The sequence below is a fragment of the Marinobacter sp. B-12 genome (genome assembly GCF_056857915.1).
The window spans coordinates 57672-173014 of record NZ_JBSXOB010000059.1; the positions used below are offsets into that span (position 1 = coordinate 57672).

The following is a 115343-nucleotide window of genomic DNA, read 5'->3' on the forward strand; positions in this document are numbered from 1 at the left end:
GTCACTTCCAGCACGTTCGCCTTGTCGACAGAGCAGAGCTTTTTGCCACGCTGCTGTGCCGCTTCAAAGGCGACACGGCCAATACGACGAATTTCCGATTCCGTGTAGGCATACGTGTTGTAGCCCTGACGCTCTCCACTTTCCAGATCACGCACACCTCGTGGCTGGCCAAAATAGATGCCGCCGGTTAACTCCCGCACAATCATGATATCGAGGCCCGAGACCACCTCTGGTTTCAGTGAAGACGCAGAAGCAAGCTGGGGATACAGAATGGCCGGGCGCAGATTGGCAAACAACTCAAGGTTGGAGCGCAGCCCGAGCAGCCCCTTTTCCGGACGGCTGGCCATGGGGCGCTTGTCCCACTGGGGGCCGCCCACGGCGCCCAGCAGGATGGCATCTGCTTTACGAGCCTTGTCCAGGGTATCGTCCGGAAGTGGCGTATCCGTTTCGTCGATGGCCGCACCGCCAACCAGGGCGGACTCGAAGTGCAGCTCCAGACCGAATTGCTCGTTTATCTTACGCAGAACCTTTTCCGCTTCGGCAACAATTTCCGGGCCAATGCCATCGCCAGGGAGCATCAGGATAGATCGGGACATAGTGATTCCTTGAAGGTCAATTTGTTTTGGGAATACAGGGCGAATCAGCGACCGGCATCAAATAACCAAGGTGCAGTCTTGCGTCTCGACGCTTCGTAGGCCGTTATGACCTCCGCGTCTTCAAGCGTGACACCGATATCATCCAGGCCGTTCAGCAGGCAATGTCGACGGAAATCATCGACCTCAAAACTGAACGATTCGCCAGACGGCGTGGTAACGGTTTTGGCTTCGAGATCGATCGCCAGCTGGTATCCCTCTTCCGCCTCGGTTTCGTGAAACAGCCGGTCCACAATTTTTTCTTCTAAAACAATCGGCAACAAGCCATTCTTAAAACAGTTGTTATAGAAAATGTCGGCGAAACTGGGTGCAATGATAACGTGGAACCCAAAATCCTCAAGCGCCCAGGGGGCGTGCTCGCGGCTGGAACCACAACCAAAGTTGCGCCGCGCCAGAAGCACGCTTGCATTCTTGTAACGATCCTGATTAAGCATGAAATCAGGATTGATCGGCCGCTGTGAACAGTCCTGGTCCGGCTTGCCTTCATCCAGGTAACGCAGTTCGTCAAACAGGTTCGGCCCGAAGCCGGTACGCTTGATGGACTTCAGAAACTGCTTGGGAATGATCATGTCCGTATCCACATTGGACCGGTCCATGGGGGCAACGATGCCCTGGTGTTGCTTTAATGCTCGCATGGTGTGTCTCCTGTGGATCAGTTCATCATCTCGCGGACATCAACGAAGTGGCCGTTGATCGCCGCTGCAGCTGCCATGGCCGGACTGACCAGGTGGGTACGCCCGCCGAAGCCCTGGCGGCCCTCGAAGTTACGATTGGAAGTGGAGGCGCAGTGCTCTCCCTGCCCCAGTTTGTCGGCGTTCATGGCCAGACACATGGAGCAGCCCGGATCACGCCACTCAAGACCGGCGTCAATAAAGATCTTGTCCAGCCCTTCCTGTTCCGCCTGCACCTTCACCAGACCGGAACCGGGCACCACCATCGCCTGCTTGAGCGATGACGACACCTTCCGACCCTTCACGACCGCAGCTGCTTCACGAAGATCCTCAATGCGGCTGTTCGTACAGGAGCCAATAAACACGCGATCCAGCTTTATCTCAGTGATCGGCATGTTGGGCTTCAGGCCCATGTACTTCAAGGCACGAACAATTCCCTCACGCTTGATCGGATCGGCTTCCGCCTCCGGGTCCGGCACATTGCCGCCAACGCCGGCGACCATCTCGGGAGACGTCCCCCAGCTCACCTGCGGCATGATTTCGGAACCGTCGAGTTCAACAACCTTATCGAACACTGCATCGTCATCGCTGTGCAACGTCTTCCAGTATTCAATCGCTTTCTCGCGCATCTCGCCCTTGGGCGCAAACGGGCGATCCTTGACGTAATCAATGGTGGTCTGGTCGACCGCGACCATGCCCACCCGCGCACCGGCCTCGATGGACATGTTGCAGATGGTCATTCGGGCCTCCATCGAGAGACCACGAATCGCTTCACCGCCAAATTCAATCGCACAGCCCGTGCCGCCAGCGGTACCGATCTTCCCGATGATGGCGAGGACAACGTCTTTCCCGGTAACGCCGGGCCCAAGCTTGCCATTCACCTTCACCAGCATGTTTTTCATTTTCTGCTGAACCAGACACTGGGTGGCGAGCACGTGCTCGACCTCTGACGTGCCGATACCATGGGCCAGGCAGCCGAATGCACCGTGGGTGGAGGTGTGGGAATCGCCACAAACAATGCTCATGCCGGGCAGTGTCGCGCCCTGCTCTGGCCCGATCACATGCACGATGCCCTGGCGTTGGTCCTTGATCTTGAACTCCAGGATGCCGAACTCGTCGCAGTTCTTATCCAGGGTTTCCACCTGAATCCGCGATACCGGGTCAACAATGCCTTCAATGCCCCGGGCACGGTCGGTGGTGGGTACGTTGTGATCCGGCGTCGCCAGGTTGGCGTCCAGCCGCCAGGGCTTACGTCCGGCCAGACGAAGGCCCTCGAAGGCCTGCGGCGAGGTGACTTCGTGCAGCAGATGCCGGTCGATGTAAATCAGCGCGGAGCCGTCATCCCGCTGTTTGACGAGATGGTCGTCCCACAATTTGTCGTATAAGGTCTTGCCCGCCATGGTCTCTCTCACTCTCTGGGGGTTTCTGTTTTTTCAGTATGGCTCCATCTTAACGCCTAGCCTTGGATAACCTCAATTCATGTTTTTTATGTTGTGCATTCCAATTTAGAATATTAGGATTTGCTGGGACGTGCCTTAAAGCCGGGCCTGCATGCTGGGCGCGGGTCGCGTAGTGGCAATAGCCTCCCAAAAACGTGGAGCGCCAGGGATGGCGCGACCGAGCCCTACAGGGACGTATTCACGGGCGTTTTTTGGAACGGTCTTCCCGGCGTGTGACCTTCACCAAGGGCCGCAGTCAAAGAGGTAACCACAATGGATGCGAACTCCCTGAAAGCATTCCTGACAATAGTGGACCAGGAGTCATTCTCCGAAGCTGCGGAACTGCTACATTTGACGCAGCCAGCAATCAGCAAACGACTGGCAGCGCTGGAGAACCAGTTGGGAACGAAGCTGATCGACCGGAGCAATAGACAGGTCCGCTTAACGGACGCAGGGGCACGCCTGCTGCCCCATGCCCGGCGAATTCTGGATGAAGTGCACAATGCCCGACAGGCTCTGTCAGATCGCGAGGGATCGGTTTCAGGACAGCTATCAGTGATCGCCAGCCACCACATTGGACTGCACCACCTTCCTGCCTGGTTGCGGCGGCTGAACCGGGATTATCCGGAGGTGTCACTGGAGTTGCAGTTCATGGATTCTGAAAGTGCTTTCGGGCAGATGCGTAAACGTACGGCTGAATTGGCTTTCGTAACGCTCAGTGAAAGCATGGACCAGGCGTTCGACGTGCACGTGCGTTGGGAAGATGCCATGGCCTTCGTGGTATCGCCGGAGCACCCCCTGGCGACACTGGGCAACCCAGGGTTGGAAGACCTGTCTCGATACGACGCCCTGCTCCCGGAAGCCGGCACTGCCACCTACCGATCCATCAGCCGGCTGTTTCTTGACGCGAGCCTACCCCTGAAAATCCAGATGCCAACCAACTACCTGGAAACCATTAAAATGATGGCCAGTGTTGGGCTCGGTTGGAGCGTGCTGCCGGTAAGCATGGTCGACAACTCGCTCACCGTGCTTTCCGTACCCCATTCAGTAAGTCGCATCCTCGGCGGTATTGGCCTAAAAGGCCGGTCGCTGAGCCCCCAGGCTAAGGCGCTACTGGATATCGCTGCAGCCCTTCAGTAAAACCCGCAGCAACACTCACAGCGGCACCGATCCGTGCTCGGGAGGCGGCCTCAGGCCCCGCCAGGTGATGACAATAGCAATGGCCATGGCCGCCGCCCCGCCCCAGAACGCGGCCGAGGTACTGAAACCGTCCACCAGAAAGCCCGACAACCAGGCACCCAGTGCGCCACCGGCACCGAAGGTCAGCCCGCTGTAGAGCGCCTGCCCCTGGCCGTGATGATGCTGACCGAAGAAACCCTGGATATACTGCACCGAAATAGCGTGCAGGGCGCCGTATGAGGCCGCATGCAGCAACTGCGCGAAAATCAGCACTGCCACCACATCCGTCACTTCCGCGATCAACACCCAGCGGATCATTGTCAGCGCCAGAGCCGCAATCGCAATCTGCCGCACTGTGAAATTGCGAGTCAGCCGGTGCATCACCAGGAACAAACCAATCTCCGCAAGCACCCCTAGCGACCACAACAACCCAATCGCCAACTTACCGTACCCATGCTGCTCCAGGTGAATACTGAAAAACGTGTAGTACGCCCCATGGGACACCTGCAGCAGAAAGTTCATCAGAAAGAACGTTACCACCGCCGGGTGCGTCACAATCGCCTTCAGACTGCCCTTGGGCGCCGGCGGCTTACGCTCTCCCCGCTCCGACGGCACCAGAAACGCCGACACTGCAATGCCGGCAAATACCGGCAACAACAGCCACGGCAACAGAGTGATCGGGATGAGCTCAAGAATCCCGCCCACAAGCGCTACCGCACCAATAAACCCTACCGATCCCCACAACCGCACCTTGCCGTATTTTTCACGCTGCGTTCCCAGTGACCGCAGGGTGATCACCTCATAAAGCGGCAAAATCGCATTCCAGAAGAATGTAAACGCCAGCATCACCAGCAACAGGCCGTAAAACCCGGGCTCCATGAACACGCCGGCGAAGAACAGCGACCCTGTAATGGCACCAAACCGAACCAGCCGTACCCGCTGGCCAGTCCGATCTCCGAGCCATCCCCACACACTGGGTGCCACTATCTTGGTCAATTGAATCGTCGCCATCAGGGTGGCGATCTCAAGGTAGGAGAAGCCCCTGTCTTCCAGATACAGGGACCAATACGGCAACAAGCCGCCGAGGAGAGCGAAAAACCAGAAGTAGAGGTTTGAAAGGCGCCAGTAAATACGGATCTCTCCAGAGAGTTATCACAAATGCTCAATCGCTCCGGAGAATAGGGCTATTCAAAACCGTGGAGCGCCAGGGATGGCGCGACCGAGCCCTACAGGGACGTATTCACGGGCGTGTTTTGAATAGCCCTATTCTCCGGGGCAGGCACCGTTTGGCCAGTTCTGGCAGGTCAGTCGATGGTACTGTCAGGCCTGCCCAATATTAGGCGTAGACACAGTGACATCCCCATTCTGACCACGATGGCGCAGGTAATGATCCATCAACACAATGGCCATCATTGCCTCCGCAATCGGCGTCGCACGAATACCCACACAGGGATCATGCCGCCCCGTGGTAACCACCTCCACAGGATTGCCATGCACATCAATACTCCGCCCCGGCAACCGCAAACTGGACGTCGGCTTCAATGCAATACTGGCCAGAATCGGCTGCCCCGACGAAATTCCGCCGAGAACACCACCGGCGTGGTTCGACAGGAACCCTTCAGGGGTTAACTCATCCCGGTGCTCCGTGCCTTTCTGGTCAACACACCCAAAGCCGGCGCCAATCTCAACACCCTTCACGGCATTAATGCTCATCAACGCATGAGCCAGGTCCGCGTCCAGACGGTCAAAAATCGGCTCGCCCAAGCCAGGAGGAACACCCTCTGCGACCACATTGATACGGGCACCGATGGAATTGCCCTCCTTGCGCAGGGCATCCATGTAGGCTTCCATTTCCGGCACCTTATCGGCATCCGGGCAGAAAAACGGATTCTGGTGAACCTGATCCCAATCGATCTTCTCAACGCGGATCGGACCTAACTGGGAGAGATAGCCCCGGATCGTAATGCCAAGGCGCTGCTCCAGAAACTTCCGCGCAACGGCACCGGCGGCGACCCGCATCGCTGTCTCGCGTGCAGAAGACCGGCCTCCCCCCCGATAATCCCGAACGCCGTACTTGTGCATGTAGGTATAGTCGGCATGGGCAGGACGGAACTGCTCCGCGATCTTGGAGTAATCCTTAGAGCGCTGATCGGTATTTTCGATCATCAAGCCGATGGGGGTGCCGGTGGTCCTGCCTTCGAAAACCCCTGAGAGGATCTTCACCTCGTCCGCTTCCCGGCGCTGGGTGGTATGCCGCGATGTGCCAGGCTTGCGACGGTCCAGATCCCGCTGCATATCTGCTTCAGACAGTTCAAGCCCCGGAGGACAACCATCAATAATGCACCCGAGCGCAGCGCCGTGGCTCTCGCCGAAGCTGGTCACCGTAAATAATTTTCCGAAGCTATTTCCCGACATGATTCAGTATCTTATCCAGGGTATTTAATGTAGGTCTTCAGCAGTCAACAGAAACACACCGTCGCCGCCATTCTCAAATTCCAGCCAGGTAAACGGCATATCCGGATAGGCTTCCTGCAACGCCACCCAGCTATTCCCGACCTCAACAATCAAGAGGCCACCAGGGTTCAGGTAGTCGGCTGCCCTCGCGAGTATCCGATGGGCGATGTCCAGCCCATCTCCCCCGGCAGCAAGGCCAAGTTCCGGTTCGTGGCCATACTCCGCCGGCATATCCGCAATATCGTCAGCGTCCACATAGGGAGGATTGCTGAGGATGACATCGTATCGACCTTCGAGCCCATCGAACACATCGGATCTTACGGTGCTTACCCGGTCACCGACCTCGTGGTAGTCGATGTTGACCGCCGCCACGTCGAGGGCGTCGGTAGAGATATCCGCAAGGTCCACCTCGGCATCCTCGAAGACGCTCGCGGCTGCAATGCCAATACAGCCACTGCCAGTGCACAAGTCCAGGATTCTGCCCACGGGTTTGTTGCCCAGCCAGGGCTGCAACCCGCCTTGAATCAGCTCTCCCAGTGGTGAGCGCGGCACCAGCACGCGCTCATCCACATGAAATGGCAGCCCCATAAACCAGGCTTCCCCCAACAGATAAGCCAGGGGAACCCTGTCGTCAATACGCCGTTGCATGCGATCAAGGATCAGCGCACGTTCTTCACGGGTCAGCCGCGCATCCAGAAACAGGGTATTGTTTTCCAGAGGCAAATGGAGGCTGCGCATAACCAGCTGGACGGACTCATCCCACACGTTGTCCGTGCCATGGCCGAAGTAAAGCGGCGAATCGGCAAAGCGAGAAGAAACATACCTCAGGTAGTCTCTGACGGTATGCAGGTCATCAATCGGGTTACTCACGCACGCTCGTCCTGTTCGGAAATGATCAAAGCGTTGAATTATACGCTCTTTCCAGCACAGGCTGCAGCCCACCGTCGCAATTGCGGTTTACCGGGTCATATCGCCATCGGGCCAGAGCTGTTCTGGTTCTCTTCGTATCGGTCCAACGCGGCGGCCATGCGTTCCCGTCCAAGCTGAATCAATTCCGGCGCCTTGTGGTAGTCATAGCTGCGGCTGGCATTCTTGGGAATGTTCACCAGCAAATCGGGTGGATACCCAGCTATCTTGTATTGTACCAAGGCGCTTTGCATGGTTTCGACGGTCAGGTTCATGACATCGAACTTGCCAATACCCAGCTTATCCCAGTCAATGGTCTCGTGATCATCCTGATGTTTCTTCGGTTCCGATTTTATCGCGGGCGTCTTTTTATTGTGCTCGTTCTTCGCCACCGCCTTGCTGATTTTCTCTTCCGGTGAAGTCGACGAACCACCCTCTTTCTTGGTGCTGAAGGTCTTCAGGGCGTCCCAATCAAACCAGCGGGAGGCCTTGTCACGGATTTTTTCAACCCATTCCTCGGTATCACCGTCATCCTCGGGGTTTTCGAACGCCGCATCCGGCAATCGACGCCCGCGGTCATCTTCGCCACTGAGGTTTACAGCCACAATCATATCGGCATGAGAGGAAATGGTTGGAATGATCGGCAGTGGGTTGAGCAAGGCGCCGTCCACCAGCACGCGGCCGTTCAACACCAAAGGCGTCACCACACTGGGTATGGCAACCGATGCCCGGATGGCCTGATCCAGCGGCCCTTCCTGAAACCAGATTTCCTTGTGAGCAAGGAGATCCGTCGCCACAGCCGTATAGGCGATCGGAAGGTCTTCAATTCGGGTATCTCCAATCATTTCCCGCACCACGGAGAATATCTTTTCTCCACGAATGGCGCCGACGGAGCTGAAGGTCACATCCAGCAGTTTCAGCACATCGAACTGACCCAGACCGGTTACCCAGTCCTTGTAATCCTTCATCTTGCCGGCTGCAAACACGCCGCCGATCAAGGCTCCCATGGAACAGCCGGAAATGGCGACAATGTCGTAGCCCCTTTCCACCAATATCTCAATCGCGCCTATATGGGCATAGCCTCTGGCCCCGCCGCTGCCAAGCGTTAGTGCAACGGTCTTGCCCTTACCGGGGGCAGCCGGCCGGAGATCGCCTTTCTCGGACGTCGACTGAGCAGCAGATATACCGGTGCTCGTGACAATCTGGGAGATATCGTCTGCTGGCTTCTGCTCTTCATCCTGAAGCTCGGTCTCGGATGGCCCGTTCATCCCCATCACCTCGTAATCACCATCACTTCAACCCGGTCACCTTGACGGTCGGGATTTGGTATCACAACCGTGGGGCCAACCGTGATGATCATCTGGCGGCTTTCTGAAACGCCACTTTTGGCCAATACCTGGGAGAGTGACTGCGCAGCCGCTTCCGCCCGCTCCATAGACGCTTCCAGGGTTTCATTTTCCTTTAACTGGGAATAGGCCGTCAGTATTACCCGGGCATCGGCCTCGCCGGCCCAGTCATTGATGATGCGACGATCGGCCCCACTCCACTCAAAGCGGTAGGTGATGCCACCCTGCCAGGGCACAATCACCGGCCCCTTGATTCTCGCGCTCTCGTTGCCCATTCCGGGAATCTCGGTTCCCTGAGGGGCCACCAGATGTTCAACCCAGACAAACTGGCGCTGGTTGGCGCGGGTAACCGTATACACCAGCGTCAGCCACGGCTGACCGTTCTCATCGAGCGAACCGGCGACAAGATAGTCCTGATTGTTGTCACGCCCATAAAGACTGGATTGATCGAAAATCTGATTAGCCCATACATTGCTGCGGCCACAGTTCCGTCCAGAACACTCAAACAATATCTGGGCGCCGCGTGTCTGTAACTCCCTTAGATAGTGATCGCGAGCCTCTTCACGATTGGCGCCACCCTGGACTTCGAACAACTGCCCGAGACCCTTGACCGGGAGCCGGGCCATGGAGGCGGAGCGAATTTCGTTATTCACCTCACGGACCGGACTGAACAATACCAGGTGCCCCGGCGACTTGATGTTGATCTCCAGATCAAGACGCGCCTCCGGAAACGGTTCCGGCGGCGGCATCTGCGCCGACACCATGGCCGAAAACCCCATCAAAACGGCGGTGACCCATATTGCTAACGGCGACAAGCGCTTATTCTGCATCGTCTAAAAAGCCTCTGACTGCATCAATGACGGGCTCAACATCTCCGTCCAGGTGGCAATGGTGGCCTCCGGGGACGGCCACCACATCCAGGTTCGCGATGGCATCCAAGCGTGAATCGAGCTCGGGGCGGCTGGCCAGAAGCCCCTGCGTCGCACGCAGGAAACGCGTTGGCGTGACCACCTTTTTCAGGCAAGCGCTCACTTGCGCTTCGTCCATCATCATCATCGAAGGGTGACGCAAACGCGGATCGGTTTGCCATACAAAACCCTCTCCGGAGGGTTTCATGCTACGCGCAACCAGCATCCTCGCAGCTTCCGGCGACAGAGGGATCATACCGCCTTCCCGAGCCTTGGCTGCCAACTCTATATCAGGGTATACGACCGCTTTTCCGGAACCCGTCATTCGTTTGATGATCGACTTGCGCATCTGCTCGATCACCTCATCCGGTTTACGGCTGATCGGCCCTATGCTGTCGATCATGACCAACCGGTGCACCCTTTCCGGAAATGCCGCAGCGTATAGCACGCTGACAATCCCACCGAGTGAATGGCCCACCAGGTCAACCTGCCCTCCCGGCGAGTTTTTGAAATGGGTTTCAACCAGTTCCGCCAGGTCTGCCACGTAATCCATCAACTGGTAACCCTGGCCTTCAGGCCTGTGTCCGGAGTGCCCATGCCCGGCCATATCGAGGGAGTAGACGTCGCGATTGCCTGCCACTGCCGGGGCCAACCTGGCAAACGACAGGGCGTTATCCAGCCAGCCATGGATCATCAGTACCGGGCGGGTGTCAGAAGCTATGGCAGCCGGCCAGTGCAGGCCGGCAAGGCCAATGTGTTTAAGGGGCCAATTGATTTCCCGACACGTCGATGTCGTATCAGGCGGGGTTTCCAGAATGGTGTCATTCATTGAAGCGCTTACATGGTGTGGGTGGGTCGATCCGAGCTCAATGAACCCGCCAGATAGGACTCGATTTTGGTACGCGCGGTTTCGTCTTCACCGTCGAACTGCACGCCAATGCCAGCAGCACGGTTACCCTGGGCACCCTTGGGGGTAATCCAGATTACCTTGCCCGCCACCGGGATCTTTTCCGCCTCATCCATCAGATTGAGCAACAGGAACACCTCATCGCCCAATTGATACTGTTTTTGCGTGGGAATAAACAACCCCCCCTGCCGGATGTAAGGCATGTAGGCCGCGTAGAGTACCGCCTTGTCCTTGATGGTCAGCGTGAGAATGCCACTGCGTGCGCCAAAACCAGGCCCCATAGTAAACACCTTTCTCTGTATTGATAGCTCTGTATAGATAGCAACCGGATTGATAGCAACCGGAGTCAATAAACTCCTGATATTCCGCAATCATAGCAGTAGTTGTTAATCACTGCCCTATCCTGCCGCGCTATTGTCCGCTCCGGCTATCCCGGAGATCGCCTGCGACGCGGCATGAGTTTTTGCCACGCAATCAGCAACCGGCCGGCTTCCAGCTCGGGGTTTACGTTATACACGCCGGCCGACCTGGACTCGTGGATAGCATCCAGGAGCTCATGCGCCCGCCAGGACGGATTGTTTCTGGCAAGGAAGGTTAACATGTCCGACGCCTCGGCATCCCTAGGCTGTCCGCCGGCACCAATGCGAGCCAGGTCACCGGCCCAGCCTTCAAATAACCATAGAGCGCTCTCAAGCCCCATTGCCTTGAACGGTTTTGCGGCCTCGGAAAGGGTGAGCTGCCCCTTCATGAAACGGCGAAAATTGTCCAACGCTTCATCCCGCAGGCTAATAAACTCTCCGGTAGCGTATTCCAGGGCCAGCCGCGGCGCATTGGCTGCCAGTACCAGCGCCTTGGCGCATTGCTCCGGTGTTGGCCTGTCGTCACCATCCATCGCTTCGACCGCCGTCGCCAGCCAGCCCGCGGCCCGATCCTCGTTCGGCGTGGCAATCAGCAAACTCTGGCAGCGGGAACGGATGGTCGGCAAAACCGGTCGGCCACTTTCCTGCAGTAGCAGAAGCACCACATCCTCAGCGGGCTCTTCCAGGGTTTTCAGCAACGCATTGGCGGAGTTGATATTCAACTGATCCGCCCGATCAATGATGGCGACCTTGCAGGAGGCCACCTGGGGAGAGCCGACGGCGAATGCGGACAGCGCACGAATCTGGTCAATCTTGATCATCCGTGACTTTTCCGGCGTATAAAGCCGGATATCCGGATGGGTACCGGCGGCGGCCAGTTCACACTGCTTACACGTGCCACAAGGGGTTCCTGTGGCCATATCCGCTCTCTCACAGACCATTAGGCCAGCCAAAGCGTTGGCAAACAACCGCTTACCCACACCGTTCTCGCCCGTCACCATCAGGGCGTGGGGCATCCGGTTGCCGGCGATGCGCCCAAGGAGTCGGCTCCAGGCATCTTCCAGCCATGTCATGGTTGCTATGGATGCGTTCACGTATTCACCCCTTTGATGAACTGGTTGACGGTCGATCCGCCTGTCGTTTCATCGTGGCCAGCAACCGCTTCATTTTCGCCAGTTCGCCATGATGACCGGTTTCGGAATCCCGGCCATAGTAATGTTTGTTGATCAATCGGGCAAAAGCCGTTGCCGTGCCGGCCGCTGCAGGTTTTGCCTGGGCGAGCCTGGAGGCCAGTTGGGCGGGCGTTTCACCGTGACGCACCGGCACTCCCGCACGATCACACAACCGGTACCAGCGGCTGACGAGACGGCCGAGCGGATCCCTGCTTTCCACTCGGCGGTACTGCCAGGCGGTAACCAAACCCGCCAGTAACAGCGCCACGCCGACAATTCCCGCGGTGATATAGCCAAGCTCCCGCATTCCTATCCCCCCAGGCAAACGCGACATCAGGTCCATCTGTGACTGACCCTGATATCCGACAACCCAACGCTGCCAGTGGTAATTGATCTTATCGAGCTGCAGGGAAGCCCACTGCAGCACCGCCACATCGCCGTAGCGCTGCGGCGATGCCCAATCGTTCTCAAGGAACGAGCCTTCCTCAGCCACCGCCTCCCGCAGACCAAACTCGATACGCTCGGGAGCTATCGCTGCCGTTGGGTCCACCCGCACCCAACCCTGGCCGGGGAACCACGCTTCCACCCAGGCATGGGCATCGTACTGCCGCACGATCAGGTATTCGTCATCTGCGCCGGGCGACCCGCCCTGGTAACCGACCACCACTCGTGCCGGAATACCCGCTGCCCGCAACACAAACGTGGTAGCCCCGGCGTAGTGGGCACAGAAGCCCCGTTTCTCATCGAACAACAGGCTGTCGATGCCGTCCACGGGCATGGCGGGTGGGCGCAGAGTATAGAAATAGGGCTGCTCCCGAAAGCGGGTCAAAAGCTGTTGCACCACTGCCTGAGGGTTGTTGTCATGTTGATCTGCCAGTTGCTGCCCAAACGCCCTTGCCCTCGGGTTGCCGCTTTGCGGTAACTGTAGATAACGCTGAAGGTTATCGGTCTCCGCACTGGCGCCCTCCGTTGGCTGGTTCCCGACCAACTCCATTCGGTAACGGACTGCACTGTCAGCCGGCCGGTCAAACCGGAACAAACCCTCGTCCGTTCGCTCTACATTTTTGGAGACCGCCCTGGAGTCCTCCAGGGCAAAGGCCCAGGTCTGGTCCGTGGGCTCCAATAACACGTCATACTGGCTGGGCCCGAGCGGCCCCACGCCGCCGTCCACGGCAACCCGTCCCGGGCGACGAAACGGCTGAGCAAATCCCTGTTGCCAGGTCTCACCGTCCAGGCGATCCAGGATAAGCCCACGCCAGTAACGATCACGGTATGCCGGCAACTCGCCACCAAACGTGACGCGAAAGGCTCGTTCACTGCTCTGGGCGAGGCTGGAAATATCGCCGGGAGTCATGGTGTCGCTGATACCGGTTCGAGCTTCCCCTGAAACCAGCGGCACGCTCCAGAGAGGCGCCATGCGAGGGAAGAAAACGAACAGGAGCACCACAATCGGTAAGGTCTTCACCAGCATCAGCCCCAGACGCCGCCATCCCTTTTTCATGGCACCGGGAATGTCGGGCGCATTCACCACCTGCAGCCCGATCAACAATAAAGCTACGCCCGCAATGTTAATAACACTCCAGTGAATCTCCTGATGAAACAGAAAGTTGACCGTCGCCAGGTACACCAGGATAAAAAACAGCACATAGAAATCCCGGGTGGACCGGGTTTCAAGCCACTTAAGCCCCACCGCCAGCACAAAAAACGACGCGGCGGTATCAACCGTGAAGCGCCCCTGCACCGTCGCAAGATAAACAGCCACCAGTACCAGCATGATCCCGGTACGCATCCACCTTCCCGGTAACCTGACCCGCCCGGATTGCGCCAGCCAGCGCCAGCCAGCAAGTACTGCGCAACTGGCCACCAGCCAGATCGGTAATCGATCCCACTGGGGAATCAATAACAAGGCAAAGCCTGCGATCAGCCATATCAACGCGCGGCCGGATACCAATTCCGAAGTCTGCAACGAACTTGAGCTCTGGGAATTACTCAGAAACCTGCAAATCATGCCCGTCCCTCCCCGAAAACAGACGACGCAGAGGTCCGATTCCCAACCTCTTCGGAGCGGGTACCATGGGGCAGAGGACCACCTTCCCTTGGTTGTTCAAGGCCAAAGATGGCCAGCGCCTTGAGGCACCGATTGGCGTGAGCGGCACCGGTGTCCGGTTCGATCACCTGCCCCGGCAGGTTCAGCCCGAAACGGCTGTTGTTGCGGGCCCGCTCAATCACCTGATGGGCCAGGTAGCCCAGACGCAGCTCACGGTCCACGCCCCTAAAGGCGTCATAGTCCAGCCAGTGGGGGCTGCCCTGCTCACCCTCCCAGTCGGTAATCACCATTTCACCGGTACGCGCGTATCGTTTCCACTGAACCCTCTGGCTCAGATCCCCTTCCCGCCAGGGCCGAATGTCCGCATGGTCGTTGCCATCCGTCGAGCGGGCTTTCGATTCTTCCTCCCCATCCTGAACCGTGCTGGCCACATCCGGTGCAGCCAGCGGGCTTGGGTAGACAATGCCGGACGAGACCGGGCGCAGCCAGGACCAGGCCTTGAAAAGGCCAAAAGGAAAGCGGGTTTCCACACGGATACGCTCCGGCTGCAGGTAGCCACGTTGACAGGACGGTATGGCCAGGGTCATGTCCTCCTGCTGCCCGGCTGGCACGTGTTGATTTTCGAGCTGATTGTCATCGCAGAACAGGGATATCGCCAGCGAGTCATGACGGGGCGACACAGCCCGTAAACGGAAGGGTATCGTATCGCCGGCAAAGCCATCACCGGCCTGTATCAGTGTCAGTTCCAGCCCCGACAGGTTTCGGTGGGTCTGGTGCATGGCCGCAACAACCACTGCGCCCAGTAAGAATGTGAGCAGGTAAATCAGGCTGTTCTGGTAGTTAATACCGGTTATCAGCATGATCAGCAGCAGAGCGGCAAACACCATACCGGCGCCCGTGGGGAGGATAAAAATATTACGCTGACCGAATACCCGCTGATCGGCTCGCGGAATCCGCTGGTTGACCCAGCGCTGTACTCGCGAACGAAATGCCTTGAACATAAGTGCCCTGTTACAAACCTGAATGAATCACGCCCTTTATATAAACACGTTTGTCTGGATTTACAGAAGAATACTGACAATAGTCCGATTCTGATCACAAACGCCACACAATCACCTTGAAATCCGGTTCTTTGCGCAGAATACTGCCAGTAAGGAGCCTACTGACAGCAGTTCAGTGTTGGAAGCGCCTCCATTTCGCGTTTGGACACGGCAAGAGGCTACGTCATGACACGCCGAGCACCCCTGTACATTGCTCTGGCTGGTACCGCCAGCCTGGCTGCTTCATTTACGTCCCCGTTAATGGCCGGGGTACAGGCCCTGACGTCGGATGAGATGGTAGAAACCTATGTAAAGGATTCCGCTGTCATCGTGGTTCCGAAGGAACGGCGGAAAACCGACGCCGATCGGCAGCGGATCATCCGCTCACTGACCATTTCGCCGGGTGAGCCGGTGCTAACGGAAGCGGAAGAAGAAGCCTATCGCGAAGCTCTTGAGCGCTTCGAACGGGAAGGCAAGAAAGGCGCCCTCGAGAGCGCGGAGGAGGAATTCCTCCGCCGTGCCCTGCTGCTACCCCAGGAAGAACTTGCCCGGGCGCAGCCACCGGCGGAGTTCACCCCGACCATTCCGCCCATTATTTTCGGGCAGCAGGCCCAAATACCGGATGAACCGTTCAGCCAGACCTTTCTGAACGATCAACTGGGGGTTGGGTTTGATGGCCAGAACCTGAATTTCACCATCGGTAACCCACCGGGCGTTGATACGATCCAGGTGCCACATGGCATTAACGAAGGCCCGATCACACTGACGCCCCGGCCCGGTGGCGGGTTTGATCTGTCCATAGCGGTGCCGGATCGCTAAGGCTGTCTCTACAGGCCAGAAACACAAAGAGCGGTGACTCGTTGCGAGTCACCGCTCTTTTTTTGCCAGTACTTTAAACCGGCATAAAAAACGCCCCGCAGGGCGGGGCGTTCACACCAAAGGTGTTACGCGATCAGCTTAGTGACCGTATACAGCCAGCTTGGTGTTGCTGATGTGCAGGTTGTCGATACCGATGGTACCGATGTTTGCACCGCCGATGTTGGTTTCGGCAACGTTGATGTCCATCAGAACGTCATCAACATCTACACGCAATACGCCAGTCTTTGTGGAAGCACCCAGGCCGTTGCCTTTGTAGATGTCCAGACCAACAATCGCGAAGCCAGCCTGAGCCAGACCAACTTTACGCTGCTCTTCCGGAGTCAGGTTGGCAGGATCTTCACCAAAGATCTGAGCAAGGCCGGCTGCACCAAGTGCTTCACCGCCGGACTCAGAGCCCTTGATGGTCATGCCTGCGATGCCGACACCCAGGAAGTCAACGTCGAAGCTCATTTCTTCAACGGTGAACGCAGCGTCGATGTTAAGAGTACCAGTACCAGCCTGGCCATCTACGTCGTCAGTGTCGACAACGATGTCCAGAGCGCCGAGAAGACCCCATGCGTCCATGTTGGAAACGAGAACGGTGTTTTCGCCGCCGTTACCTTCAAGCTCCATGGAGCCAGCAGTCATACCCCAGTCGATGGGAATCGGGTTACCACTGCCATCAGTTTGGAGAGAGCCAACGTGAATGATCGCGTCGCCATCGTCAGCGATGTCGATGTCAATTTTCAGTTGGTCCAACAGGGCGCCGGCGCCGGTAGCCGCAGCATAGTCTGCAGCAGACTGTGAACTACTGGCCAACGCACCACCCAGCTCAATGTCCTTAACGGCGAAGGTGCCTTCGTCCGTGTAGGTGAACTGACCAATGCTTACCTGGGTTTCCAGTTCGATGGTCACACCGGCCTGACCGGTGACGTTACCCATCATGCTGTCGTCCATCGCCTGCAGCTCGGCTTGAGCGGCGAAGGGCGCAGCGGCAACGGCTGTTGCCAGTGCAATTTTCTTCAGGCCTTTCATATTGTTCTCCTTGATTGAACTTATTGTTATCCGGTTGAACGTTTTAACCTTGTTGTGAGGCTCAACCTCACCACTCCATTTAAGATTGTTTTACAGTCCGGTTCCGTGAATGCATTCACAAATTGTCACAAAACAACTCACCCAGTAATAAACCGATTATATATTCTTTAATATCAGCTAGTTGAAGAATCGCCGTCACCCTTGTCGTCGTAAAATATCTGGAACGGCTTTTCCTGCGACATTGGTTTTCCAAAGCTGGCTTTTCCGTTTTCAAGGTTGATGGGGATCAGCTTGAAACCCGAAATACCAAGACGATGTTCGTGCTCAAGAACCAACGCACGGATGGTCTCTCCGTCTTTCTCAACGCTGCCTGGGTATGCGATCGCAGACGCATGGATTTCCCCGCGGCGGGCAATCGATTTCAGACCTGCGCGATACATCAGTACCTTGACCTGCCCCGGTGCTTCCTCAGCCTTTTCCTCCAGCCTCATTTGCTGGACCTTGTCGGACTTCATCACCATGAACGCCATTGGACGGAAAATGCCGGCTTCCTCAAGTTCTGTACCGGCGTTTTTAACCACCGAGTCGGTCAGTTCCGTGAGGTGTCGCTGCGCAACCGCGACGACCGCCGCCAGATCCTTGTCGTCCAGCTTGCCATCCGACAGCACATGATCCTCCCGATCAATCGCATCCTGCGCCAACGCCGCCGTGGATAACGCAAATCCTGCGATCATCGCCAAAACAAATCGCTTACCAATGCCGTTACAAGTCTTCATACTGGTTACTGCCCTCAGGATTATTGTTTAGAATGCACCGGCCCAGGCCTTCCCAAGCCCGAAATCAGGTGACTTGCCGCACAGGCTACCGTGAACCCATGCAAGATTTTGTTAAGTATGTAACATCGTGAAAACATTAAGTGCGGAAGAGGCAGAACGCCTCGTTTCACAGATCAGCAGCCAACATGGGTTTATCGACTACGCAGACGCCGGCCGGCAACGCCGGATCATCACGGCGTTCCCTGTAAAGCATTGGCCGGTACCCAAGGAGGCACTCGCTTTTTCATGCCTAACGGAAGAGCTTGAACAGGCGTGGGCGGGACTGGCTCAAGAGCAGGAACGGGAACCGGCAGGCGGCATCATGGGCACGCTGTTCTACGAAGCTGGAAACCACACGGTGCCGGGATTCTCCGGCGGAGCCAGTGCGGGGGATTATGGCTATGTCGGGCTCTACCTCTGGCAACTGACGCTGGATGTTTCGGGTGCCCATCCGCCCAGGCTCGATTTTCATCCAGAATGTGACGACCGAACCAGGGAACGGGTGCTGAACCTTACCGGCGAAAAGCCGGGGCGCCCTGCTCCTTTCCACATCAGCCAGGTTTTTACCGCCGACCAGCCCGCCGAACACTACCGCAATGGCGTATCCCAGGTGCTGAGCTACATTCATGCCGGGGACTGCTACCAGGTCAACCTGTCCAATAAGTACACCGGCGACTATCAGGGCGAGCCGTACACGGCGTTCCGGGCGCTATGTCAGGCTGTTCCCGTTCCTCATAGTGCGTATGTGAACGCTGGTTCCTATCAGGTCATCAGCATTTCACCAGAACTGTTCCTGAGCATTGAAAATGGCAACAGAGTCATCAGTAAACCCATCAAGGGCACCCGGCCCCGGGATTTGAACTCGCCTGAGAATGACCAGCGGATTGCTGAATCCCTGGCCGCCGCCGAAAAGGACCGGGCCGAAAACCTGATGATCGTGGACTTGATTCGCAACGACCTGTCGCGATTCTGCGAGCCTTTCTCCGTCTCGGTGCCCCAGCTTTTCAGCATCGAAAGCTATGAAAACGTCCATCAACTGGTCAGCACGGTGGAAGGCCGGCTGCAGCCAGGAAACACACCGTTAAAAGCCCTTCTCTCTGCCTTCCCAGGCGGCTCGATCACGGGCGCGCCCAAACGTAGGGCGATGGAGATTATCGACGACCTGGAACCACATCGTCGCGGCCCCTACTGCGGCTCGGTCTTCCGTTGGGATTTTTCCAATAATCTGGAGAGCAATATTGCGATCCGCACCCTGATGACAGACTCGGAAGGCCGGATTCACTGCTGGGCAGGGTGTGGGATCGTTGCGGATTCAGACCCGGAAGACGAATACTGCGAATCCGTAGACAAAGTTCAGAAGCTGATGGACGTACTAGAGGCTCTTTAGGAGGGAAAACCGGGGCGGAGAACCTGCCCCGGCCAAAGGTTCGCACAATCAGCTATGGATGGCGCTGGCCTTCAGGAACTCACCCTTCAGCTCTTCAAAGGTATGTACCGCCGGGAACTGGGGGAACTCCTCGATCACGTTCTGCGGGGCGTGGAACAGGATGCCCGCTTCCGCCTGGCCCAGCATGGTGGTGTCGTTGTAGGAATCACCCGCCGCAATAACACGGTAGTTCAGCAGCTGGAAGGCACGCACTGACTGGCGCTTGGGATCGCGCTGCCTCAGCAGGTAATCGGTGATCCTGCCTTCGTCATTCACTTCCAGCTTGTGGCACAGCAGTGCCGGGTAGCCCAGTTTTGCCATCAACGGCATAGCGAACTCGTAGAAGGTGTCGGAGAGAATCACCACCTGAAACCGCTCCCGCAGCCAGTCCAGGAATTCCCGTGCGCCGGGCAGCGGGTCCAGTTCACCAATCACTTCCTGGATTTGCGGAAGACCATAGCCGTGCTGGTCCAACAGTTTCAGGCGCTGCTGCATCAGTACGTCGTAATCGGGAATGTCGCGGGTGGTCGCCTTGAGCTCCTCAATGCCGGTTTTTTCCGCAAACGCGATCCAGATTTCCGGGATCAGTACTCCTTCAAGGTCAAGGCACGCGAGTTCCACAATGGTCTCCTGATAGTTGAACGCTGGTCAGCCCGGCGAATACCGCCGGGGATTGGAATCAGGCGGTATGATAAGAAAAACCGGGGCGGAATGCATCGTACATCTGTGCGGCTATAACGATATACTCCCCCATTCCTTCAGACTGCTGCCGGTTAATGGTAGATTTATCACACATTTACATTCCAGGTGATCCTTTCAAATGACGGACATTGCACAGTTACAGGCCGAGCTTGAAGGCGCGAGCCCCAGGGCTATCCTCAAGGCTGCTCTGGCGAAGTACGACAACATTGCCATTTCCTTCAGCGGTGCGGAAGACGTCGCACTGATTGAGTTGGCCCACAAACTGACCGACAACCTTCAGGTATTCACCCTGGACACGGCGCGCCTGCACCCGGAAACCTATCAATTCATTGATCGGGTCCGCGAGCACTATGGCATTAACATTGAGGTGATGTTCCCCGATGCTGCGGAAGTGCAGGATCTGGTTACCCGCAAGGGTATGTTCAGCTTCTATCAAGACGGCCATGGCGAATGCTGCGGTATCCGCAAGGTCAATCCGTTGCGGCGGAAACTGGCCACCGTTGATGCGTGGATTACCGGCCAGCGCAAAGACCAGAGCCCCGGCACCCGCAATGATGTGCCTGTGGTGCAGATTGACGACGCCTTCTCTACGGACGAGAAAACGCTGGTGAAGTTTAATCCGCTGGCGAACTGGAGCTCGAAGGAAGTCTGGGACTACATCCGGATGACGGAGGCCCCCTACAACAAACTGCACGAAAAAGGCTTTGTCAGCATCGGCTGCGAACCCTGCACACGCCCTATCCTGCCAGGACAGCACGAGCGCGAGGGCCGCTGGTGGTGGGAAGAAGCCACGCAGAAGGAATGCGGCTTACACGCCGGAAACCTGATCGCCCGCGAATAAACCTTCCAGCCAGGCCTGTCAGTAGGTCGGCAGATCGATATCGTTGAACAGCTCCTCGATCTCCGCCCTGCTTCCCTGGTGGGTGACAGCTTCATCCACCCGTTCACGGGTCAGGTGTGGCGCAAATCGCTGGATGAAGTCGTACATATAACCGCGCAGGAAGGTTCCCTTACGGAAGCCAATCCGGGTCACACTCGGGCGGAAGAGTTTACTGGCATCCAGGCAGACGAGATCAGGGTCATTCTGCTCGTCAAACGCCATACTGGCGATGATGCCAACCCCAAGACCCAACCGCACATACGTCTTGATCACATCAGCATCGGCCGCCGTAAACACCACTTTCGGGGTCAATCCGTGAGCCTGGAACGCTTCATCCAGCTTCGAACGGCCGGTAAAGCCAAACACGTAGGTGACCAGTGGAAATTCGGCAAGGTCCGGCAGCGTCAGCTCGGATTTCTGCGCCAAAGGGTGATCTTTCGGCACAATGATGCTGCGGTTCCATTTATAGCACGGCATCATGATCAGGTCGTTGAACAACTCCATGGCCTCGGTGGCAATGGCGAAATCCACCGCGCCGTTGGCCGCCATTTCTGAAATCTGCATGGGAGTGCCCTGATGCATGTGCAGGGACACATCGGGGTAAGACTCGATGAAGCCCTGTATAATCGGGGGCAGCGCATATCGGGCCTGGGTATGGGTGGTGGCGATGCTCAGGTCACCCTTGCGCTGGTTACTGAACTCCTGCGCGATCTTCTTGATACCTTCCACACGGCGCAGTATTTCACCCGCCTCACGAATAATAATTTCACCGCCAGGTGTAATACGAGTGAGATGCTTGCCGCTGCGCGCGAAGACTTCCAGGCCCAGTTCGTCTTCCAGGAGACGGATCTGTTTGGATATTCCCGGCTGCGAGGTAAACAGACTCTGGGCAGTGGCGGATACGTTGAGATCATGGTGCGCAACTTCCCAGATATAGCGCAACTGTTGTAATTTCATCTACCCTGTCGCTCCCCATAAGGCCCGGTACAGACCGGGCATGTATACGCTGGTCTTATTAGAAGAATACGCATAAAAACGTGATTTTTCATTCTTATTGAGTATACAGAATCCCATCCAACACAGTTTAGACCAAAAACTCCAGAACGCCGCATGACGACCGCGTCATTTGTCTTTGCGGCCCTTGACTTAACGGTGACAAAGCACACAATCCGTTATCTGGTGTCCCGTCTGGTTAATTCGTTAACCAGACGGGACACATGCCATTCACCGGCATTCAGGGAAACGATGCTGCTAACCACTAAGTTCCTCAGACCAACTGCGGATCCCCGTTCGGTACAACGGGAACGCCTGAGCGCTCTGCTGCAGCCAGAAGGTGCCAAGCGGTTGAATCTGGTGGTGGCGCCGGCGGGTTTTGGCAAGACCACGCTGGTTAGCCAATGGTGTTCCCAGTCCCCTTCTACCGTTGCCTGGCTATCCCTGGATGAGCATGATGACGAGCCCCGTCGATTCTGGCAGTACGTGGTGGGGGCGTTTGAGCACAACGGTCTCGTGGGTCTGGAGCAATGCCGTCAACAACTCAGCCACTGCGGCCTCCAGGAACTGGAAGGCCCCATAACCGGGCTGATTAACGTTCTCGCCGCCGATGGAGCGCCCTGGTCGCTGGTCCTGGACGACTATCATTTTATTCGCGACCCACAATTACAGCGTCAGGTGTCATATTTCATGGACTACCTGCCACCTGGGGTCATGGTGACGCTGGCATCCCGCACCGAACCAGCCCTGCCACTCTCACGCTGGCGGGTGCGCCGCTGGGTGGAGGACGTACACCCGGGCCTGCTGGCCTTCTCCGAGGAGGAGTGCCAGCACTTTTTCCACGACACCATGGGGCTCGAGCTATCCGAGCTGGAGATTCGCAGGATCTGCAGCAAGACCGAGGGGTGGGTGGCCGCCATGCAATTGTCCGCGTTGTCCGGCGGTAGCATCGATGATCAGAAATCCGGGGCGGGCCACCAACGCATCGACCTGGACGAGCGCCGCATCAGCGATTATGTGCTGACCGAAGTGCTGGAGCAGCAACCTGCACCGGTGCGCGACTTCCTGCTTGATACCGCCTGTTGCCCTCGCCTGTGTGCTTCACTCTGCGATGCGGTTCGCGGCACTACCAACAGCCAGGTCTTGCTGGAACAGCTGCTGCGGGAAAACCTGTTCCTGATTCCACTGGATACCCACAATGAATGGTTCCGTTATCACGACCTGTTCCGGGACGCGCTGTTACAACGGGTGAGACAGTTCAAGCCGGAAGACACCGAAAAGCAGTGGCAGCGAGCAGTCCACTGGTTGCTGATCCATGGCCACGTTCAGGAAGGCATTTCCCAGATTGTCCAGCATCAGGACTGGCCCTGGCTCGCAAAGGTACTGGCTGAACACGGCAACAACCTGATCCACGGCGGTTTTCACCTGCCGGTGCTGAGCTGGCTGGATTCCCTGCCCGCCAACACTTTGCAGGACAGTCCACAACTGTTGATGCTGAGAGTGTGGGCGCTGTTTTTCGCCAACCGGGTGGACGTGCTGGAGCCCCTCCTGGGCGAACTGGAAGACATGCTCGACAAACAGGTGGCCGATTCCCACCCCGATGCCGAGGGTGCCCTGGGCCTGCAGAGTGAAATTTCATTGATCCGCTCCTACCTTGCGCGATCAAAAAGCGACGATAAGAGCGCCAGCGATCTGACCCAACAGGTATTGCGTGACATTGACCACACCCGCATACCCTTGAAATCCGTGACCTACTATGGAGTGGGACTGGATTATTATGGTAAGGGCGACCTGGCGGCCGCCGAGGATGCCCTCACCTCCGCTGTGCGTTATGGGGAACTGGAACGCAAACCCAGTACCGTGCTCTCAAGCGGCGGCCTGCTTGCCTGGATTCAGTACAATCGGGGAGATATCGACGAAGCCCTGGATACCTGTACCCGAGTGCGGCAATGGGTCGACCAGCACCACAGCGACCCCCGCCAACCCATGTTGATTTCCTGCTGGCAGAACAGCGCCCTGATCGAGATCTACCGGGAGCGCAACGAACCCCAGTTGGCCGCCTCCTACCTGGCCCCGTTGCTGGACCACGTCAACAATGGCACCGAACCCGGGCAGCACGTGGTTATACAGTACGTGCGTGGCCACCTGGCCTTCAGTGAAGGGCGCTACCAGGAGGCCATGGAAGCGCTGGAAGATGCGGCCAGCGTGGCAAGACGCCGTCGGGACCACATCCTGTTCGAGCCGCCCGCCTGCTCCGCCATGCTGGCTCGTTGCTATCTCGCCACCGGTCACCTGGATCTGGCGAAAAAATGGGTGCAACAGGTGAGCACTGACCGGTTCACCAATCCGCTGAACCGGGAGCAGAACCAAATCAGCATCGCCCGTGTTCAGGTGGCGCTGGGCCACCCGGCCGACGCCATGGCAACGCTGGCCCCCCTTCGACTCAGCGCAGAGCAGGATCAGCACTACCGCCACCTGGTGGAAATCCAGCTGGTCTACAGCGAGGCGTTGTTCGCCGAAGGAAAAACGAAAGATGCAGAACAGGTGCTGGCCCAGGCCATCCAGCGGGCTTCGGAGGCCGGATTTATGCGCCTGCTCGCGGAGGAGAGTCCAACCATCCGCCAGCTTTGCAAGGCACTCCCAATTCTCAAGTCACCGGGCCGCTGGAACAGCAGGGTCACTGCCATGCTCTCTGAACTGGCAGAGACCGATGAAACAGAGCCGGAAGAGTCGCAGACGGATAGGCGGGAGGCCTCTGGCAACACAGATCTCCCCGACCCCCTCAGCCAGCGGGAACTGGAAGTGCTGGATTTAATCAACCGGGGCCTCGCCAACAAGGACATTGCAAACACGATGAGGGTGGCGCCTACCACCGTAAAAGCCCACATTCGCAACCTTTACGGCAAGCTTGCGGTAGGTTCCCGCACCGAGGCGCTGGCAAAGGCAAGGGAACTTCGGCTACTGCCCTGACTGGTAATCCACTGACGCTGTCTTTCGGGCGTATTTTGTGACATGCATCACATTTTTATCGAATTTTATACGCTCTCTACGCCCTTTGGACGATCCGGATACGCCCCATCCTCCCTTACTATGCTCTCGACGCTGAGGGAAACCTCGGTAAGATTTCTGAAACTTCAGGCCTTCAGACATCTTGTTCCGCGTTGTTTCGACGCCCGGGTTCGATAAGGACCCACTCTATAAGAGCCACCCACATGGGTTGGCTCTTTTTTTATGGCTCCCTTTTTATCAGGGCTCTATGATCCGCCGAAAAGGCGGTAAGGCGTCCAGCAACAACTGCCCGTAGCGACGGGCGATGATGCGACGGTCAAGGATGGTGACGCGGCCGGTGTCCGACTCGGTCCGTAGCAGGCGACCAACGGCCTGCACCAGTTTGATGGAGGCGTCGGGTACGGTTATTTCCATGAACGGGTTGCCGCCCCGGTGCGTCACCCATTCCGCCAGGCTGGCTTCGATCGGATCATCGGGCACCGAAAACGGCAGCCGGGTGATCACCACATGGCTCAGGTATTTGCCAGGCAGGTCGATGCCCTCGGCAAAACTCGCCACACCGAACAACACGCTGGGCAGCCCTTCGTCCACGCGGCTGCAATGGCGACGCAATACCTCACCCTTGGCCATGTCGTCCTGGGTGGTAATCAGGTCCGGGTATTCCGGCGCCAGGGCGTCCCGCACCAATTGCATCTGGCGCCTGGAGGTAAACAACACCAGGGTCGCCTTCTCGCCAGTCCACAAAGCCGGTAGCCGCGACACTACCTGATCCGTAAAGCTGTCGTCCGTGGGCATGGCGGTCATGGCCGGCACCTCCACGGTTGCCATTTCGCCGTAGCGGAAGGAACTGGGCACCACCACGAAGCGGCTGGCCTCGGGCAGGCCTGCCCTCGCCTTGAGCCGGTCAAAACGCCCGAGGGCGGTCAGGGTCGCGCTGGTCAGCACGGCGCCATAGGCCCGCGACCAGAGCCTGGAATAAAGCAGATTATCCGCCAGCACCGGGCTACTATAGAGCGTAATGTCTTCCGCGTGCTCCCAACGCTGCCGCACCGACCACCGGGCGGCCGGTGGCCCGGATCGCTTCTTCGGCTCTGGCGTAGCATTCTCGCCTTCCGCCGACTCACTGGCCGGTTGGCCCGGGTTATCACACCACGCGGCCCACAACCGCAGTTGGTCCTCAGCACGGCTGTGGAAAGATCCAATCACCGGATACCAGGATTCCGCGGTATCGCGATCGACATCACTGGCCTTGCGTTCATCGAAGGCCGTCTGTAATTCGTCCACCATTACACCAAGCTGGCGAACCAGGGTGGCCGTCGCTACCCGGGTTTCAACCGCCAGGCCCGCAAGCACCTCGGGTAATTCGCCCTCAGGATAGCGCCACTGGGCGGAGCGTCGCTCCTCATTGAACTCCCAACCGGTATTCTGTTCGGCCTCGTCGTACACCTTCGTCAGGCAGATATCCACTTCACGGGAGGCGGAACTGATCCTGTCGATGGTTTTAGCGGCCTGAGTACCAGGCGTCAGGAACGGCTGCATCTTTCCCAGTGCCTGGGATAACTGCTTGAGCCACTGACGGGTGGCATTCAGCGGCACGGACGCGGCAAAGTGATTCAGTGCCTTGTCCGGCAGGTGATGCGCCTCATCAAAGATAAACAATGCGTTTTCCGGCTCCGGCAGGATGGCACCACCGCCAAGAGCAAGGTCTGCCAGCACCAGGTCGTGGTTCGCCACCACAATGTCAGCCTCGTCCAGGCCCTTGCGGGCATCAAAAAAGGCACAGCTGTCGAAATAGCTGCAATGGCGATTGGTACATTGACGATGGTCGGTGGTGACCTGGCGCCAGATGTCATCGGGTATCTGATCCGGCCAATGATCGCGATCACCATCCCACTTGCGGGATCCATAACTGGCCAGCATGTCCTCAAAGTAGGCCCGGGTTCCAGGCTCTTCCTTGCCGGGCCCATCCAGCAGGAACAGCGGCATGGTATCGCTGTCGCCATTACCCTCATCATGCAGTCGAGCTTCAAGACGCGACATGCACAGGTAGCGGCCGCGGCCTTTGGCAAGGGTCCAGGTGAAATCCAGTTTGCTGTGTTTTTTCAGGTCCGGAAGATCCTTGTGGACGATCTGGTCTTGCAGGGCAACCGTCGCCGTTGATATCACCAGTGTCTTACCGAGGGCACGGGCCACGGGAATGGCGGCAATCAGATAGGCCAGGGTCTTACCGGTTCCCGTACCCGCTTCCACCACACAAGTTCCAGCCGGCGACGTGCGTTGGCCGTCGTTTTCGGTGATCTCGCCCATGTAGCGGGCAATCTCGGCGATCATCAGGCGCTGACCATAGCGGGCGCGGATGTCCTTGCCGGCCAACACGTCACGGTAGGTCTGCTGAATCAGCTGTTTGACGTCCTCGGTGAGTGCCATCAGTCGGGGCTCACCCAGTTGCGAACCACACCCACCCGGAAGCGGCGGCCATCCATGCTCAGTTCCACGCCTTCCTCGGTAATCCGTTCGACGGTGATTCCGGAAAACGACTCTCCGGGACGCAGATAGTTGTCATTGATCATGACCCGACGGGCCGACGGCGCAGACGCATAGATATGGCTGTTAAAAATCAGGTCAGGCACCCTTTTCTGGAAGGAAAGTGGAAGTTCGACAAGGTGCGGCGCCGTTCGCGCGGTGGCGGCATCCGGCTCGCTGGGGTTAATGGCACTTGGCGCACGCGGCCTGGGAACAATCACCGTCGGTCGCTCTGGCTCATCCGCGTCATCGGTTTCCACAACCGCACCCGGTGGAGCCTCGGTGTTGGCTCCCGGGCTTGGGATCTCGATAGCATCCTCAAGCGTATCACTGGTCGGAGGTGATTGGACACGTTCGGGCGCTGGTACCTGGCGCAAAGGTTCCGCTTCACCGTCAACAATGACCGGTTCAACAGTCGGTTCAGGCGTCGCAATACCAGTCGACGGGATTGCCTGATCCGTCGGCGAGGCTGGACGGCCCTGGGGCCAGAAAATCCAGGCCAATACGGCCGCGTTGAGCACCAGGCCAAGCGCCACCCATACCAGAACCGGAATCGACTTTTTCCTGGGCTTGTGGATGAGTTGTACCTGCTGTCCCAGGTCGGGGATGCGCCCCTGTCGCCTTTCGGTTTCCGATTTTCTGAGCGCATCAAGGATATAGGACATGTCAGTTCACCATCTTTGCCGACGTCAGCCGGGGCACCGCGGAATCCAGGTCGTTATTCATCTGGATGATGGTCATGGCGCCGGCAATACCGTCCACCGCCAGACCTCTTTGCCGCTGGTACCAACGGACCTGCTCTTCAATCGCCATACGATTAACGCGGTTCTCTTCCTGCCGGCTTTCGGCGTATCGGTTGGCGAGTTCCATCATCCTGGACCCCATCCATATCTGCTCGGACACCCTGGCATTATCCTGTTCGCTACCGGAAGCATCGCCCAACGCGTGGGCGGGTGCTTCCCACAGCACCGTAAATTCGCCAAACCAATAGGGCTCCAGGCTGGAGAAGGTAACCACCCGGCGGCCACTCGGCAATTCGATGGTGGCACGATTATCCTGGAGGCCACTCAAAACGGCGTAGTGACTGTCTCCCTTTCCGTTGCGAAGCTGAAGTATTGCTGGTCGGTCCAGAAATTCGAGGCTTCTTCGTGCCCCCTTATTCTGCAGGCAGCGCAGGCCCTGGCCCTCCGCGAACTCACACGCCACCGGGTTTTCCGAGGCGCGGTAATCCAGCCGCCATAGCTCGAACAGCTCGCGGAAAGCCACGGGTAATGACATTGCCTGTTCCGGGAACTCAAATCCGGGCAGCGCTTCCTCTTCGGTTGAATCACTGACTTCCGTACCGGCTTCGCGAACCAATTCTGATAGCCCCGCAACAGGCTCATCCGGCTCCACCCGCTCGATACTACCCGCCAGCGGCGCGCTCTGATCTTCGACGACGGTATCGGGCGCGGCCCCGCCGGCCCCTGGAGGCCCGATAAACAGCCAGGTGGTCATGATGACGGCCATCAGCAGGCCCGCGGCCACCGCCAGGGCATGGGATTGGCTTGATCGCCCAGCCCGCCCGGACAAGCTCTGGCCACTCACTTCCCGGGCGGCATTACGGATATGGGGGGCCGTGATCTGGTGCTCACCTTCGGCATAGGCGCCCAGCAACGCACGGTCACTGATCAGGTTAATCAGTCTCGGCACACCATGGCTGGCACGGTACAAAGCCCGAATGGCGCGATCGGTAAAAATTTCGCCGCGAAGGCCCGCCACGCTGAGCCGGTAACGCAGGTAGGCTTCTATCTCCGCGCGGCCGAGGGCGTCGAGGTGATAACGCGCCGTCACCCGCTGATTCAACTGTCGCAGTTCCGGCAATGCCAGGATGTCCTGCAGCTCGGGTTGCCCCAACAGCACAATCTGCAGCAGTTTCTTCTCGGCGGTTTCAAGATTAGTGAGCAGTCGGAGCTGTTCAAGCACTTCAGCGGACAGGTTCTGGGCCTCATCGATCATCAGAACCTTGTGACGGCCAGCCGCATGGGCCCTGAGCAGATCATCGTTGATCAACCCCACCAATTCCTTGATCGATGATCCCACCGGATGGACAATCTCCAGCTCATCGCAAATGGAGGACAGCAGCTCGCGGGCAGACAACCTCGGATTCAGGATCAGTGCGATGTCCACATGGTCCGGCACATTCTCGATGAAGCAACGGCTGACGGTGGTCTTGCCAGTGCCGACTTCTCCGGTGATCACAATAAAACCGCCCTGCCCCTGCACGCCATACATCAGATGCGCCAGCGCTTCTTTGTGGCGTTCGCTCAGATACAGATAGCGGGGGTCCGGGGCTATGGAAAACGGGGGCTCCCGAAAACCGAAGAAATCGTAGTACATGCGTGTCCAGTCAGGTGCTCAAGCGGAGCTTGCGGGAGCCACCATCGGGCTCCCCGGCTATCGCGGTATCATACCGCCCGGCTCCCGGGGCTGTCATCTCATGAAGTGCCGGAATCCGCACTGCTTACCACTCTCAGCTCGGCCGTGGAGCGACGCTGCTCAGATTTCAACCGGCGAATGCATCGCTCCAGGGTTTTCGAGATTCTGGCGTGGGAACGAATCATTGAGATCTTCGGCCAGGTCGCACGCTCGCCCTGCAGTATCATCTCCCGGACCCACGCCGGATCAGGGTTCGACAACATGCGACGGTAGTCACTAAGACGATACGTCGGTGAGATCGTGACATCCCCCGAGTACCGTTGCCCCATAATCGTATACATCTGACCCGACACCTGCCGCAGTATTTCCGGCTGCACACGCTTTCGCAGGTAATCGAACAGGCCCTGCCCATGAAACTGGATTTCCGATTTCAGCAGGTGCATTGGCAGGTTGGCGATCCTGATCTTTTCATCACGTCCACGACGGTTCAGAAAGGGCACCACATGGGGGTTGGTTTGGCTGACAATGGTGAAATTCACGTCGTATAGGTGCATCAGCCGTTCAATGGGTAAGTCGCTGACCACCGAACCGTCCACAAATTTCAGCCGTGACATGTAGGGCAGCACATTGCCCTGAATGTCTTTCTTCATCAGCGGTACAGGCGGAAAGATACCCGGTACCGCCGCGCTGGCCAATACAGCACTCCAGACCAACAGATAGGGTGACGTATAGCCACACAACAAACGGGCTTTCTGGTGGGTCTGAACCGGTGACACACTCACGTTTATGGACCGCCCGGTCTTCTGGAACGCTTCCTCGAAGGTGTATTCGCCGATATTGGCACGTAGACACGCCTTTAACTGCTCTTGATCCATCAGGCCATCACCCCGGATGGCACTGAACAGACCTCGCCACTTCCAGGCTCTCATGTCATGGTTTTCAGGCACCAACATGTCCGGTATTTCCGCATCGCTGTGGACGCCCAGTATTCCGGCAATAATGGCTCCGATGCTGGAACCGGCAATCACCTGCGGCAACAGTCCTTTTTCCCAAAGTGCCTTTATAACGCCAAAGTGAAACATGCCCAACGTGGCACCGCCGCTAAGGAGCAAGGCCGGGCGGCCGTAGCTGGTCAGGGTATCGCGGAAGAACTGCAGTTTGTCGGCCATCGGGAATCCCGGCACCTTGGTGTCACACAGGAAATCCAGCGATTCGCACGCCTGGTTAATGTATTCCTCAATCAGATGTTTGGTTCCTACCCGGGAGCGGGTATACAGGGCGGTATTGCCCATGTTGCCCAGGTCATGATGGAGCCCTTCTCTCAGTGCCCGCTTCAGTCGCTCGAAATCGTTCTGTTGGCGATAATCGCGAAGGTTGCTGAGTCGGTCGTAGATGAGCTCGTAGTGGTAGAGATCGGAGCCAAACTCCTCTTTCCATTCCACGTTTCCCTCAAGGAAATCCAGCTCCAGCGCCGCTGCTTTCCAGACTTCGTAATTGGGCGCCTCCGCGAGCATCTTGCGGAATTTCCGGATACGGTCATCAACCATCAGGTAAACCTCCGTTGTTCCAGCCGATTCGATGCGTCAGAAATCCTCGAGCATCAAATCCTCATCGTCATCACTGGCAAAGGGATCGTCTACGGTTCTGCCATCGTTAATCAGGTAAGCCCGCCGTTGCAGGTACGCGTTTCTCACGAACGTATAGCCGTCACCGGAAATGAACCCTTCCGCAGGAATCAGGTCAGCACGCTTGTCGACAACCTGGAGCCCCCTCGCGTAATAGACATCCGGCGTTTCAGCCAGGTCCCAGGCCGAGGGCAGCAACAGGTTGTCGGACACAAACCCGCCGAAGTCCCGGGGATTCGACGGCCCCAAGAACGGAAGCATCAAGTACGGCCCCGAGCCCAAACCCCAGTAGCCCAGTGTCTGACCAAAATCCTCCGGGCGCTCAGGCAAATCGAACATAGTGGCCACATCTATCAACCCGCCCAGGCCAAAAACCGTGTTGTAGGTAAATCTACCCACCGCTACGACGGCCGACTCGCCCTTCAGCTGAAAAAGACTGTTGGCGAGGTTACGTATTTCACTCAGGTTATTGAAGAAATTAGTGACAGCGCGATCCGCAAAGTCCGGCATAATGGCACGATACCCTTTCGCAACGGGGCGGAGGAACCAGTTATCAATGGTTTCGTTGAAGCCATAGACCTTCCGGTTCCAATCCTCATAGGGATCGACCTCGCTTGGAGCGGCATCAAGCTTTCGTTCTGCCATGTCAGGATCGACTGACTGCACGGTCTGTGCGACCCCATTGCCTGAACACAGGCAGATGAAAATCAGGGCGCCGACTGCTGGGTGCCGGAAAAAAATGTCTCTCATCGTCAGACCTGAGGTTGTTAAAACTGTTACTGTTCGTCGAAAATACCGGCGCTCTGCTTTTTTATTATTAACCCCTTGCTTCAGGAGTAGCCCCGATGTCAGTACCCGGGAATCTGGTTAGCAAAATCTCCATGCCTTTGCGCTGGGGAGATATGGACGCATACGGCCATGCCAACAATACGGTTTATTTCCGCTTTTTCGAGGAAGCCCGCATCACCTGGCTGGCATCCCTGGAGCTGGGTGCGGAAAATGACCCCGACGGTCCGGTCATTATAAAGACCAGCGCCACCTTTCTGAAGGAACTGGCCCACCCGGCAACGGTCGAGGTCAGAACTTACGCCGACAAAGCGGGCAATACCAGCCTCGACACCTATCATACTCTGACCGATATCGAGACCGGCACGCTCTACGCGGAAGGTTATGCGAAGATTGTCTGGTTTGACCGCACCAAACGCACATCGATGGCCTTGCCTGACAAACTCAGGGCACTGGCGGCCCGGTAGAGCCGCCTGTCGTTAACTCCGTCTCTATCGGCGGCGAATCACAACGCTGCCGATGGAATAGCCTGCCCCAAACGAACAGATCACACCCAGTTCGCCAGAATCGAAGTCGTCCTTGTGTTTATGGAAGGCAATGACTGAGCCGGCGGAACTGGTGTTGGCGTACTCATCCAGAATGACCGGCGCCTCTTTCGTGTCCGCGTCGCGTCCCAGCACCTTGCGGGCAATCAGTTGGTTCATGTTCAGGTTGGCCTGGTGCAGCCACATCCGCTTGAGATCATCCGGCGACAACGACAGGCTGGACAGCTGCTTGAGAATCGTCTCCGCCACCAACGGCGACACTTCCTTGAACACCTTGCGTCCCTGCTGCACGAACAGCTTGTCGGGCTTGTTGATGCCCTCTTTATCGCCTCGGTTCAGGAAGCCATAGTTGTTACGAATGTTATTGGAGTACTTGGTCTTAAGGCTGGTTCCGAGAACCTCAAAGCCCTGCCCTTCGGCAACGTCGGCATCTCTTTCCACCAGGATAGCGGTGCAGGCATCACCAAAAATGAAATGGCTGTCCCGGTCGCGGAAATTCAGGTGGCCGGAGCAGATTTCCGGGCTAACCACCAGCACCGCCCTGGCCGTGCCATTCTCTACAGCGTTCGCCGCCGCCTGCAGCCCAAAGGTCGCGGAACTGCACGCCACGTTCATGTCGTAAGCGAAGCCGTCGATACCCAACGCGTCCTGAACCTCAACAGAGATAGCCGGGTACGGGCGCTGCATGTTGGAACAGGCAACAATGACCGCATCCACATCGGCCGCGGTTTTTCCGGCCTGTTTGAGAGCCTCTTCGCACGCTGCCAGCGCCATCTCGCATTGCACAGAGGCTTCTTCGTTGGGTCGGTCCGGTATATCCGGGCACATCCGTTCAGGGTCGAGGATGCCCTGCTTGTCGATCACATGACGACGCTTGATACCAGACGCTTTTTCAATAAAGGCGGACGAAGACGGCTGCAGGGGCTCAAGATCGCCACTGGCAATATCGTCAGCGTGACGTGCATTGTGGAGTTCGACGAAGGCATTGAACGCCTCCACCAACTCTTCGTTGGTAATGGTTGCTGGCGGTGTGTACAACCCGGTCCCGCTGATAACGGCTCTAATCACGCTAACCCCATGTCATAGTTGTAAAAACGAACAATTGAACTGCACCAATATTGACCAAATACTAACACAGTCTAAACGTTTTGCCCGCAAACGTGACCGGCTTACACGCGCGTCTGCTCCCACTGCCTGTCGAGGCGCTTGACCGATACCGGCACAGCCGTGCCCAGCTGTTGTGCGAAGAACGATACCCGAAACTCCTCAAGCATCCAGCGATACAGCGACAGTTGTGGATCCCTTACCCCCTGGCGTTGCTGCTCATCGCGCTTGCTGGCATAACGTGACCACAGCGGGTCCATGGCGTGCAGGAACTCTCGCTCTCGGCCAAGCTCCCTGGGCATTTTCTCAAAGCGGATGCTGGCTGCCTCAAAATAACGTCCAAAATGGGCAAGCCATTCCGGCGGCGTGGCGACAATAAAGCCAGGATATACAAGATTTTGAAGCTGAAACTTCAAGTCCGCCATACTGTTTGCGAGCGCGAGGTTGATTTTCCCCTTGAGCTGCTTCATCACGCCATGATAGCCCGTCATGGCCTGGTGCAGCCGCTCGTCGGCCTGTTCAAGCGCCGGTACAAACTCCGCCCTCCCGGCGTTAAACGCGTTCTCGAACGCGTTGTCGTCACGGGGCACGTCGTCGGGCACAAAATGCTGCATCGCCGTGGCCAGCAATAGATCGTCCAGCAACACCCGGGCCTTGCCGACCGGCGCGAACATCAACGCCGATGACTTAAAGTACGGTAGCCGCCGCTCGATGTCCTCCAGCGTGTTGCCCAGCCGAATCAAAATCAGTCGCGCCACCGCCTTGCGGGTTGCGTCCTCTGCCGTGAGCCGATCCAGAAACCGTGTCTGGCGCACGGAATCCCCGATGTCCTCCAGTGCCGGGTACACGGTAACTTCCATACCGCCTTTTTCGGTCCTGACGGATTCGGGCAGCGGCCCAAAATCCCAGCGCGTCGATGTGCTCGCTGGCTCAGCCGAGGGCTCTCTGCGGGTTGCCGATGACAAGGCGGCTTCTGCCCGCCCTTCCAGTTCACTCTGCAGCTTTTCGGTTTCCCGCCCCTCGGCGATGGGCTTGCCGGCGTCGTCTACAACACGGAGATTCATTCTCAGGTGCTTCGGCAGGTCCTCCTGTGGCCAGGCATCGGCGTCAATCCTGACACCAGTCATTCGCCGGAGCTGTTCACCCAACTGCAGCGCCAATGGTTCGTTGGACGCCTGAAGGTTTTCCAGTGCTGCATCCACGAAATCCGGCACCGGCACGAAGTTGCGCCTCAACGCCTTCGGAAGGCCTTTGACCAGTGCGATGCACTTCTCCCTCAAAAGCCCCGGCACAAGCCATTCAAGCCGCCGTGCTGGCAATTGTTTCAGGGCCATGACCGGCGCCTGGAGCGTAACGCCATCGCGCTCGCTGGTGGGTTCAAATTCGTAACTCAGGGGATACCTCACCCCTTCCCACTCCAGATAGTCCGGATAGAGTGAGTCCGCTTGCTCATCCACTGGGCGTTGGAGGATATCAGCCTCCGTCAACTCCATATCACGGAGTTGGTCGGCACTGAGCTGTTTCCACCAGCTTTCAAAGTGCCGACCGCTGACGATATCCGCCGGCAGGCGCTGTTCATAGAACGCTACCAGCACTTCGTCCTCCACCAACAGATCCCGCCGCCGCGTTTTGCGCTCCAGGTTTTCGACGGTGTCCAGCAGCTCCCGGTTACGGGCAATAAACGGCGCCCTGGATTGGTAATCGCCTTCCACCAGAGCACGGCGGATGAACAGGTTACGACACTCCGCCGGGTCGACCTTGCTGTAGGGAATACGGCGTTTGGCAATGATGTCCAGGCCGTAGAGGCTGACCTTTTCATAGCCCATGACCTGGGCACGTTTCTGCTCCCAGTGGGGTTCGAAAAAGTGATGCTTCACCACATGCCCGGCCAGGGGCTCAATCCATTCCGGCTCAATCTTGGCCACCACTCGCGCGAACACCCGGCTGGTTTCGACGATTTCCGCCGCCACAATCCACTTCGGGCCGGTTTTCGACACCTTTGAGCCCGGAAAGATCATGACCTTGCGATTGCGGGTGGCCAGATACTCCTTCTTTTCGAGTTTCACCGCCACCTGGCCCAGCAAGCCCGCGAGAATGGCTTTGTGCAGCGACTCGTAACTGGCAGAATCTCTATTCAGCTTTAGCTTCTGTTCCCGGCAGATCAGTGTCAGCTGGCGATGAATGTCGCGCCATTCCCGCATCCGCATCCACGACAGGAAACTCTTCTGGCAGACCTTCTTTAACTGGTTCTGGGACAGTTCCTGGCGTTGTTCCTCGTAGAAGTTCCAGATATTCAGCAAGGTCAGAAAATCTGATTCCTTGTCGTTGAACGGCGCATGGGCCTGGTCGGCAGCCTGCTGTTTGTCCTGGGGGCGTTCCCTCGGGTCCTGGACGCTCAGGCCGGCAATGATCACCAACGTTTCCGCCAGGCTGCCCTGTTCCGACGAAGTCACCAACATGCGCGCCAGCCTTGGGTCCAGCGGCAGGCGCGCCATGGTGCGGCCAAGGTTTGTCACGCGCCGCTTGTCATCCACGGCACCGAGCTCTTCGAGCAGTTTGTAGCCATCGTTGATCAGGCGACGGTCGGGTGGTTCCAAAAACGGAAAGTGACGGATATCCCCCAGCCCCGAGGTGGTCATCTGCAAAATAACCGAGGCCAGGTTGGTGCGCAGGATCTCCGGGTCGGTGTACTCGGGCCGATTGATGAAATCGGTTTCGTCGTAAAGCCGGAAACAGATGCCCGGCGCCACCCGGCCACAGCGCCCGGCACGCTGGTTGGCACTGGCCTGGGACACAGGCTCAATGGGCAGGCGCTGAATTTTGGAACGCACGCTGTAACGGCTGATACGGGCCACGCCGGTGTCGATGACGTAGCGTATGCCGGGCACGGTCAGGGAGGTTTCCGCCACGTTGGTGGAGAGCACGATCCGACGCCCCCGGTGGCCCTGGAATATCCGGTTCTGTTCCTGGTTACTGAGCCGCGAATATAATGGCAGAACTTCGGTATGGCGCAGGTCTGCGTGTCGCAGCACCTTGCTGAGACTGCGAATTTCCCGCTCCCCGGGGAGGAATACGAGTACATCGCCCGGTGGCTGTTTTTCTGCACGCTCGTGCTGCTCGATTTCCTCCATCGCACGCAGCACGCCATCCGTCCAACCCTGGTCCCGATCGTCCTCATCGCCGGTGAGCGAACGGTAACGCACGTCAACCGGATAGGTTCGCCCGCTGACTTCGATGACCGGCGCGCCGTTAAAGAACTGGCTGAAGCGTTCCACTTCGATGGTGGCGGAGGTAATAATGACTTTCAGATCGGGCCGTTTTGGCAACAGTTGCCGCAGGTAGCCCATCAGAAAATCGATGTTAAGGCTGCGCTCGTGGGCCTCATCAATGATCAGGGTGTCGTAACGGTCCAGGAACCGGTCGTGCTGGACTTCCGACAGCAGGATGCCGTCGGTCATGACTTTGACCCGGGACTGATCGGACGTGGTGTCGGTAAAACGCACCTGATACCCCACCTGGCCGCCAGTCTGCTCTCCAAGCTCTTCAGCAATACGACCGGCTACGGTACGGGCGGCAATCCGGCGGGGCTGGGTGTGGCCGATCAGCCCACGAATACCCCGACCGCTGTTCATGCAGATCTTGGGAATCTGGGTGGTCTTACCGGAACCGGTTTCGCCGGCAATGATCACCACCTGGTTCTGTTCAATGGCCTCACGGATATCATCGACCCGTTCGGACACTGGCAGCGATGCCGGAAAGGTGGCCGGCTTATGCATCGCCTGGCGCTCCGTGACACGCGCCTGCCCCCGATCAAGCCATTGCGCCATCTTCTCCAGGTCCTTTTGCCCCGGACGCCCTTTTTTCCGGGCTACCAACTTGTGAATACGGGCAGCTTCCAACTGGTTGCAGGCATCCAACTGCTCCATGATGGCTTTTACGGCGGCCTTGCTGTCTGGCGTATTCGTGGGCTGTTCCGGTGGGGCTTGCGTCATCGGTCCGTTTTACCGTTGTTGGATCTTGGATACCCGGTTCGCTTCGGGCGTGGCGACAGTCTAACGATATCCCGCGCCTCATTAAACGGAAAAACCCCGCCGAGGCGGGGTTCACGTCATTCGTTCAGGGCGATTAAACCGCCCGCACGAACCGGTTACTGGCTGTTGGCTTCGTCACGAAGCTCGCGCCGCAGGATCTTGCCTACGTTGGTCTTCGGCAGTTCATCGCGGAACACGAAGGACTTGGGGACCTTGTAAGCGGTCAGGCGTTCGCGACAGAACTCTTTCAGTTCATTTTCAGTAACACCTTCCGCGGTTGCCACCAGGTAGACCTTCACCGCCTCCCCACTCTTGTCATCGGGAACACCAACCGCGGCACACTCAACCACTTTCGGATGACCACTGACCACGTCTTCAATCTCATTGGGAAAGACATTAAAGCCAGACACGATAATCATGTCCTTTTTGCGGTCAACGATGCGGATGTAGCCATCTTCCTGGATAAGCGCAATATCACCCGTCTGCAGGAAACCGTCATCAGTGAAAGACTTCTGGGTATCTTCCGGGCGCTGCCAGTATCCACGCATCACCTGTGGTCCCTTGACACACAGTTCGCCAGGCTCGCCGAGAGGCGTTTCGTTGCCGTCGTCGTCGATGGTTTTGACTTCGGTACCGGGAATCGGCAGGCCAATGGTGCCCAGTTGAATCGCGCTATTGGGATTGAACGTGACAACCGGCGAGGTTTCAGTCATGCCGTAACCTTCACTGATTTCACACCCTGTAACACGCTGCCACATCTTCGCGGTGTCGCTGGTCAGCGCCATGCCGCCGGACGACGTCAGTTTCAGGGCACTGAAATCCAGGGCCTTGAATTCTTCGTTGTTGCACAGCGCCACGAACAGGGTATTCAGCCCCAGGAACGCGGTGAAGCGATGGTTTTTGAGTTCTTTCACAAATCCGGGGATATCACGGGGGTTCGGGATAAGAACGTTGTGGGCGCCGGCTTCAAGCATGATGCCGCAGTTCAGGGTGAACGAGTAAATGTGGTACAGCGGCAGCGGGGCTATAACCACTTCCGTGCCCTGTTCCACCGAATCCTCCATCATCGGCCGAGCCTGTAGGAGATTAGCAACCAGATTGCCGTGGGTCAGCATCGCGCCCTTGGCCACACCGGTAGTGCCGCCCGTGTACTGCAGCACCGCAATATCGTCTTTCTTACACTCCACCGGGGAGAATTTTTCCCTGGCGCCGGCGCTGAGCACCGCCGGGAGCTTATGAGCCTGGGGCAAATTGAAAGCCGGAACCATTTTCTTCAGGTGCTTCACGGCTGCGTTCATCAGCGTACGCTTCAGCGGCGAGTGCATATCGGCGATTTCGGTAACAATGACATGTTCGATGCCGGTATGGGGAAGCACTTTTTCGGCGTTGTAGGCCATGTTCGCCAGCACTACAAGCGCCTTGGCGCCGGAATCATTGAATTGGTGTTCCATTTCGCGGGTGGTGTACAGCGGGTTGGTATTCACCACGATCAGGCCCGCGCGCATGGCGCCAAACACAACGACAGGATACTGGGACACATTGGGCATCTGCACCGCAATCCGGTCGCCCGGCTTGAGGTCAGTCTTGTTCTGCAGCCAGGCGGCAAAATTCCGGCTCTGGGTGTCCAGGTCGCGATAGGTGAGCGTGGCGCCAACGGCGCTGAACGCAGGGCGGTCAGCGTACTTATTCACGGCCTGGTCAAATACGTCAACCATGCTACTGTATTTATCCAGGTCTACGCTCAGGGACACGCCAGCGGGGTATTTGTCCTGATAGAACTGCTCAAAATCCATCACCATCTCCTGTTTGGCATTTGTGCTTATAATGTTTACCAATGTCGTTTTGGTCAAAAAATCAACCAGACAAAAGTATCAGCCTCGAAAAGTCGGGAGAGAATAGCAGTTTTGTGAACGATGAGGTAGTTTTCAAAGCAGAACTGTAGCGGTTGTAGCCACCAACCTAATCACACCCAACACTGGAGCCCATCATGAGCGACACTTTGGACACGCTTGAGAACATCACCTACGACGAACTCCAGGAAGGCGACTCCGCAACCTATGTGAAAACACTGACTGAGGACGAACTGGTGTTGTTCGCTGCTGTATCCGGAGATGTGAACCCGGTCCATCTGGATTCGGAGTTCGCCGCCGACTCCATGTTCGAGGAACGGATTGCCCATGGCATGTGGAGCGGCTCGCTGATTTCCGCGGCCCTGGCCACCGTGATGCCGGGTCCCGGCACCATATACCTGGAGCAGAGCCTGGCTTTCAAGCGCCCGGTAAAGCTGGACGACACCCTGACGGTGACCTTGACGGTACTGGCCAAGGAACGCAAAAACCGCGTAACCCTGTCCTGTGATGTCCGCAACCAGAACGATGAGCGGGTTGTGACCGGTGAGGCAAAAGTGATCGCCCCTACCCAGAAGATGTCCCTGAGCAAGCCACAGTTGCCCAAGATCACCATAGCGCACTAGTGTATGACCGGCTCCGCCCGGATTAACCCGGCAGGAAATCGATGGGGAACCGCACCGTCCTGGGTTCCACATCGTCCTCGCCGAAATTGAACAGGCGCACGCGCATGGCAATGCGTTGCTCCAGGCTTTGATTGCCCAGCTCGGAGCTCACCACCTCGCAACTCGATACCGATCCATCCGGTTCGATCACCAACTCCAGCATAACCTTTCCTTCCAGCGTCGGGTCCTGTCGCAACTCACGCCGGTAGAGGGAATAGAGTGACGTCTTCTGGGCATCGAACACCTGGCGGATGTTGCTCATACCCCGCTGGCCCGGTCCGCCGGTGGGCTCCGGCGCAGGTTCTGGCACTGCTTCCTGTGCCACCTCCACGTTTCGAACCTGATGGCCAGCCACCGCCACCTCAGTTTCAGGCGCAGCTTCCCGAGTGACGCCACCGCTGCCAGTAAGTGCCCTATCGGGGTCAGTTTCGGCACCGAACAAATCCCCCCCGCTGCTGGCGGCCTCAGCACCGACGTTGGCCGCCAGGGTGTCCACGGCATCGGGCTCTGGTGCCCGCATACGGGCGAGTTGGTCCTGCATTGCCATCAGACCCGACCTGGAGGCAGTTTCACGCGCCTGCTCGACCGTTTGGGGAGGTGTTGGTGTCGGGCGCACAGGCTCGGGTGGGGCTACCTCCTCTGCCAATTCCGGCTCCACCGTTTTGGGTTCTGTACTCTCAGGTTCGGGCTCAGGTTCCCTGGCCAGCTCTGGCTCAGGCTCAACCTCAGGCACAGGAATCGGCTTTGGCGGCTCCCGTTGCTCTATCAGTCGCGCCAACTGGGGCGGGATCTTCTCCGCCTCACTGCGATCGGGTTCCGGGAGTTGAAGCACCGGAATAAGCAGCGCAGGAGGCAGAAACACCGCCAACATCACCAACAATACCAGCACAAAACGGCGGTTTTCGCCCTTTTCCGCGCCCCATGGCAATCCGGATGAAAGGTGTTTGGACGCGAGGTTGTTGGGAGAGAGCTTTTTGGGAGAAAGACTCTGACGCTCAGCCATTGCCGACCTCCTTCGCCGACTCAACCGCCAGCCGGACCTGCCGGAAGTCTTCATCAATGCAAGTTTGCATGATCTTTCTCAATAACCGGTAGTCGGTGGCGCGCCCCGCCATGATGGTCACCTCATGGCCCTGCGCCGGCACTTCGCCCCGTCGGTTACGCACCCAGGCAAGCTCATCCGCCAGTCCACCGATGGTGCTGTCCCCGGTTTCAATGCCATCCAGCCGTGCAACTTCCCGGCCCTGCACCAGAATGGACCGGCCGATTACCTGGACCATCAGGGTTTCAACCGCCTCCTTGTCCGCGGTCGATTGCGGCAGTGGGACATCGGCCGTGTTCTGCATAACCTTTACATCGGACGAGTTCACCATCAGGAAGAACACCAGGATCGTAAAAATGTCCATCAGGGACACCAGGTTCAGGCCTCCCGGGCGGTGCATGCGGCTGTAGTGGCGCTGGATACGACGGGCACGGCGGGAGGTTTTCATGCACCCTCCCCTTCGCCCGATAGAGTCCGGTCTTCAGGTGCGTCTGCCAGTGCCACATCCGGGAAAAGCTCTCCCTTCACCACACTGGCCGCAACAACTGCCGGATAGGAGCGGAGCGTATCCATCGCAGTCACCAGAGTCTGATAGTCGATGTCCGGGCTGACCTCCAGAACGATGTCAGTCTTCTCCGGCACCCGCTTCTTGATCTGTTTGAGAGTTTCCCTCAGGCCGTCGAAGTCCTGATCATCCTCAATCAACGGCAGCGTTCGGATCACGCCTCTCTCACTGTCCAGCACTTCCAGGCCCTGAGGTATCAGCGCCACCACCAGCCGCAGTTCGTCAGCCTGTGGCGCCTCACCCGACTCCATCCCGGGAAAGTCGAGCTCAATCATACGAATCTGGCTAAAGACCATGCCCAGCAGCAATACCGGGACCAACACGATCATCAGGTTCAGGAATGGCGTGATATCCAGTTCCGGATTGCTGACTAGCCTGCGATGCTTTCGTCTCATGCGGCAACCCCTGGCTCAGGCAGATTGGGGGGCAGTCTGCTCGGAGATAATGTTCAGCAGCTTCACCCCGGCCATCTCGAAACTGTCGACGATTTCATTGGTACGGGTCTGAAGCAGTGCATGAAACATCAACAGGGGAATGGCCGACATGAGTCCGAACGCCGTGGTATTCATGGCAACAGAGATACTTTCCGATAACAGCGACGCCTTCTGGGATGGATCCGCAGCGGCCACGGCCGTAAACGCTGCGATAAGGCCGATGATCGTGCCCAGCAAGCCGAGGAGTGTCGCAATGTTGGCCAGGGTTGCCAGGTATTGGGTACGTTTCTCAAGACGGGGCAAGACTTCCATCAACCCCTCTTCCATGGCGTACTCAACATCTTCGCGGGAGTGATTGTTCAGCAGTCGACCAATGCCGGCGCTCATGATCGACGCAATGGCACTGTCAGAGCCTGTCGCGGCTTTCATCGCCCGCTGGTAATCCCGCTTCCTCAGCAGCGGCAGTATGCCCTTCTCGAAGGCAAGCCGGTTCCGTTGGCGCACCGAAGCAAGGTAGATGAAACGCTCAAAGGTAATCGCCAGGCCGACGGCCAGCACAATGGCAATCGGGTACATGAAGGGGCCACCTTCCTGAAAAAAACGAACAACAGTTTCCAGCATATTCAGACTCCCGGTTCTCTACTGCAGGGAAAGAGTGGAATCCAGCAATGGATTCAGGGTTTCACGAAACGTCCGGTGACGCTCAAGGGTCAACGGGTCCTTGGGTTCGAGCAGGTCCTCGCTTCCGGCATCCAGTTCAGCGCGTGAACGCCGCGGCAAGGTCGGCGGCTGCCAGGGCAGGATATAAAGCACGCCGGGGTCATCGTCGCCGGTATGGCGGTTGATTCCCTCCACGCCCAGTGCGACGGTGTTATCCGCGGCTTGAGGAGCCTCCGTTCCCGAGGCATTGGGCGCCTCATTGGCAAGGGCCATCAATGGGGTAAGCATCAAGCTCACGCTGGTAGCCGTCAGCCGTCGACAAAAGCGCATTCAGTTCAGCCTCCTTTCCAGGTCCGCAATCCACCCGGCCACCCGCTTCTCCTCGGTGCCCGCCAGCTCGCGGTAACGACGGTAATGCGCCAGTGCGCCGTCCAGGTCCAGCAGGTACAGCTCTGAGATAACGGCAAGGTTGTAATGCAGTTCGGCGGTAGCCGGGGAATGCCTGAGCCCCGTCTCCAGCACCGTCACTGCCTCATCAAATCGTCCCTGCTCTCGCAGCAACAGCGCCAGGTTGTTGGCCGTGAGCGCGTTGCCCGGGTTCATATCAAAAGCCTCACGGTACCGTTCGAGGGCCTCTTTCTTGCGTCCCTGCTGGTGTGCCTCCCAGGCCTGACGTGCCAGTTCACTGGCCTCGGCGGTGTTGACGACCACCGGCTCCGGCTTGGGCTGGCTGGCGCACCCCGCCAGCAACGCAAGACACCCCGCAAGCAGAACCGCGCGAGCTGTTTCAGGCGTCATCGTTGACCTCCTCATTCCACGTCATCCAGCGCACCTCCCGGTCGTACCTGCCGGGAAATAAGTCAGCCAGCACTTGCAGGCTGCGTTCCACCCAGTCATCAAACCTGCCTTCCGCCAGGCGTTGATGATTCTTTGCGTGCAGGTCAATGGCCTTTTCCTCGAACGGGTAGGCCTCCTCTTCAAGCAACATCCGGTACTGGGTTGCCTCAAGGTCGCTCAGGTTCGCCGGCGCTTCTGACGTCATCAGATCCTGTGCCATCACCCGGTACAGCTCTGCGCGGCGGAACAGGATTTCCGAACGAGCGCCGTCTCCAACCAGCTTCTCGGCTTGTGCAAGGCGCTCCCGCGCAGCCGAGAGGGCCGCTTGTTTGCGCGTCAGGGATTCGGCTAATGGAATTTGCAACGGGACATCGGCAAACCGACCAGCCTCCTCCGCACCGAGTACGATGGCTGCCCGCCCGGCCCAGGCCAGCGTGTCTTCCGAATGCCATTGGCTGGCGAGCTCTTGCTCTACCAACTCGGTTCGATATCGACGCGGCTCCACATTGTCGAGCACAAGACGGTGGCGCAGGATCTGGTTACGGATATGACTCTCGGAATCGTCAGCAGTTGAATCGCGATCAAGCCACGCAACATAGATGCGATTGCGAAGCTCGTGGGCCTCTGCCTTGTGATACAACTCTGCCGCCCTCAGCTGCTGACCCCAGGACGGCGACTCTTTCCCTTCGGCACGCATGATTTCATCCGCCGCCCGCACCAGTTGGCCCGATGACTGATAGGCAAACACCAGCTTCTCGCTTACGGTTGGGGTTAGGTCGTGCTGCGGGTAATCCGCGCGAAACCGGTTCAGTTCATTAACAGCAGTCTGCCAACGCTCTGCCTTCAGAAGTGTATTCGCAGCGTCGTAACGGCCTTTGATCGCAATATCCGACCCCGGAAACGCAGACTCCACACGCTGGAAATGTGCCACGGCGGTCTCAATGCGGCCCTCGTTCGCCGCTTTCTCCCCCTGGTAGTAGATGCTGCTGGCTAATTGCCGCTGCAGACTGTCGGTATCTTTGGCCAGCGCATCCTGTAGCAGCCCCTCCGAAATCAGTGCCAGTGATTGACGCCAGGCATTTTCGGCAAGCCCATAAGACGCCATCGCCACGTTCGCCTCACCGGCTGCCACCCAGGCGCTGTAGCGCTCCGCTGCACTGACAGACGGATGGGTTATGGCGAAATCGGAAAACCGTAGGGCATCGGCATAACGGTGCTGCGCGAGCATCCGGTTGGACATATCCGCCATCAGACCAGGTTGTCGTTGGTCTTCGGGGAACTTGGCAGCGAAGCGGTCTGCAGCGGCAGCCAGGTCGTCCAGTGTCGCGGGAAGCAAATTGCGATTGTCCAGGGCATCACGCTGAATCACTATGGCAGCCCAGGCAGCATCCGCTGCCGCCGGATCCTCTTTTATCTCATAATCGGTGTCATAGGCCGCCCGCTGGTAGTGCTCGAAGGCGTTAACGTGGTCGCCTGCCTGCAGGAAGGCATCACCGGCCAGACGAAGAACGTCACCTTCTGGGCTGGTCCGGTCAGCCAACTGACTGTAATAGTCCGCAGCCAATAGGAAAGATTCGCGTTGGCGAGCGGTTTGGTCCTCTTCGGCCTGATCATAGTGATAGTCCGCCAGTGACCGACTGAAACTCCGCCAGCGTTCCTGATCAGCACTGGCGAGCCGCTGGTAACGGGCATCACCGGAAAACGCCTGGACATACTCAGCCCTGGCGGCCCTTGCGCGATCCGTTTGCCCAGCCATACGCCAGACATCCACGTTCTGGGCCAGAAAGGCCGGTACGGCGTAATGCGCCTGGAAATCGCCGACAAAGGCATTGTTCGCCGCCACGCTGTCTTCAAAACGCCGGTTGCTGGCGTAGTAATCTGCCAGCCGGTCGTACAACAGGTACCCGTAGTCCTTGCCACCCGCATCGGTCAACCAGCCTGCCAGGGATTCAACCCCCCGGTCCTCCGCTGCCATCAGGGCAACAATCCTGAAGGTGTCGTCAACCAGTTCGGCATCGTTGGCGGGAATGCGGCGAAACCCACTGGTTTCCTCACCGAAACCGTCCAGTACCGCCAGGAAGGTCTTTGCGGCCCTTGGTCGGGCAGAAGGCCCTTGCTTGTACTGGCTCCAGCCCTGCATATATCGGGCCTTGGTTTTCAGGCTATCCGTGCCCTCACCCGATATCACACGGCTGTATTCGGACTCAGCCTCGGCATAGTCTTGTGCCGAAAACGCGGCCTCCGCGATGCGGAAACGGGCCTCAGGTACCAGAGAAGACGAAGGATAGAGACCTACCAGTTGGCGTAACCGGTCAATAGACTCCTCCGCCTGCCCCGTGTAGGCATGGGCCTTCGCCATCTGGTACAGCAATTCATCGAGCCGGCCCTGGTAGGCGCGTCTGTCGAGGATGGATTCATAACTTTCCAGCGCCTGTCGGTAGACCTGTTGTTCGCGCTCTTCGCTGAAGCTGACGTCTTCGTCAGTCACCTTCTGGATATTGGAAAGCCGGTTAAGTGCATCAATGCGTACTTCAGGTTCATCAGAGTGTTCAAACAATCGCTGGTATCGACGGGCGACTTCCGTTGGCGATATGGCCGGCATCGGGCGGGACTGGAATTCCAGGAAAACCGGACGCATATCAGCGATGGTTTCGCCGTCGCGACCCAGCTCTACCCGGAACGATTCCTGTGCCTGGGCACCCGCTGCGAAGGCTGTGAATAGCGCCATCAGGGAAATTGACACCAATGGCCTCATGGCTGACCTCGCTCGAGGTTTTCCAGGGCCAGGTACTCGTAGAGATGGGCAATCTGCTGCTCGGTCCGATCCAACGCAAACGCCATACGGTGGTCCTGCGCTTCGACATAGGCCAGTGCCAGTTCATCCAGCTCCGACTCCGCCCTGCCCAAAAGTGCATTGGCCTTGCGACGAACCGCCCGTATCCGCTCCCGCACAAGGTCAGTACGTGTTATTAGTTCATTGAGCGTGCGGTCTTTCTCTTTCAATCTGCCATCAAGCCTGGCAACGGACGCTTTCAGATCGGCCAATGTTCTGGCTGCACCTTTCAGCGCCTCTCGTTGTGCGGGAGAGGTGGTCCGGGCTTTCAGGTTCGCTAACCGCTGCACCAGCACTTCAATGTCTTCGTTGAAGAGACCACCACCAACGTCATGCCCCACCGGCCCCAAACGCTCACTGATGGCCCCCCGAAAAACAGCAAGGCTGTCTTCCCGCTGATTCAGTGTTTGCCTCATCTCCCTCAGTTCAGCTACCCGGTTGACGGTAGCCTGGGCAGTGGGCTGCTCGATGAAACGAATAAGATAGGCAGTACGGGGCTGTGTTAGCGTTCGGTTGTCGGCAAGGAACCATTGGGCCTCGGAGTTCCGGGCGTCCAGCACCAGCGCCTGATACGCACCCTTCTGACGAATCTGATCCGCCAGCTTACGAAGTGTCACCCGCTCGCTTTCATAGGACGCATTTGCAGCAAGATAGGCTTCCCCCGCCTGCCCCAGGTAACCGGCCAGGTCGTACCCCCTGCCCGTCCCGAGCCAGGCATTGGCAACACCGGGATAGGCCAGCGGGTATTTCTTGGCCCGATGCCAGGACTGCATCGCCGCCCGCTGGTTGCCACTGGCCGAGAGCGCAAGACCGTGAAGGTAGAGGCCATGAGGTGTGCGGTAGCTTTCCAGGGGGATTTTTTCCAGGAAACCGATGGCCTTTTCGTAGTCTTTGTGATCGTAGGCAAGGTAGCCGGCGCGAACCAGTAGTCGGCTTCTGAGCTCCTGGCTGCGCTGGCTATCAACGTCCCCTTCGGACATGGCCAGTGCCACTCGAAGTGCAACCAGTGCTCGCGAGGGGTTCCGATCCTGCCTGCCATAATCAGCCGCAATGTTCATGTAACCCAGCGCAGCCCAATAGCCAGGCTCCATGGACGCCAGCACTTTCCCGGCCCGATCAGTATGTCCCGCCTCCCGCTCAATTTCTGCCAACCGGTAAAGCGCCTTTTGCCGGGCCCTGCCGCTGGCTCGCTTGGCGGCTGTTTCAAGGTATTCCCGGACGCCGTTGCCGCCGTGCCCCGCAGCCAGCTCTGCCAATAGTAGTGCTGCCTGCCCCCGGTAGTACTGACCTTCGAGCAGCTCATTCAGCAGACCTTCAGCCTCTTGATAGCTCCCGGTGACCATAAGTGCTTTAGCGCGAACCAGGCGTTCAGCTTCGGTGACGGCATTCCGGGTGTAACGCAGTGCAGCAGCCGGGTCATGGGTGTCGAGGGCGAATTGTGCAAGCCCAGAGCGTAACGACGCCAAATCGCTGGCTCCGGACGCCAGCCCCGGGTTAAAGGCCGCGGGCAGACTGAGGGCAAACAGAATGGAGACTTTCCGAAGCTTAACGCGCACGACCATCCTTCCGCCCTATTTCCATTCCTGAAACGAAACCACTGGTTCGTAGTCTGGCGCCGCGGCATCCAGAGTCATCTGTAGGCGGGATTCGCCGGGTCGCTTTCGAAATTGGTGGGTCGCTTCCCGGCGCACAAAGCGCTCATTCGCTGAACGCGCCGTCAGAACCGCTTTTAACTGATGGGTGCCATGAGGCAGGTTACCGATATAAAGCCGCTGGACGCCGCCCTGCTTCAGGGAGTCGCGTTCCTGGTCGGTATACAGGTGCGAAGCAACGGGTGTCTCGTTGACGTACAGTTCCACCGAGTCCAGATCCAACCCTTCCCGATTCCTGAGTGTCAGGAAAACTGCCACTTGCGTGTCGACGGGATAGAGAACGTTCTCCTCCAGTTCGTACAACGTCTGGCTGAGGTCCGCTACATCGGCTTTCAGGCGGTCGATCTCATGATCCAGCGACTCTGCAAAGGCGCTTCGCGTCAAACCGAATAGGCACGCCACCAGCATTGCCACGATGACCGGCCACACCACTCCTCCCTGGCGCCTAACCGTTACTGTTTGCTGCGCTCCGGCGACCATACGCTTCCTGCCTCTTGCAATGTTCTGTAACAAACCAGCAGAAAGAGTAACACTTGGTAACAGGCAAGAACGGTATCCAGATCACCAATTGGAGATCCGAAACCGTCGGTTTTTTTAACAGGAGGAAAACGTTGGGGTATGTCACGTTTTAGGGAAAGGCGCTTGATCGCGGTTAATCGACTGATTTACAGACGTTATCTTTAACTGGCCCCGGATTTGCTCCGGGAAGAACGCGGGGAAGCCTATTGGCGCCCCCGTTTGATATGCCGAGCTTAGCCGATGCCATCAACCGCATCGGCTTTTTTTATTTGCTCAGTTGTTTCATGGCCGATTCCAGACCCTCAATGGTCAACGGATACATGTGGTCATTCACCAGTTGGCGGGTCATACCGAGCGACCCACCCATACCCCAGTAGTTCTCTGGCAGTGGATTGATCCACACCACCTTGCGGAAGTGGTCGGTAATTCGCTGGAACCACGTTGCACCGGCTTCCTCGTTCCAATGCTCGATGGAGCCGCCTGGGTGTGACACCTCATAGGGCGCCATGGTGGCATCCCCTACAAAGATCACTTTGTAGTCCGGCGTGTACTTGTGAAGAATGTCCCAGGTACTCGTCGTTTCGTTCATCCGGCGAATGTTGTTTTTCCACACGCTTTCATAGATGAAATTATGAAAGTAAAAGTACTCCATATGCTTGAATTCGAGTCGGGCAGCCGAAAAGAGCTCCTCGCAGACCCGCACGTGTGGGTCCATAGAGCCGCCCACATCGAAGAAGATCAGGACTTTCACCGCGTTGTGCCGTTCGGGAACCATTTTCAGGTCCAGGTAACCGGCATTGCGGGCTGTGGAACGGATGGTATCGTCCATGTCGAGCTGGTCCGCAGCGCCCTGGCGAGCAAACTTACGCAGCCTGCGCATGGCTACCTTGATATTGCGGATGCCAAGGGTAACGCTGTCGTCCAGGTCCTTGAACTCCCGTTTTTCCCAGACCTTTACAGCACGGCCATGACGGCCCTTATTCTGGCCAATGCGAAAGCCTTCCGGGTTGTAACCGTTAGCACCGAAGGGTGAGGTGCCGCCCGTGCCAATCCACTTGTTTCCGCCCTGGTGACGCTCCTTCTGCTCTTCCATGCGTTTCTTGAAGGTGTCGATCAGTTCTTCCAGCCCGCCAAGGGAATCGATTTTCGCCTTGTCTTCTTCAGACAGCTGTTTTTCGAATTCCGCGCGCAGCCAATCGTCCGGGATTAACGCCTGCATCAGGTCATCGAGGTTTTCTATGCCCTCGAAGTAGGCCTGGAACGCCCGGTCGAACTTATCGAAATGGCGCTCGTCCTTGACCAGACATACACGGGCCAGGTAGTAGAACTCTTCCATATTCGCAAAGGCGAGCCTGTTCTGCAGGGCTTCAAGCAAATCGAGGAGTTCGCGCAGGCTGGCGGGCACCTTGGCTCGCCGGACTTCGAGAAAGAAATCAATCAACATAGGGTGCTGCTCTTGCCGAATTTCAGCTGCGACGACGGGCCATAAAGGCCAGCTTCTGCAACAGGTGGACATCCTGCTCGTTCTTCACCAGTGCGCCATAGAGCGGCGGCAAGGCGGAACTGGTGTCCTTTTCCTGCAGCATTTTGGCAGACAGTTCATCCGCCATCAGCAGTTTGAGCCAATCAATCAGTTCCGAAGTGGACGGCTTCTTCTTGAGCCCTGGCACCTTGCGAACGTCGAAGAACACTTCCAACGCATCGCGAACCACCTGCTGCTGCAGACCCGGGAAGTGCACGTCCACAATGCTCTTCATGGTGTCGTGGTCCGGGAAGCTGATGTAGTGGAAGAAACAGCGGCGCAGGAAAGCGTCCGGCAGCTCCTTTTCGTTGTTACTGGTGATCACGATGATTGGACGATGCTTGGCACGCACAGACTGCTGGGTCTCGTAGACGAAGAATTCCATGCGATCGAGTTCCAGCAGAAGATCGTTCGGGAACTCGATATCCGCCTTGTCGATCTCATCGATCAGCAGTACCACCTGCTCCTCGGATTCGAAGGCTTCCCACAGCTTGCCCTTGACGATGTAGTTGCTGATGTCCTTGACCTTCTCGTCACCGAGCTGGGAATCCCGCAAACGCGAGACCGCATCGTATTCGTACAGTCCCTGTTGAGCCTTGGTGGTGGATTTGATGTGCCAGGGAATCAGGCGCAGGCCCAGGGACGCAGCCATTTCCTCGGCCAGGAGGGTTTTACCAGTGCCGGGCTCGCCCTTGATCAGTAGCGGGCGTTGCAGCGTTATGGCTGCGTTGACTGCCATCTGCAGGTCATCAGTGGCTACGTATTTCTCGGTACCGGTAAACTTCATGCTGATAGTGTCCTGTTCAATTAGCGGTAAAACGTCTGTTTGAAAATAGACTCAGAGTATAGAGAACCGAAGCCGTTCTGATAAGAGCCCTGTTCGATTAACCGCCGATTACCGATCCTTTCCCCCATCCTTGTCATCCTCTTCAGGTTCATCGTCGTCGAAGGGATCGCTCTCCTCATCCGTGGCTGGCAAATCGTCGAACTCGGAGAGATCAAAGTCCTCCAGCCCGAATTCGTCTTCACCATCCTCCACCTCCGCATCAGCAACGGGAATATCGTCCTCGGGCAACGCTTCGTCTTGCGGAAGTTCCGGCACTTCTTCAGGTTCCGGTTCCGGCACCTGTTCTGGCTCGGGTATCTCTTCAGGTAGGTCTTCAGGCGCCTGTTCCGGTTCGAGTTCAGCGATAACCTCTTCCTCCGGAGACTCCTCTGCGACCAGAGGCGGTTCCTCGTCGTTGTCCGCATCCTGTTCCTGCGCAGGTTTTCGGCGCTTCACCAACAGCCATACCACCCCGGCAACAACCACGACACCGAAGGTGCCGGCTGCGGCCCATACCCAGAACGGAATGCCGCTGGCCGGCCCCTCAACGGTGGCCGGCATTTCCGGTTCCGCCTCTGCCTTGTCGACAGGCTGTTCCTCAAGCGGCTTAGGTTCCGGGTTCTCAACCTGACTGATATCGATCGGCCCTGAGCCGGACACAGGCGGCTCAATTTCGGGAGCAGGTGAGGCCTCTGGAAATTCTTCCTCAATCACCGGGGGCTCGTCAGCAGCGACATATCGGGTGACGGTACTGAAGCGCCGGGAAAACGTCTGGCCATCCGCTACAACGCTGAGTTGGTATTCTCCGGCACCGGGCAGGCGTGTAATGGCGTCGGTATAAATCCCGTCCTGCGGTGGCTGATCCGGCGACAACACCTTGTTGCCACTACGCCCATCTTCTGAGGTTAACGCCACACTGACATCGATAACTCCCAGGAAGTCCGGGTTTTCGATTTTCCGGTCTTCCTCAAAGAAGGCCACCTGGAGGGATATTGGTTCGTTTTCCGTGAACGTTGGCGGGACCGGGCTCACAACCATCCGTAAATCGCTGACGACAGTGACCCGGCTTCCCTCACCCAATTCGCCAATAATCTTCCAGTCACCGGCTTCGGGACTGGTGACAGTAACCAGGTCGTATTCCGTTTCGCGTACCCAACGCATCCCCTCGGTGGCAGACTCCGGCCCCGCCTTGATGCCGCCCGGACTGACCAATTCAAGCGTTCGGTTGGCGGCGGGCTCATCATCCGCGCGAAAAATCAGCGCGGTGAATTCCTCTACGCCTCCGTCCACCTGAAAGCCGTTGTCCTCAATGGGAACCTGTTGCTGCGGTACGGCGGTATTCAGCGCCTCAAGAAAAGCCAGAGTCAGTGCATCAGCGGACGACGCCAGGGCATAGCGGCCCCCGGTGCGTTCCGCAAGGCTCTTCAAAAGAGCAAGGTCTGCCTCCTCGGACAACGCGACGGTATGAAGGGTGGCACCACGGCGGCTCAACTCGTCCAGCAACGCCCCCAGAATCCTCTCGCGCTCGCGATCATTGGCATTCTCATTGTCGGAGATATCCACTTTGCCATCGGTGAGTAGAATGAAGTCCGTATTGTCGAGACTGTCCGCACCCAACAGGTAATCATCACTGGCAACCTGAATCGCCTCTCCCAGATTGGTCCGAAGGGCGACTGAATTGATCTCGTCCGACCGCTCGACCGCCAGCCCCCGCCAGTCGTCAGTAACTTTGCCATGGGGCACCAGCATGTTGACGTACTGACCAAAGGTCCAAACTCCGGCATTGGCTTGCGCTGGCAGCATGCGCGCCAACAGCCGCACAGCCGGACGGCGCAGGTTGTTCGGGTCGTTGGTTTTCATGGAGCCGGAGATGTCGACAATGATGCGGACATCGGCGCTGTCGGGCAGTTCCAGGGTTGGCGCCTGCTGCGCAAGCGCTGTAAGAGGAAGGATAAGAAAGACGGCAAACAGGCGGCTCATGAGTCGCATCAGGGCAGCTCCGTGCGGGATGTCGATTGTGGGAAATCTCAGCGTTTAACCAGTCGGTATCTGACGAGGTCGAGAACCCACACCAACACCATCACCAGGGATGCAATGCCCAGATTCATGAACGCGCGGCCCGCGTTGGCAGCGTCACCCAGTATGGTTTCGTAGCCGCCGTGCAACCAGGCTGGCATCCACCAGCCAGCCACCTCACCGGACTCGACCGGGGTCAGCAGGATGACAATCAACGCGGCCTGCAACAGGGTGCGGATGGCATAAACCGGAATCACCCGGAACAGGCGGGATATGGTGTAGAAAAACACCACAAAGGCAACGGCGTACAAGGCCCAGAATATTCCATAAGCAAGGTTTGTTTCTGCGTCTATCATCAAAGGATCCAGTGAATTATGTGTTCTTCCCAATCGTCTTCCGGCACATCAGCTTCCGAGATCACACGGTTACGCACCGAGATACCCGCGTCATGAACCGAATCGGGGTCACCCGACCGTAGCGGGTGCCAGTCTGCCAGCGCACGGCCTTCCGCCAGTGTACGGTAGGCACAGGTGTATGGCAGCCAATGGTAGTCGTTCAGCGTATCCGGTGTCAGCACCGTGCATGCCGGCACTTTCTGCAAGCGCTCGGAATACACGCTGCACTGGCAGGTTTCCTGCTCCATGTAACGACATACCAGCTCAGTGTAGTAGACATCGCCGGTGTCTTCGTCTTCCAGCTTGGCCAGACAGCATTTGCCGCAGCCGTCACACAGGGACTCCCATTCCCTGGTGGTCATCTCGTGAAGACGTTTACGCTGCCAGAACGGAATCTCTGCGATCATTCCCCGCCGGGCTCCGGTTTACGGCGAAAGTCTACGACATAGCCACTGGATTCCTCAGGCATCTGCAGAAAGAAATCCTTGTCTGCAATAGCCTCCAGAACCTGCTTGCCAGACGTTCGGGCCAGTTTCCGATCCGGGGTCATGACCAGGTCCATGGCGTGTATTGGCTGGCCGAATATGCCCCGCAAGCTATCCGGCAGGTCATCCCAGGCCTGGCCCCGTCGAATATAGATGTACGTGTCCGGCTTCTTACTGCTGCGAAACACCGACACAAAGGTTTTTTCGGTCATGATTTCAGTAGTTCCTCAATCTGTTCCTGCACCGGTGCCAGGATGTCACGGCGCCAGCCCTCGTCAAACAGCCCGGCAGTCAGCTTTCGCTGTTGCACAACAGCCTCAAGACGCTTGCGAGGCGCCAGCAGCTCCACCGGCACATCCCGCTCCTCTGCCGCTTTCACCATGAGGCGTTTGAGCTGTTTATAGAACATCTGGTCCTGGCGGCTCAGGGGAGCGGCGATAACGTCGATGCCGGAATTGTCCGCAGTCGATGCCTCCGCAACCTTATTGATAATCGTATCCCCGTAGCGCCTGACTACGGCCGGAGGCAAGCCCTGGATATTCGATAGCTCAGGTACGGACTGTGGCAGTCTCTGGGCGATGGCAATCAGCAGCGCATCGGCCACAACCCGGTTGCGAGGCCTATTCCGGAGGCGTGACTCATTTTCCCGCCAACACACCAGGATTTTCAGCACACCCTGCTGTTGGCGGCTCAATGTCCAGCCGCCTCGCAGTTTCAGGTAGTGGTTGTCAGGGTTGTCCTGGGCCGCCAATTCTTTTGAAAATCGCGTGGATTCGTCAACCAGAGCCGCTTCAAGGCCCCGCTCCTGCAACCGGCTCATTACCCAGTGATACAAGGGAACCAGGAAGCGAACATCGTCCAGAGCGTAGCGTTCCTGAGCCGCGGAAAGCGGGCGTGAGACCCAATCTGATCGCGTCGCCGATTTATCCAGTGACTCACCGAAGAGGGTTTCGACCAGCCGGGCATAACCGACGGAAAAGCCGGCGCCAGCCAGCGCAGCACCAATCTGAAGGTCGACAACGCCCTCCGGTTCCAACTGCAACCAGTGCCGGAACAGCTCAAGGTCTTCGCTCATGGCGTATAGCAGTTTTGGAGTGCCCGGGTCGGTAAGCGCATTGCGAAAGCCCTCAGAAGCCTCTGCAACCGCAGGGTCCACCAGGCAGAACCGCTGCCCCAACCCTAACTGGACCAGGCCTGGAATCGGAAAGAAGGTGTTTACGCGCTCGAACTCGGTATCCAATGCAAGCGGTTCGCCCTGCCCTTCGGCAAGCCAGCGGTCCAGATCGTCCGGCTCCCGAATCCAGGTAACCGTGTCGGGAGCCGCAGGAACGGAAGCGGCCGGGGTGTTGGAATCCATATAATAATCCCGGTCAGGTTTATTCAGTCAGAGGTTTTCGGCCACGGAAGGCGTGGGTCAGGGTGAATCCGTCAACATAACCCAGTTCGCCCCCCACCGGGATACCATGGGCAAGACGGGTAATCAGGATATTGCGGCCATCCAGCCTGTCGGCAATGTAGTGGGCAGTCGCCTCACCTTCCACGGTTGGGTTAGTCGCAAGGATCAGCTCTGTAACCCCTTCTGCGTGGATGCGTTGCAGCAGCCGCTCGATACCGATTTCCTCGGGGCCCACGCCGTCGATGGGCGACAAGTGCCCCATCAGCACGAAATAACTGCCGCGGTAATCGCCCGCCTGCTCGATGGCAAGGAGGTCGGAGGGGCTTTCCACCACGCAGAGCGTACCAGTACGTCGCTCGGGGTTTTCGCAGATATTGCAGGTAGGCGTATCGGCGAAGTTCTGGCAGCTTTCGCAGCGGCGCACACCGGTCATGGCGCGATCCAGTGCATCGGAAAGCCGCGAGCCTCCGGAGCGGCCGCGCTCCAGCAGGTGGAAGGCCATACGCTGGGCCGTTTTCTGACCGACGCCAGGCAGACAGCGGAGAGACTCCACCAGTTCGTCTACCAACGGACTAAAAGCCATCAGCTATCCTCAATCAGAACGGCATCTTGAAGCCCGGAGGCATACCCATACCGGACATCATGCCGGACATTTTGTCTTTCTGGTTCTCCTCAACACGGCGCACGGCATCGTTGATAGCAGCCGCCAGCAGGTCTTCCAGAATTTCCTTGTCTTCGCTCAGCAGGGACGGATCAATATCCACTTTCCGCACGTCATGGCGGCCGTTCATGGTCACCTTGACCAGGCCCGCGCCGGCTTCGCCGGTAATCTCGGCCTTGGCGGCCTCTTCCTGGGCCTTCTTCATTTCTTCCTGCATCTGCTGGGCCTTTTTCATCAGGTCGCCCATATTGTTCATCACGCTCACCTTTTACAGAATTGCCTTAGAGAGTTGCCACCATGTGGCTCCAACCGCAGCCCTTAGCCGGACTTTGCCTGATTCGGCGGCCGGATACTGTTTTCGACGACCCGAGCCTCAAATCGTTCAACAATCGACTGCACTGCGGGGTCATTGCGAATTGAGTCTTCCGCCGCCTTCTGGCGCGCCTGTCGTTGGCGCTCTTCCCAGGCGGCCGGCGTTTTGCCGCCCGCATCGCCCTGTTCCACACGCAAAGTTATGGTGGCACCAAACCGATTCCTCAACGCCTCAAGAATTTTTTCTTCATGACGGGCGTTCAGCAACCGCGCGTGACCTTCATCGATGGTCAGCACGATTTCATCGCCGTTGCGGGTCATGGCCGCGTTACTGGCAAGGTTACCCGGCATGCCCACAATGCCCAGGCTGCGGAAATCACGCTCCCAGGCAAATTCGCCGTTATCCACGAGTTCTTCAACCGGTTCATCTGGCCCTGTCGACTCTTTCGGCTCTTCGGGCTTTGCGGGCTCAGCCTGCGATGCTTCGACCTTGGGCTCTTCAATGTATTCCGGCTCAGGCGCCACGGGTTCGGGATCATAATCCTCAGCGCTGGCAGCTTCGGCCGCTGCAGACTCAGCCGCCTCATCCAGACTTGCCAGCCAGGCAGCATCAGGCTCCTCTGGCGCGGGCGCGGGTTGGGATTCCAGTACGGGCTCCTGATCTTCCGGTTGAGGTGCCGGCTCAGGCTCCGGTGCCGCAAGCCGCTCTGGCTCTGGTTGAGGTGCTTGTTCAGAACCAACAGCCGCTGTTTCTTTCTCCGCCGCTGCAGGGCCAGGCTCAGGGTCATCCCGGGACTCCTGCCCTGACGATGACGCCCCGGAGGCCACTACTGGAGGATCACGGCGGTCGGTGCCAGGCCGGAAGGCCAGCATTCGCAGCAGCGTCATCTCAAACCCCATGCGGGCATCAGGAGTGACCGCCAGGTCCTTTCGGCCCATCAACGCGGCCTGGTAGAAGAGCTGCGCGTCTTCCGCGCTCAGCCGTCGTGCCAGGGACTCCACCTGCGCGGCGTCCCCAAGGGCATTATCGACACTGCCCGGTACTACCTGCTCCATCGTCACCCGATGGAACAGCGACAACAGGTCCGCCAGGATCACGCTGTAATCCGGCGCAAAATCGGAAATACGATTGATCTCGGACAGCAGCGCAGGCCCATCGTCCTCCACCAGAGCGTTCACCAGGTTCTCGATATCGCTTTGATCAATCGTGCCAAGCATGTTGCTGACATCACTGCCGCTGAGCGTCTGATTGCCGAAGGCAATGGCCTGGTCTGTCAGGCTCAGCGCGTCCCGCATACTGCCATCCGCGGCACGTGCCAATAGCCACAGCGCCGGTTCCTCGAAAGGAATGCCTTCCTGGGTCAGCACGTGGCGCAGGTGCCCGGCAATGTGTTCTGGCGTCATCCGCTTGAGGTTGAACTGCAGGCAACGGGACAACACGGTAACTGGTAGCTTCTGGGGATCCGTTGTCGCCAGCAGGAACTTGACGTGCTCCGGGGGTTCTTCAAGAGTCTTGAGGAAGGCGTTAAAGGACTGATTGGTCAGCATATGCACCTCGTCAATGAGGTACACCTTGAAGCGGCCACGGGTTGGCGAGTACTGAACGTTATCGGTGAGTTCCCGCATATCGTCCACGCCGGTGCGGGAGGCCGCATCGATTTCAATCAGATCAACAAACCGCCCTTCCTGAATTTCCTGGCAACTGGAGCAGGTTCCACACGGTGTGGCGGTAACGCCGGTCTCGCAGTTCAGGCATCGGGCCAGCAGGCGGCCAATGGTGGTTTTGCCCACGCCCCGGGTGCCGGTAAACAGATAGGCATGGTGCAGCCGTTGGTTATCCAGGGCGTGAATCAGTGCCTGGAGCACATGCTCCTGGCCGACCATATCTTCGAATGTCCGGGGGCGCCACTTGCGGGCAAGTACCTGGTAGCTCATGTTCTGCCAACTGCCGTTAAAAATGGGTTTAACCATAGCACGGTCAGGGTGTTAGAAGAAGCCAACAAGAAGCAATCGGAGAGGGATAATCGTGGACGTAAAAACGGGAAATCTGGGGGTGACTCCACCAGCGACACTCCGGCACACAAGTCCACCGCTTCGGCTGCTCCCTTCCGGGCCTGACCGGGTTCACGGTTTATCGTTGCGGAGGCACCAATGGAGCCACCATAACGGGCTTTGGGGTGAAATCCCTCAAAGCGGCGCGCATATTAGCAAAAGGGTTCCGGCACTACAATGGCAGCGGCACTTCATCGCATCGAAACCAGCAGGCGATGCTGTAACGGGTACGGTGGGCCGGCAACACCTCATGGGGAATCTCTTCGCTCATGAACAGCGCCATCCGCCCTGCCAGTGGCAATACAACGCCACATACCTCGTTCTCGTTTTCACGATTGAAAATCTGCAACGCGCCGCCGTCGACTTCCTGCCAATCTTCATTGAGGTACAGCACCAGGCTGACAACCCGCGACGCCCTGCCCTGGAAGCTATCCACATGGCGGCGGTAGAAGTCACCGCTGTGATAGGTTGCGTAGTGTGCCTCAAACCGTTTCAGCCCCAGAAACAGGCGCTCATTCAACCCCAGCCTGACCGACTCGAAGAATTCGAACAGCGCCGCCTGAACCGGCGTCACCCCTTGCAGCCATGCAATCTTGTCTCGCCTTACCGATCTGTCCTGGAGCAAGTCCTGGCCACGCCCCACACCCGCCTTACGCAGTGCCTCGGTCCGGTCCAATATCCGAACTTCATTGCGAAGACCACTTAAAAGGGACGGGGTTAACAGCAAAGACACATCCTGGCTCATCCAGCCATGTTCCGTGAGACCATCGGCCAAGTCATCAAGCCACTGACCGCTTCCCGGCGCCGAAAGATCGACTCCAGCCTGGCAAGACTCGGGAACTGAGGCAGCAATCTGGTCAATCATTCATCAAACTCCGACGGGGACGGCCGATTTTATGATGGTTTCTCGCCGTAGGGACAGTTTTAATTTACCCTGAGCATAAGGACATGCCGTAACTCCGGCTGAACCTCAGACAGACAGACTATTGACCACCCAGAACGCTGTAACGAGGCACTACGTGACACTAAAACCCGGGCACTGGTCGTTCACCCGATGGGCAACCGTCGGGCAACTGGAAGCCATGGAGGTACATCACCCCTTGTTCCGCGCCCGCCTTTTTCTGCAGGGCGCTCACCTGACCCATTTTGCCGCCCGCGACGAGCCAAACTGGCTGTGGATGAGCGACACCGCGCGTTTTGAACCCGGCGTAGCCATCCGTGGTGGGATCCCCATATGCTGGCCCTGGTTTGGGGCGCCCGAGAAAAATCCCCCGGAAGTTCGCCGCAGGCTACTGACCACCAGCTCCCACGGGTTTGCCCGCACGGCTGTGTGGAAGCTGGAGGATGTAAGGGAAACCGCGCACGATGTGGAGATCAGCCTGTCTCTGGACGCAAACAGTGACTTTTCCGATGCCTGGGACGGCCGCGCCCGGTTACTGATGACCTTCCACTTCTCGGCAGACGGCTGCCAACTGGCGTTGACCACCACCAATGCGGGGTCTGAGCCGCTGGCCTTTACCCAGGCACTTCACACCTATCTTCCGACCCCGGACATTTCCAAAACCCTGGTCAGAGGCCTCGAAAACTGCGGATATGTAGACTCCCTGAAAGACTGGAGCTACCACACGCAGCAAGGGCCAGTGAGCTTCGAAGGTGAAACCGACCGCATCTACGAAAGCGGTGACTCGCTGATCGTTGAAACTCCGTCCGGGAACCGACGCATCGCCGCCATTGGCAGCGACTCTACCGTTGTCTGGAATCCGGGGCCGGAGAAGGCGGCACGTCTATCGGATTTTCCTGACGTTGGCTGGCAGTCCATGCTGTGCGTTGAAAGTGCCAATGCCCTTGGCGATTACCGCGTGCTGAATGCAGGCCAGAGTCATACCCTTGGCGTTATAATAGGAAGAGAGTAAAAACCACATGGGTCTAGCATCGATTCTGAAGTCCCGACTGATCCCGGCGGAGCTGGACAACCACATTAATCGCATCCGCAAGCCGATTGGCTCGTTGGGGTACGATCCCTGGGGCTATAACAACGAAGTGATGAAGTATGGCTTCTCACTCACCCGCCAGATCTACGAAAAGTATTTTCGGGTCAAAGCCACCGGTGTTGAAAAGATTCCCTCAGAGGGGCCGGTGCTGATCGTTCCCAATCACAGTGGGCAGTTGCCGATTGATGGCCTTTTGATTGCCTACGCCCTCGCCTCCCGCGAGAAAAATCCCCGAATCCCCCGGGCGATGATCGAACGTTTTTTCCCAACCGTTCCCTACCTCGGCAATTTACTGAACGAGTTTGGTGCGGTTCTGGGCGACCCCACCAATTGTGCCAAGATGCTGGCCAACGGCGAGGCCGTGATTGTATTCCCCGAAGGCATTCGTGGGTCCGGCAAGCTGTATCGGGATCGATATCAGCTCAAGCGGTTCGGCAACGGTTTCATGCACCTGGCCATGAAGTACAACGCGCCCATTGTGCCGGTGGGCGTGGTTGGGTGCGAGGAAACCATTCCCGCCATCGCCAACATCAAACCACTGGCTCAATGGCTGGGTATTCCTTACGCACCGCTGGCTATGCCGCTCGTCTTGCCGGCAAAGGTCCACCTGAACTTCGGCGACCCAATGGTGTTTGATGACCTGGAAATCCCCGAAGAACAGGTGACGGAGCGGGTGGAACAAGTGAAGGCAGCGATCAGTGAATTGATCGACACCGGACTGAGCGAAAGGAAAAGGCTGTTCTGATGGTTGAAAAACGCAGACCCCAGATTCTTGTGACGGGTGCAGCCGGTGCCTTGGCCCAACAGGTGATCAGCCGCCTGCGGGATACCTGCAATCTCGTTGCCGTGGATTTCCGTGAACAGGTCTATCTGGGCGACGATATCCCCAGTTACTGCATTGACTTCAACAAGCGCTCCTTCGAGGACCTTTTCCGGCGCTACCAGTTTGACGGCGTTATCCACCTCGGTCGCATCATGTCGAGTCAGCTGACCCGAATGCGTCGCTACAACGCCAACGTGCTCGGCACCCAGAAACTGCTGGACCTAAGCCACAAATACAACATCAAAAGGGTGGTGGTCCTGTCCACCTTTCACGTCTATGGCGCGGTAGCCTACAACCCGGCCCTGATTGATGAGGAAGCACCGCTAAAAAGCGCTGGGCTTAGCGCGGACCTGATCGATTCCGTGGAATTGGAAAACCTGGCCAACATCTACCTCTGGCGCTACCCGGACCTGAATATCACCATTCTGCGACCCTGCAACATCGTCGGCCCGGGCGTGCGCAACTCCATCAGCACCCTGCTGGGCATGGAGCGGGCACCTGTTCTGGCCGGCTTTTCACCGATGATGCAGTTTATCCATATTGATGACATGGCCGATGCCATCGTGCTCACCTACAACAAACCCCAGAGGGGCATTTTCAACGTGGCACCGGAAGACTGGGTCGCCTATCAGCACGCCCTGAAGCTCTGCGGCTGTAAGCGAATTCCGATTCCATCGGTTCCGCCATTGCTGCCGAGGCTGATACTCCGCACACTGAATCTACGAAGTTTTCCATCGTATCTGATGCACTTTTTCAAGTATCCTGTCGTGATTGATGGCAGGGCGTTCGCACGGGAGTTCAAATTCACCCAAAGGCGGCCGCTGAAAGAAATATTCCGGTTCTACCGCGAGAACAAAAAACCGGTGTAAACACTGGCGCATAACGCAGGACGCGAGCCATGCTGAATGATTTCAGCCTGATCAGTCATTCCGCTGCAGCCATAGCCTATGGGCTGCTGGGGTTGGCTATTGCTACACGATACTTTCGGCGGGATATCGACCGCTCACTCGTACTGGCCTCTTTCGTTACCCTGATTTGGGCCGGGTCGCTAATCACCCAGAGCCTATGGGGAACACCCGGCTTCTTCATCCGTTATACGCTCGAGCTGTTGCGGGACGCGGCCTGGATTATAGTGCTTTTCGCCCTGCTACGGGATTCCTTCCGCACCGCTAACCTGGTGGGTCGCCTTCGTCGTATTCTGGCAACCGCCACGGTTACCCTGGTCGTCCTGCTGCTCGGTTCCGGGGCAATGGAATACGCCTTCGGATTCACCATTCTCGACGGTAAAACCAAAGTGGTTGGCCAGATCGCCCTTTCCCTGCTGGGGCTATCGCTGGTTGAACAGATCTGGCGCAACTCGCTGTCGTTCGGCCGCTCCAGCATGAAGTATGTCTGCATCGCAGTGGCCACGCTGTTTGCCTTCGACTTTTTTATGTACGCCGACGCCCTGCTGTTTGGCCAGGTAGCAGACTCGTTCTGGAATGCCAGGGGCCTGGTGAACGCAGTGCTGGTGCCTCTGTTTGCCGTCAACGTCATCAATACCCGCAAACAGCCGGTGGATTTTCAGTTATCCCGCTCGGCGGTATTCCATGCAGGAACCCTGCTTCTGGCCGGTGCCTACCTCCTGTTTCTGGCGCTGGGCGGCTACTACGTAAAAACCCTCGGCGGTGATTGGGGAGAGGCCCTTCAAGTACTTTTCCTCACTATTGCCCTGGTATTTCTTACCACTCTGCTAACGTCGCGTCGCATCAGATCCCGGCTGATGGTATTCATCAGTCAGAATTTTTTCGACTACAAGTACGATTACCGGGAAGAATGGCTGAAAATGACCCGCGAAATGGCGGACCTCAGCGAATACCCGCCACTGCCAGAACGGGTGGTCCGCATTCTCACCAGCCTGGTGGAAAGCAACGCTGGCGCCCTGTGGATCAGGGAAGATCAAGGGGACTACCTGCTCAAAACCGCTGTGAACCTTGTGACGCCGAAATACACCACCATTGACGCTAACTCAGAACTGGTCCAGTTTTTGGATGAACGTGAGTGGATTATTGACCTTCGCGAATACCAGCGCGATCCGGTTGCCTACAACTTGCTGGAAATTCCCGACCCCATCTCGAAGATTCCCGACGGCTGGCTGGTCATTCCCCTGTATCTCAGCAACAACCTCTATGGCATCGCCCTGATCGGCCCCCCTTACGCCCGGGTGGAGCTAAACTGGGAAAACTTCGATCTGATCAAGGTCGTCGCCCGGCAAACCTGTAACCTGCTGGCGCAGGCCGATGCACAGAACCGGCTCTCACGAGCCATGCAGTTCGAAGCCGTCAGCAAGGCTTCGGCCTTTATGGTCCACGACCTGAAAACGCTGATTGCACAACTCTCGTTGCTGGTGAAAAACGCTCCCAGGCACCGGGAGAACCCCGCCTTTATAGACGACATGATCAACACCACCGACCACGCAGTTCGTAAAATGTCCAACCTGGTGGACCATATCCGCAAGCCGGCTGACGAGACCTTGGTGACCGAAGTGGTAGAACTCAACGAGGTTATCACGCACCTGGCAGAACATTATTCACGCCACCAACCAGCACCTCGGGTGGCGGGAACTCCCGGAAAGATCCACATTAATGCTGACCGAGAGCAACTCTGCAGCATTCTCGGCCACTTGATACAGAATGCCCAGGACGCCACCCCACCGACCGGCGAGATTACCCTGGCCCTCAAAACCGCCAGTGGCAATGTGGTACTGTTTATTCAGGATACTGGGGCCGGCATGACTGAAGATTTCATCCAGACCCAGCTATTCAAACCCTTTGAAAGCACCAAGGGGCTGACCGGTATGGGTATCGGTGCCTATCAGGCCCGGGAGTATGTACGCAACGTAGGCGGCAATATCGACGTTACCAGTGAACCCGGTCTGGGTTCCTGCTTTTCTATCCGCTTCCCTCTCGCCCGACCTGAACAGGAACAAACATCGGCGAAAATCGAGCCGGAACCGCTGACAAATGACCAGACCGAGCCACAGCAAGGCGCCAAATAACTGACGGAAAACAAATCCATCCAAGCTTATCATTGCAAAGTGTCAATGTTCGGTTAAGAATCAGGGGTGTGAGTTTTCAACACTAGACCATCACAAGACAGAAAGGGATTTGTAGCCGTTGTGAGTAGACGACTCTTGATAGTAGAAGACGATCCGGGTCTGCAAAGCCAAATGCGTTGGTGTTTCAGTGAAGACCTGGAAGTGACTGTTGCTGCTGACCGGGAGTCTGCCCTGGCAGCCCTACGCAGAATTGAGCCCGATGTGATCACCCTGGATCTGGGCTTACCCCCCGATCCCGGTGGAGCGTCAGAAGGCTTTCTGCTATTGGAGGACGTCCTGCGACTGGCCCCCATGACCAAAATCATCGTGGTCACCGGGCGTGAGGATAAAGAAAACGCCGTCAAGGCCATTGGCATGGGGGCAAGCGATTTTTACCAGAAACCCCTGGATGCCGACATCCTGACTTTTGTCGTCAACCGGGCCTTCAGACTGGCAGAACTTGAGCGCGACAACCGTGAACTCGCCCGCCACCGTAACGGCACCAACATCAAGGGTATCGTCGCGGCCAGCCCTCAAATGCTGTCCATCTGCCGCACTCTGGAGAAAGTCGCACCCACGGATGTGACAACACTGATCACCGGCGAGACCGGCACCGGTAAAGAATTATTGGCGCGTGCGCTCCACGACCTGAGCCATCGGTCTGAGAGACCCTTTGCGGCGATCAACTGTGCCGCGATTCCGGAAAATCTTCTGGAAAGCGAACTGTTCGGCTTTGAAAAAGGTTCTTTCACCGGCGCCACCCAGAGCAAAAAAGGCAAAATCGAGAGCGCCAACGGAGGCACTCTGTTCCTGGATGAGATCGGTGACATGCCCATGGCCTTGCAAGCCAAGCTGCTGAGGTTTCTGCAGGAAAGGATGGTTGATCGGGTAGGCGCCGTGAAACCCATCCCGGTGGACGTACGAGTGGTGTGCGCAACCCACCGTGACGTTCAGGAACTCATCACCCAGGGCACCTTCCGCGAGGATCTTTATTATCGCATCAGCGAAATCACTCTCGACGTGCCCGCCCTGCGCGACCGGGAAGGAGACGGACTGGTCATCGCGCAGTCGCTTCTGCAATCTCTCGGCAAACAGATGGACCGCCCCAACCTCGCCTTTACCGAAGACGCCATCAAAGCCATCAAGAGCTATCCATGGCCAGGCAATGTGCGGGAAATGATCAATAAAGTGAAGCGGGCCACCATAATGGCGGACGGCAAACGGGTGACGGCTGCCGACCTGGAGTTGAACTGCGACCGCGAAGGCCCCGAAAGCCAGCTGAACCTGCGGCAGGTACGCGAAAACGCAGAGCGTGCCGCAATTATACAGGCACTTCAGTCCTGCAGTTTCAATATGGCGCAAGCCTCACGCCTACTGGGCATCACCCGGCCAACGCTTTATAACCTGACAGACAAGTACCGGATAGAGGCATCCTCTGAATCGTCGAGTGCCTGAGTAACAGGCAGGGAATCCATAACAATACCCAAAAAGGAAAGGAACAGGGCCATGAAACCAGTGTTAGCAGTACGTGCCACCCTTCTTTCAGTTGCCATCTCGATGACTATCGCCGGCTGCAGCGGCGGCAACGGCGAAGAAATGAGCCAGGAAGATATCCAGTACATCAGCCATCTGGACCAGTCGCGCTTTTTCCAGCGCCAGGGTGAACTCAAAGCCAGCACGCTAGAGGCGCGTAGTGCGATTGACCTGCAGCCCGAGAATATCGATCCCTATTTTCTGATTATTGACAATTTGCTGAAAGCCGGTGATGCGGTCAATGCTGAAAGGCAACTTGACTGGGTCATGGAGCAAATCCCCGAAGAGGAAGTCGGTCCTGCGGTTAACAACCAAGCCAACCTAATGTATGCCGAAGCATACCTGATGCGAAATGAGTATGAGCAGGTTTTGACTGCGTTGGACAGGATTACTTCTCCGGACCGACCAACCGAGACCGAAGCTGCTCTGCTTCGAGGCGAAACTTACCTGGCGTCAAGCCGCCTCGATGAAGCCAGTGCTGCATTCGAAAAAGCCAGAACAATCGACTCAGGTGCGGTTGAATCGGTAATTGGTCTTTCTAAAACTGCTTTCGCCCAGGGCAACAAGAAAAAAGCTCGTGAGCTTTTGGCGGAGGCTGAAGAGATTGATGGCGAGGATACCGAGCTCTGGTTATGGAAAGCCCAGATGGCTCATTCCGAGGAAGATTGGCAGGAAGCAGAAGACGGCTACATCAGGGCGCTTGAGGATATCGGCCAATATGATGTCATGACCCAGCGAAAATACGCGACTATCTCCGCTCTTATTCGCGTATTAAGGGCTCAAGGGAAACAATCCGAGGCCTTTGTCTATGAAGAAATATTGGCCAAATCTGCTCCCGGCACCATCAAGAGCAACCTGATGGCAGCCCAGGAAGCGATGGAAGAAGGTGACCTCACCAACGCAGCGAGGTATCTGGAGGAAGTTCTTGAGCAAGCCCCTGGTCACGAGCAATCTGCCTTGATGCTGGGACTGGTGCGTTTCCGACAAGGCCGCGTTGAGGAGGCCGAGAGACTATTGGCCCCTGTTGCAGAAATGGGCGACTCAGAGGTGGCAGGAAAACTATTGGCAGCCACCCGCCTACAAATGCGCAACCCACAAGGTGCTCAGGACATACTCGATAAACTTGAGGATAAAGATTCGGACCCTGAAACTCTGGCTTTAGTCGCAATAGCATCACTTGCAAGCGGTGATACTGAGGCAGGTGAAGCGCTCATGGAACGATCTCTGGAACTCAATCCCGACAACCTCCAGTTACGATTGCGGTATGCCAACTATTTGAGTCTGGCGGGGAAACATGCACGAGCAATAGACCTAGCAAAGCAGGTGGTAGACAAAGCTCCCGACCTGGATCGAGCGCGGTCCTTTCTTATTCAGGCTCAGGCGCGCTCTAGAGACGTTGCGGCAGCCATTGCAACGGTGTCCGAGTGGATCAAGGATGATCCCGACAATGTCGATGCCCTAGTGATTCGTGGAAACCTGGCGGCTAGTCAGGACAAAATTGAAGAGGCACACGAATACTTCATGCAAGCACTCAGCAAGGATTCTGATGCCCACGAGCCGGTTATTGCACTAGGGAAATTAGCGCTGAATCAAGATAATAGAACCGAGGCACAAAAGCAGTTCCGGAAAGCCGTTGAACTTGCCCCGGACAGCCGGCAAGCCCTTCAGGGGCTGGCTTCAGTGCTGGATCAGGATGAAACAGAGCGATTTATGAGGCAGGTTCTGGAGAAAAATCCCGAGGCCACCGGGCCACGGCTCGTCTTGCTGGAACTGGCACTACGGCAAGATAATGGTCAGGAAGCGGATAAACTTACGGCATCCCTGCTAGAGCGAGACGAGGAAAGTACGCCATCACGGGCGGCGCCTCTCGTCGCAAACATATACAACAATATAGCGGCGAATCTCAGACAGTCGGGAGATTCGGACCGTGCCTCGGCCGTTCTCAATCGAGGCCGAGCTCTTTTCCCGAATAACGAGGAAATTTCCATACAGGCAGCCCAACAAGCCTTTAGTACGGGCAACGTAGATGAAGCTCGGAACATACTCCAAGACGCCAAACAACAGCACCCGGACTCTCCGCGACCTTATCTAATGGAGGCGCGTTATTTTGAGAGTCAGGGACAAAACCAACAGGCTGCCGAGTTCTATCAGTTGGCCATGGACAAACAGCCCAGTGCAGGCATTATCAATGCCTATGCTGCAGTCTTGCAGGGCTCAGGCAAGAACGACGAAGCTCTCTCACTTCTTTATTCAGGCATTGACACCTTCCCCGATAGCCTGCCGCTCCGCCTCAGGCTCGCCCTGCTCCAACAATCTGAGGGCGAGCAGGATAAAGCCAAAGCCAATTACGAGAAATTACTGGATTCAATGCCCAAGAATACTATCGTGCTGAACAACCTTGCCTGGCTATATCACGAATCTGGGGATCAGCGAGCTGTGCCCATGGCCAAAAAAGCCTATGAACTTTCCCCAGATAACGCGGCTATCGTAGACACTTATGGATGGATTATGCTGAAAGCCGGCAACCCTGAGGAAAGCCTGCCCATCCTTAAAAAGGCTCACGAGCTTCAACCTGACTCAGAGGAAATTGCGCTACACCTCGCAGAGGCATACCGCGCTGTTGGCAGGAATGATGATGCAAAACGAATTCTGGAAAAATTTGGTGACCGGGGCTGATGGATCGGGCTTTAACAATGCGGTATCTCTGGTTGGCATCAATTCCGCTGCTGACGCTTGGACTCTGGGCTGAATGGCAGTCATTTGTTCACCTGTGGTACAACTCAATCATATACAACCACGGGTTCCTGGTACTGGGGGGTGTCTTTTTTCTTCTTTACCAAAGAAGAAAGTCCCTCTCTGCCCTGACAATCAACGGCTCGCCGCTGGGTTTGTTTTTACTGGCTGGTGCTACTGCCACGCTGATCCTTTCCCAGGCGGCAGACATTAGAGTATTCCGCCTGATCCTTGCGCCACTGATCATCATCTTCTGGGGATGGTCGATATGGGGAAAGGGATTCGTAACCAGTGCAGGCGGACCAATTCTACTGCTGGTTTTTGCGGTACCCATATGGGACGACTTCTCGCCCCTGCTCCAGCACATCACCGTTTTTTTCAACACAATCCTTCTCCAGGCCTTTGATATTCCAGCCACCATCCATGAGTTTTTCATTATCCTGGATGTGGGTACCTTCCTTGTTGAAAATGGCTGTAGTGGTGTTCGGTACCTGATGGTCGCGCTTTTTCTTGCAGCCTTCTACGGCCAGCTTTATTACCGCTCCAATGCCCGCATTGCTCTTCTGGTTGTGATTGCCGGCTTACTGTCCATGGTGGCGAACTGGATAAGAGTCTTCGGCATCATCGCTGCAGGGCATTATACCAACATGGAAACGTCCCTGATTGAGGACCATGAACTCTTCGGATGGATTATCTTCATCGTCGTTACGCTGGTACCGCTTTTCTTTATCTCAACCAGGCTCGAGCAAACCTCTTCAGACACCGGCGACAAATCCGGCATCAGCAATCCGGAAACCGGACAGGCCCGACCAACGTCACCGTCCATCAAATGGCCCCTGCTGGCCTCCCTGATACTACTCCTGCCGCCACTGGTGCCGGCCGCACTGGATGCCAAAACAGCGCGCGTAGCCAGCTCATGGGAGCCGAGCCTGCCGGTGCCAGAGGCTGACTGGACAGGCCCGCTCAAACACGCCGATATCTGGCACCCGGATTATGTAAAGCCGGACATTGATCTCGGCGGAATCTATGTCTCTGATGACCTGAAACAGGTACAAGTGCAAGTCACAGGGTATCGCCGTCAGGTACAGAACCGGGAACTGATCGGGTATCGAAACCAGCTATTCGATCGAAAAAAATGGAAGCTTGTCTCCAAAACCTCTCATACACGTGACAGTAGCGATTCCGTAAGCACGAAAACCGTCAACGAGACGGTTATCCAGAACAACGCCAACGGCTCTTACGTTATTTTATGGTCGTGGTATCAGATAGGCGAACAGCTCACCAATTCGAGCGTTGAAGTCAAAATTCAGGGAGCGCTTAACAAGCTTCAGGGAGATGCTCGTGGCGCACTATGGGCACTTGCGGGGCGGTGTGAAAGGGTATCGAGTGAAGGCGAAAAACGTCCAGACTGCTCCGGCCAAAGGGCCACCTTCGAACGGTTCCTGAACGGCGCGCACCGCTGACACTCAATCCGGCTAACAAAAAACCCGACGCTCGAACGAACGCCGGGTTTGTGTTCAGGGCCACTACAACCCTTGCAGATAGCCCTTACCGGAATCAGGACTTACGGCGACGCGAAAGCCCCAGACCGGCAAGCCCAAGACCGAGCAGCGCAAGAGTGCCGGGCTCAGGAACCTTGGTGAATACACCTCTGAGTTGGGCCATGTTGTCGGCTCCCTCAGATGTAATCAACTCTTCCATCGTGGGGCCGCCACCTTGACTGAATCCTCGGAGATCAAGTGTATACAACTCTCCGTCAATCTCAAAAGTCTCTGATGACACAAGACTCTCGAAAGAAACGATATCGTCACAGCACCCGTTACCAGAGTTCGGAGTTTCCTCGTGCAGGAAGGTAAACGACAGGGGCGTCGCATACGGATTCTCGTCAACGGAAATGGCCATTGAAATGCTCAGCAACACACTGTCGACACCTGTGCCGGGACTGATCTGATAGTTAAAATGGGTGAAATCACCCAAGTCAAACTCTTCGTTTATGTCCACATCAAATGCAGCAGGTGCGGAACCATCAAAACGATAGCCGCTTTGTGTTGGTTGACCGCCGCCCCAACGCACTTCTTGGCCACCGTCAATATAATTTACGTTGGTTCCACCAACAGCGTCTGACCACACACCAGTTACGCTATCAACGGAAATCACGGGCATTGCAAAGGCAGGTGCAACTAATGAGGCTGCGAACACTCCTCCCAACATCGACATCTTATTCATGGTAGATCCTTCTTCATCATGGTTACTGCGAAAAACACCTCCGACTGAATGCGATATTCATGCCATTAATTTTTAATCACTATTTATCAACTGCTTAAAAGATCAATAATTCAAGAAGATCCCATGGATGTAAAGTTTTTCGACATCTATGTAAAGCTAACGAAACACTATGCTGGTTTTAATTTGCGATATAGACTCGACCCCGGATAAATCGCGAAACGGTCAAGTACGGGATAAAAGAAAGGACTTTGGAAAATGCATATTACTTTTGTAGCACTGATACCTGATGCAGGGCACGTCATTCCCCTACTACGCATTGCTTCGACACTTAGGCTGAAAGATATTGAGTGCCATTTCATCCTGCCGGAAGAGGGCAAGGGCCTGCCTGCAACCCATGGATTCGAGTACGATCTGCTTCCTCCTGTTCTCCCGGCCAATGCGGACTCTCTTCTTAGAAAAATTTCCCGTACAAGCCCACTTTACAGAAAGCTTTTTTTAAATCGGTATTTCGAGACACACTATTTTCAGCCGATTCAGTATAAAGGCTTATCCTCCCTACCCTTGGTCAAAGACATAGTTCAGCAACGCAAACCAGACCTGATCGTTTCCGACGAACACCTGTTAGGCGCTGCGGTACATGACCTCGGTGTCCAAGCAGGCATCCCGGTGTTAATGCACCGAGCATCGGGGTCAAACCAGCAGTGTCAGAACCCACAGCCATACGCTGACGAGCCGTCGCTGCTTGCCAGAAACACTATTCCTTTATTGTCTAGAATTATTGGAAAGTTCTCGGACGCCGTCCAGTCAAAGCTGAACCACAAGCTTTACCGCTCAATCAAGGAAATGAAGATTGAGGTAAACCAGAACTGGGGTGAAATCATCGAAAGAGGCAAGCAGTCAGGCAAGGCAAAGCAGATCTTTACCACTGGCATGGCAACCACTGAACGGCGTCATCTCCACTCAAGAATTACGGTATGCGGCGATGCTCAGGCATTTGGCCCGCTTCCTCCCCTGATGGCCGGAGACATATCCACGGAAGACCGGGCCTGGCTCGAAATGCAGCCCGATAAACCTGTCATTCTGGTGAGCCTTGGATCTATGGTGACCATAACCAACAAGCTCTCCCGTTGCCTGATAAAGGGAGCCAAAGAAAACCATTGCCGAATTCTCTGGGTTTCACGGACAGACCCAATACCGGAACACTTCAAGGATGACAATGACATACGGTGGATTTCCTGGGGCCCACAACCAATGCTACTGGCAGACCGGAGCATACGTGGGTTTGTTTCACATGCAGGGTCAGGAGCAGTGCAGGAGGCATTCTGGTTTGGAAAACCAATGCTGTGTATCCCCCAGATCTGGGACCAACCCTACAATGCCTGGGTAGTTGAAAGTTTGGGCGCAGGGAGAATTATCAATAAAAATCAATTTTCTGTTGAGCAAGTATCCCGATATCTCGGTGACATCCTGCACGATAAGTCGATAAAGGAAACTATGGACAGCCACTCCCGGGACATCCGGGAGCTGGATAGTGGCATGAAGGTCTTTGAGTATATTCTGGCAGCACTTCAGGACTATAAACGGGAATAGGTCCTGTTGATGTCATTTACCGCTTCCAGAAGCGCCTGTTTTTTTGACTCGATGATCTGTGGCTGACTAAGCAGCGGTTCCATAGTGTCTATGACCCGCCTCAGGTTACGTTTCAAGACCTGTCCCTTGCCGCGTTTATATAACCGCTGCACCATTGTTGTCGGCTGACTCCCTTCCCTGCTATCCCAGCATCGTGGCGACAGAGAATGGACCATTCCACTGTTTAGCCCCATAGCGTCCATCCAGTCACGCCATTTAAACTCATGGAACTCATGTAAGCTTACGGGAATCCAGGGCACCCTCATCGTATCCGCAAGAATTGCTCCATGCATCGCTTCTGTAACAACGAAAGGAGCGCTTGCCACCGTGCTGATAAACTCATCAGCATTGCAACTCGGGCTCAGGTAATCCATATCAAGCCTATCGGCAATTGCTGCCAGCAGTCGTCCCGTTGAGAGATGGGAGTTGACGTGCGGTATAAAAACGGCCCTTGAGCATTTTTTCGTAGGTTTAGCATAAAGCTCCGAAAGCAGGATGGCACCATCGGCTATGGCTCTTTCTAGCCCAACCCCAAGCGCCTTGGCCGAACCCGGCCCCCGGACACAGGCAACATCCCAAGTGTCATCAAGTTTTGTTTCGAGCTTCCCATACCCCACCCCAGAACTGAAAATCACTTTTCTGGCATAGTGTTTATTACTTTTTATGCTCTTGTCGTTCAGTATGGTGCCGATGCCGAACAGTGCAATTTCATCGGACGAGAGAATATCTTTGTTGAAAAACCTGCTCATCAGAGCCGGATTTATGTCATCACCGAAATTTCTAACACCCGTTCTTTCCATGAATTTATCAAAATAAACCAAGGCCACGTACGTCGCTCCTTAACGCTTTTAACCGGGAATCTGCAGCCTCGCTCGAACATGGAACAGACCACACTATTCAATTATAGTAACTTGAGGTTGCGTATAATCACTCGCAAGCCCCTCCGTGTCCACAGCTCGTATCTGGAATCCCCATGCGCCGGCTGAGAGGTCGCTGACGACATAGGACCGCGTCTCGTCAGACTCTATTCTGATCGGCTCTACAGCTTTTGTCACTGGCTCCAGCTTTATGGCATCTGCAATTACGTAGCCATCAGCATCATTCGCCAATAACACGGTTACCTGGCTGGAACCGGGGATAAACGATCCCAAGTCCTGCCATGTGCCACCACCGGAGGTCTGATCTACAGTGAACCGACTTTCAACGAGATTGCCGGCTACCATTTCATACTGAACAAGATAGGTCGCGTTTGTAGCGCGATTCGTGTGAGACGTCCAGTTGGCTGACAATCGGTACTCAGTCCCGGGTGAGAGGTCATTAACCGACCAACTTGCAAAGCTATCACCTGTTCCTTCGGGCATAGCCACATAATTCTGACCCACATAGCCTTCCGTTACACCCGAAGTGCCCACATCAGGCCCATAAACCACAAAGCCCGACGACTCGTTATCGGACACTATTCCAGTATTACTGTCATCCACTACCTTGGTGTATTTCAACTCGTAATAATCAATTTCTTCCGGGGCGAGCTCGCTGCCGTCAGTTCGCGCCAAAGGCGCATCCCAGGTCAGCAAAACCGTATTCGCCGCCAATACACTTGTGGCCTCTGTAGGGTCTGTACCCGCCAGATATTCCTGGTAGTTCGTATAACCATCTCCGTCGCCATCCAGGCCTCCATCAGGCACTGTCGGATCCAGACCGGCGTCGTTTTCGTACCCGTCAGGTACGCCGTCACCGTCAGTGTCGGCGCTCAACGGGGCCGTCATCCCCAAAGATTCCTGAAGATTGGTCAGTCCATCGCCGTCGGGATCCTGATCAGCATCCAATGCATTGGTAGGGTCAAGACCGTGCTCAAGCTCCCACGCATCAAGCATGCTGTCATTATCTGCGTCCACAGAGGGAGTTCCGGCAGCCTCTTTAAAAAGGACCGCATCGGCTATGACATAGCCGTCTGCATCATCGGAAACAGTAACGCGGCTGGTGAGCGATGACATTCGAAAGGTCCCAAGCTTGAACCACTCTCCGCCAAAACTCCTCTGGTCAACCTCGACTGTCGTGGTGGTCAGAAAGTCCTGATCATCCAGGTGATGCACAACGTATTTAACGTTAGAGCCGCGGTTGCCGTGCGCCGTCCACCTGGAATACACATCAAGCCGCTTTATAATGTTCAGGTTCCAGGTAGCCGTCTTTTCGCCGGTACCCGCTTCACTCGCAAAGTAGGCCTCTCCGATGTAACCGCTCGATACCGACGACTTCTTCCACACTCCATCGGTGTAAAAACCAGGGTTGGTATTATCGATAATGTACTCGGCTTCAATGCCGGCCGCTGGCGCTGGTAGCTCGTCGACATCAAATTTTGGCTTGAGGCTGCTACAGCCGGCGGCCACGCTACCTGAAGCACCTACCAAAACCAGTAATTTCATCCTTTTCATCGTCATTCCTCCCTCGTTGCGCATAACAACTATAGGAAAGATGGCACAAATTCTGGCTTACACAGGCTGGACGATAGTACGTTTAGAAATATAACCGTCGTCTTTATCACAGATGGCGCTGGTGTCGTTTAATGAGCAAAAAAGCGAGCCCAAGTACTGAATGCACCAGGGTACCTGGCTCTGGAACCTCCATGATGCGGGAAATTGAACCATAAAGATCCTCTTCGGAACTGTACGAGCTACCATCAACATGATTGAAGAACCAGAAATGAAAGCCCCCTGAGTGAAACTGATCCAGGTTGATCTCCCCGTTGTCCCTGATTAACCGCTTTTCATCTGGAATTACGACTGTCCCGCTTTGCTCCATACCTAGCAACGTAAGATAGATATCGATGGGGTGCACCGTCGATCCGTTTCCTTCAGGGGCATTCAGCGGGGAATCACTGCCACTTGTGTAAAAGCGCTCCGGCGACAAGTCACCCCAATGGTAATATCCATTGGTCTCTTGCTCGAATATGGTCCAACCGCCGATATCACCCTGAAAAGAAATCTTGTACTTTCCAGAATACTTCTTCCCGATAGCCAGCCGGATACGAAACTCATCCCCAATATTAACATCGGCCAGCGAACCCGCCGCGATAGCGCCGCCTGAAACCGTTCCATACATATCATAGGAGTAATAAGGTTTCGCGTTTACGCCACACGCTAACGCAAGCAAGACACTACATAAGATTATACGTTTCATATCGCACATCCTGTCCTTAGGTAACAGAAGGCCAGACTGACCGGCAAAACCTCTTCCTGAAGTCGATACAGCGCGAGAAAAGACTAAAACAGTGGGAAGGACTGATGGCCATGAACGACCAACTTTCGTCATTCTTTATTTTGGACGGTAAGCTTGTCAAGCGTTGCCGCAACTATTGCCAGGTCCCTGTCGGTAACATCTTCATGGCTTGGCAGAGTGAGCAGTCTGTCCGCAAAGGATTCTGCATTGGGATAATCATCGGCCGAGTCGCCCAGATCACCGGGCACACCCTCTATGCCCGGCAAAGTATGCCCATAAAAAGCATTTGCGCCGATACCCTTGCGGGTCAACGCCTCAATCGCCCTCACTCTGCTTCCCTGGTCCGGTGCCAACAATCCATACCGTAATGTCACTTGGCCAGCCTGGCTGTCCTCCGAAACCCCATTAGCCATAAATGGCTTCCAGCCGCGACGCTCAAGGAAATCGAGTTGCCTGACATATTTCACGGCGATTCCGGGCCTTTGTTCGGCACCCCGAACACCCGCTTCAAGGAGCCCTTTCGGTGGCACTACACGGCTTATGTTGAGCAGTGGTTTGTACACTGTAGCGCCGAGCCCAAGAAACGGAACCCGCCTCAACAGGCCATAGCAAAGTCGTCCTAGAAGAAAATTGAAAATATATCGCCGGGTTTTCCACTTCCAGCCAATGCTCAAAGCCTTTTCCGGCAATGTGAACAGTATTTCAGAGGCGCTGATACGATGATCACCACGAACCAGTAATGCTCCGCCCCCCATCAGATTGATGGGCTTACCACGCCCAAAACTCAGCACCGCGCAATCCGCAATTGGCTCGCGGGCGCACTCTGGCGGGAAACACTGCGCGGAATCCTCAATAAGCCATACATTACGCTGCCGGCAGAGGCTCGCTAGTACAGCCAATTGCTCAGGTACACCCAGAAAGCCAGCCGCAATGACCGCGACGGTGGCATCGGAAAAGGCGTTGGTCAGTTTTTCCGTATCCAGGAAAGGGCGGTCAGGCAGTGTATCGACCAGCACCGGCCTCGCACCCTGTGCCACAACGGCTGCAACAAGGTCCGGGCACCCGTAGGCAGGCAGAATGACTTCCGGCACCGAGTGTTTCAGGCCGGACCGACTGACCGCCAACAACACTGCGGCAGACAGAGCCTCTGTACCCGAACCCATACACCACGTGTCGTAGTAATCCTCCCAGGGCCAGCGCACGCTTATACCTGAATCTGGCCCCGGGACACGGCTTCCGACAGGTCTCAGCATACCTATCATCGCTTGGAGGGTGTCCAGACCGTCATTCGCCGGCCTTTGAGAAACTCGACAGTGGCACGGGCGATGGCAAGGTTAACCTGAACAAAGAAATAGGGAATCTTAAAGACAGTTCGCTCCCGAAGCTCGGGCTTATAGTGCCCTGCGATGACAACACCGTAGAACAGCAACTGGGCCAACAGCGCGAGGGAATAAATAGTTCCTTTGCCGGCTAACAATACAGAAGTCACAAACAGCAGGATCTGAAACCAGGGCACCGCCCAGCGCATCAACTTGTGGCCGAACACCTGAAAGGAAAACCAGCCGAACCGGAATGGGTTCAATACTTCAGCATGGCGGCTCAGCGCTGTCAGGCCCCGGATAATCGTGCGGATTTTACGTTGATACTCTTTGGAGGCATCCGCCACATCGTGATAATAGCCAAGGACATCGGGCGCCGTTACCGCCACAAGCCCTTTCCGGGCGCTGTTCAGGGCCGTATTGAAATCACTTGGGGAGTAGATATCCCAGTCTTCTTCGCAGACTTCACGCCGGGCAGCAAAGAAAGAGCCACTCAGCCCCACAAGGCCGGCACGGTCGGATTCAACGCCTCGCAACCACATTTCATACCGGACATACGCACCTTCCCCGGCCACGGTTCCATCACGGCTGACAAACCGGTCCTCGCTGGATACAGCGCCAACTACCGGGTCATCAAAATACCTGACCATTCTGTCAATCGCATCCTCCGGAATGGATGTTGCCACATCCGAGAAAATCAGAATCTCTCCTGTAGATGCCTTGATTGCCTGTAACTGCGCATGCTCCTTTCCTTTGCGTTCTTCTGCCCTTGCCAGGCGAACTCCCCGATTAGAATACTCCGCCACAATTTGATCCGTTTCATCCGTCGATGCATCAGAGGCAACAATTATCTCAAGCCCGGGGAAATCCAACTTCAAGCAGTTCTCAAGCTTCTCCCGAATACGGGCTTCTTCATTGTGGGCAGTAACAATAAGGGAAACTCTTGGGGGCACTGTCGGTACAGAATGTTTTTCTTTGACACCAGGCCGACGAGGGGAAAAACGAAGTAGAAAAGGGTAAAGAAGATAGCTGAACAATACACCGAAAACAGAAACCCAGAACAAACCCTTCAGCATTACAATCCGTCCCTGTGACCCTGATGATGACTTTCAATCCAGTGACTGGCAGAATCACTGTGCCAGCAAACTATACATGGACGATTGCGCCAAAACCACAGGCTTGGCCGACGGAGGCAAAAGGCGTGGCTACCATACGATCCTTATCAAAATTCTGGGCCCTCAGCGCTTTCGCTGTCTATGGATGGCTGCGCCTGAAACTTACCCGCAGCCCTACCCTGATCATCCTCACCTATCACCGGGTGCTACCGGAGAACTCCGGCGAACGGGAGCGGGAACAACCCGGGATGGTTATTTCACCCGCAAATCTGCAGCGACACATAAAGCTCGTCCGATCATTGGGCGCCGTTGCCGTTCATCTTGATGAATGGCTACGCAAGAAGAACGCTGGCGAAGCCCTGCCAGCACTGTCAGTCGCCTTTACCTTTGATGACGGATGGAGGGACAACTATCTGCATGGTTACCCCGTGCTCCGCCAGGAGCAGGTACCCGCCACCATCTTCCTTGTCACCGGCATGGTAAACACGGATGACACCTTCTGGCCTGAAAAGGTCATCGCGCTGCTCCGGACCCCAGGGATCAATCTGAACGATCAATCACTTGCCTGGCTCCAGCCTTACCTTGGCGACCCTGTTAGAAAATCCACGCCATTGTCACTCCCCGAAGCCGATGAAATAGTCAGTCGTCTCAAAAATCTGGATGACGCCACAATCATCCAGCACCTGAAGCACACCTCCTCCCTCGTCGCTAAAACCAATGATGCTGATCAGGCGCCCGTCATTCTGCAGCACGGGGAACTGAAGGAAATGTCCGGGGAGAACCTGGTCAAGTATGGCGCCCACACCAGAAACCATTTCCGTCTGAACCGCCTGAACAGTAAAGAGGCGCTCGAGGAACAAGTTGCCGGGTGTCAGTCAGATCTTGAGGCGATGAACGTCAACAGCGTGCCGATCTTCTGCTACCCCAACGGAGACATAACCGACGGCGGCGAACAGCTTGTTGCAGCCCACTACCAGGCGGCCTGCACAACAAAAACCGGCTGGAACAGAGCCAGCCGAAACGATTTTGACCTCCATCGCTTCAACCTCCACGATGGAAACAGTTCAACCACCCGCATGTTACTGGCCACTATTGGGCGCAGTTTGGCATGACTGAACAACCGACCACGCCCCCTATTACCGTAACGCACATTGTTTCAGGAGACCTATGGGCCGGAGCCGAGGTGCAGGTCTATAACCTCTGCCAGGCCCTCAGCGCCCGCAAGGATATTTCCGTTACCGCTGTAGTCTTCAACCCCGGCATTCTGCACGACAAACTGGTGGCCCTCGGCATCCCCGTTACCCTTGCCGACGAGACCAACACCGGCGCCCTATCCATCGCAAAAGCTATTGCCACCCATTGCAAAATGCAGGATACAGATATCGTTCACACCCACGGTTTCAAGGAAAATGTGTTGGGAGTTCTCGGCAAGGAACTGGCCAGGGTGCCCAATTCAGTTCGAACCGTCCACGGCAATCCTGAGCACGGGTTCTCTTTCAGGAAGCCGCACAAATGGCTAACCAGCCGCCTGGACATCTGGCTTGGCCGGCTACGCCAACAGGCGGTTATCGCGGTATCCACCCAGCTTGAGCAATCTCTTCAGTCGACGTTTCCAGGTAAGGTTTTCAAGATTTTCAATTTCGTCAATGTTGAGGAGCTCCGGCAAACCTGGCCTCCCGAAACTGACAAAAGCCCGAACAAGGAGGCCGTTCTGGGGATTGTGGGCAGGCTGGTCCCGGTCAAACGCGTGGACCTGTTCATCAGAATTATTGCTGCGTTGAACGATAGGGGTTACCCCTGCCACGGAGTAGTCATCGGCAATGGGCCTTTGGAAGAAGCCCTTAAGAAGCTGGCACTTGAGCTGGGTGTTAGTAACCAGATCAGTTTTAAAGGTTTCGTGAACCCCGCAATGAAGGAAATCAGAAAGCTGGACGCGCTGATAATGCCATCCGATCATGAAGGGCTGCCCATGACGTTGCTGGAAGCCGCCACACTGGGCATTCCTGTGGTTGCCCACAACGTTGGTGGCATTCCGGAGATACTTTCTGGTTGGAAACGGGGGGCTCTGGTCGACGAACAAACCCCTTCTGCCTATGCAGACAAGGTTCTCTCAATACTGCCACGACAAGCCCGAACTGGCGACACGGAAGCACCACCTCAGAGCGTAACCTTTCCCCCTGATTTCGAAAACAAATTCAGCAGCCGAGAGAATGCCAAGAAATACGTGGAGCTTTACACAAACATCCTGTCTTTACCCAGGGGTGTTAACCTGCCGAGAGCATCTTCCTGAGCTTTGTCAGCAGTCTGCGCTTTAATCCCGGGTCCGGAGAGATCAGCTCTCTACGACTATTCTCAAAATCCCGGACAAACTGTGCTACCCACTCGTCGTTAAGATTACTACCCTGCCTGGACGTTACGTGTTCCTCCTGCGCCTGGCTGTCATCCAGCTGGACACCCATAAAGTCGGCGATGGTTTGCACGCTGGCTCCCAGATTCTTCCGAACGGAATCAAAGTCCATTTCAATATAGTGGCAGCCATTCGCGGCGAGCGTGTAGCGCCAGGAAGCATTATCAAGAATTACTTCCCGCAGACATCTTTCAATCTGTTCAAAACGGTATTGGGGTGGGATATCGTTTTTCGGTTCCTGCCCCGCAATCCAAACTCCGGTCTGCCTGGCGATCGCCAGAGAAACAGCCTGCTTCAGAATGCCTTTACGGGAAAGAAGAACGTAGTGTGCGCCTGGGAAAAGAGACTGCACCCTGTCAAAGCCGCCAAGCACATTGATGTGGGTGTAGTGAAGCTTGATACCAAACACACCATTCGGGGAGGTTCTTCTCTGTGTCAGCTCCCTGATAACGCGTTCTGTACTCTCAGTTTCAATCCGCCTTTTCCACTCCCTAAGGTTTTCCGGGTTTGCGTACTCCAAGGGGAAACCAAAGGCACCGGTCTGGTGGAGAGTGTGGCCTAACATGTGGCTGCCACAGCGGGGAGTGGAGGCAATAACAAGCGTTTTGTCCGGGCCCTCCCGGCGCGGCAGGTCATGAGATTCCGAGAACTGGTCCTTGTACAAGTGCACGCCATAACCTCCTGTTACTAGTTCGACGACAAAACCTAAACGTTGCTCCGCCGCTTGGCAAACTGAGCCTTCAGGATATCCAGAACATCCGTTAAAGCCTTAATTCTTAGTGCAAAGGCGAATAGTACATAAAGGCCTCCGCCGGCCAGCACCTGGATACCAAAGGACCCCAGCGGGCCAACTCCATACAACACCGGGTCGAGCAGAACAATCCCGATAGCCATGAGAACGGCTGCGGCCAATGTGCGGGAGAAGGACAACATCAGTTCAAGCAGGCTCAAGTTAATCAGCCGCCCCGCAATCGATAACGTAATCAGGCTGTTGATCCAGGTCGCCGTGGTCATTCCGATGACAATGCCCTCTACCCCCCACGGAAGGCCAACAATGACGCCTGATAGCGCAATCGGGCGGGTCAGTAGGTTAACCTTGAACTGGAGCTTCGCTCGTCCAAGCGCGAGGTATACCGAACCGGTAACCGTCACGATAGACCTGGCTACTCCAGCCAGGCAGAGTACCTGCAAAAGCGGCACCAGCTCTGCCCATTGCTCCCCGAGAACACCGAACACAAAGTTATCTGCAACTGCGAATATACCCGCCATCATCGGAAATGTAAGCAGAGCAATAGCCTGGGTGCTCCGCATATAGACTTTCCGGATTCGTTCTATGTCCGACTGAATCAGGCTGAGCGCCGGAAACATAACGCTGCCGACGGTGTGGGAGACATTCTGGAGCGGGAAAAGCATCATTGACTGAGCCTTGTCCAACAAGCCTGCCGCATCCCCTCCTATGTATTTGCCCGCAAGCAGCTTGTCCGCTTTCATTGTTGCGAACCGAATGACCCTTGTGGCAAACACATAAAAACTGAAGCCAAAAAGTTCTTTCAGCGCTTCACCACTGAAAGCAATCGCAGGCATCCAGCGCGCTGCTCCCCATACGTAGCACGTTGCGACAAACCGGAGTATTACCGGTTGCCAGGCGAGCCCCCAGTAACCATAGCCTTCCCTGACCATATACACCGCAGCGGTACCGGCAATGATCATACCGAGCAGATCTGCTACCGCCGTCACCTGAAATGACAAATCCTTTACCAGGCGCTGCCGGGGCACCAGCCCCAGGGCTCCAAGAATAAACTGAAGGGACAGAATGAGCCCTAAATCAGTCAGCTCTTCTCGTCCGTAAAATTCCGCAATTGAGGGAGAAAGCGAAGATACCAGTGCCCACAGCCCCACGCCCAGCCCGAGGTTCGTCCAGAATACGGTGTTGTAATGTATCTCTTTTACATCTTTTTTCTGTACAAGAGCAGACCCGAGCCCAACGTCCATCAGAAGGCCGGCGAAACCGGTAAACACCATCATCATGGCGATCAGACCAAAGTCATCCGGGGTCAGCATTCTTGCGAGCGCAATGCCGAACCCCATCGAGATGACCTGGCTAACCACCTTTCCGCCCGCGGTCCAGCTAAGGGCCTTGAGAACTCTACCTCTGAAGTCAGACATCAGGCAGTTTATCCATTACCGATGCTGCTTGCCGGTTGCACTCGGCCCGGCCCGCAAATACCTTGTCACGCCAGTATTCGAGGTTATCGAGCATATGTCTGAGGGTTTCCTGAGAACCTTCGGCGTTCATCTCTTTTGTGGACAGCCGCGCTTCATCCATGCCCAACTGGTGAAACAGCTCCTCCAGCTTGAATTCGTAAGCAATTCCCAATACCGGCGTGCCCGCCACCAGACTGAGAATGGCCGCATGCATGCGCGTCGCAATAACCAGGTGAAAGTCCTGGTAGGCACTGACAATATCCATTGGTTGGCGAAACTGGCGATCAATAGTGACATTCTGCGCCACATCTTCTGGCAAGGTGGAGACAATCTCGTCTGCGAGCTTCGTATCGTCAGTCCAGTATTCGGCTATGCCCTGGCACGTAGAAAGAAACACGACTTCCGCGCCATATTCCCTTACCGCGCGAGTCACCATCGCAGCCACAGACGCTTTATACTGGTCACCCAGGGAGCGATCGCCGTCGTTAAAAAAGTGCATCGTTCTGACGGATACGGCAATCCGTAAAGCACCTGTCGGAGGAACGCGCTGCTCTGCATCAATCACAAACGCGGCGTCTTTTGCCAGCGCGATCTTGTCCGCGTGAATGCCAAGCTCCAGAACATGCTGGCGTGAGCGTTCATCACGCAGGCAGATGGCTGATGCTTTCTGGAAGATATCCGTGAACGCTTCTCGGTACTTTGGCTGGGTAAAGGGCCCGAGTGTCTGGGTAAAAAACACCAGCGGAGAGCCGGCCGCTAACGTTAACCGATAATCCCGGATATTCGTCCACAAACCGTAATTCTCGGTCAGGTAGGTGCCACCGGTGCTTACCACAAGATCTGCGTGTACGTATTCAGCGACCGACTCGTAATCGTCACGATTGACGAATAATCTTGCCAGCAACCCCAGTTTCCACCGCAATAACCGAGCCGCGAGAGATAGTGCCATGTAGCGAACTCGTCCGTTCCAATGGCCATACCCTCTGGCCTGCAGCTTTCTGGCCAGCCTTGAGCGGGGGGGGTTGCCAAACAAAGACTGGCGAAAACAGGCCCAAGGATAATACTTTGCTGCCGCTTCAGCAGATTTATCAAAAACAACAAAGCGGGCATCATCGCCATACCTGGCACGCAAGATCTGAAACATGCCCCACAGAATTGCCGCATCACCGGTGTTCAGAGAAACAATGTTGGTAATAACAATCTGTTTTGGCCCCAAGGGCTTACTCATAACCGAATCTCTTCAACACCGGACTGACGATTGCGTCTATTCTCTGCAGGTTCTCTTTGCCAAAGAAGTCCTCCAGGTTTGAAGGCCTCTCCCCTTTTGGTTGGTACTGAATATCAACAAGCGAAGAAATGTCTTTCAGGCCGGAATATCCAAGTTCGCCCGCCAGATGCTCTATCTGGGCTTTCTTGTCCTTACGGAAATCCTCATAGCGAATAAGATGAGTTCGCTCCTGATTCTCAAGGTAACGCTCTGCGGATATACGCCACCGCCAGGCCATCTTCTCAAGATAATCGCTGCCGGGCATGTCGGGCGATGTACCGTTAAGCACCTTGCTCCACGTACCGTTGATGTTACCCAAAAGCGGGTTACCTTCTGCCGGATTGCCCGGGATTTTCAGTCGGGCGAGAATACTGCGTATGTTGTCCCTGGGTTCCCGCACGATAAAGACGAACTGCGCCTCGGGTAAAAACTGTTTGAGCTCGCCCAGGAAAAGCGGGAAATTGGGGTCCTTTACAACCGTCCCACTAAAGACACTCCGGTGCTGACGCCAGAGATTTTCTAGAGGTAATGCCCCGGAAAACAGAGATTCCCTGAAGCTGACGCCTTTCGAATCCAACTGATGAAAAGGGTCACTACAGACATCAACAGCGGCTGCTTCGGCCAGTAAACTGGCAATGGCCGTTGTACCGGACTTGGGCATTCCGGCAACAATGACTTTCCCTTTGCCACTGGCAAGGGGCATAACCCCCATCAGGCGACTTTTCAGGTTGGTTAATACCATCGGCTTTATCGCTCCTTCGCTTCAAGCAGACGTGTAAAAATATTGAGTGTTGCGGTCACGTTATCCGACCAGCTGCGGCTCTGCTGGATCATCTGCCAGCCTGCCGAGCCAAGCCTCCGCGCAAGTTCAGGATCATCCCGTAGCCTTATCAACTGGTCCAGAATATTCTCGGGCGAATCACTACAAAGCAGCCCGTTGCTGCCGTGCTCAATGAGTTCAGCCATTTGCCCTCTGTCAGAGGTGACTACAGCAGTCCCACACGCCATATACTCAAACAGTTTCATGGGCGACCCGTGAAACCGGTAAGGAGACCAGAAGTATTCAGGGTGAAGGGCAACACAGGCGTCAGCGGAACAGATTGCATCCAGAATCTGTTCTCTGTTCAAGCCCTGGACAACCTCTACATGGGAGCCACTTGGGAGAGAATCGGAATACTGATTGACGGCCAGCAAAAACCGGATATCGGGGGCCCGTTCTTCAGCCAGGCGAATTGCAGCGGCAAAGTAATCGAGCCCTTGCCAGGGGTAGATCGCACTACCGCTATAAAAGACGGTGAAGCGATCGGAAGCACGCTTCTTTCTGCGCAGCTCTATTTCTTCTTCCGAAATCAGCGGGCCCCCATTGGGCAGAACCAGGGTATCAGCGATTCCGAGTGTTTCGGATGCATACCCTTTCAATGCTGTTGAGACACAGATCGCCGAATCCACACGCTTCGCCAGAGTGCGTCGTAACGACTCTTCTTTCTTTATCCCTGGCATTTTTTGGAAGGCGTGGAACCAACGTTTAAGGCGTTTGAGCCAGGATTCCGGCACATCAAGACGGCGACCGCCAAGCCAGGAAAATGCGAGGGTTTCGTTGGCAGGTGCATTTATCTCCCACACGATGGGCCGGCCACCTGCCAATTCCATGCAGGCACCAACCTCGGGAGACTCGCCAAGATAACGGGCGTCAATTCTTATATAAAGAACGTCGATATTGTCAATGAAAGCTCGAAGCCCGTCTTCAGAACTACCGGAAAAGTTGCTTACACCAGGCATAGTGGGGTCATCAAGAACGCACACCTGGTGCCCTGCTTTCAGAAACCCCTGAACCAATTCCAGGGCATGGACATGGTTGCCACCTTTCGGGGGATAGGCATGCATCTTGTACATATAACCGATTTTCACCAGGCAATCTCCTTATCACTGGTACAGCGCAACGGTCTGTTCGGGTGCTGTGCTTTCTGGCATGATTACGGCGCCAATTGTCGAAAGGATGCTACCACCGAACGGTGCTCATGTCTGCAACCCCGGATACACGAAACCTGAATGGAATCCTCAATGAAGCAGCACGATAACGGAAATATATTGCTGGTCTCCAATTACCCATCTGACGTGGGATACGCCTGGTGGCTAATGGAACATTTCTGGGTTCTTCTGGCAGAGCATTTCAAGGCGCGGGGCGCTAAAGCGTTCCTCGCTTACCCCAGCATCAACGAGCTACCAGATACCATCAAAGACAGCTGTATTACCCCGGTGGAGCTCGAAATCAAGGGTTCCGGAGCTTTGCCATCCGAGCTTAAAACGTTTATCAGAACTAATAATATCCAACACCTCTACCTGACGGATCGCCCCTGGTTTAACCCACAATATGCGGCATTACGGCGGGCAGGTGTGAAAAACATCGTAGTGCATGACCACACACCGGGAGATCGCCCTGTAATTGGCGGCCTCAAGGGGCTGATTAAGGCGATACGTCACCGGCTCCCGCTCGTGTGCGCAGACAGCCAGCTCTGCGTCTCGCCACTGATGCGCCAACGCAGTATTTCTAATGGCCGGTTGCCGGGGCAGCGTTGCCACGTGGTGCAGAATGGCATACCGCCGGTTCAATCATCCGCGACTTCACGCCAATCTCTGCTAGAGAGTCTTGGTATCCCCGGCAATCGGCAACTGTGCATTACGACCGGCCGCGCACACCCCTACAAGCGCTTTGATTTCATCATCAAAACCGCAGCAGAGCTTCAGAAAATTGAGCCTGATCACAATCTTGTTTTCGTACTCATTGGTGATGGGCCTGACTTTAACCGGCTGAAACAGCAAGTCCAGGATCTGGGTCTTCAAGAACGCGTGCGCCTACCCGGATTCCGGGCCGACGCCAAGGCATTTTTGGGCATCGCTGATATGGCCATGCATGCGGCCCTTGGAGAAGGGTTCTCTCTGTCCATCGTGGAGTATATGAGCGCGGGCCTGCCGGTGCTGGTGCCAGATATTCCCTCAGTAAAGCAAGCCATTGATCATGGAGACAACGGATTCGTGTATGAGAAAGACAGCGTTGCCAGCGCTGCGTCTTACGTTGCCACCCTCCTTAGTGACGACAACCGAAGGCAAGCTATGGGGCAATCTGCCAGGGCCAAAGCCAACTCGCAGTATAGCCTCGACAACTGCACCCAGGAATTTCGGAGAGCCTGTCAGGCACTGTTCTGAATAACCTCCCAAAGCCGCTCAACGCTCTTCTCAGTCGTCCAGTTCTGTAACACTCTGGCACGCGCCTGCTCTCCCAGCCGCTTCGCGTATTCCGGCTTTGTGGCAACCTGGATAAGCGCAGCCGCCATTCCATTTGCGTCATACTCGTCAACCAGCAGTCCAGTCTCGCCCTCGGTGATGATATCGCGGATACCGCCGTGGCGGGTTGAGACCACTGGAAGGCTCATACCCATGGCTTCCAGAACACCCACCGGCGTCCCCTCCATGTCGCCATCAGGGGCGCGAACGGAGTGCTGAAGAAATCCACTGGCCTGCTTCATGGCTTTGAGCACATAGTCGTGGGGTTGCGCACCCGAAAATGTGATTCGGTCGTCCACAGACAACGCCTTCGCCAACTGAGCGCAAGGTGTCTTTAAAGGCCCATCACCGATTATCTCAAGCCGGGCATCAGGAACCTGTTTCAGGAGTTCGGCAAAAGCCAGTATTGAGACAAATGGGGCCTTTTTCTCAACCAGACGCCCCACCATCAGAAATGTTGCAGCGCATTCCTGCAAGGACGCTGGTTCATCAGATACTTCTGCGCCACAGGCGTTATGGAACAATTTGCTCTCGTGCGCGCCGAGCCTTGTTAGCTGCTCGCACATGTGGGTTGAGACACCAACAACTGCAGCAGCATTATGAAAAAGCTGCCTGTATGAGCCCTCAAGCTCCGCCAGAAGCGATTCCCGATACGCGTCATAGCCATGAAACTGAGCAATAAGGGGGACTCCGGCCTGCCTGCACGCCTCCATTACCGATACCGCTGTTGGTCCATATTCTGCCAGCACCGCATCGATACTGTTGCTTTCCAGGAAGCGCTTGAAGGCACGGGTATCCTGATTCGCTACCGTGCTGCCAGTCACTTTCCGTTGCAGCCATCGCACCCCGAGTGGAAAGAGTGACCGGGAAGCCAGATAGGCCCCGGCACCGGAGCTCCCCGATCGGATCATTCGGTAACCAGGGTTCCCGACCAGAGACACCACCGAACAGGGCATGTCATTAATATGAGCGTGAAGAAAAGTTTCCGACGGGCCCAGCTCGTTTCCATCCTTATTGACAACAACAGCAAGCTTGAACGACATAGTACCTATCCAGTGGTGCGGAATTAAGATAAGGAGGCTCAGCCCCTGCGATACAGAGCCTCGAGTGATTGACCAAATTCCTTGTGGTTATGGTGCGACAGGATATGAGTCAGGGCGCGGCCCCCTTTTTCCCTGATCTGGCGGGGATTTGCCAGAATATCCTCAAATGCATTAATCAGTCCTGCCCTGATTGCTGCAGAAAGAGTTGCTCGGTCCTGGTCGGTCCGAAAATAGGCCTCTCCACCTATCTCCTGTTTGTCAACGGGGATGAGCCAGCCCCGATCATCGCTGTTGATCTCCGGAAATGCCCGAACATTGGTGGTAATGACCGGCCTGCCGCACGCCTGGAATTCCAGAACTGAATACCCATAGGTTTCGGCGTAAGAAGGAAGCAACCCAACGTCACAGGTTTGCATTTTTTCCAGAACATCTTCCGGACTCAGCGCTTCATGATGCTCTATCCACTCGCCATTTCCGTAGATCAGAGCCTTGATACGTGCTACATCCTCAGCATCGGATGAGGATGCATAGGCGTCCGGCTGAAGGCGGCTGACTATCACCAGTCGGAGGTTGGCATTACCTCGCCGCCTTATCTCAGCAAGCGCATCAACTATCTCCTCTCCCCCTTTTCGGAAGAAATGATGACCGACAAGCATGAAGGTCACTACTCCACTCTCCTCATGGGGGAACGTGAGCTCCCCTTCGGGATCGACCAACGGTTTCTGGGGTGGATGTAAGACGACTGTTTTCCTCTCTATGGGATCTTTGAATTCTGGAAAATGACCAAGAAACCTCCCCTGGATCTGCCTGGCACTGTCAGACAGTGCCACCAGCCCCTTACACTGATCAGAGGCGAGCAGGGACAGTGCTCGCATTGTCGTTTCCGAGGAACGAACCTTCTCAGTATCAGAGGTATGATTTGTCAGCACATGCCGGAAACGCGGTATCAGCGTTTCGTATGTTGCTACCCAAGGCGTTCGGGAGTAATTGATGCCATTGAACAGATGCAGGCAGTCCACTCGATTCAAGCCAAAATCGCGGAACTGGAACTGCTGGTCAAAGAAGCGATCAGAGGACGGGTCCACGCCGAGTAAAGGCCCAAACCTTCTTAACAAAGAATAGTAGTCACGGCAGAGGTGGTAACTCGCACCCTCGACACAACCGATGATATTCCGCACTTCAGGATACTGCCTGGCGGCATGCCCGATCTTTAGCGTTGACATGATGGCAACCTTAAAAATGCCTAAACAATTGAGCTGGCGGTAGAATTCCGGTTATTCTCCACAGTTAACCGCTCCCAGACTTCACTACATCGCCTCTCGATAGCTGGCGACAGATCCGGCTTGCGGTTTTTGCCAACGGAACCCGCGTAAACTTCATCGGTCATGGAAGGGAACCACTTCATTCCAAGGAAATCACAGATCTCCTGCATGGTTTCATCCGGCTCCTGAACAAGATTCTCATACCGGATCTTGGCGACTCGTGGACTCGACGGCAGATCAAGAAACAGGTAAGAACTGTTGTAAAGTAGCCAATACAGACCAGCGGCGTCCTCAACGGACAGATCAGCATGACAATGGCTCGTAATAAACTCCCTGAGTTCAGCAGGCGCCTGAGGTTGCCGGGAAAAGTCCGTCTCTACCCAGCTTTTGACCGCACGAACCTGACCCTCACCAAAAAAGCGTACCATTGAGTTGATGGCATCGTGGGGGTTGCGGACGACAAAGATAACGACAGCAGAAGGGAATTCGGCAAGAAACTCCTGCGCCCGAAGTGTTTCGACAATGGGTTTGAACAACACCAGGTCGGCTCCGCTGGAGCCTACCACCTGCTCGACTACATCCAGCCCTTTCAGGCGCCAATTGGAAAAAGCTTTCGGATTGTCCTCATTGATAAGTTCGACACACCAGCCTTTGCTTAAACAATGAGCTACGATATCGGTACCGGACCGACCGTTGCCAAGAATGAAAACCGGCTTAACACTATGGGAAGGTTTAAGGCGCTGATACAACAGCTTTAAGTAATGCCTCCCTCGCCGCTTCGCTCTGTAAAGAAGAACATTCTGTTTGTTCCCGACATTCAGAGTCATCAGAAATCCTTTTCGTTGAATCGCATGATCGATAGTACCGAAAAAGCCACATCATTCAACCAAAACCCTTGGAAACCAGGGTTCATAACCGGTCGGCTCAACCATATAGCAATCCGCGTGAACTGGATCTCGATAAATCACAAGCCGTAACCAAATGACAACCCTACAAAACGCAAAATTGTGTCAAATCCACTATACTACTGGCTATTGAGAGTTGGAGAAAAATTTTATGTCGTACTTGAAGAGCATATCCGTTTCCATCATGGCACTCACCTTCGCAGCGGCAGTCAACAGTGAAACTGTGTTTGTTGACTCCTTTGAATCGGGTGACATGTCGAATACGAATGCACATGGGTTTGACTGGGGGAACAACAACAGGACATCCGTTGTTACAGCCGACGGTGTGGTATACGCGAGTGGTACCAAAAGCATCCCCACGCCATCTGGCAGAGACTGGAGCACTAAAGACGGTTTAGGCGACCACCACCTTCGATTTTACTACAAAGGCGGTGAACCTATGACCGAGCAGCGGTTCGACCTGGGGCGACATTACGAAGACATTTGGCTGGCCTACTGGATTCGCGTACCGACTAATTTTAAACACGGCTCCTTGAATAATAAATTCCTTTCAATATGGCCGCAGAAGTACGACCGCTCGGGGACCGTAACATGGCAAACCCGGCCAAACGGCTCAGGGGGGGCTAATCTGGTTTACCAGGACGGAGGCGTCACTTCCGGAGAGGCAAACTCCACCCCTTTCATTAAGGTCCCTGAAGACCGAGGAAGATGGATGCATGTTGTTGCCAGAGTAAAAGCAGCTTCAGGACCGGATACTCGCGATGGCATCATTCAGTTCTACCGGAGATGGGAGGATAGCGCTTCTTACCAACTGATCCACGAGAAAACGTCATCAGACACGTGGGACGATGAAAGCATTGAACAAGGAATTTCTCAAGGTTACATCATGGGATGGGCCAATGATCCGTATGACGTTACTACAGAGTGGTTCCTTGACGGTTTCAGCGTTCATACTTCTTCACCGATTCAAGATTTCCTGGCTAACAGCTCTCAAAAAAACCGACCCAACCCCCCGTCCCTGAAGGTGATGGATTGAATTAAGAATAACCACTTTCTTTACAGGAATGGTTCTTGATGCGTAAAGAATCGAACCATTCCTGCTTTAAACTTCTCAATAAACTCGATTTCTACCTCTTACAGCTCTGAACAAAGAAAAGAATCTCGAAATAAAGTAAAGATAGTTTATGAAAGAATTAAAAAAGGAAGCCTTACCCCACCATGAGTCAAACCTAAGACATACAAGAACATAATTCGACAGGATAAAAACAAAAAAAATCAATGATGCTAAATACCACTCCTGAATTGCCAGAGCCCCAAAGAAAACAAGGCTGGCCGCCCCGTACCCTAGTGAAAGCTTAGCTATCTTAGACTTTCTAAAATCCCTTAAACTACGAAAATCGCCCTCTCCATGCCACAACTCTCTCTTCATAAACTGATAAACAGTACTGGGATATCCCAAGTGCACACACACCAAAGAGGGATCGGTAGTATACTCAATATCAGGGATTAGTTTGGCCTTACTGCAAAAGTCCACATCCTCACCGGTTTTTAGCCCAGGATCAAAGCCGCCAATTTTTAAAAAGGCGTCACAGCTCACTATGAGATTACCGCCACTTATATGATTACTCTTAAGATTGCTAAACCAATATTTTTCGATCCAAGACGGCTCATCTCTGACACCATATTGATATCCAGTGACAAATAATTTGTTGCAACCGTTACACAGTGCCTCTATGCGCTCACCCCATATGCTTTTCAGTACAACATCAGCATCGATAAACGCAAAAATACGACCTTGAGCCTTTTGGGCTCCATAGTTCCTTGCTTGTGACACACTGGTTCGTGAAATGCTAAAAACCGACACACCAGAAAAAGAAGACGCTATTTGAGACGTTCTATCACAAGATCCATTATCCACCAATAATATTTCATAATTAATATCACGCCCCCCCAACACATTTTTAACTGAAGAAAGACACTGACTAACATAATCTTCTTCATTGAAAGCGGGGATAATTACTGAAAGATCCATAAATAGCTCAACCTTTGGACAATTCATTTTAAAATGGCAATCACAAACCACTAACCAGGCTTCTCAAAAGAATTTCTCATAGAAATTAATAGTGCAAGATGAATCCAAAGGAAAGGATAGTAGGTAACAGTAACAAATTGACCTGCCACCAAGAATCCAATAAGCGATATATTAGCGTAGCTTGCAAATTTCGCCCGTTTCTCTTCCTCTTGGCACAGAGTTACCTTACGTGCGGTCTTAAATGCTACAAAAATAATTCCTAAGAATATAGAAAGCCCAAGAAGACCAGTATCCGTTCCGACCTGAACAAAAATATTATGAGGCAACTCCGCTCGTCCACCTAATAAATCATGCCGGTAGTAGCTATTATAATATGGAACGAAATTAAAATAGCCCACTCCGAAAAGTGGATTATCTTTTATCATTTCGATGCCATTTTCCACGTACAGAATGCGCTGACGGGACGTCCTATCTTCGCCCATGGTTTCGAAGCGCTCTTTCTGTTCATCAGGCAAAAATGTCCAGATTAGAAATATCGACACACAGCACGACAAAAGCACTTTGGGTTTGAAAATCGTTCTGTAGTTCATCACAACGAGCTGAATGACTAATGCAAGCTGGGCCCCGCGCGAACTGGCGCCAAGAATGACCATAATTGCAGTAATGGGCATCAGCATAAGCAATCGATACCAATTTTTGCTGACGTGGGGCTTCAGCGAATGGGTAAAAGCCCATGCTATGGGCCAGAACACGAGCATTTGGATGGCCAGCTCTCCGGAGTTCTGGAAAAAGCCAGGTGGACCGGAAAGCCCCCAACTGGTAAAAGAAAATCCGCGCTGCGCCCATGTGATGGCGAGCGACAACGAAATCTTGAACGAAGCCACCAGAAAGACGCACAAGAATATAAAAAATCGCTTTCTGGTATTAACGATATTGATTATAAGAAAATAAATGATTACCCAAAGATAGTACTTATCGAGGTTTTTGTAAGAGACCGAAGGAAAGTAGGCAAAAACACTCGACAACAGAATGACGATTAAAAACAGAATGAGCAAAACGTTTACGGATGAAGACACCCACCGCACGGTTCTGTCCGCGAAACATCCTATGAGAGCGCCGATTACGGTCAATTGCGTCCAGGGTAGAAAATCTATGGCCGGGTAGATTGATTGAGGGCGTACATACTCAAAAAACAGATACGCACAGATCATCCAGAAGGCGAAGCTTTCGCTTTTGAAATATCGCCATGTCTTTCCGATATTCAGCGAATAGAGATCTTCATCTGCGATTTCTTTGACTTTCTTACGCATAGAGCCCTCGCACACACTCCATTACTATAGTCTCGCACCGTGTGAAGAACGCCGGGCAGCAATTGAAGGGGTCGTGGATGTACGGTATCGGGTTTGGGCGATAGCTTCCAGCAAGCACCAGTGAATATTGTGTTCCTACTTTTTTCTCGAACTGGTGTAGGTGGGAGGGTTCCATTACAACGATAAGGTCTGAGTCCCTGAATTCAAAATCCCGGACATTGACGGTCTTATGGTCTTCAAGACTCAGCCCTTGCTGTTTGGCAAATTCTATCGCCCGGGGATCTGCAGGATAGGCGTCACCACAGTTCAGACCACAGGAGGCCGCCTCCATCCCGAGGCTACGGGCGTACACCTCAGCCAGAGGGCTCCGGCATATATTTCCGCTACAGATGAAAACCAGTCGCCGATCGGCAATAGGGCCCGGATTCCGGGAATACTTCCGGTAGGCTCCAAGATATGACAGAGCGAGATGATAGAGGAAACGGACAAATCCTTTTTTCGAGCCAAACCGCTCGTAAATCCAATGGCTCAACGGATAATCTCCCTGAAGTTCAAACCGAAGGCTGACTGAGTTCCCTTTTGGCTACTATCATGCCACAAACAGGCTTGCCACTGGGACCTGTTGAATGCGTTTCCTACTTTACCGTAAGACGGCTGCGATAGAATTCAGGCTCATTATGCAGGATAATCGCCAATCAGTTGAACACTTGGTAAAAACACAGGACGTTGCTACCCATGGAACCCAGAATTCTTGTGCTGGACGGAAATCAAAGGGCAGCACTCGCAGCAGTACGCTCACTGGGCGCGAAGGGGTTATGGGTAGCTGTCGGTGAAAGTTGCGCGCCCTCCATGGCCGGGCTTTCCAGGTATTGTCGCCAGAGCATCACCTATGCCGACCCTTTCAGCGCGCCCAGGCCGTTTTTTGAAGATCTCCTGAAGCAGATCGATGAACAGAACATTTCGTTTCTGCTGCCCATAACAGAAGCCACCACCTACGTTATTCTGGCCTATCGGGACGAGCTGCCCGCACACGTTACACTCCCCTTCCCGGAAACGGTTTCGGTGGAGCAGCTTGCCAACAAAAATAAGCTATTCCAGCTGGCACGGCAGCAGAACGTACCAGTACCGGAGACGATATTCTGCGCTGATGCCGAGGAAGGCCTTGAGGCACTGGAGACCATCAATCACTTTCCGGTTGTGCTGAAGCCGTTCAAATCGAAGATTCTGCAACCGACGTCCATCGTTTCAACGCAGGTTGTTATTGCGCACTCCGCCCGGGAAGCCTCCGATGCCCTGAAGAGTCACCTTTTCTTTCAGTTCCCTTTCACCATACAGTCCTTTATTGAGGGCTCCGGGCAGGGCATTTTTGCCCTGTTTGATGATGGCGAACCCGTGTGTTTTTTCGCCCATCGCAGACTCAGGGAAAAACCACCGGGCGGAGGTGTCAGCGTTCTTTGCGAATCCGCGCCGGTCAATGACCAACTGCGAACCTATGCTGAGAATTTGCTTCGCAGTGTCGCCTGGCACGGTGTAGCGATGGTCGAATTCCGGGTCGCGCCGGATGGTACCGGTTATCTGATGGAGGTGAACCCGCGGTTCTGGGGGTCGCTGCAGCTGGCTATCGATTCGGGAATCGACTTCCCCTGGTGGTTGTATCTGGCCAGTACCGGGCAAACGGTACCGCAGGCATGCTGGCAGCACCGGAGAGTGCGATGGCTGCTCGGCGATCTGGACCGGCTTTACCTTGTGCTGAAATCGTCAGCGGAGGTCTACACGTTCGGTCAGAAACTTGTTGAGATATTGCGGTTCTTTACACCAGGATTGAGAACCCGTCACGAAGTGAACCGCTGGAAGGATCTTCGCCCTTTCTGGTTCGAGGTAAAACAATATCTACGTGCACTTAAAAGTTGACGATTTCTATGAATCAACCCTATGTGATCATACTTGCCAACGGCCTTAACGGCCTTGGTGCGGTGCGCTCTGCCGCCGATGCAGGCTTACGCACCTATACCCTGCTGACCAACCAGGCTGATCTGAGCGCCTATAGTCGGTATAGCCAATACCGGTTTATATTGCCGGCCAATCCCGGCGTGGAAGATATAAGGCCGGTTCTGGACCAGCTCTATCGCAATGAAGATGGTCCCGGGGTACTACTGGCCTGCTCAGATCTGGCGGCGGAACTGCTCGGTAAACTGAAAACCGAAGGTTACTCCAATCACCATCTGATTGTTCCTTCATCGGAAACCACTGAAATTCTCAATGACAAGAAACTGGAATGCAGGTCCATGGAGGAAGGCGGCATCACCCTGCCTAAAACCTATTACGAGTTGGCCAGCGATACTCCCGACTCGTTCCCGCTGATTATCAAACCACGAACATTCCGTGAGTATGCGGTACTGGGGGCCAAAAACGTCATTGTTAACTCCCTGGCGGAATTCGATGATTTTCGCGAACGTTTCCGAGGCAAGCTGGACCGTTTTATTGCCCAGGAAGTGATTGAAGGCGAGGACAACAACCTGTGGGTATGCAACGTTACCTTCGGCCTGAACAAGCAATTGAGTGCGTGCTTCGTGTTCAACCGCCTTGGCACCATGCCCTCTCACTATGGAGTCACTTCACTGGCGATCAGCCGGGAAAATCAGGTGTTGCGTGACGAATGCGCCAAAATCGGCGAGGCCCTCAACTATTCAGGGCCAGCCATGATTGAGTTCAAGAAAGACCGGAACTCCGGGAACTATTACTATATTGAGACCAATCCGCGCCTCGGCATGTGTAACTGGTTTGATACCCGTTGCGGGATCAATAATATTCTGGCGTGCACCCAGGTTGCTTACGGCAATACCGTGGCGTTCGCGCCCCAGAAAAATAATCGAGTGTACTGGAATTTCTTCGGCGACCTGGTAGCCCGGATTGAAGACCGCGAAAACGTGTTTGCCGTGCTAATTCGCTATATAAGGCTGCTCCGCTACCGCCGGGTGGCGGCCCTGTTTTACTGGAAAGACCCGCATCCCGCGTTCAGATACTCTTGCATGTCTATCAGGGATATTTGGTCTCGGGTTATGCGTAGGTTACGCGGGGAGACCAGTTAACCCCGTAGCCTTTCTTTGAAAGCCTCGAAGCGGTTTACAATCTGAAGGAAGTCCGCTTTGGTCTCCGGCAGGGAGAAACGTGGAAGTTGATAGCGGTCCTGCCCTTGCCTTACATAGGCCGGAACCGTATTAAACGCCATGTTGAACCCGGCCTGACCCAGCTCTTTCACGTCTTCGTCATTGTAATCCGCAAGGCGACCTGTGGGATACGCAAATATCTCTGGGGAATACCCCAGCTCTTCCTCGACTCTTTTAAGGGAATCCCGGATTTCTTCCCGTTTTTCTGCCGCGGACAATGTTGAAAGTATTCTGTGAGTGCAGGTATGTGGATAGACACCATGCCCCCTCTCACGCAGGGATCTCGCATCGCTCCAGGACATCGGGCGGTATTCAGGGGGAACGGAAGAGGGAAAATCCACATCCAGTTTCTCGAAAAGTTCTTCCTGAAGCCACTGGTAAATCCCGGTTTGAGGCGCCGCTTTCAGCGCTTCACGAATTTCCTTAATGGTTGTCTTCGCCGATTTCGCTTCAAGATTGACCGAGTAGACCAGGCCAGACGGCAGGCGGATATCCGTGTTTACTACCCGGGCGTGATTGATCGCGTACGAAACCTGGTCGTCCCATGGCCACAGTTGTTGGTCCAGCAGGCCCGTGATAACAAAAAAGTTCAGTGTAAAACCGAACTCATCAAACACCTTTGCAGCCACATCATGATGATCATAAAAGCCGTCATCGATGGTGAACATGACGGACCTGGATGGAATCGGCTGGCCTTCATGAAGGCAATGCCAAAGCTCATCCATTGATAGGACCTGGTACCCCCTGTCACTGAGATATTGGAGGTGACTGCGCAATTGATCGGCCGGCAGTCCGGCTGGAACGCCATCATCGCCTTCCGTAACGCGATGCAACATGAACACCGGCAAGCGGCCGGGACATAACAGCCGGTAGATACCGGTCTCTCCCAGGAGATTTGCCCACTTCAGTACCTGGGTCTTCAATGTTTTACTCCCAATATAATTGGTGGTTTAGCGGATATATCGTCCATTATTTCTGCTTCCAACCGAGAAACCTGGCTTCCATCGCGAGCAAACTTGAATCCAGTGTTATCAACCACCACAGAATTCTTGTCGAAGACTGGGCAATTTCAATGTCATCGCTATCCAGAGTCACCCCCAGAACCTTGCTGATCCCGCCTTCGTTGGAAAGGACTCTGTCCAAATAAGGTTTGAGATCTTTGGTAAGCCAGGCTTTTTCAGGTGTTTCAAAACCAATCTTGGGCCATCCAATAACCGAAGAATCAATACGTCGCCTGCAAATTTCCCTTAACGCTGGTTTGGCATTCCCAGCGTCATCAAAGCGATGTTTGTAAGGAAGTCCCCTCGATATTCTAAGCATTCCTTCCGAAAGAAAAGGATAGTAAACAGGAATGCTCGAATCATTGGACAGCTTGCTGTTGCGCTCCAGCATACACCTGAGGAATAAGGAGATATTTGCCTCAAGGCTCTTACCTACATTATCCGAGGCCTCATACGCGCTCAATGGGATTCCAGAGAATTGGGATATCCCCAACTTGCCAGCCAAAGTGACTTGCTCCTCGCCGTACTCTACCGTAAAAAGGTTGCCTAGCAGCCACTCAAGATCGTTAGCCAGTATCTTTTTCAGATACGTACGTTTTCCAGGGCTCATCCTTTCCAGAATCATCGCGAGAATGGGTTTAAAGAACGCAGGAACCCGGTTTACCAACGCTATTTTGTGCTCTATATTCCGAATCGTCCTGTTGGTTTTTGTTCCAAACACAGCGTCTGCACCATCGCCACCGATAATGGCGTCGAACCCCTGGATTTCCTGGAAAATCCGCCGCACAACAATGTTGTTGATATGCCTTGAAGGCCCCTCTAGCATTGAAACAACCTCGGAAAAAACGCCATCCAGCTGATCCAGATTCAGCCCTACAATTTCATGGCGCATGCCCAGTTTTTTGGCGACGTAGACAGCTCGCTCCAGCTCAGGGTTGTCGTACCCTTCTATGTTGCAGGAGTACGCCACACACTCGGCAAAATGATCCTGTGCGTAGGCCGCCATGATTGATGAGTCAACGCCACCGCTGAGCAACACAGCAACCCTGTTCGCCGTTCTGCCAAGACTCGCGAACTCTTGCTCAAGTGCATCCTCAATGCGGGTAACCACACTTTCGAAATCAAGCGTTTCGTCGGGCTCTATCACCAGGGGGCAAGGCTTTACGTGGCTGTCAGTAGCCCTGTCAGTGGAGACGCTCACCACACTGTTATCAGGAGCTTTTACGACCCCCGAGATCATGCTGTGAGGTGCGCGACAAAACCCCAGCCAGAAACTGTCCGTTAAAGCTGCTGGCGAAATGGAGAGTTTTTCCGTCCAGGGCAGAAGGAGACATGTTTCAGATGAAACGGCAACATGCCCTTCTCCGGGAATATAGTACAGAGGCCTTGTTCCGAACCTGTCCGTCATCAACCAGACTTCAAGAGAGCTCAGATGACATACAACCAGCGAAAAACAACCTTCAAAATCGTCTTTCAACAGGTCGGCGTTTTCGGCAAACATTGGCAGGAGGTCTTTAGCGTCGTCGGAATAGGTCGTCATAAAACCAGAGCGGCGAAAATAACCCGACAGGATAATCAGCAGGCCAAGAGATTCGTCCAGATGGACGCTAACGTTGCCTGTATAGGCAACGTGGATGCAGTCATGAGAAAAGGTCTCAATGGTTACGTCAGACAGGGCCGATTCATGCAGGATGGCTTGCACTGACTCAGATGAAAACTCATGGTCTGCCTCCGTGCCTTTATTGATATACGCAAGGAACCTGGACATCCTTTATCCATCCCCATTTTAATCGACCAATTGATGATAGATATCTTTGTAGCTCGACAACATTGCCTGCAAAGAGAAGCGATCAATCGCACTTCGCCTTGCCTCTTCTACCACGCCCTTGCGCTTTGAGTGGTCTATCATCTTCTGAATGGCCACCACAATCGCTCCGGGGTCTTTTATTGGCACCAATATGCCAGACACACCGTCAATAATAATTTCTTCGGGCCCTCCGCTGCGTGTTGCTATCACGGGCACCCCGGCCATCATCGCCTCTACGGTGGAAATGGAAAACCCTTCAGACACAGAGGGCAGCAGGAAGATATCGGCCTGCCGGAGAATATCCGCGACATCTGGCCGAAACCCCAGCCAATGAATATTGGGCGGTCTGGGAGCCTTTGCGACCTGATCCATCAGTTTGTTGAAGAGTTTTTCTTTCTGGTGCCCTACAACGACAAAGTGAATTTTCGGGTCCCGATCCGCCATCGTGACGGCGGCGTCAACCAGATATTCATAGCCTTTCGCCGGGCGGATATTGCCGATAGAGACCACGAGCGTCGCATCTTGCGGCAGCCCGAGCTCCTCTTTGAGCCCCGACGCAGAGATTCTGCTAAAAGCTTCCGGGTCCACCCCGTTATAGATCAGTTTCAGTTTATGGGTAGGCAATGGGCTGCGGTCGGCAAGTTCTTGCTGAAGCCGTTTTGAAACGCATACGATCATTGAGGCGCCAAACCCTATCAGACAAAATTTCGCCTTAAGAAACCGCTCTCCAGCCGCAACATCCACGGCGCCATGGAATGTTGCGATCATTGGCTTTCTGCATATCAGGGCCAGGAGTGCACCATACACATTGGAGCCAAGCAGATGAGCGTGGATCAGGTCCACCTTCTCGCTTATGATTAACTGCCGAAGAGCCTTGATATAGTCAATATTGAAGCTTCCCTTGGAATCGATAAGGTGTGGTGTAATGCCAAGGCTGCGAACCTTGTCGGCCACCCATCCCTCGCCACGCAATACCACGATATTACGGAATTCCGTATGCTCCAACTCTTTCAGAAGATTGGTAAAGACGGTTTCCGCGCCACCGGGCCCCGTTGTATCTATAAGATGCAGAATGGTCGTCATCGCACTCCCTGCAGCAGAGGTTTACCCTCTCATCCAGTAAAGGGCACGGAACAGAACGCTTTTTACAAGCATGATGGATATGAACTGGTACTGGTCAGTCGCAAACCGGGATTTATAGTCTTCTTTCTTGCCCCAGCCAGCCAGCAAGTCCAGACGATGGGTGTCTCGCGCCTTGAACGCGCCTTCGATGGCGTAACCGAGATGCAATGAACCAAGGGATAACTTTCTGTGAAAGTTTTCATCAAACCCCGCCTGGATATTATAAACAACGCCCTGATACCACACGTCATAGAGTACTGAAACGACTCTGTCGTCACAATACAAAGCGGACAGCACCGGCTTGCCTCCTTCCTCTTCAACCCGTGACAGGAACTTCTTGTGAAACTCCAGGCTGGTTGGCGTTACACAGTTTTTCTTCCATCGCTCCAGATGAAACCGGTTGAGATATTGGAAGAAAGTATCTACATCCGATGGCCAAAGGTTTTCTTCCCGAACGTGCCCAAGTGACTCCAGCACTTTCCTGCGGTTGTACAGACGTAATCGGCTGTTAGCGCCAAGGGACGCAAGATAGCTGTCGAAGCTGCCGGATGTCGAAACAGCATAACCATTGTCTGAGGCCGTAATCCTGAATGCCCAGTTGTGCTTAGCCGCAATAGTCACCAACGCAGACAGCTCTTCAGAGCCCGTACGCAAGTCATTGAAAACAGCTTCTGTCCATGGTTCAGCCTGGAGAACTTGTTCCATCTTTCGCAACAATAGCTGTCCACTCAGGTTATCGGGGCAAAACTGATTATACTCCGTTCTGGGCGTTCTCAACTCGCGATAACTGGTTCCAACAAACTGAAGTGAGCGTACAGGCAACACCCCTTTCAGCCGGTATCGGGACTCGTACAGGCCCGATACCTGGCCATCCCATTCGCTGACCAGCCTGAAACCTTTCTGATTGCCCCAGGTTTCCCACCATGCACTTTGCCAGGCCTTGGTCTGGAACAGACTCATCATGGCAGCCTCTTCACAATGTGAGGCCCCAACAGGTTTGTTAACATCACCGGCAACCGTTGCCACACGGCTATCATCAGTCTGAATTTCGGATTGTCGGGATTGAGCGCAGGTAGTTTTTCACCGTCCGGTAGCACATAGTCCCAGTAGAGCTTCAGTGGCTGTGCACCCCATTGCTGTTTAAAGCGATAAGTTCCGGCATCCTGGCTGCAGCGGCCGAAATCAAACACGTCAAACCCTTGCTGGACAGCAAACTCCAGAACCTTCCAGTACATACTCATGTTGATACTGGTGTGGTTATAGCGGCGCAAGGTCGACGCCCAGGGAATCTCCATCCTGCCTTTGTAGCCGGTCAGAAAGGCGCAGCCCACTGCTCGTCCGTTTATCCGTGCAACTACCAGCCAGGCCAGTCCTTCCAGAGCCTGTAACAGATTGGCAAAGAAGTCCTTGCCATAAACCGGAGTACCAAGGTCGCGCATATTGACTGCGAAAACCCGATAAAACTCGTCGAGCAGTTCCGGCCCACCAATGGAAAGCTCAGTCATTTCCCGCTGCCCCCTGCGTATCTGCGCGCGCAACTTGGGCTGAAAACTGTCCCAAAGATCGTCGACGTTGTCCGGCAAAGGCAGCCAGAAGACTACTTTGTCGGTCTTCTGCGGCAGGCCCAGGGCGTTGTCCTGGCAGAAACGGAGTTCCAGGTGGCTGGCATTCACCTCCCGGCGCCATTGATCCGCGTGTGAAATAAGCTTCAGGGTAACTTCCCGGTTATCCGCCAACACACCTCCATAGTTGAAATAAGGCATGGCCACAAGGAAGTTACCAAACAGACGGCTGTTGAGCTGGACCAGAGGAAGCACACCAACCAGGTCATTTGTCTCGTCGAATGCACAGAAATATCTGGCACGGTGCCCACAAGTATCCTTGATGAACCTGGAGACTGCTGGGAGATGCCATACAGATGCGGCGGGATGCTCAGCCAGGTAGGCCTCGACGGCAGAAATGTCGTCGTCTGCACAACTTCGAACTGTAATTGCGCCGGAGGTTATTTTATTGGCAATGGCCGGGGGCTTCTCAATGGTCCCCGGCGCCCATTTTTTGGCTGACCGGGTTTCATTGAGCTGTTGTTTGAGCAGTTTTTGAAGCTGCTTGATCTCATCCGAGACCTGCTTCAGCTCGTCTATCAGCCTGTCTGCATTGCGGTCGGATTGTTTGGCCTCGCCAATTTGCCGGCTTAGGCGGCCTTTGCATTCTTTCAGCTCATCAAGCCGATGTTTTGAAACATCCAACCTGGGCTCAGGCATCTCCGTTCCCATTGCGCTATCCTTAACGATCTCTTAGACGACAACAGCACCAGCGGGTATCTTTGTCTGCGACAGTACATCCGAAACTGAGCCGAAACGGAAGTCGTCAAGCAATTGCTCGAGCCTCCCCATACATTTGTTCAGATTGTTATAATGCCTGAATCGTGACAGTGGTTTGACTTTTAATCGAGGCTGCCCGGTATCTATCTCCCAAGGATGGAGATAAAAAATAAACGGCTGCCCTGCCCGGTTAATCCTCCCAAGCCCCCATCGACTCAGCCAGTAGGGATAAAGGCGAAAGTATCCACCGCCCGCTATTGGCAGCCGATAACTACCCAACGGGCATGTCGAGAGCGGGAATTCGATCAGTGTGCCGCCCGCGGGAGCTTTCAGCCGATAGGGTTCGTGGGGCGTACCCGGCATACCGTAGCGGTCATGATGAACCGGAAAGATGGATGAGTCCCAGGTAAACCCTTCTTCACACAGGATATCCAGTGCCCAGCGCGACTGCGCGGTGATTGAGTAGCTGGCTGCCCTGTAGCCTGTAATCGGCTCACCGGTAATCTCTTCCAGTATCTGTTTCGATTTTCGGGTTTCGTCCCGGAATACCTCCGGGGTCTGCTGGTAGACCAACTGATGGCTGTAACCGTGACTTGCAATCTCGTGACCGGCTTTCTGAATACGCCTGATCAGCGCAGGAGACCGTTCAGCAACCCAGCCCAACGTAAAGAACGTCGCCTTCACGTCCCTTTGTGAAAACAGGTCAAGCAACCTATCTGTGTTGGCCTCAACGCGGTATTCCATGGACGACCAGTCGTTCCGGTCTACGGCTTCCGCAAGTGCCGCCACCTGGAAGTAATCTTCAACATCAATGGTCAGCGCGTTAATTGTCACTTCCATATTGCTCCGGATAATAGGCTTTCTACTGTGACTGCAAATCAGAAAAACTGGTAGCCAAGTGACAGCGATATCCAGTTTTCGTGGTACTCACTGGCGCCTGAGTCGCTGTCTCTGGTGGTATGGCCAATGCGACCACTGACATCAAGAGCCTGAGTCAGCTCATAAGTCAGGCCGATATCCGCACTGTAGGTGTCACTATTAATACCGTCAGACTCGAATGTGCGATGCTGATACCTTGCCCGGGTCTGAAGAGAGAGCAAGGTTGAGATTGTGCGGTTGTAATTAACTGAAAAACCGACCGAGTCTTCAACTTCGCCTGTCCTGAAGTACTCCGATCGGTTGCCAAATACGCCAACATCAATGCTTGATGCATCGCTGAATTGCCTGACAAAACCCGCGTTCAGTGCCGTTACCTCCACCGCACTGGTTTCACGAAGGTTAAAGACAACTTCCCCGAACCTGATGTCGAAATCGGATGTCTGATCGGTTAGCTCCCGGCTGCCTCTGATATAAGCCTGGGTTACGGGATTGATCTCCCGGTCCAGAGAGAAATTCCATACGATTCCATCGTTAGTCTGGGAGTTGCCTCCGAAACGGCTCTCTATTTCGCTGACCCCAATACTTCCCGACAAGCTTGTTGCCTGCCAGGATTTCGAGAAAAACAGGCTCGCCACGTCGGTATCTATTTCAGCACCCGTATCCAGCTCCGCCTGATTTGTTCTGAACTGAAGGCCGCCTGATAGGGTCTGGCTGAATAGGTGGTTCCAACTGGCGGTCCCGATGTAACGGTCACTGTCAGGATCCTCCGGTTCACTGAAGTCGGTGTTTTGATATTTTGCGGAAACTGTTAATTGGTCCAGTTTGCCAAGCATTAAAGTGTAAACAGGCCCGGTACTGAAAACGTTCTTTCGGGTGCGGTTGGCCGGGGTGTCGCTGGCCCTGGCGTTTTGTGTCACGTCGCGCAGGTTGTCTGACACTTCCCAGGAAAGTCCTCTCGCAATTTCACAGTCTCCGTCAAAATCCAGAGCTACGTAGTTCCTGGGATCAAACGTATCGTCATGCCAGACACCATAGCCAAGCTCTGCGGCAGTTCGTGCCTCACATTTGCCAGGGTCAGTCCGATGCGCAAGTGTCAGATTGACTCTTGTTTCCGTGTCACTGGTTTCGTTCGACGATGTGCGCGCTGCGTTGTCAGTGAACCGGCTGGTCAGCCCCCCTGACAGAGTCAGTGGCTCGGATTGGGCAACATTGGTAGCGGCAAGGACCGCGCAGGCAACCGCAAACCTGATAAATTCTGGGCACTTCCATCGCCCAGTTGATTTAGCCATTGATAACAGCTCCAACAAACTTTTCTGGATTAAACGCAGAAGCCGCCTGCTCAACACCATTGACAGTTACGCCTCCATGAGGGATCACCAGCATCGCGTAATCGCACAGATCGGCAAGTATGCGAGCATCAGGCGATTCAGTAATCGGTGCAGTATCCAGCACGATGAACCTGTCTGGATACCGTTTTCGAACAGCCTGCAAAAACTGCTTCATGCGGAACGAGGTGAAAAATTCGCTCGGTGTCTCACGTCGGCTACCCGCTGGTATCAGACGCAATCTGGGAATACCGGTCGGGTAAAGAATCCGTGAGATGTCAAAATCAGAATCGTCCAGGAAATCCGTCAGCCCGGCTTCAGGAGCAATATCCAGGGTCGAATGAAGGAAGGGGCTACGCAGATTGCAATCGATGATCAGGGCCGTTTTCGCCTCGTCAAATGCAAAAGCGGCAGCAAGGTTCAACGAAACAAATGAAGCGCCAGCGCCTATACCCGCGCCACTTACAACCATTGTGAAGTTGTTACCACCCGATTTTTCCAGCAGTTTGGTACGAAGGTTCCTGAAGTGGTTAACCAGTTTTCTGTTACGGGATTCAGGATAGATTATTCGCCTTTCATCCAGGTCATCCGGAGTTAGCCGCCGCGGCTCCTGCATCCGGACAATCTGTTTGCTGATGACGTATCGGTCGACGGATCCGGGGCCAAGTTCAAGCGAACTTGGCACAAGCACTCGAGAGTCGTCCCAATCAGAGTAGGATCTCCCCCCAGACACTTCGCCGCCTTTGCCATTACCATGACGTTCTGACCCGGATTGATAATCGCCATCCACGCCTCTGACCCGATTGTTTTTGCTGGCGTCTGAGTCCTGCTTACCGAAGATTTCGTTTTCCTGATCTGTTCTGGGATCGCTCATTAGAATACTCCAAACACTGCGGCCAGAGCGACTGCGATATAAGCCCCTGCGACGATCACCGCCATTACCGAAACTGCCAGCGTTACCCTGCGGTCCCGTCGTCTTTCGAATGGCGTACGCACTTCAGGAAACTGCTCCAGTATCGACAATTCAAGTACGTCCTCAACCTGTTCCCGGGAGCGCACTCTCGGGTCCACCTGCAACAAGGCCGCCACAGCACCGAACGGCGCGACTAATCCAATAAACAGTCCGGCAAGGGCAAACATTGAAAACTTCGGCCCGGAGGGACTATTGGGGTACTGTGCCGTTTCATTAATCCGGTAATTCAGCCCTTGCCCTTCAATATCGAGGTGCATGGAAACCCGTGCCGTCTCTCGGCGTTTAAGCAGATCGTTATAAATTTCCTTGTTAACTTCCAGATCTCGCGTCAACTCTGAGTACTGAGCCTTGTTTTCCTGGATAGCCTCCATGCGCTTTTTCTGCTCGGCAATCAGCCTTTCAAGGGACTGGATCCGCGTTTCCACTGTCTCGATCTCTGTGTTGGTGGTCACCAGTGTAGACCGTATGTCCTGGTAGACCGGGTTGGCAATGTTTACATCACCGAACGACTCTGGCGACTCCACCTGGCTTTCAAGAGCTCGCTGTCGTTGCTTCTTAAGCTCTGCAATCTGTTCACGCAGAATAACGATGTCCGGGTAGGTGTCGTGGTAGCGCAACCGCAAAGAGTCCAGTTGCTCTTCCATCGAATTGATGCGTTCCTGGTATGCATCACCGGTCTGCCCCTGCCGAATTCTGGGGTTGATATCCGTCATTTGTCGTTCAATCGCTTTAGCTCGAGTTTCAAGCTCTTCCTTCTCAAGCTGGGCGAGTTCCAGTCGATTTTGAAGGTTTGACAGCCGGGAGTTTGCACTTGCCTCGGTTCCATCAACGTTTTCTGAAAGGAACTGCTTCAGGCGCTCCTCGACCCCAGCGATCTGCCGTTCATAACTTTTCACCTGTTTATCGATAAAGTCATAGGCCGAACGGCTTTCAGCCCGTTTTCGCTTACTATTTTCCTCAATGAAAACCTGCCCCAGTCTCTGCGCGATCTGAAACGCCTTGAGGGGCGATGACGACGAATAGCCAATGCTAAAATAATTGTCGCCGCGCGTAGCCACCGACATACTACTTCGGATAGCGCTTATGCGGCCCGTCAGCGCGTTATCGCTCATGTCATCAGCATTTTCGCCAAAAATCTCAGTGTCCCTGGCGATTTTCTCCATTACGCTGCGAGTCCAAAGTAGCTCTCTGGCCGCAGATGCCTTTTCACTGATCCCGGTTGTGACGGCCCGGCCTTCCATCAATGGCCGAATGATATTTCGGTCGTCCACAAAAATAATAACCTGGGACTGGTACTTGTATGGCCAAAGGAATCCTGCCGCCAGCACACCAAAACTGACCGCCGCAAAAACAAACAATGCAAGCCACTTGCGGGTGCGGATCTCACGAACAACTTCTGTAGGTAACCGACTTAATGGAAGTGCCATAGTTATTACCTGCTACCTGATGGCGCCAACTGATTTACTACTCCTGAATGCATCAGATACGTCTCTCTGGCACTGTCAAAATATCTCCGGGGCGAAGCCTGTAATTGGTCGAAATATCACCTCGGGTCAGTATTTCATCCAGTTTGATGGGGATAGCCACAACCTCTCCGTCAACCATTCGATACAATACCGAATTGTTCGCAGCTGCAAAGGGTGACAGGCCACCTGAGTTCAGCACCATATCCAGTACAGTCATGCCGGCGCGGTGAGGAACGGAGGTTGGTTGCTGAACCGCTCCGGTTACCCGGACACGGTCACTGAATTCGTGGCTTCCCATACTGGTTACAACGACACTCACCTGGGGCTCACGAATGTAGGACTCCAGGCGCAACTCGATGTCCCTCGCTAGCTCTTCCGGTGCTAACCCACTGGCCTGCACATCGCCAGCGAGAGGAACAGATATCTTCCCATCAGGCCTGATAGGCACGGAAATGCTGAGATCATCGTTGCGCCAGACAGACACCCGGACAACGTCAGTCGCCCCCAGAATGTACTGATCGACGCTGTTTGTTGTATCAACAGCCAAGGCTTTCTGAATCTTCTCGGGTGATGACGTGCCGGGCCCGGCACAACCCGCAATGAGTGTTACCGCTGCCAGGGACATGAGAAGCCCCTTCAGTGAGTATTTCGATGACATTCGCAATCCTCTCTGTGTCCATTTTGGTTTCCGTATTTCGGGCAGAGCTGGTCCCGAAACTACCTTGATCCTTTTTTGAACAATACCACTTCTACTGTCTGAATTATAATCAACAAATCAAGCAACAGGCTTTGATTCTTGATGTAATAGAGGTCGTAACGGAGCTTTTCCCGAGTGTCCTCTTCATTGTCCGCATATGCAAAACAAAGCTGGGCCCAGCCGGTCAACCCCGGCTTGACGCGATGGCGCTCGCTGTAGAATGGAATCCTTTCCGACAATCGCTCTACAAATACCGGCCTTTCGGGGCGCGGGCCAACGAAGGCCATAGTGCCATTCAGCACATTGAAAATTTGTGGCAATTCGTCAATCCGCACCTTGCGGATAAAATCCCCTACCCGGGTAACCCGTGCGTCATCCTTGCTGGCCCATACTGCTCCGTTTTTCTCGGCGTCGGTTATCATTGAACGGAATTTATAGACCTTGAAAACGCGGCCGTTAAGCCCGACCCGTTCCTGGCTGTAGAATATCTTCGCTTTGAAGCCATCCTCAATCTTGATGGCGATGGCTGTCAGCAGCATCAGCGGCAAGCTGACCAGCAGAAGAAGAGCGGCGGACAATATGTCGAGGGAGCGCTTGCCAACCCCAAAAACAGACGAGACGGTGAACCCGTCGGAAAACACCAACCAGCCGCGAGTCACCATCTCCAGAGCCACTTTTCTGGACTCCCTTTCGTAGAACGCGGCGCCGTCTACAATCCGCACTCCTTCCATTTTGCATTCCAGCAAGTCTTCCATCGGCAGACCTTTGCGGCGGTCATCCACCGCCACCACAATCTCATTGACCGGGTGTTTAAGGATGTATTGCTGGAGCGTGGTTGGAATGTTCAGCAGATAGTCCTTGCTGACCTCAACCGGTTCACCGGGCAACGACACGAAACCGGTCAATATAAAGCCCTTGCGGTTAAAAGGCGTTCTGAGGTCCTCGTGAATCTGCCTGGCACGGAACCCAGCCCCCAACACCAGCACCTTTCGTTTGAAGCGTTCTTTGCCGACGGCAGCAAAAAAGAAGAGGCGGGCAATGCCCAAAAGGAAAAAACCGAAAACCGAGCCAGTGGTCAGTGCACTGCTTGTGCCGATGTACCACAGCCACTCGTTGGAAAGCAGATAGGCAAACCCGCACAAAGGGATACTGACCATCAGAGCCAGGATGGTGCGCAACATCATTCCCGACATACCTTCTTCCAGGCGGGACTGATGAACACCGAGGGCTACCATGACCAGCAGGTTGATTGCCGAAAACACGACCGCTGAAGGCAACAGGAAGCTCAGGTTGTCAAGGAAGAAGGAAACGTCGCCGAAATAGCGGAAAAACACAGCCAATGCGAAGGCGAACGCCAGCACGAGAAAATCAATCAGGCCGAGGATGGCATACGGAAGATGAATGTAGTGTCTGAACAATCTGACGTGGGCCACGCCAACTCCTTTTGCTGTTCGCAACCATGAAAGTACGCATCCAGTGCGTCTACATACAGCGCTACGTGAACAGCAGTGTACTGTAAATTTCCGTAACTGCAATCGCCGGTGAGCAAACAAACCCGCTATGATGTAAAGGAAACTGACAATTCATGGTTTTCAAATCGCCAGTTGCCTCTTTGTAGCAGGCTATTTTTTCTGCCGTTTACGCGCCATCAGCAGCCCAATCAGCCCTAGAGCTAAAAGTGCCAGTGTACCTGGCTCCGGAACAGCTACCATGCCGATGGTTACATTATCCAATCCGTACCCGTCATTGGAGTTGTTGGAGAAAATAGAAACACTGCCCAAGCCTTCTGTATCGAACAATGTGATGTAAAAAATACTTCCATTACCCAGTGCAGAACCGAAGATATTCCCGAAACTGAAATCTAAGCCGCCAATCGAGAACCGACCCCCAGCGTCGTTCGGATCTGTCATGTAAAAGCCTATGGCGCTGTAGCCTGCCACCAGGGATATGTTCATTTCCCGAGCATCCATACTGTCCAGCCAGTTGTTACCGGAGACGGAGTAGCGGCCATTGAAGGGCGTTGTGCCTGCATCCAGCACCGCAAGGCCGTTATCGCAGTCATAGCTGCCACTGTCACAAAGCCCCCCCGAACCGGCTACCACGCGGGTAAAGGAACCGACGCCGGCCTGGGAATTAATAGTGGCTGACTGGGTTCCGGGGGTGTAGTAGGTGTTGTCGTCGAAGGTTTCGGTAAGGAAACCACCGCTAAGGGAGGCCAGGAAGTCGCTCTCTGCCTGACTGGCTGCCGCTCCACCCTGGTCGCTGATTGCGAGAATAGGCGCCGCTGAAACCCAGGAACAAACACCAAAGAGCAGTCCTGTTGCGAGAATGGTTGTTATCTTTTTCATATCAGTACTCCATAGATCTGACGTACGTAGCGTACACAGGAGTACTGGTTGCATGGCTCGTGCCATAATTATAACTGTTTATGTTTCTGGCACTTATAAGACCTTACTCTCTGGGATGTAAATTAAACTGACACATATGTAACTTTTCCGTATCAGTGTCATATCACGAAAAGCTCCGCAAACTCTTGCACAGGCGTACTTTCCAGGGCCTTCTGGTCCTTGCAGAGCCGGAATATCTGTTCGCAGCGCTGGCCAGGGAACCGAGTGGCCAGATTGCTGTAGAATTTGTCTTCCAGCAGCGGAATCCCATCCTTCCGGCGCCGACGGTGACCGATGGGATATTCAACCGCAACTTTGTCCGTACTGGAGCCATCTTTGAAGAATACCTGGAGGGCATTGGCGATTGAACGTTTGTCCTCTTCCAGATACTCACGGGTATACCGTTCATCTTCCACTACTTCCATCTTTTCCCGGATGCTGTCGATGACCGGGTTTGCCTGATGGAAGCTGTCTTCATAATGCTCTGCAGTCAGGCTGCCAAAGATCAGCGGCACCGCAGCCATATACTGCAGGCAGTGGTCCCTGTCAGCGGCATTTGCGAGCTTGCCCTGCTTGGAGATAATGCGGATGGCGGACTCGTGGGTGGTAATGACGATGCGGTCAATTTCCTCCAGACGATCTTTAACATGGGGATGCAGCGTGACTGCCGCTTCCGCGGCTGTCTGTGCGTGAAACTCCGCCGGGAAGGAAATCTTGAACAGGATGTTCTCCATCACATAGGAGCCGAAATCCTGGGGCAAAGAAAACTGACGCTTATCCTCAGGCTTGACCTTCTGGTCCTTGTTGGTTTTGCTGAACAGCACGTCGTAGAAGCCCCACTGGGACGCTGTCAGTACGCTCGGGATACCCATCTCCCCTCTCATGGCGATATCTGCCAGCCGCACAGCGCGTGAGGTGGCGTCGCCCGCCGCCCAGGATTTTCGAGAGCCTGCATTCGGCGCGTGGCGGTAGGTTCGCAACGACTGGCCATCAACCCAGGCGTGGGATAGCGCTGACAGCAACTGCTCCCGGTTTGCGCCCATCAGTTTCGCGGTGACGGCTGTGGACGCCACTTTGACCAGTACTACATGATCCAGCCCTACCCTGTTGAAAGAGTTTTCCAGCGCCAATACACCCTGAATTTCATGGGCCATGATCATGGCTTCAAGCACATCCTTCATGGACAGTGGTGCTTTGCCTTCCGCTACCCGTTTCTGGGAAAGGTGGTCAGCCACCGCCAGAATGCCCCCCAGGTTGTCGGATGGGTGGCCCCATTCGGCGGCAAGCCAGGTATCGTTGTAGTCCAGCCAGCGGACGATGCAACCGATATCCCAGGCCGCTTTCACCGGATCCAGCCGGAACGAGGTTCCCGGAACTCGAGCACCGTGCGGAACGACAGTACCCTCGACCAATGGGCCAAGGTGCTTGGTACACTCTGGGAACCGCAGGGCAAGCAGGCCACAGCCTAGTGTATCCATCAGGCAATTTCGGGCGGTATTCATGGCCTCTTGGCTCTTTATCCGATAACTGAGGGTGTAATCGGCAATCGTCTGCAGGAGGTGGTCGTAGTCGGGGCGATCGTTCAGATCAAAAGTTGCTGACATTGAACTGTGTCCCTTTTGGGAAGTTTTATCCGTTTCAGCCTAGTTGAACAAACCATGAAATTCATGCACATGTAATTATAATATCGACATATTTAAAATATTCATGCCTCTGTACGATACACAAATAAACGGAAAATTATTTAAATCTCACTATTTTCAATAAGTTAAATTAGATAGAAAGAACCCCAATCCTTTATTTATTTTAGTTAACAAGTAATTACGCAAATAAGTTAAAATTTTTTAATAAACAGCCCCCATACAATTTCCCAAATTTCGCTTTAACTGATTGTTTGTATTTCAATTCTTTATCACCTTTCGTTTTCCAAGCCGTAATACTATAACGTGGTCTTCCCAGCCTTATCTCGCCTATAATTCCGGCCTAATTATGAACAACCCGTCAGCTAACCTTAACAACTGTCAACAACATCGATAAACCGTGGAAACGCCAGTGACCAGCACCTATACCAAATCTGCAATTGCCGAATGGCTCACTATTCTGGGTGAATCCGGAGTAGTCGTGACTGGCGCAGAGAACTTCGGTGCCTCCACAACAGGTACAAGCCGTACTATTCCGGCCGTGCTTCGGCCAGAGAATCAGGAACAGGTGGCAGCGGTTCTGCAGGTCGCGCAACGTTGGCAGGTCGCGGTTTACCCCGTGAGCACCGGTAATAACTGGGGCTACGGCAGTGCAAACCCTGTTGAAGACGACTGTATCATTCTTGATCTGAGCCGGCTTGACCGTATTTCCGGTTTTGACCCTGAAATGGGCGTTGTAACTGTTGAGCCTGGCGTAACCCAAGGTGCCCTGAGGGATTTTCTTGATCATCAGGAAGGAAATTATCTCGTTCCAGTGACCGGTGCAGGCCCCACTTGCAGCATCCTCGGGAACGCCCTTGAACGGGGTTACGGCATCACGCCTGTTACAGACCATTTTGCGGCAGTGACGAAGATTGAAGCGATCCTGCCCGATGGCACCCGATACCAGACGCCGCTCAGCGAACTCGGCGCAGCGGAAGTAGACGGGCTTTTCAAGTGGGGACTGGGCCCCTATCTTGACGGACTTTTCAGCCAGGGGAATTTCGGCGTGGTTGTAAATATGACCATCGCCCTCGCGCCCGTTCCCGAAACCGTGACAGCATTTTTCTTCTCGACAAAAGACGATGCCAAACTGGAAGCACTGATCCCCACTGTCAGGGCCGTGTTGCGAGCCCTCGGCGGTTCTGTGGTGGCGATCAACCTGCTCAACAGCCAACGCATGCTCTCGATGATGACGCCCTTTCCAGAGGACAAGGCTGTTAACGGTGTCCTGCCCGCCCATGAAGTTGAAAGCATGGCCAACAGTCACGGTGTTCCTGCCTGGAGTGGTGTTGGTGCTATTTATGCCTCGAAGGAAGTCGCCCGTGCGGCCCGACGCACGCTACGACGACTTCTTGGCCCAGTAACCGACCGCCTCATCTTTATTAACCGACGGAAAGTTAACACGGTCCAGGCTGTTGCCCGCTTGCTGCCTGGCAGGCTGGCCACACGGGTTAAGGGCATGGCGGATACGCTCTCCGGAGCACTGGAAATCATGCATGGCTCCCCCAATGATGTCGCGCTGGCACTGGCGTATTGGCGCTCAGGTAATCTGCCACCGCCCGGACAACCCAAAAACCCCGCCCGCGATGGCTGCGGTCTCATATGGTTCGCGCCGCTGGTTCCGATACGAGGGGACGATGTTCGCCGTTATATCAACATGATCGAGAGAGTTTGCCCCCAGTATGGCGTTAATCCACTCATTACATTGACAACCGTAAATGATCGCTGCTTCGACTCGACTGTTCCCCTGCTCTTTGACCGCAGCGATGCTGATGCGACCGCAAAAGCCAACGACTGCTATCGCGCACTGGTCAGCGCGGGGCAACAGGAAGGCTTCCTGCCCTATCGCCTCAACAATGATGCGATGGGAATTCTGAATACCGGCGACTCTGCGTTTTCCAGACTTGCCAGTCAACTGAAAGCCACAGTTGACCCCAATTTTATCCTGGCGCCCGGACGTTACGTGCCCAGGATAAAACGTTCCGAGGTCTGATGAGCTGTAACCTCGATACACCCGTAGTACGCCGTCAGTTGATGTTCAGACGGCGCTTTTTTTCACTGCGACTATCGCTCTAACAGCGCCCTGAATGGGACAGAATGAGGATCCAGAGATGCACAAAGGGTTTGCACTTCAGCACGAAGCAGACAAAACAATAAACCAGCCTGCTTACGAAGACGTCAGCACCATTTTCAACTCGGTATTCGACGTCCAGTTGGCGATGTGCCCTGAGACGATCGATGAAGTCTTTGCAGTCCGGTATCAGGTTTATTGCATTGACCGGCCTTTCGAGGACCCGAATTGCTTTGCCGATAAACGGGAGCACGATGCATACGACCCTCGATCCGCACATGCCTTGATCCGGCACCGGATAACCGGAGACAGCGTCGCTGCCGTTCGTCTCGTTATGGCGGGTGACAACCCGGAACAGGCCGATTTTCCCATGGAAGGCCCTTGTCTCCCCCGGATGGGCCTGCATGCACAGAAAGCATTTGCCGACGCTCGCCGAGAGAACATTGCTGAAATATCCCGGATGGCGGTCAGCCGGGAGTTCCGGCGGCGGCTCAATGAGGACGAGTCAACCTCAGGTATCA

At 55.2% G+C, this 115343-nt stretch carries 98 protein-coding genes and 1 other RNA gene (2 of these 99 cut by a window edge); 23 read left to right on the forward strand and 76 right to left on the reverse strand.

Features of this window, described 5'->3' with window-relative positions:
- The 3 genes in view from leuB to leuC are tightly spaced (at most 44 nt apart) and all read right to left on the reverse strand, a layout consistent with a single transcriptional unit that may run on beyond the window.
- Positions 1 to 596, reverse strand: the 5' portion of a protein-coding gene (gene leuB, locus AC13D2_RS13770) for a 3-isopropylmalate dehydrogenase (protein WP_292050146.1). The gene continues 478 nt to the left of window position 1, outside the view; the window shows 596 of its 1074 coding nt (coding positions 1–596); it begins with the start codon at positions 594 to 596; the stop codon falls past the left edge of the window.
- 44 nt (positions 597 to 640) lie between these two features.
- The gene (gene leuD, locus AC13D2_RS13775) at positions 641 to 1288 is read right to left on the reverse strand and encodes a 3-isopropylmalate dehydratase small subunit (RefSeq protein WP_292050145.1); all 648 of its coding nucleotides are present in this window, start codon (positions 1286 to 1288) and stop codon (positions 641 to 643) included.
- Positions 1289 to 1305: 17 nt separating this feature from the next.
- On the reverse strand, positions 1306 to 2724 hold the full coding sequence (leuC, locus tag AC13D2_RS13780) for a 3-isopropylmalate dehydratase large subunit (protein WP_292050144.1): 1419 nt from the start codon (positions 2722 to 2724) through the stop codon (positions 1306 to 1308).
- A 312-nt stretch (positions 2725 to 3036) separates the two neighbouring features.
- On the opposite strand from leuC, the gene AC13D2_RS13785 reads away from it, so the two are divergent.
- Positions 3037 to 3903 (forward strand): LysR family transcriptional regulator, encoded by an 867-nt coding sequence (locus tag AC13D2_RS13785; protein ID WP_420388865.1) that lies wholly within the window; start codon positions 3037 to 3039, stop codon positions 3901 to 3903.
- Between the two features lie 15 nt (positions 3904 to 3918).
- Here the strand turns inward: AC13D2_RS13785 and AC13D2_RS13790 are convergent, their stop codons facing one another.
- The 10 genes from AC13D2_RS13790 to AC13D2_RS13835 form a co-directional block, all read right to left on the reverse strand.
- Positions 3919 to 5079, reverse strand: coding sequence for an MFS transporter (locus tag AC13D2_RS13790; RefSeq protein WP_482938868.1), 1161 nt, complete (start codon positions 5077 to 5079; stop codon positions 3919 to 3921).
- Positions 5080 to 5262: 183 nt separating this feature from the next.
- Entirely contained in the window at positions 5263 to 6357 is a 1095-nt protein-coding gene (gene aroC, locus AC13D2_RS13795) for a chorismate synthase (RefSeq protein WP_482938772.1), read from the reverse strand.
- Between the two features lie 24 nt (positions 6358 to 6381).
- Entirely contained in the window at positions 6382 to 7266 is an 885-nt protein-coding gene (gene prmB / locus AC13D2_RS13800) for a 50S ribosomal protein L3 N(5)-glutamine methyltransferase (RefSeq protein WP_036205478.1), read from the reverse strand.
- A gap of 95 nt (positions 7267 to 7361) precedes the next feature.
- Positions 7362 to 8576, reverse strand: coding sequence for a patatin-like phospholipase family protein (locus AC13D2_RS13805; protein ID WP_482938773.1), 1215 nt, complete (start codon positions 8574 to 8576; stop codon positions 7362 to 7364).
- Positions 8576 to 9478: a DUF4892 domain-containing protein gene (locus tag AC13D2_RS13810; protein ID WP_292050139.1), complete on the reverse strand. Its 903-nt coding sequence runs from the start codon at positions 9476 to 9478 to the stop codon at positions 8576 to 8578. Before AC13D2_RS13810 ends, AC13D2_RS13805 begins: the two co-directional genes overlap by 1 nt.
- Positions 9468 to 10385, reverse strand: coding sequence for an alpha/beta fold hydrolase (locus AC13D2_RS13815; RefSeq protein ID WP_482938774.1), 918 nt, complete (start codon positions 10383 to 10385; stop codon positions 9468 to 9470). Before AC13D2_RS13815 ends, AC13D2_RS13810 begins: the two co-directional genes overlap by 11 nt.
- 8 nt (positions 10386 to 10393) lie before the next feature.
- Complete coding sequence (locus tag AC13D2_RS13820; RefSeq protein WP_482938775.1) at positions 10394 to 10744, reverse strand: PilZ domain-containing protein; 351 nt, start codon at positions 10742 to 10744, stop codon at positions 10394 to 10396.
- A gap of 146 nt (positions 10745 to 10890) precedes the next feature.
- A complete protein-coding gene (holB, locus tag AC13D2_RS13825) occupies positions 10891 to 11895 on the reverse strand; it encodes a DNA polymerase III subunit delta' (RefSeq protein WP_482938869.1) in 1005 nt (334 codons plus the stop codon).
- Positions 11896 to 11920: 25 nt separating this feature from the next.
- A complete protein-coding gene (locus AC13D2_RS13830; protein ID WP_482938776.1) occupies positions 11921 to 14002 on the reverse strand; it encodes a transglutaminase TgpA family protein in 2082 nt (693 codons plus the stop codon).
- A complete protein-coding gene (locus tag AC13D2_RS13835; RefSeq protein ID WP_292050136.1) occupies positions 13999 to 15042 on the reverse strand; it encodes a DUF58 domain-containing protein in 1044 nt (347 codons plus the stop codon). Before AC13D2_RS13835 ends, AC13D2_RS13830 begins: the two co-directional genes overlap by 4 nt.
- A gap of 225 nt (positions 15043 to 15267) precedes the next feature.
- Between AC13D2_RS13835 and AC13D2_RS13840 the strand changes: the two genes are divergently transcribed.
- Positions 15268 to 15900, forward strand: coding sequence for a hypothetical protein (locus AC13D2_RS13840; RefSeq protein WP_482938777.1), 633 nt, complete (start codon positions 15268 to 15270; stop codon positions 15898 to 15900).
- A gap of 138 nt (positions 15901 to 16038) precedes the next feature.
- Here AC13D2_RS13840 and AC13D2_RS13845 read toward each other — a convergent pair whose 3' ends face one another.
- Positions 16039 to 16974 carry a DUF6160 family protein gene (locus AC13D2_RS13845; RefSeq protein WP_292050134.1) on the reverse strand — a complete coding sequence of 312 codons (936 nt, stop codon included), beginning with the start codon at positions 16972 to 16974 and terminating at the stop codon, positions 16039 to 16041.
- A gap of 173 nt (positions 16975 to 17147) precedes the next feature.
- A complete protein-coding gene (locus tag AC13D2_RS13850) occupies positions 17148 to 17750 on the reverse strand; it encodes a hypothetical protein (protein ID WP_292050133.1) in 603 nt (200 codons plus the stop codon).
- Between the two features lie 127 nt (positions 17751 to 17877).
- Here AC13D2_RS13850 and pabB point away from each other — a divergent pair, with 127 nt between their 5' ends.
- Positions 17878 to 19176: an aminodeoxychorismate synthase component I gene (pabB, locus tag AC13D2_RS13855; RefSeq protein WP_292050132.1), complete on the forward strand. Its 1299-nt coding sequence runs from the start codon at positions 17878 to 17880 to the stop codon at positions 19174 to 19176.
- A gap of 48 nt (positions 19177 to 19224) precedes the next feature.
- On the opposite strand, the gene thrH is transcribed toward pabB, so the two are convergent.
- A complete protein-coding gene (gene thrH / locus AC13D2_RS13860) occupies positions 19225 to 19836 on the reverse strand; it encodes a bifunctional phosphoserine phosphatase/homoserine phosphotransferase ThrH (protein ID WP_300494485.1) in 612 nt (203 codons plus the stop codon).
- 199 nt (positions 19837 to 20035) lie between these two features.
- Here thrH and AC13D2_RS13865 point away from each other — a divergent pair, with 199 nt between their 5' ends.
- Positions 20036 to 20758: a phosphoadenylyl-sulfate reductase gene (locus AC13D2_RS13865; protein ID WP_292050128.1), complete on the forward strand. Its 723-nt coding sequence runs from the start codon at positions 20036 to 20038 to the stop codon at positions 20756 to 20758.
- An 18-nt stretch (positions 20759 to 20776) separates the two neighbouring features.
- Here AC13D2_RS13865 and cysB read toward each other — a convergent pair whose 3' ends face one another.
- Positions 20777 to 21754 carry an HTH-type transcriptional regulator CysB gene (gene cysB / locus AC13D2_RS13870; protein ID WP_292050127.1) on the reverse strand — a complete coding sequence of 326 codons (978 nt, stop codon included), beginning with the start codon at positions 21752 to 21754 and terminating at the stop codon, positions 20777 to 20779.
- Between the two features lie 288 nt (positions 21755 to 22042).
- On the opposite strand from cysB, the gene AC13D2_RS13875 reads away from it, so the two are divergent.
- Positions 22043 to 24760: a winged helix-turn-helix domain-containing protein gene (locus tag AC13D2_RS13875; RefSeq protein WP_482938778.1), complete on the forward strand. Its 2718-nt coding sequence runs from the start codon at positions 22043 to 22045 to the stop codon at positions 24758 to 24760.
- A gap of 276 nt (positions 24761 to 25036) precedes the next feature.
- Here the strand turns inward: AC13D2_RS13875 and dinG are convergent, their stop codons facing one another.
- The 5 genes from dinG to AC13D2_RS13900 form a co-directional block, all read right to left on the reverse strand.
- Positions 25037 to 27226, reverse strand: coding sequence for an ATP-dependent DNA helicase DinG (gene dinG / locus AC13D2_RS13880; RefSeq protein ID WP_482938779.1), 2190 nt, complete (start codon positions 27224 to 27226; stop codon positions 25037 to 25039).
- The gene (locus tag AC13D2_RS13885) at positions 27226 to 27987 is read right to left on the reverse strand and encodes a general secretion pathway protein GspB (protein WP_482938780.1); all 762 of its coding nucleotides are present in this window, start codon (positions 27985 to 27987) and stop codon (positions 27226 to 27228) included. The genes dinG and AC13D2_RS13885 overlap by 1 nt, the downstream gene beginning before the upstream one ends.
- Position 27988: 1 nt before the next feature.
- Positions 27989 to 29701, reverse strand: coding sequence for an AAA family ATPase (locus AC13D2_RS13890; protein WP_300494470.1), 1713 nt, complete (start codon positions 29699 to 29701; stop codon positions 27989 to 27991).
- A 98-nt stretch (positions 29702 to 29799) separates the two neighbouring features.
- The gene (locus tag AC13D2_RS13895) at positions 29800 to 31287 is read right to left on the reverse strand and encodes a DUF3336 domain-containing protein (protein WP_482938781.1); all 1488 of its coding nucleotides are present in this window, start codon (positions 31285 to 31287) and stop codon (positions 29800 to 29802) included.
- A 36-nt stretch (positions 31288 to 31323) separates the two neighbouring features.
- Entirely contained in the window at positions 31324 to 32115 is a 792-nt protein-coding gene (locus AC13D2_RS13900; protein WP_482938782.1) for an MlaA family lipoprotein, read from the reverse strand.
- A 95-nt stretch (positions 32116 to 32210) separates the two neighbouring features.
- Between AC13D2_RS13900 and AC13D2_RS13905 the strand changes: the two genes are divergently transcribed.
- Positions 32211 to 32618, forward strand: coding sequence for an acyl-CoA thioesterase (locus AC13D2_RS13905; RefSeq protein WP_292050121.1), 408 nt, complete (start codon positions 32211 to 32213; stop codon positions 32616 to 32618).
- Between the two features lie 24 nt (positions 32619 to 32642).
- On the opposite strand, the gene AC13D2_RS13910 is transcribed toward AC13D2_RS13905, so the two are convergent.
- The 3 genes from AC13D2_RS13910 to AC13D2_RS13920 all read right to left on the reverse strand — a co-directional run bounded on the left by AC13D2_RS13910 (position 32643) and on the right by AC13D2_RS13920 (position 39624).
- On the reverse strand, positions 32643 to 33764 hold the full coding sequence (locus tag AC13D2_RS13910; RefSeq protein WP_292050120.1) for a beta-ketoacyl-ACP synthase III: 1122 nt from the start codon (positions 33762 to 33764) through the stop codon (positions 32643 to 32645).
- A 101-nt stretch (positions 33765 to 33865) separates the two neighbouring features.
- The gene (hrpA, locus tag AC13D2_RS13915; protein ID WP_482938783.1) at positions 33866 to 37792 is read right to left on the reverse strand and encodes an ATP-dependent RNA helicase HrpA; all 3927 of its coding nucleotides are present in this window, start codon (positions 37790 to 37792) and stop codon (positions 33866 to 33868) included.
- A gap of 155 nt (positions 37793 to 37947) precedes the next feature.
- Positions 37948 to 39624, reverse strand: a complete 1677-nt coding sequence (locus AC13D2_RS13920; RefSeq protein ID WP_292050118.1) for an AMP-binding protein — start codon at positions 39622 to 39624, stop codon at positions 37948 to 37950.
- 194 nt (positions 39625 to 39818) lie between these two features.
- Here AC13D2_RS13920 and AC13D2_RS13925 point away from each other — a divergent pair, with 194 nt between their 5' ends.
- A complete protein-coding gene (locus AC13D2_RS13925) occupies positions 39819 to 40304 on the forward strand; it encodes a MaoC/PaaZ C-terminal domain-containing protein (protein ID WP_292050117.1) in 486 nt (161 codons plus the stop codon).
- A 22-nt stretch (positions 40305 to 40326) separates the two neighbouring features.
- On the opposite strand, the gene AC13D2_RS13930 is transcribed toward AC13D2_RS13925, so the two are convergent.
- From AC13D2_RS13930 to AC13D2_RS14030, 21 genes are all read right to left on the reverse strand, one after another.
- Positions 40327 to 41346 (reverse strand): AgmX/PglI C-terminal domain-containing protein, encoded by a 1020-nt coding sequence (locus AC13D2_RS13930; protein ID WP_482938784.1) that lies wholly within the window; start codon positions 41344 to 41346, stop codon positions 40327 to 40329.
- Positions 41339 to 41833: an ExbD/TolR family protein gene (locus AC13D2_RS13935; RefSeq protein WP_482938785.1), complete on the reverse strand. Its 495-nt coding sequence runs from the start codon at positions 41831 to 41833 to the stop codon at positions 41339 to 41341. The genes AC13D2_RS13930 and AC13D2_RS13935 overlap by 8 nt, the downstream gene beginning before the upstream one ends.
- Positions 41830 to 42345, reverse strand: coding sequence for an ExbD/TolR family protein (locus AC13D2_RS13940; RefSeq protein WP_292050114.1), 516 nt, complete (start codon positions 42343 to 42345; stop codon positions 41830 to 41832). The genes AC13D2_RS13935 and AC13D2_RS13940 overlap by 4 nt, the downstream gene beginning before the upstream one ends.
- Positions 42346 to 42360: 15 nt before the next feature.
- Entirely contained in the window at positions 42361 to 43005 is a 645-nt protein-coding gene (locus tag AC13D2_RS13945) for a MotA/TolQ/ExbB proton channel family protein (RefSeq protein WP_482938786.1), read from the reverse strand.
- 18 nt (positions 43006 to 43023) lie between these two features.
- A complete protein-coding gene (locus AC13D2_RS13950) occupies positions 43024 to 43374 on the reverse strand; it encodes a hypothetical protein (RefSeq protein ID WP_482938787.1) in 351 nt (116 codons plus the stop codon).
- On the reverse strand, positions 43375 to 43842 hold the full coding sequence (locus tag AC13D2_RS13955; RefSeq protein WP_292050111.1) for a tetratricopeptide repeat protein: 468 nt from the start codon (positions 43840 to 43842) through the stop codon (positions 43375 to 43377).
- The gene (locus AC13D2_RS13960; RefSeq protein WP_482938788.1) at positions 43832 to 46624 is read right to left on the reverse strand and encodes a tetratricopeptide repeat protein; all 2793 of its coding nucleotides are present in this window, start codon (positions 46622 to 46624) and stop codon (positions 43832 to 43834) included. The genes AC13D2_RS13955 and AC13D2_RS13960 overlap by 11 nt, the downstream gene beginning before the upstream one ends.
- Positions 46625 to 46632: 8 nt before the next feature.
- Positions 46633 to 48276: a tetratricopeptide repeat protein gene (locus AC13D2_RS13965; RefSeq protein ID WP_482938789.1), complete on the reverse strand. Its 1644-nt coding sequence runs from the start codon at positions 48274 to 48276 to the stop codon at positions 46633 to 46635.
- Positions 48277 to 48285: 9 nt separating this feature from the next.
- Positions 48286 to 48795: an AraC family transcriptional regulator gene (locus AC13D2_RS13970; RefSeq protein ID WP_300494452.1), complete on the reverse strand. Its 510-nt coding sequence runs from the start codon at positions 48793 to 48795 to the stop codon at positions 48286 to 48288.
- Between the two features lie 355 nt (positions 48796 to 49150).
- A complete protein-coding gene (locus AC13D2_RS13975) occupies positions 49151 to 50329 on the reverse strand; it encodes a vWA domain-containing protein (protein ID WP_420388893.1) in 1179 nt (392 codons plus the stop codon).
- Positions 50330 to 50351: 22 nt separating this feature from the next.
- Positions 50352 to 51194 carry an AAA family ATPase gene (locus AC13D2_RS13980; protein WP_036205447.1) on the reverse strand — a complete coding sequence of 281 codons (843 nt, stop codon included), beginning with the start codon at positions 51192 to 51194 and terminating at the stop codon, positions 50352 to 50354.
- A 108-nt stretch (positions 51195 to 51302) separates the two neighbouring features.
- Complete coding sequence (locus AC13D2_RS13985) at positions 51303 to 53222, reverse strand: VWA domain-containing protein (protein ID WP_482938790.1); 1920 nt, start codon at positions 53220 to 53222, stop codon at positions 51303 to 51305.
- 38 nt (positions 53223 to 53260) lie between these two features.
- Positions 53261 to 53605 (reverse strand): hypothetical protein, encoded by a 345-nt coding sequence (locus AC13D2_RS13990; RefSeq protein ID WP_199449253.1) that lies wholly within the window; start codon positions 53603 to 53605, stop codon positions 53261 to 53263.
- Positions 53605 to 54051, reverse strand: a complete 447-nt coding sequence (locus tag AC13D2_RS13995) for a YcgN family cysteine cluster protein (protein WP_482938791.1) — start codon at positions 54049 to 54051, stop codon at positions 53605 to 53607. Before AC13D2_RS13995 ends, AC13D2_RS13990 begins: the two co-directional genes overlap by 1 nt.
- Entirely contained in the window at positions 54048 to 54341 is a 294-nt protein-coding gene (locus AC13D2_RS14000) for a YcgL domain-containing protein (RefSeq protein WP_292050106.1), read from the reverse strand. Before AC13D2_RS14000 ends, AC13D2_RS13995 begins: the two co-directional genes overlap by 4 nt.
- The gene (locus tag AC13D2_RS14005; protein ID WP_300494440.1) at positions 54338 to 55486 is read right to left on the reverse strand and encodes a ribonuclease D; all 1149 of its coding nucleotides are present in this window, start codon (positions 55484 to 55486) and stop codon (positions 54338 to 54340) included. The genes AC13D2_RS14000 and AC13D2_RS14005 overlap by 4 nt, the downstream gene beginning before the upstream one ends.
- 19 nt (positions 55487 to 55505) lie before the next feature.
- Positions 55506 to 56108 (reverse strand): recombination mediator RecR, encoded by a 603-nt coding sequence (gene recR, locus AC13D2_RS14010; RefSeq protein ID WP_300494437.1) that lies wholly within the window; start codon positions 56106 to 56108, stop codon positions 55506 to 55508.
- A 13-nt stretch (positions 56109 to 56121) separates the two neighbouring features.
- A complete protein-coding gene (locus AC13D2_RS14015; protein ID WP_174447635.1) occupies positions 56122 to 56445 on the reverse strand; it encodes a YbaB/EbfC family nucleoid-associated protein in 324 nt (107 codons plus the stop codon).
- Between the two features lie 59 nt (positions 56446 to 56504).
- Entirely contained in the window at positions 56505 to 58433 is a 1929-nt protein-coding gene (dnaX, locus tag AC13D2_RS14020; protein ID WP_482938870.1) for a DNA polymerase III subunit gamma/tau, read from the reverse strand.
- 122 nt (positions 58434 to 58555) lie between these two features.
- Positions 58556 to 58652, reverse strand: an RNA gene (gene ffs, locus AC13D2_RS14025) — signal recognition particle sRNA small type.
- 70 nt (positions 58653 to 58722) lie between these two features.
- A complete protein-coding gene (locus AC13D2_RS14030) occupies positions 58723 to 59415 on the reverse strand; it encodes a 2OG-Fe(II) oxygenase (RefSeq protein ID WP_482938792.1) in 693 nt (230 codons plus the stop codon).
- 154 nt (positions 59416 to 59569) lie between these two features.
- On the opposite strand from AC13D2_RS14030, the gene AC13D2_RS14035 reads away from it, so the two are divergent.
- The 7 genes from AC13D2_RS14035 to xrtA all read left to right on the forward strand — a co-directional run bounded on the left by AC13D2_RS14035 (position 59570) and on the right by xrtA (position 70169).
- Positions 59570 to 60463 carry a D-hexose-6-phosphate mutarotase gene (locus tag AC13D2_RS14035; protein WP_482938793.1) on the forward strand — a complete coding sequence of 298 codons (894 nt, stop codon included), beginning with the start codon at positions 59570 to 59572 and terminating at the stop codon, positions 60461 to 60463.
- A 7-nt stretch (positions 60464 to 60470) separates the two neighbouring features.
- On the forward strand, positions 60471 to 61286 hold the full coding sequence (locus tag AC13D2_RS14040) for a lysophospholipid acyltransferase family protein (protein WP_292050314.1): 816 nt from the start codon (positions 60471 to 60473) through the stop codon (positions 61284 to 61286).
- The gene (locus AC13D2_RS14045) at positions 61286 to 62233 is read left to right on the forward strand and encodes an SDR family oxidoreductase (protein ID WP_292050313.1); all 948 of its coding nucleotides are present in this window, start codon (positions 61286 to 61288) and stop codon (positions 62231 to 62233) included. Before AC13D2_RS14040 ends, AC13D2_RS14045 begins: the two co-directional genes overlap by 1 nt.
- Before the next feature lie 29 nt (positions 62234 to 62262).
- Positions 62263 to 64401 (forward strand): XrtA/PEP-CTERM system histidine kinase PrsK, encoded by a 2139-nt coding sequence (gene prsK / locus AC13D2_RS14050; protein WP_482938794.1) that lies wholly within the window; start codon positions 62263 to 62265, stop codon positions 64399 to 64401.
- A gap of 120 nt (positions 64402 to 64521) precedes the next feature.
- The gene (prsR, locus tag AC13D2_RS14055) at positions 64522 to 65895 is read left to right on the forward strand and encodes a PEP-CTERM-box response regulator transcription factor (RefSeq protein WP_482938795.1); all 1374 of its coding nucleotides are present in this window, start codon (positions 64522 to 64524) and stop codon (positions 65893 to 65895) included.
- A gap of 51 nt (positions 65896 to 65946) precedes the next feature.
- Positions 65947 to 68649, forward strand: a complete 2703-nt coding sequence (locus AC13D2_RS14060) for a tetratricopeptide repeat protein (protein WP_482938796.1) — start codon at positions 65947 to 65949, stop codon at positions 68647 to 68649.
- A 32-nt stretch (positions 68650 to 68681) separates the two neighbouring features.
- Positions 68682 to 70169 carry an exosortase A gene (gene xrtA, locus AC13D2_RS14065; RefSeq protein ID WP_482938797.1) on the forward strand — a complete coding sequence of 496 codons (1488 nt, stop codon included), beginning with the start codon at positions 68682 to 68684 and terminating at the stop codon, positions 70167 to 70169.
- A 94-nt stretch (positions 70170 to 70263) separates the two neighbouring features.
- Here xrtA and AC13D2_RS14070 read toward each other — a convergent pair whose 3' ends face one another.
- Entirely contained in the window at positions 70264 to 70932 is a 669-nt protein-coding gene (locus AC13D2_RS14070) for a THxN family PEP-CTERM protein (protein ID WP_482938798.1), read from the reverse strand.
- A gap of 255 nt (positions 70933 to 71187) precedes the next feature.
- Between AC13D2_RS14070 and AC13D2_RS14075 the strand changes: the two genes are divergently transcribed.
- Entirely contained in the window at positions 71188 to 72522 is a 1335-nt protein-coding gene (locus AC13D2_RS14075) for a glycosyltransferase (protein WP_482938799.1), read from the forward strand.
- Here the strand turns inward: AC13D2_RS14075 and AC13D2_RS14080 are convergent.
- The 5 genes from AC13D2_RS14080 to AC13D2_RS14100 all read right to left on the reverse strand — a co-directional run bounded on the left by AC13D2_RS14080 (position 72507) and on the right by AC13D2_RS14100 (position 78172).
- Entirely contained in the window at positions 72507 to 73388 is an 882-nt protein-coding gene (locus tag AC13D2_RS14080) for a polysaccharide pyruvyl transferase family protein (RefSeq protein WP_482938800.1), read from the reverse strand. The genes AC13D2_RS14075 and AC13D2_RS14080 overlap by 16 nt on opposite strands.
- Positions 73389 to 73454: 66 nt before the next feature.
- Positions 73455 to 74993 carry a golvesin C-terminal-like domain-containing protein gene (locus AC13D2_RS14085; protein ID WP_482938801.1) on the reverse strand — a complete coding sequence of 513 codons (1539 nt, stop codon included), beginning with the start codon at positions 74991 to 74993 and terminating at the stop codon, positions 73455 to 73457.
- Between the two features lie 106 nt (positions 74994 to 75099).
- Positions 75100 to 75738 (reverse strand): PEP-CTERM sorting domain-containing protein, encoded by a 639-nt coding sequence (locus AC13D2_RS14090; RefSeq protein WP_482938802.1) that lies wholly within the window; start codon positions 75736 to 75738, stop codon positions 75100 to 75102.
- Positions 75739 to 75866: 128 nt separating this feature from the next.
- Positions 75867 to 76979 carry a DegT/DnrJ/EryC1/StrS family aminotransferase gene (locus AC13D2_RS14095; protein ID WP_482938803.1) on the reverse strand — a complete coding sequence of 371 codons (1113 nt, stop codon included), beginning with the start codon at positions 76977 to 76979 and terminating at the stop codon, positions 75867 to 75869.
- A 56-nt stretch (positions 76980 to 77035) separates the two neighbouring features.
- On the reverse strand, positions 77036 to 78172 hold the full coding sequence (locus AC13D2_RS14100; RefSeq protein ID WP_482938804.1) for a glycosyltransferase family 2 protein: 1137 nt from the start codon (positions 78170 to 78172) through the stop codon (positions 77036 to 77038).
- Positions 78173 to 78297: 125 nt separating this feature from the next.
- Here AC13D2_RS14100 and AC13D2_RS14105 point away from each other — a divergent pair, with 125 nt between their 5' ends.
- Positions 78298 to 79323 (forward strand): polysaccharide deacetylase family protein, encoded by a 1026-nt coding sequence (locus AC13D2_RS14105; protein ID WP_482938805.1) that lies wholly within the window; start codon positions 78298 to 78300, stop codon positions 79321 to 79323.
- Positions 79320 to 80501, forward strand: a complete 1182-nt coding sequence (locus AC13D2_RS14110) for a glycosyltransferase (protein ID WP_482938806.1) — start codon at positions 79320 to 79322, stop codon at positions 80499 to 80501. The genes AC13D2_RS14105 and AC13D2_RS14110 overlap by 4 nt, the downstream gene beginning before the upstream one ends.
- On the opposite strand, the gene AC13D2_RS14115 is transcribed toward AC13D2_RS14110, so the two are convergent.
- From AC13D2_RS14115 to AC13D2_RS14135, 5 genes are read right to left on the reverse strand one after another with little or no spacing between them, the layout of a single operon-like run.
- Positions 80476 to 81288 carry a Stf0 family sulfotransferase gene (locus tag AC13D2_RS14115; RefSeq protein ID WP_482938807.1) on the reverse strand — a complete coding sequence of 271 codons (813 nt, stop codon included), beginning with the start codon at positions 81286 to 81288 and terminating at the stop codon, positions 80476 to 80478. The two genes, AC13D2_RS14110 and AC13D2_RS14115, sit on opposite strands and share 26 nt — an antisense overlap.
- A 35-nt stretch (positions 81289 to 81323) precedes the next feature.
- The gene (locus AC13D2_RS14120) at positions 81324 to 82784 is read right to left on the reverse strand and encodes a lipopolysaccharide biosynthesis protein (protein WP_482938808.1); all 1461 of its coding nucleotides are present in this window, start codon (positions 82782 to 82784) and stop codon (positions 81324 to 81326) included.
- Positions 82777 to 84051: a polysaccharide pyruvyl transferase family protein gene (locus AC13D2_RS14125; RefSeq protein ID WP_482938809.1), complete on the reverse strand. Its 1275-nt coding sequence runs from the start codon at positions 84049 to 84051 to the stop codon at positions 82777 to 82779. Before AC13D2_RS14125 ends, AC13D2_RS14120 begins: the two co-directional genes overlap by 8 nt.
- Entirely contained in the window at positions 84044 to 84832 is a 789-nt protein-coding gene (locus AC13D2_RS14130) for a sulfotransferase family protein (protein WP_199448578.1), read from the reverse strand. Before AC13D2_RS14130 ends, AC13D2_RS14125 begins: the two co-directional genes overlap by 8 nt.
- 5 nt (positions 84833 to 84837) lie before the next feature.
- Positions 84838 to 85998, reverse strand: coding sequence for a glycosyltransferase family 4 protein (locus AC13D2_RS14135; protein ID WP_482938810.1), 1161 nt, complete (start codon positions 85996 to 85998; stop codon positions 84838 to 84840).
- Between the two features lie 153 nt (positions 85999 to 86151).
- Between AC13D2_RS14135 and AC13D2_RS14140 the strand changes: the two genes are divergently transcribed.
- The gene (locus AC13D2_RS14140) at positions 86152 to 87294 is read left to right on the forward strand and encodes a glycosyltransferase family 4 protein (protein ID WP_482938811.1); all 1143 of its coding nucleotides are present in this window, start codon (positions 86152 to 86154) and stop codon (positions 87292 to 87294) included.
- On the opposite strand, the gene AC13D2_RS14145 is transcribed toward AC13D2_RS14140, so the two are convergent.
- From AC13D2_RS14145 to AC13D2_RS14155, 3 genes are all read right to left on the reverse strand, one after another.
- Positions 87279 to 88283 (reverse strand): glycosyltransferase, encoded by a 1005-nt coding sequence (locus AC13D2_RS14145; protein WP_482938812.1) that lies wholly within the window; start codon positions 88281 to 88283, stop codon positions 87279 to 87281. The two genes, AC13D2_RS14140 and AC13D2_RS14145, sit on opposite strands and share 16 nt — an antisense overlap.
- A gap of 170 nt (positions 88284 to 88453) precedes the next feature.
- Complete coding sequence (locus tag AC13D2_RS14150) at positions 88454 to 89290, reverse strand: glycosyltransferase family 4 protein (protein ID WP_482938813.1); 837 nt, start codon at positions 89288 to 89290, stop codon at positions 88454 to 88456.
- A 368-nt stretch (positions 89291 to 89658) separates the two neighbouring features.
- Positions 89659 to 90504: a sulfotransferase family protein gene (locus AC13D2_RS14155; protein ID WP_199448583.1), complete on the reverse strand. Its 846-nt coding sequence runs from the start codon at positions 90502 to 90504 to the stop codon at positions 89659 to 89661.
- A 229-nt stretch (positions 90505 to 90733) separates the two neighbouring features.
- Here AC13D2_RS14155 and AC13D2_RS14160 point away from each other — a divergent pair, with 229 nt between their 5' ends.
- Positions 90734 to 91618, forward strand: a complete 885-nt coding sequence (locus tag AC13D2_RS14160) for a hypothetical protein (RefSeq protein ID WP_482938814.1) — start codon at positions 90734 to 90736, stop codon at positions 91616 to 91618.
- Between the two features lie 75 nt (positions 91619 to 91693).
- On the opposite strand, the gene AC13D2_RS14165 is transcribed toward AC13D2_RS14160, so the two are convergent.
- Genes AC13D2_RS14165 through AC13D2_RS14175 form a run of 3 tightly spaced genes read right to left on the reverse strand, consistent with a single transcriptional unit; the run spans position 91694 to position 94456 of the window.
- Complete coding sequence (locus AC13D2_RS14165; protein WP_482938815.1) at positions 91694 to 92614, reverse strand: glycosyltransferase family 2 protein; 921 nt, start codon at positions 92612 to 92614, stop codon at positions 91694 to 91696.
- A gap of 50 nt (positions 92615 to 92664) precedes the next feature.
- Entirely contained in the window at positions 92665 to 93924 is a 1260-nt protein-coding gene (locus AC13D2_RS14170) for an O-antigen ligase family protein (RefSeq protein ID WP_288353266.1), read from the reverse strand.
- Complete coding sequence (locus AC13D2_RS14175) at positions 93917 to 94456, reverse strand: arsenate reductase/protein-tyrosine-phosphatase family protein (RefSeq protein ID WP_482938816.1); 540 nt, start codon at positions 94454 to 94456, stop codon at positions 93917 to 93919. Before AC13D2_RS14175 ends, AC13D2_RS14170 begins: the two co-directional genes overlap by 8 nt.
- A 203-nt stretch (positions 94457 to 94659) precedes the next feature.
- Between AC13D2_RS14175 and AC13D2_RS14180 the strand changes: the two genes are divergently transcribed.
- On the forward strand, positions 94660 to 95835 hold the full coding sequence (locus tag AC13D2_RS14180) for a carboxylate--amine ligase (protein ID WP_482938817.1): 1176 nt from the start codon (positions 94660 to 94662) through the stop codon (positions 95833 to 95835).
- A gap of 8 nt (positions 95836 to 95843) precedes the next feature.
- A complete protein-coding gene (locus AC13D2_RS14185) occupies positions 95844 to 97013 on the forward strand; it encodes an ATP-binding protein (RefSeq protein ID WP_199448589.1) in 1170 nt (389 codons plus the stop codon).
- On the opposite strand, the gene AC13D2_RS14190 is transcribed toward AC13D2_RS14185, so the two are convergent.
- From AC13D2_RS14190 to prpD, 13 genes are all read right to left on the reverse strand, one after another.
- Positions 97010 to 98014 carry a polysaccharide deacetylase family protein gene (locus AC13D2_RS14190; RefSeq protein WP_482938818.1) on the reverse strand — a complete coding sequence of 335 codons (1005 nt, stop codon included), beginning with the start codon at positions 98012 to 98014 and terminating at the stop codon, positions 97010 to 97012. The two genes, AC13D2_RS14185 and AC13D2_RS14190, sit on opposite strands and share 4 nt — an antisense overlap.
- Before the next feature lie 46 nt (positions 98015 to 98060).
- Positions 98061 to 99860, reverse strand: coding sequence for an asparagine synthase-related protein (locus tag AC13D2_RS14195; protein ID WP_482938819.1), 1800 nt, complete (start codon positions 99858 to 99860; stop codon positions 98061 to 98063).
- A gap of 18 nt (positions 99861 to 99878) precedes the next feature.
- On the reverse strand, positions 99879 to 100982 hold the full coding sequence (locus AC13D2_RS14200) for a glycosyltransferase family 4 protein (RefSeq protein WP_199448592.1): 1104 nt from the start codon (positions 100980 to 100982) through the stop codon (positions 99879 to 99881).
- 21 nt (positions 100983 to 101003) lie between these two features.
- The gene (locus AC13D2_RS14205) at positions 101004 to 101984 is read right to left on the reverse strand and encodes a GNAT family N-acetyltransferase (RefSeq protein ID WP_227664073.1); all 981 of its coding nucleotides are present in this window, start codon (positions 101982 to 101984) and stop codon (positions 101004 to 101006) included.
- Complete coding sequence (locus AC13D2_RS14210) at positions 101981 to 103294, reverse strand: FemAB family XrtA/PEP-CTERM system-associated protein (protein ID WP_482938820.1); 1314 nt, start codon at positions 103292 to 103294, stop codon at positions 101981 to 101983. The genes AC13D2_RS14205 and AC13D2_RS14210 overlap by 4 nt, the downstream gene beginning before the upstream one ends.
- Positions 103295 to 103315: 21 nt before the next feature.
- A complete protein-coding gene (locus tag AC13D2_RS14215; protein WP_288353258.1) occupies positions 103316 to 104182 on the reverse strand; it encodes an XrtA system polysaccharide deacetylase in 867 nt (288 codons plus the stop codon).
- 38 nt (positions 104183 to 104220) lie between these two features.
- Positions 104221 to 105510 carry an outer membrane beta-barrel protein gene (locus tag AC13D2_RS14220; protein ID WP_482938821.1) on the reverse strand — a complete coding sequence of 430 codons (1290 nt, stop codon included), beginning with the start codon at positions 105508 to 105510 and terminating at the stop codon, positions 104221 to 104223.
- Positions 105503 to 106336: a P-loop NTPase family protein gene (locus tag AC13D2_RS14225; protein ID WP_482938822.1), complete on the reverse strand. Its 834-nt coding sequence runs from the start codon at positions 106334 to 106336 to the stop codon at positions 105503 to 105505. The genes AC13D2_RS14220 and AC13D2_RS14225 overlap by 8 nt, the downstream gene beginning before the upstream one ends.
- Positions 106337 to 106419: 83 nt before the next feature.
- Positions 106420 to 107946 carry an XrtA system polysaccharide chain length determinant gene (locus tag AC13D2_RS14230; protein ID WP_482938823.1) on the reverse strand — a complete coding sequence of 509 codons (1527 nt, stop codon included), beginning with the start codon at positions 107944 to 107946 and terminating at the stop codon, positions 106420 to 106422.
- A gap of 52 nt (positions 107947 to 107998) precedes the next feature.
- Positions 107999 to 108643, reverse strand: a complete 645-nt coding sequence (locus AC13D2_RS14235) for an XrtA/PEP-CTERM system exopolysaccharide export protein (protein ID WP_199448597.1) — start codon at positions 108641 to 108643, stop codon at positions 107999 to 108001.
- A 59-nt stretch (positions 108644 to 108702) separates the two neighbouring features.
- A complete protein-coding gene (locus AC13D2_RS14240; protein WP_199448598.1) occupies positions 108703 to 110115 on the reverse strand; it encodes a TIGR03013 family XrtA/PEP-CTERM system glycosyltransferase in 1413 nt (470 codons plus the stop codon).
- Positions 110116 to 110304: 189 nt separating this feature from the next.
- Positions 110305 to 111030 (reverse strand): PEP-CTERM sorting domain-containing protein, encoded by a 726-nt coding sequence (locus tag AC13D2_RS14245; protein ID WP_482938824.1) that lies wholly within the window; start codon positions 111028 to 111030, stop codon positions 110305 to 110307.
- Positions 111031 to 111188: 158 nt separating this feature from the next.
- On the reverse strand, positions 111189 to 112673 hold the full coding sequence (prpD, locus tag AC13D2_RS14250) for a 2-methylcitrate dehydratase (protein WP_482938825.1): 1485 nt from the start codon (positions 112671 to 112673) through the stop codon (positions 111189 to 111191).
- 448 nt (positions 112674 to 113121) lie between these two features.
- Here prpD and AC13D2_RS14255 point away from each other — a divergent pair, with 448 nt between their 5' ends.
- Complete coding sequence (locus tag AC13D2_RS14255; RefSeq protein ID WP_482938826.1) at positions 113122 to 114744, forward strand: FAD-binding oxidoreductase; 1623 nt, start codon at positions 113122 to 113124, stop codon at positions 114742 to 114744.
- 118 nt (positions 114745 to 114862) lie between these two features.
- On the forward strand, positions 114863 to 115343 hold the 5' portion of the coding sequence (locus tag AC13D2_RS14260) for a PEP-CTERM/exosortase system-associated acyltransferase (protein WP_482938827.1). 359 nt of this gene lie beyond the right edge of the window; only the first 481 of its 840 coding nucleotides appear in the window; the start codon lies at positions 114863 to 114865; the stop codon falls past the right edge of the window.

Bases quoted from the DNA above. Each gene is read 5' to 3' on its own strand.
- leuD (WP_292050145.1), bottom strand. From the start codon at position 1,288: ATGCGAGCATTAAAGCAACACCAGGGCATCGTTGCCCCCATGGACCGG.
- leuC (WP_292050144.1), bottom strand. From the start codon at position 2,724: ATGGCGGGCAAGACCTTATACGACAAATTGTGGGACGACCATCTCGTC.
- AC13D2_RS13785 (WP_420388865.1), top strand. From the start codon at position 3,037: ATGGATGCGAACTCCCTGAAAGCATTCCTGACAATAGTGGACCAGGAG.
- aroC (WP_482938772.1), bottom strand. From the start codon at position 6,357: ATGTCGGGAAATAGCTTCGGAAAATTATTTACGGTGACCAGCTTCGGC.
- AC13D2_RS13805 (WP_482938773.1), bottom strand. From the start codon at position 8,576: ATGGGGATGAACGGGCCATCCGAGACCGAGCTTCAGGATGAAGAGCAG.
- AC13D2_RS13810 (WP_292050139.1), bottom strand. From the start codon at position 9,478: ATGCAGAATAAGCGCTTGTCGCCGTTAGCAATATGGGTCACCGCCGTT.
- AC13D2_RS13815 (WP_482938774.1), bottom strand. From the start codon at position 10,385: ATGAATGACACCATTCTGGAAACCCCGCCTGATACGACATCGACGTGT.
- AC13D2_RS13820 (WP_482938775.1), bottom strand. From the start codon at position 10,744: ATGGGGCCTGGTTTTGGCGCACGCAGTGGCATTCTCACGCTGACCATC.
- holB (WP_482938869.1), bottom strand. From the start codon at position 11,895: ATGACATGGCTGGAAGATGCCTGGAGCCGACTCCTTGGGCGCATCGCC.
- AC13D2_RS13830 (WP_482938776.1), bottom strand. From the start codon at position 14,002: ATGATTTGCAGGTTTCTGAGTAATTCCCAGAGCTCAAGTTCGTTGCAG.
- AC13D2_RS13835 (WP_292050136.1), bottom strand. From the start codon at position 15,042: ATGTTCAAGGCATTTCGTTCGCGAGTACAGCGCTGGGTCAACCAGCGG.
- AC13D2_RS13840 (WP_482938777.1), top strand. From the start codon at position 15,268: ATGACACGCCGAGCACCCCTGTACATTGCTCTGGCTGGTACCGCCAGC.
- AC13D2_RS13845 (WP_292050134.1), bottom strand. From the start codon at position 16,974: ATGAAAGGCCTGAAGAAAATTGCACTGGCAACAGCCGTTGCCGCTGCG.
- AC13D2_RS13850 (WP_292050133.1), bottom strand. From the start codon at position 17,750: ATGAAGACTTGTAACGGCATTGGTAAGCGATTTGTTTTGGCGATGATC.
- AC13D2_RS13865 (WP_292050128.1), top strand. From the start codon at position 20,036: ATGACGGACATTGCACAGTTACAGGCCGAGCTTGAAGGCGCGAGCCCC.
- cysB (WP_292050127.1), bottom strand. From the start codon at position 21,754: ATGAAATTACAACAGTTGCGCTATATCTGGGAAGTTGCGCACCATGAT.
- AC13D2_RS13875 (WP_482938778.1), top strand. From the start codon at position 22,043: ATGCTGCTAACCACTAAGTTCCTCAGACCAACTGCGGATCCCCGTTCG.
- dinG (WP_482938779.1), bottom strand. From the start codon at position 27,226: ATGGCACTCACCGAGGACGTCAAACAGCTGATTCAGCAGACCTACCGT.
- AC13D2_RS13885 (WP_482938780.1), bottom strand. From the start codon at position 27,987: ATGTCCTATATCCTTGATGCGCTCAGAAAATCGGAAACCGAAAGGCGA.
- AC13D2_RS13890 (WP_300494470.1), bottom strand. From the start codon at position 29,701: ATGTACTACGATTTCTTCGGTTTTCGGGAGCCCCCGTTTTCCATAGCC.
- AC13D2_RS13895 (WP_482938781.1), bottom strand. From the start codon at position 31,287: ATGGTTGATGACCGTATCCGGAAATTCCGCAAGATGCTCGCGGAGGCG.
- AC13D2_RS13900 (WP_482938782.1), bottom strand. From the start codon at position 32,115: ATGAGAGACATTTTTTTCCGGCACCCAGCAGTCGGCGCCCTGATTTTC.
- AC13D2_RS13905 (WP_292050121.1), top strand. From the start codon at position 32,211: ATGTCAGTACCCGGGAATCTGGTTAGCAAAATCTCCATGCCTTTGCGC.
- hrpA (WP_482938783.1), bottom strand. From the start codon at position 37,792: ATGACGCAAGCCCCACCGGAACAGCCCACGAATACGCCAGACAGCAAG.
- AC13D2_RS13920 (WP_292050118.1), bottom strand. From the start codon at position 39,624: ATGGATTTTGAGCAGTTCTATCAGGACAAATACCCCGCTGGCGTGTCC.
- AC13D2_RS13925 (WP_292050117.1), top strand. From the start codon at position 39,819: ATGAGCGACACTTTGGACACGCTTGAGAACATCACCTACGACGAACTC.
- AC13D2_RS13930 (WP_482938784.1), bottom strand. From the start codon at position 41,346: ATGGCTGAGCGTCAGAGTCTTTCTCCCAAAAAGCTCTCTCCCAACAAC.
- AC13D2_RS13935 (WP_482938785.1), bottom strand. From the start codon at position 41,833: ATGAAAACCTCCCGCCGTGCCCGTCGTATCCAGCGCCACTACAGCCGC.
- AC13D2_RS13940 (WP_292050114.1), bottom strand. From the start codon at position 42,345: ATGAGACGAAAGCATCGCAGGCTAGTCAGCAATCCGGAACTGGATATC.
- AC13D2_RS13945 (WP_482938786.1), bottom strand. From the start codon at position 43,005: ATGCTGGAAACTGTTGTTCGTTTTTTTCAGGAAGGTGGCCCCTTCATG.
- AC13D2_RS13950 (WP_482938787.1), bottom strand. From the start codon at position 43,374: ATGCGCTTTTGTCGACGGCTGACGGCTACCAGCGTGAGCTTGATGCTT.
- AC13D2_RS13955 (WP_292050111.1), bottom strand. From the start codon at position 43,842: ATGACGCCTGAAACAGCTCGCGCGGTTCTGCTTGCGGGGTGTCTTGCG.
- AC13D2_RS13965 (WP_482938789.1), bottom strand. From the start codon at position 48,276: ATGGTCGTGCGCGTTAAGCTTCGGAAAGTCTCCATTCTGTTTGCCCTC.
- AC13D2_RS13975 (WP_420388893.1), bottom strand. From the start codon at position 50,329: ATGTTGATTGATTTCTTTCTCGAAGTCCGGCGAGCCAAGGTGCCCGCC.
- AC13D2_RS13980 (WP_036205447.1), bottom strand. From the start codon at position 51,194: ATGAAGTTTACCGGTACCGAGAAATACGTAGCCACTGATGACCTGCAG.
- AC13D2_RS13985 (WP_482938790.1), bottom strand. From the start codon at position 53,222: ATGCGACTCATGAGCCGCCTGTTTGCCGTCTTTCTTATCCTTCCTCTT.
- AC13D2_RS13990 (WP_199449253.1), bottom strand. From the start codon at position 53,605: ATGATAGACGCAGAAACAAACCTTGCTTATGGAATATTCTGGGCCTTG.
- AC13D2_RS13995 (WP_482938791.1), bottom strand. From the start codon at position 54,051: ATGATCGCAGAGATTCCGTTCTGGCAGCGTAAACGTCTTCACGAGATG.
- AC13D2_RS14000 (WP_292050106.1), bottom strand. From the start codon at position 54,341: ATGACCGAAAAAACCTTTGTGTCGGTGTTTCGCAGCAGTAAGAAGCCG.
- AC13D2_RS14005 (WP_300494440.1), bottom strand. From the start codon at position 55,486: ATGGATTCCAACACCCCGGCCGCTTCCGTTCCTGCGGCTCCCGACACG.
- recR (WP_300494437.1), bottom strand. From the start codon at position 56,108: ATGGCTTTTAGTCCGTTGGTAGACGAACTGGTGGAGTCTCTCCGCTGT.
- dnaX (WP_482938870.1), bottom strand. From the start codon at position 58,433: ATGAGCTACCAGGTACTTGCCCGCAAGTGGCGCCCCCGGACATTCGAA.
- AC13D2_RS14030 (WP_482938792.1), bottom strand. From the start codon at position 59,415: ATGATTGACCAGATTGCTGCCTCAGTTCCCGAGTCTTGCCAGGCTGGA.
- AC13D2_RS14040 (WP_292050314.1), top strand. From the start codon at position 60,471: ATGGGTCTAGCATCGATTCTGAAGTCCCGACTGATCCCGGCGGAGCTG.
- AC13D2_RS14045 (WP_292050313.1), top strand. From the start codon at position 61,286: ATGGTTGAAAAACGCAGACCCCAGATTCTTGTGACGGGTGCAGCCGGT.
- prsK (WP_482938794.1), top strand. From the start codon at position 62,263: ATGCTGAATGATTTCAGCCTGATCAGTCATTCCGCTGCAGCCATAGCC.
- AC13D2_RS14060 (WP_482938796.1), top strand. From the start codon at position 65,947: ATGAAACCAGTGTTAGCAGTACGTGCCACCCTTCTTTCAGTTGCCATC.
- AC13D2_RS14070 (WP_482938798.1), bottom strand. From the start codon at position 70,932: ATGAATAAGATGTCGATGTTGGGAGGAGTGTTCGCAGCCTCATTAGTT.
- AC13D2_RS14075 (WP_482938799.1), top strand. From the start codon at position 71,188: ATGCATATTACTTTTGTAGCACTGATACCTGATGCAGGGCACGTCATT.
- AC13D2_RS14085 (WP_482938801.1), bottom strand. From the start codon at position 74,993: ATGAAAAGGATGAAATTACTGGTTTTGGTAGGTGCTTCAGGTAGCGTG.
- AC13D2_RS14090 (WP_482938802.1), bottom strand. From the start codon at position 75,738: ATGAAACGTATAATCTTATGTAGTGTCTTGCTTGCGTTAGCGTGTGGC.
- AC13D2_RS14100 (WP_482938804.1), bottom strand. From the start codon at position 78,172: ATGCTGAAGGGTTTGTTCTGGGTTTCTGTTTTCGGTGTATTGTTCAGC.
- AC13D2_RS14110 (WP_482938806.1), top strand. From the start codon at position 79,320: ATGACTGAACAACCGACCACGCCCCCTATTACCGTAACGCACATTGTT.
- AC13D2_RS14120 (WP_482938808.1), bottom strand. From the start codon at position 82,784: ATGTCTGACTTCAGAGGTAGAGTTCTCAAGGCCCTTAGCTGGACCGCG.
- AC13D2_RS14125 (WP_482938809.1), bottom strand. From the start codon at position 84,051: ATGAGTAAGCCCTTGGGGCCAAAACAGATTGTTATTACCAACATTGTT.
- AC13D2_RS14130 (WP_199448578.1), bottom strand. From the start codon at position 84,832: ATGGTATTAACCAACCTGAAAAGTCGCCTGATGGGGGTTATGCCCCTT.
- AC13D2_RS14140 (WP_482938811.1), top strand. From the start codon at position 86,152: ATGAAGCAGCACGATAACGGAAATATATTGCTGGTCTCCAATTACCCA.
- AC13D2_RS14145 (WP_482938812.1), bottom strand. From the start codon at position 88,283: ATGATCCGATCGGGGAGCTCCGGTGCCGGGGCCTATCTGGCTTCCCGG.
- AC13D2_RS14150 (WP_482938813.1), bottom strand. From the start codon at position 89,290: ATGCGAGCACTGTCCCTGCTCGCCTCTGATCAGTGTAAGGGGCTGGTG.
- AC13D2_RS14155 (WP_199448583.1), bottom strand. From the start codon at position 90,504: ATGACTCTGAATGTCGGGAACAAACAGAATGTTCTTCTTTACAGAGCG.
- AC13D2_RS14160 (WP_482938814.1), top strand. From the start codon at position 90,734: ATGTCGTACTTGAAGAGCATATCCGTTTCCATCATGGCACTCACCTTC.
- AC13D2_RS14165 (WP_482938815.1), bottom strand. From the start codon at position 92,614: ATGGATCTTTCAGTAATTATCCCCGCTTTCAATGAAGAAGATTATGTT.
- AC13D2_RS14170 (WP_288353266.1), bottom strand. From the start codon at position 93,924: ATGCGTAAGAAAGTCAAAGAAATCGCAGATGAAGATCTCTATTCGCTG.
- AC13D2_RS14180 (WP_482938817.1), top strand. From the start codon at position 94,660: ATGGAACCCAGAATTCTTGTGCTGGACGGAAATCAAAGGGCAGCACTC.
- AC13D2_RS14185 (WP_199448589.1), top strand. From the start codon at position 95,844: ATGAATCAACCCTATGTGATCATACTTGCCAACGGCCTTAACGGCCTT.
- AC13D2_RS14195 (WP_482938819.1), bottom strand. From the start codon at position 99,860: ATGTCCAGGTTCCTTGCGTATATCAATAAAGGCACGGAGGCAGACCAT.
- AC13D2_RS14200 (WP_199448592.1), bottom strand. From the start codon at position 100,982: ATGACGACCATTCTGCATCTTATAGATACAACGGGGCCCGGTGGCGCG.
- AC13D2_RS14205 (WP_227664073.1), bottom strand. From the start codon at position 101,984: ATGATGAGTCTGTTCCAGACCAAGGCCTGGCAAAGTGCATGGTGGGAA.
- AC13D2_RS14210 (WP_482938820.1), bottom strand. From the start codon at position 103,294: ATGGGAACGGAGATGCCTGAGCCCAGGTTGGATGTTTCAAAACATCGG.
- AC13D2_RS14215 (WP_288353258.1), bottom strand. From the start codon at position 104,182: ATGGAAGTGACAATTAACGCGCTGACCATTGATGTTGAAGATTACTTC.
- AC13D2_RS14220 (WP_482938821.1), bottom strand. From the start codon at position 105,510: ATGGCTAAATCAACTGGGCGATGGAAGTGCCCAGAATTTATCAGGTTT.
- AC13D2_RS14230 (WP_482938823.1), bottom strand. From the start codon at position 107,946: ATGGCACTTCCATTAAGTCGGTTACCTACAGAAGTTGTTCGTGAGATC.
- AC13D2_RS14235 (WP_199448597.1), bottom strand. From the start codon at position 108,643: ATGTCATCGAAATACTCACTGAAGGGGCTTCTCATGTCCCTGGCAGCG.
- AC13D2_RS14245 (WP_482938824.1), bottom strand. From the start codon at position 111,030: ATGAAAAAGATAACAACCATTCTCGCAACAGGACTGCTCTTTGGTGTT.
- prpD (WP_482938825.1), bottom strand. From the start codon at position 112,673: ATGTCAGCAACTTTTGATCTGAACGATCGCCCCGACTACGACCACCTC.